The sequence below is a fragment of the Blastococcus sp. SYSU D01042 genome (genome assembly GCF_054050515.1).
On record NZ_JBJGZM010000003.1, the window covers coordinates 166,147 to 277,703 of the forward strand.

Annotated in this window: 117 protein-coding genes (2 of these 117 only partly in view); 83 read left to right on the top strand and 34 right to left on the bottom strand. The window is 75.1% G+C overall.

All coding sequences use genetic code 11. The annotated features are described in order from the left end of the window. Both ACI79H_RS07405 and ACI79H_RS07410 read right to left on the bottom strand, forming a co-directional pair. Window positions 1–650 carry the 5' portion of a response regulator transcription factor gene (locus ACI79H_RS07405; RefSeq protein WP_456553735.1) on the bottom strand. The gene continues 109 nt to the left of window position 1, outside the view, so 650 of the gene's 759 nt are visible here — the first part of the coding sequence; its start codon is at window positions 648–650; its stop codon lies off the left edge, out of view. Between the two features lie 72 nt (window positions 651–722). Continuing rightward, on the bottom strand, window positions 723–1,499 hold the full coding sequence (locus ACI79H_RS07410; RefSeq protein ID WP_456553736.1) for a siderophore-interacting protein: 777 nt from the start codon (window positions 1,497–1,499) through the stop codon (window positions 723–725). A gap of 306 nt (window positions 1,500–1,805) precedes the next feature. Here ACI79H_RS07410 and ACI79H_RS07415 point away from each other — a divergent pair, with 306 nt between their 5' ends. After that, window positions 1,806–2,015, top strand: coding sequence for a DUF2945 domain-containing protein (locus ACI79H_RS07415; RefSeq protein WP_456553737.1), 210 nt, complete (start codon window positions 1,806–1,808; stop codon window positions 2,013–2,015). Between the two features lie 39 nt (window positions 2,016–2,054). Beyond that, window positions 2,055–2,513, top strand: a complete 459-nt coding sequence (locus ACI79H_RS07420; protein WP_456553738.1) for a DUF2795 domain-containing protein — start codon at window positions 2,055–2,057, stop codon at window positions 2,511–2,513. A 19-nt stretch (window positions 2,514–2,532) separates the two neighbouring features. Here ACI79H_RS07420 and ACI79H_RS07425 read toward each other — a convergent pair whose 3' ends face one another. Then, complete coding sequence (locus tag ACI79H_RS07425) at window positions 2,533–4,803, bottom strand: arylsulfatase (RefSeq protein WP_456553739.1); 2,271 nt, start codon at window positions 4,801–4,803, stop codon at window positions 2,533–2,535. Between the two features lie 85 nt (window positions 4,804–4,888). Further along, window positions 4,889–5,770, bottom strand: coding sequence for a hypothetical protein (locus ACI79H_RS07430; RefSeq protein WP_456553740.1), 882 nt, complete (start codon window positions 5,768–5,770; stop codon window positions 4,889–4,891). Between the two features lie 170 nt (window positions 5,771–5,940). On the opposite strand from ACI79H_RS07430, the gene ACI79H_RS07435 reads away from it, so the two are divergent. After that, window positions 5,941–7,848 carry an LCP family protein gene (locus ACI79H_RS07435; protein WP_456553741.1) on the top strand — a complete coding sequence of 636 codons (1,908 nt, stop codon included), beginning with the start codon at window positions 5,941–5,943 and terminating at the stop codon, window positions 7,846–7,848. Window positions 7,849–7,863: 15 nt separating this feature from the next. Here ACI79H_RS07435 and pstB read toward each other — a convergent pair whose 3' ends face one another. From pstB to ACI79H_RS07465, 6 genes are all read right to left on the bottom strand, one after another. Continuing rightward, window positions 7,864–8,643, bottom strand: coding sequence for a phosphate ABC transporter ATP-binding protein PstB (gene pstB / locus ACI79H_RS07440; RefSeq protein WP_456553742.1), 780 nt, complete (start codon window positions 8,641–8,643; stop codon window positions 7,864–7,866). 25 nt (window positions 8,644–8,668) lie between these two features. Then, window positions 8,669–9,745: a phosphate ABC transporter permease PstA gene (pstA, locus tag ACI79H_RS07445; protein WP_456553743.1), complete on the bottom strand. Its 1,077-nt coding sequence runs from the start codon at window positions 9,743–9,745 to the stop codon at window positions 8,669–8,671. After that, complete coding sequence (gene pstC / locus ACI79H_RS07450) at window positions 9,745–10,698, bottom strand: phosphate ABC transporter permease subunit PstC (protein WP_456553744.1); 954 nt, start codon at window positions 10,696–10,698, stop codon at window positions 9,745–9,747. Before pstC ends, pstA begins: the two co-directional genes overlap by 1 nt. A 104-nt stretch (window positions 10,699–10,802) precedes the next feature. Then, window positions 10,803–11,936: a phosphate ABC transporter substrate-binding protein PstS gene (gene pstS, locus ACI79H_RS07455; RefSeq protein ID WP_456553745.1), complete on the bottom strand. Its 1,134-nt coding sequence runs from the start codon at window positions 11,934–11,936 to the stop codon at window positions 10,803–10,805. A gap of 184 nt (window positions 11,937–12,120) precedes the next feature. Beyond that, on the bottom strand, window positions 12,121–13,020 hold the full coding sequence (mshD, locus tag ACI79H_RS07460) for a mycothiol synthase (RefSeq protein WP_456553746.1): 900 nt from the start codon (window positions 13,018–13,020) through the stop codon (window positions 12,121–12,123). 7 nt (window positions 13,021–13,027) lie between these two features. Then, entirely contained in the window at window positions 13,028–13,759 is a 732-nt protein-coding gene (locus ACI79H_RS07465) for a winged helix-turn-helix transcriptional regulator (RefSeq protein WP_456553747.1), read from the bottom strand. A gap of 169 nt (window positions 13,760–13,928) precedes the next feature. On the opposite strand from ACI79H_RS07465, the gene ACI79H_RS07470 reads away from it, so the two are divergent. The 6 genes from ACI79H_RS07470 to ACI79H_RS07495 all read left to right on the top strand — a co-directional run bounded on the left by ACI79H_RS07470 (window position 13,929) and on the right by ACI79H_RS07495 (window position 17,715). After that, entirely contained in the window at window positions 13,929–14,783 is an 855-nt protein-coding gene (locus tag ACI79H_RS07470; protein ID WP_456553748.1) for a hypothetical protein, read from the top strand. 10 nt (window positions 14,784–14,793) lie between these two features. Further along, entirely contained in the window at window positions 14,794–15,486 is a 693-nt protein-coding gene (locus ACI79H_RS07475; protein ID WP_456553749.1) for an LmeA family phospholipid-binding protein, read from the top strand. A gap of 30 nt (window positions 15,487–15,516) precedes the next feature. Further along, window positions 15,517–15,960 (top strand): thioredoxin family protein, encoded by a 444-nt coding sequence (locus ACI79H_RS07480; protein WP_456553750.1) that lies wholly within the window; start codon window positions 15,517–15,519, stop codon window positions 15,958–15,960. A gap of 150 nt (window positions 15,961–16,110) precedes the next feature. Then, window positions 16,111–16,545, top strand: coding sequence for a DUF4395 domain-containing protein (locus ACI79H_RS07485; RefSeq protein ID WP_456553751.1), 435 nt, complete (start codon window positions 16,111–16,113; stop codon window positions 16,543–16,545). Between the two features lie 42 nt (window positions 16,546–16,587). After that, entirely contained in the window at window positions 16,588–17,415 is an 828-nt protein-coding gene (locus ACI79H_RS07490; protein WP_456553752.1) for a sulfurtransferase, read from the top strand. Window positions 17,416–17,421: 6 nt separating this feature from the next. Next, the gene (locus ACI79H_RS07495; protein ID WP_456553753.1) at window positions 17,422–17,715 is read left to right on the top strand and encodes a DUF1416 domain-containing protein; all 294 of its coding nucleotides are present in this window, start codon (window positions 17,422–17,424) and stop codon (window positions 17,713–17,715) included. 68 nt (window positions 17,716–17,783) lie between these two features. On the opposite strand, the gene ACI79H_RS07500 is transcribed toward ACI79H_RS07495, so the two are convergent. Together ACI79H_RS07500 and ACI79H_RS07505 are read right to left on the bottom strand one after the other, a co-directional pair. After that, the gene (locus ACI79H_RS07500) at window positions 17,784–19,025 is read right to left on the bottom strand and encodes a PP2C family protein-serine/threonine phosphatase (protein ID WP_456553754.1); all 1,242 of its coding nucleotides are present in this window, start codon (window positions 19,023–19,025) and stop codon (window positions 17,784–17,786) included. A gap of 107 nt (window positions 19,026–19,132) precedes the next feature. After that, window positions 19,133–19,810 (bottom strand): TetR/AcrR family transcriptional regulator, encoded by a 678-nt coding sequence (locus ACI79H_RS07505; RefSeq protein ID WP_456553755.1) that lies wholly within the window; start codon window positions 19,808–19,810, stop codon window positions 19,133–19,135. 130 nt (window positions 19,811–19,940) lie between these two features. Here ACI79H_RS07505 and ACI79H_RS07510 point away from each other — a divergent pair, with 130 nt between their 5' ends. From ACI79H_RS07510 to ACI79H_RS07520, 3 genes are all read left to right on the top strand, one after another. Further along, window positions 19,941–20,870: an NAD-dependent epimerase/dehydratase family protein gene (locus ACI79H_RS07510; protein WP_456553756.1), complete on the top strand. Its 930-nt coding sequence runs from the start codon at window positions 19,941–19,943 to the stop codon at window positions 20,868–20,870. A 156-nt stretch (window positions 20,871–21,026) separates the two neighbouring features. After that, window positions 21,027–21,563 (top strand): FABP family protein, encoded by a 537-nt coding sequence (locus ACI79H_RS07515; protein WP_456553757.1) that lies wholly within the window; start codon window positions 21,027–21,029, stop codon window positions 21,561–21,563. After that, on the top strand, window positions 21,560–23,257 hold the full coding sequence (locus ACI79H_RS07520; RefSeq protein WP_456553758.1) for a DUF885 domain-containing protein: 1,698 nt from the start codon (window positions 21,560–21,562) through the stop codon (window positions 23,255–23,257). The genes ACI79H_RS07515 and ACI79H_RS07520 overlap by 4 nt, the downstream gene beginning before the upstream one ends. A 9-nt stretch (window positions 23,258–23,266) precedes the next feature. Here ACI79H_RS07520 and ACI79H_RS07525 read toward each other — a convergent pair whose 3' ends face one another. The 3 genes from ACI79H_RS07525 to ACI79H_RS07535 form a co-directional block, all read right to left on the bottom strand. After that, window positions 23,267–24,001: a hypothetical protein gene (locus ACI79H_RS07525; protein WP_456553759.1), complete on the bottom strand. Its 735-nt coding sequence runs from the start codon at window positions 23,999–24,001 to the stop codon at window positions 23,267–23,269. A 316-nt stretch (window positions 24,002–24,317) separates the two neighbouring features. Then, window positions 24,318–25,730, bottom strand: a complete 1,413-nt coding sequence (nhaA, locus tag ACI79H_RS07530) for a Na+/H+ antiporter NhaA (protein WP_456553760.1) — start codon at window positions 25,728–25,730, stop codon at window positions 24,318–24,320. Window positions 25,731–25,802: 72 nt separating this feature from the next. After that, complete coding sequence (locus ACI79H_RS07535; RefSeq protein ID WP_456553761.1) at window positions 25,803–26,651, bottom strand: aminotransferase class IV; 849 nt, start codon at window positions 26,649–26,651, stop codon at window positions 25,803–25,805. 38 nt (window positions 26,652–26,689) lie between these two features. Between ACI79H_RS07535 and ACI79H_RS07540 the strand changes: the two genes are divergently transcribed. From ACI79H_RS07540 to ACI79H_RS07570, 7 genes are all read left to right on the top strand, one after another. Then, window positions 26,690–27,169: a Fur family transcriptional regulator gene (locus ACI79H_RS07540; protein WP_456553762.1), complete on the top strand. Its 480-nt coding sequence runs from the start codon at window positions 26,690–26,692 to the stop codon at window positions 27,167–27,169. Continuing rightward, complete coding sequence (gene ygfZ, locus ACI79H_RS07545) at window positions 27,166–28,287, top strand: CAF17-like 4Fe-4S cluster assembly/insertion protein YgfZ (protein WP_456553763.1); 1,122 nt, start codon at window positions 27,166–27,168, stop codon at window positions 28,285–28,287. The genes ACI79H_RS07540 and ygfZ overlap by 4 nt, the downstream gene beginning before the upstream one ends. A gap of 38 nt (window positions 28,288–28,325) precedes the next feature. After that, entirely contained in the window at window positions 28,326–28,883 is a 558-nt protein-coding gene (locus ACI79H_RS07550; protein ID WP_456553764.1) for an RsiG family protein, read from the top strand. Continuing rightward, on the top strand, window positions 28,883–29,863 hold the full coding sequence (locus ACI79H_RS07555) for an asparaginase (RefSeq protein ID WP_456553765.1): 981 nt from the start codon (window positions 28,883–28,885) through the stop codon (window positions 29,861–29,863). The genes ACI79H_RS07550 and ACI79H_RS07555 overlap by 1 nt, the downstream gene beginning before the upstream one ends. 88 nt (window positions 29,864–29,951) lie before the next feature. Continuing rightward, a complete protein-coding gene (locus tag ACI79H_RS07560; protein WP_456553766.1) occupies window positions 29,952–30,479 on the top strand; it encodes a helix-turn-helix domain-containing protein in 528 nt (175 codons plus the stop codon). Beyond that, on the top strand, window positions 30,476–31,195 hold the full coding sequence (locus tag ACI79H_RS07565; RefSeq protein ID WP_456553767.1) for a hypothetical protein: 720 nt from the start codon (window positions 30,476–30,478) through the stop codon (window positions 31,193–31,195). The genes ACI79H_RS07560 and ACI79H_RS07565 overlap by 4 nt, the downstream gene beginning before the upstream one ends. Window positions 31,196–31,275: 80 nt before the next feature. Continuing rightward, entirely contained in the window at window positions 31,276–31,560 is a 285-nt protein-coding gene (locus tag ACI79H_RS07570; RefSeq protein ID WP_456553768.1) for a DUF2516 family protein, read from the top strand. A 15-nt stretch (window positions 31,561–31,575) separates the two neighbouring features. On the opposite strand, the gene ACI79H_RS07575 is transcribed toward ACI79H_RS07570, so the two are convergent. Beyond that, on the bottom strand, window positions 31,576–32,415 hold the full coding sequence (locus tag ACI79H_RS07575; RefSeq protein ID WP_456553769.1) for a spermidine synthase: 840 nt from the start codon (window positions 32,413–32,415) through the stop codon (window positions 31,576–31,578). Further along, window positions 32,415–33,398: an NAD-dependent epimerase/dehydratase family protein gene (locus tag ACI79H_RS07580; protein WP_456553770.1), complete on the bottom strand. Its 984-nt coding sequence runs from the start codon at window positions 33,396–33,398 to the stop codon at window positions 32,415–32,417. The genes ACI79H_RS07575 and ACI79H_RS07580 overlap by 1 nt, the downstream gene beginning before the upstream one ends. 96 nt (window positions 33,399–33,494) lie before the next feature. Here ACI79H_RS07580 and ACI79H_RS07585 point away from each other — a divergent pair, with 96 nt between their 5' ends. The 9 genes from ACI79H_RS07585 (at window position 33,495) to ACI79H_RS07625 (ending at window position 43,735) form a co-directional block, all read left to right on the top strand. Continuing rightward, window positions 33,495–34,763 (top strand): pyridoxal phosphate-dependent decarboxylase family protein, encoded by a 1,269-nt coding sequence (locus tag ACI79H_RS07585; RefSeq protein WP_456553771.1) that lies wholly within the window; start codon window positions 33,495–33,497, stop codon window positions 34,761–34,763. After that, on the top strand, window positions 34,760–36,151 hold the full coding sequence (locus ACI79H_RS07590; protein ID WP_456553772.1) for an amidase: 1,392 nt from the start codon (window positions 34,760–34,762) through the stop codon (window positions 36,149–36,151). The genes ACI79H_RS07585 and ACI79H_RS07590 overlap by 4 nt, the downstream gene beginning before the upstream one ends. Beyond that, window positions 36,118–37,734 (top strand): gamma-glutamyltransferase family protein, encoded by a 1,617-nt coding sequence (locus ACI79H_RS07595; RefSeq protein ID WP_456553773.1) that lies wholly within the window; start codon window positions 36,118–36,120, stop codon window positions 37,732–37,734. Before ACI79H_RS07590 ends, ACI79H_RS07595 begins: the two co-directional genes overlap by 34 nt. Before the next feature lie 105 nt (window positions 37,735–37,839). Next, on the top strand, window positions 37,840–39,087 hold the full coding sequence (locus tag ACI79H_RS07600; protein WP_456553774.1) for an aminotransferase class III-fold pyridoxal phosphate-dependent enzyme: 1,248 nt from the start codon (window positions 37,840–37,842) through the stop codon (window positions 39,085–39,087). Window position 39,088: 1 nt separating this feature from the next. Beyond that, entirely contained in the window at window positions 39,089–39,757 is a 669-nt protein-coding gene (locus tag ACI79H_RS07605) for a class II aldolase/adducin family protein (RefSeq protein ID WP_456553775.1), read from the top strand. Next, complete coding sequence (locus ACI79H_RS07610) at window positions 39,754–40,707, top strand: cyclase family protein (RefSeq protein ID WP_456553776.1); 954 nt, start codon at window positions 39,754–39,756, stop codon at window positions 40,705–40,707. Before ACI79H_RS07605 ends, ACI79H_RS07610 begins: the two co-directional genes overlap by 4 nt. Beyond that, entirely contained in the window at window positions 40,704–41,657 is a 954-nt protein-coding gene (locus ACI79H_RS07615; RefSeq protein WP_456553777.1) for a carbohydrate kinase family protein, read from the top strand. The genes ACI79H_RS07610 and ACI79H_RS07615 overlap by 4 nt, the downstream gene beginning before the upstream one ends. Before the next feature lie 46 nt (window positions 41,658–41,703). Continuing rightward, the gene (locus tag ACI79H_RS07620) at window positions 41,704–43,122 is read left to right on the top strand and encodes an amidase (protein WP_456553778.1); all 1,419 of its coding nucleotides are present in this window, start codon (window positions 41,704–41,706) and stop codon (window positions 43,120–43,122) included. Window positions 43,123–43,147: 25 nt separating this feature from the next. Beyond that, the gene (locus ACI79H_RS07625; protein WP_456553779.1) at window positions 43,148–43,735 is read left to right on the top strand and encodes a TetR/AcrR family transcriptional regulator; all 588 of its coding nucleotides are present in this window, start codon (window positions 43,148–43,150) and stop codon (window positions 43,733–43,735) included. Here ACI79H_RS07625 and ACI79H_RS07630 read toward each other — a convergent pair. From ACI79H_RS07630 to ACI79H_RS07640, 3 genes are all read right to left on the bottom strand, one after another. Then, complete coding sequence (locus ACI79H_RS07630) at window positions 43,732–43,998, bottom strand: ANTAR domain-containing protein (RefSeq protein ID WP_456553780.1); 267 nt, start codon at window positions 43,996–43,998, stop codon at window positions 43,732–43,734. The genes ACI79H_RS07625 and ACI79H_RS07630 overlap by 4 nt on opposite strands. A gap of 44 nt (window positions 43,999–44,042) precedes the next feature. Further along, the gene (locus ACI79H_RS07635; RefSeq protein ID WP_456553781.1) at window positions 44,043–44,879 is read right to left on the bottom strand and encodes a CPBP family intramembrane glutamic endopeptidase; all 837 of its coding nucleotides are present in this window, start codon (window positions 44,877–44,879) and stop codon (window positions 44,043–44,045) included. Window positions 44,880–44,949: 70 nt separating this feature from the next. Beyond that, window positions 44,950–45,813 carry a class I SAM-dependent methyltransferase gene (locus tag ACI79H_RS07640; protein ID WP_456553782.1) on the bottom strand — a complete coding sequence of 288 codons (864 nt, stop codon included), beginning with the start codon at window positions 45,811–45,813 and terminating at the stop codon, window positions 44,950–44,952. Window positions 45,814–45,847: 34 nt separating this feature from the next. Between ACI79H_RS07640 and ACI79H_RS07645 the strand changes: the two genes are divergently transcribed. Next, window positions 45,848–46,855, top strand: a complete 1,008-nt coding sequence (locus ACI79H_RS07645) for a UDP-N-acetylmuramate dehydrogenase (RefSeq protein ID WP_456553783.1) — start codon at window positions 45,848–45,850, stop codon at window positions 46,853–46,855. A gap of 82 nt (window positions 46,856–46,937) precedes the next feature. Here the strand turns inward: ACI79H_RS07645 and ACI79H_RS07650 are convergent, their stop codons facing one another. After that, entirely contained in the window at window positions 46,938–47,726 is a 789-nt protein-coding gene (locus ACI79H_RS07650; RefSeq protein WP_456553784.1) for an SDR family oxidoreductase, read from the bottom strand. 106 nt (window positions 47,727–47,832) lie between these two features. Here ACI79H_RS07650 and mshA point away from each other — a divergent pair, with 106 nt between their 5' ends. The 4 genes from mshA to ACI79H_RS07670 are packed head-to-tail and all read left to right on the top strand — an operon-like array spanning window position 47,833 to window position 52,049. Then, window positions 47,833–49,170: a D-inositol-3-phosphate glycosyltransferase gene (mshA, locus tag ACI79H_RS07655; RefSeq protein WP_456553785.1), complete on the top strand. Its 1,338-nt coding sequence runs from the start codon at window positions 47,833–47,835 to the stop codon at window positions 49,168–49,170. Continuing rightward, entirely contained in the window at window positions 49,167–49,700 is a 534-nt protein-coding gene (locus tag ACI79H_RS07660; protein ID WP_456553786.1) for a YbjN domain-containing protein, read from the top strand. Before mshA ends, ACI79H_RS07660 begins: the two co-directional genes overlap by 4 nt. Then, complete coding sequence (locus ACI79H_RS07665; protein WP_456553787.1) at window positions 49,697–51,289, top strand: MFS transporter; 1,593 nt, start codon at window positions 49,697–49,699, stop codon at window positions 51,287–51,289. Before ACI79H_RS07660 ends, ACI79H_RS07665 begins: the two co-directional genes overlap by 4 nt. Window positions 51,290–51,293: 4 nt before the next feature. Next, window positions 51,294–52,049, top strand: coding sequence for a phosphoglyceromutase (locus ACI79H_RS07670; RefSeq protein ID WP_456553788.1), 756 nt, complete (start codon window positions 51,294–51,296; stop codon window positions 52,047–52,049). A gap of 1 nt (window position 52,050) precedes the next feature. On the opposite strand, the gene phoU is transcribed toward ACI79H_RS07670, so the two are convergent. Beyond that, the gene (gene phoU, locus ACI79H_RS07675; RefSeq protein WP_456553789.1) at window positions 52,051–52,740 is read right to left on the bottom strand and encodes a phosphate signaling complex protein PhoU; all 690 of its coding nucleotides are present in this window, start codon (window positions 52,738–52,740) and stop codon (window positions 52,051–52,053) included. 159 nt (window positions 52,741–52,899) lie between these two features. Here phoU and ACI79H_RS07680 point away from each other — a divergent pair, with 159 nt between their 5' ends. Next, complete coding sequence (locus ACI79H_RS07680; RefSeq protein ID WP_456553790.1) at window positions 52,900–54,105, top strand: sensor histidine kinase; 1,206 nt, start codon at window positions 52,900–52,902, stop codon at window positions 54,103–54,105. Next, on the top strand, window positions 54,102–54,788 hold the full coding sequence (locus tag ACI79H_RS07685) for a winged helix-turn-helix domain-containing protein (protein WP_456553791.1): 687 nt from the start codon (window positions 54,102–54,104) through the stop codon (window positions 54,786–54,788). The genes ACI79H_RS07680 and ACI79H_RS07685 overlap by 4 nt, the downstream gene beginning before the upstream one ends. Before the next feature lie 16 nt (window positions 54,789–54,804). Here ACI79H_RS07685 and ACI79H_RS07690 read toward each other — a convergent pair whose 3' ends face one another. Both ACI79H_RS07690 and ACI79H_RS07695 read right to left on the bottom strand, forming a co-directional pair. Further along, a complete protein-coding gene (locus tag ACI79H_RS07690) occupies window positions 54,805–54,993 on the bottom strand; it encodes a DUF3072 domain-containing protein (protein WP_456553792.1) in 189 nt (62 codons plus the stop codon). 10 nt (window positions 54,994–55,003) lie between these two features. Beyond that, entirely contained in the window at window positions 55,004–55,225 is a 222-nt protein-coding gene (locus ACI79H_RS07695) for a hypothetical protein (protein WP_456553793.1), read from the bottom strand. Window positions 55,226–55,306: 81 nt separating this feature from the next. On the opposite strand from ACI79H_RS07695, the gene ACI79H_RS07700 reads away from it, so the two are divergent. Then, window positions 55,307–56,374 carry a helix-turn-helix domain-containing protein gene (locus ACI79H_RS07700; protein ID WP_456553794.1) on the top strand — a complete coding sequence of 356 codons (1,068 nt, stop codon included), beginning with the start codon at window positions 55,307–55,309 and terminating at the stop codon, window positions 56,372–56,374. On the opposite strand, the gene ACI79H_RS07705 is transcribed toward ACI79H_RS07700, so the two are convergent. Then, on the bottom strand, window positions 56,276–57,079 hold the full coding sequence (locus ACI79H_RS07705) for a hypothetical protein (RefSeq protein WP_456553795.1): 804 nt from the start codon (window positions 57,077–57,079) through the stop codon (window positions 56,276–56,278). The two genes, ACI79H_RS07700 and ACI79H_RS07705, sit on opposite strands and share 99 nt — an antisense overlap. Window positions 57,080–57,119: 40 nt before the next feature. Between ACI79H_RS07705 and ACI79H_RS07710 the strand changes: the two genes are divergently transcribed. After that, window positions 57,120–58,064, top strand: a complete 945-nt coding sequence (locus tag ACI79H_RS07710) for a Ppx/GppA phosphatase family protein (RefSeq protein ID WP_456553796.1) — start codon at window positions 57,120–57,122, stop codon at window positions 58,062–58,064. After that, complete coding sequence (locus tag ACI79H_RS07715; protein WP_456553797.1) at window positions 58,064–58,930, top strand: hypothetical protein; 867 nt, start codon at window positions 58,064–58,066, stop codon at window positions 58,928–58,930. The genes ACI79H_RS07710 and ACI79H_RS07715 overlap by 1 nt, the downstream gene beginning before the upstream one ends. A gap of 21 nt (window positions 58,931–58,951) precedes the next feature. Here the strand turns inward: ACI79H_RS07715 and ACI79H_RS07720 are convergent, their stop codons facing one another. Next, on the bottom strand, window positions 58,952–59,524 hold the full coding sequence (locus ACI79H_RS07720) for a type 1 glutamine amidotransferase domain-containing protein (protein ID WP_456553798.1): 573 nt from the start codon (window positions 59,522–59,524) through the stop codon (window positions 58,952–58,954). A 57-nt stretch (window positions 59,525–59,581) separates the two neighbouring features. Between ACI79H_RS07720 and ACI79H_RS07725 the strand changes: the two genes are divergently transcribed. From ACI79H_RS07725 to ACI79H_RS07750, 6 genes are all read left to right on the top strand, one after another. Beyond that, on the top strand, window positions 59,582–60,322 hold the full coding sequence (locus tag ACI79H_RS07725; RefSeq protein WP_456553799.1) for a hypothetical protein: 741 nt from the start codon (window positions 59,582–59,584) through the stop codon (window positions 60,320–60,322). Then, window positions 60,319–61,137: a pyrroline-5-carboxylate reductase gene (gene proC, locus ACI79H_RS07730; RefSeq protein ID WP_456553800.1), complete on the top strand. Its 819-nt coding sequence runs from the start codon at window positions 60,319–60,321 to the stop codon at window positions 61,135–61,137. Before ACI79H_RS07725 ends, proC begins: the two co-directional genes overlap by 4 nt. A gap of 369 nt (window positions 61,138–61,506) precedes the next feature. Continuing rightward, the gene (locus tag ACI79H_RS07735) at window positions 61,507–61,842 is read left to right on the top strand and encodes a helix-turn-helix domain-containing protein (protein WP_456553801.1); all 336 of its coding nucleotides are present in this window, start codon (window positions 61,507–61,509) and stop codon (window positions 61,840–61,842) included. A gap of 252 nt (window positions 61,843–62,094) precedes the next feature. After that, window positions 62,095–62,193, top strand: a complete 99-nt coding sequence (locus ACI79H_RS07740; protein WP_012854759.1) for a 30S ribosomal protein bS22 — start codon at window positions 62,095–62,097, stop codon at window positions 62,191–62,193. Between the two features lie 10 nt (window positions 62,194–62,203). Beyond that, window positions 62,204–63,310 carry an NAD-dependent epimerase/dehydratase family protein gene (locus ACI79H_RS07745; protein WP_456553802.1) on the top strand — a complete coding sequence of 369 codons (1,107 nt, stop codon included), beginning with the start codon at window positions 62,204–62,206 and terminating at the stop codon, window positions 63,308–63,310. Further along, a complete protein-coding gene (locus ACI79H_RS07750) occupies window positions 63,303–64,211 on the top strand; it encodes a lysophospholipid acyltransferase family protein (protein ID WP_456553803.1) in 909 nt (302 codons plus the stop codon). Before ACI79H_RS07745 ends, ACI79H_RS07750 begins: the two co-directional genes overlap by 8 nt. On the opposite strand, the gene ACI79H_RS07755 is transcribed toward ACI79H_RS07750, so the two are convergent. The 3 genes from ACI79H_RS07755 to ACI79H_RS07765 all read right to left on the bottom strand — a co-directional run bounded on the left by ACI79H_RS07755 (window position 64,208) and on the right by ACI79H_RS07765 (window position 67,316). Then, window positions 64,208–65,200 (bottom strand): HAD family hydrolase, encoded by a 993-nt coding sequence (locus tag ACI79H_RS07755; protein ID WP_456553804.1) that lies wholly within the window; start codon window positions 65,198–65,200, stop codon window positions 64,208–64,210. The genes ACI79H_RS07750 and ACI79H_RS07755 overlap by 4 nt on opposite strands. 93 nt (window positions 65,201–65,293) lie before the next feature. Next, a complete protein-coding gene (locus tag ACI79H_RS07760; protein WP_456553805.1) occupies window positions 65,294–66,457 on the bottom strand; it encodes a DUF5667 domain-containing protein in 1,164 nt (387 codons plus the stop codon). Between the two features lie 103 nt (window positions 66,458–66,560). After that, the gene (locus tag ACI79H_RS07765) at window positions 66,561–67,316 is read right to left on the bottom strand and encodes a sigma-70 family RNA polymerase sigma factor (protein ID WP_456553806.1); all 756 of its coding nucleotides are present in this window, start codon (window positions 67,314–67,316) and stop codon (window positions 66,561–66,563) included. Between the two features lie 156 nt (window positions 67,317–67,472). Between ACI79H_RS07765 and ACI79H_RS07770 the strand changes: the two genes are divergently transcribed. The 15 genes from ACI79H_RS07770 to ACI79H_RS07840 all read left to right on the top strand — a co-directional run bounded on the left by ACI79H_RS07770 (window position 67,473) and on the right by ACI79H_RS07840 (window position 82,149). Further along, on the top strand, window positions 67,473–69,092 hold the full coding sequence (locus ACI79H_RS07770; protein ID WP_456553807.1) for an AMP-binding protein: 1,620 nt from the start codon (window positions 67,473–67,475) through the stop codon (window positions 69,090–69,092). Next, entirely contained in the window at window positions 69,085–69,342 is a 258-nt protein-coding gene (locus ACI79H_RS07775) for a glutaredoxin family protein (protein ID WP_456553808.1), read from the top strand. The genes ACI79H_RS07770 and ACI79H_RS07775 overlap by 8 nt, the downstream gene beginning before the upstream one ends. 260 nt (window positions 69,343–69,602) lie before the next feature. Beyond that, entirely contained in the window at window positions 69,603–70,265 is a 663-nt protein-coding gene (locus tag ACI79H_RS07780) for a redox-sensing transcriptional repressor Rex (RefSeq protein ID WP_456553809.1), read from the top strand. Then, on the top strand, window positions 70,262–71,626 hold the full coding sequence (locus tag ACI79H_RS07785) for a glutamyl-tRNA reductase (protein WP_456553810.1): 1,365 nt from the start codon (window positions 70,262–70,264) through the stop codon (window positions 71,624–71,626). Before ACI79H_RS07780 ends, ACI79H_RS07785 begins: the two co-directional genes overlap by 4 nt. Next, complete coding sequence (gene hemC, locus ACI79H_RS07790) at window positions 71,623–72,600, top strand: hydroxymethylbilane synthase (RefSeq protein ID WP_456553811.1); 978 nt, start codon at window positions 71,623–71,625, stop codon at window positions 72,598–72,600. The genes ACI79H_RS07785 and hemC overlap by 4 nt, the downstream gene beginning before the upstream one ends. 61 nt (window positions 72,601–72,661) lie before the next feature. After that, entirely contained in the window at window positions 72,662–74,206 is a 1,545-nt protein-coding gene (locus tag ACI79H_RS07795; RefSeq protein WP_456553812.1) for a uroporphyrinogen-III synthase, read from the top strand. After that, window positions 74,203–75,186: a porphobilinogen synthase gene (gene hemB / locus ACI79H_RS07800; protein ID WP_456553813.1), complete on the top strand. Its 984-nt coding sequence runs from the start codon at window positions 74,203–74,205 to the stop codon at window positions 75,184–75,186. The genes ACI79H_RS07795 and hemB overlap by 4 nt, the downstream gene beginning before the upstream one ends. A 1-nt stretch (window position 75,187) precedes the next feature. Continuing rightward, entirely contained in the window at window positions 75,188–75,691 is a 504-nt protein-coding gene (locus ACI79H_RS07805) for a hypothetical protein (RefSeq protein ID WP_456553814.1), read from the top strand. After that, window positions 75,688–77,055, top strand: coding sequence for a glutamate-1-semialdehyde 2,1-aminomutase (gene hemL / locus ACI79H_RS07810; RefSeq protein WP_456553815.1), 1,368 nt, complete (start codon window positions 75,688–75,690; stop codon window positions 77,053–77,055). The genes ACI79H_RS07805 and hemL overlap by 4 nt, the downstream gene beginning before the upstream one ends. Further along, window positions 77,052–77,687 carry a histidine phosphatase family protein gene (locus ACI79H_RS07815; RefSeq protein WP_456553816.1) on the top strand — a complete coding sequence of 212 codons (636 nt, stop codon included), beginning with the start codon at window positions 77,052–77,054 and terminating at the stop codon, window positions 77,685–77,687. Before hemL ends, ACI79H_RS07815 begins: the two co-directional genes overlap by 4 nt. Beyond that, window positions 77,684–78,256 (top strand): TlpA family protein disulfide reductase, encoded by a 573-nt coding sequence (locus ACI79H_RS07820; protein ID WP_456553817.1) that lies wholly within the window; start codon window positions 77,684–77,686, stop codon window positions 78,254–78,256. The genes ACI79H_RS07815 and ACI79H_RS07820 overlap by 4 nt, the downstream gene beginning before the upstream one ends. Window position 78,257: 1 nt before the next feature. Further along, window positions 78,258–79,097, top strand: coding sequence for a cytochrome c biogenesis CcdA family protein (locus tag ACI79H_RS07825; protein ID WP_456553818.1), 840 nt, complete (start codon window positions 78,258–78,260; stop codon window positions 79,095–79,097). Between the two features lie 73 nt (window positions 79,098–79,170). Beyond that, window positions 79,171–80,775 carry a cytochrome c biogenesis protein ResB gene (gene resB, locus ACI79H_RS07830; protein ID WP_456553819.1) on the top strand — a complete coding sequence of 535 codons (1,605 nt, stop codon included), beginning with the start codon at window positions 79,171–79,173 and terminating at the stop codon, window positions 80,773–80,775. After that, a complete protein-coding gene (gene ccsB / locus ACI79H_RS07835; RefSeq protein WP_456553820.1) occupies window positions 80,765–81,733 on the top strand; it encodes a c-type cytochrome biogenesis protein CcsB in 969 nt (322 codons plus the stop codon). Before resB ends, ccsB begins: the two co-directional genes overlap by 11 nt. A 137-nt stretch (window positions 81,734–81,870) precedes the next feature. Then, window positions 81,871–82,149 carry a hypothetical protein gene (locus ACI79H_RS07840; RefSeq protein ID WP_456553821.1) on the top strand — a complete coding sequence of 93 codons (279 nt, stop codon included), beginning with the start codon at window positions 81,871–81,873 and terminating at the stop codon, window positions 82,147–82,149. Window positions 82,150–82,242: 93 nt separating this feature from the next. Here the strand turns inward: ACI79H_RS07840 and ACI79H_RS07845 are convergent, their stop codons facing one another. Further along, window positions 82,243–82,464: a hypothetical protein gene (locus ACI79H_RS07845; RefSeq protein WP_456553822.1), complete on the bottom strand. Its 222-nt coding sequence runs from the start codon at window positions 82,462–82,464 to the stop codon at window positions 82,243–82,245. 119 nt (window positions 82,465–82,583) lie between these two features. Between ACI79H_RS07845 and ACI79H_RS07850 the strand changes: the two genes are divergently transcribed. Then, window positions 82,584–83,012: an Lrp/AsnC family transcriptional regulator gene (locus ACI79H_RS07850; protein ID WP_456553823.1), complete on the top strand. Its 429-nt coding sequence runs from the start codon at window positions 82,584–82,586 to the stop codon at window positions 83,010–83,012. Continuing rightward, window positions 83,005–83,343, top strand: coding sequence for a DUF4229 domain-containing protein (locus tag ACI79H_RS07855; protein WP_456553824.1), 339 nt, complete (start codon window positions 83,005–83,007; stop codon window positions 83,341–83,343). The genes ACI79H_RS07850 and ACI79H_RS07855 overlap by 8 nt, the downstream gene beginning before the upstream one ends. A gap of 18 nt (window positions 83,344–83,361) precedes the next feature. Here ACI79H_RS07855 and ACI79H_RS07860 read toward each other — a convergent pair whose 3' ends face one another. Together ACI79H_RS07860 and menE are read right to left on the bottom strand one after the other, a co-directional pair. Further along, on the bottom strand, window positions 83,362–84,234 hold the full coding sequence (locus ACI79H_RS07860; RefSeq protein ID WP_456553825.1) for a 1,4-dihydroxy-2-naphthoate polyprenyltransferase: 873 nt from the start codon (window positions 84,232–84,234) through the stop codon (window positions 83,362–83,364). Continuing rightward, complete coding sequence (gene menE / locus ACI79H_RS07865) at window positions 84,235–85,362, bottom strand: o-succinylbenzoate--CoA ligase (protein ID WP_456553826.1); 1,128 nt, start codon at window positions 85,360–85,362, stop codon at window positions 84,235–84,237. Window positions 85,363–85,402: 40 nt separating this feature from the next. Here menE and ACI79H_RS07870 point away from each other — a divergent pair, with 40 nt between their 5' ends. Both ACI79H_RS07870 and menD read left to right on the top strand, forming a co-directional pair. Further along, window positions 85,403–86,368, top strand: a complete 966-nt coding sequence (locus ACI79H_RS07870) for an o-succinylbenzoate synthase (protein ID WP_456553827.1) — start codon at window positions 85,403–85,405, stop codon at window positions 86,366–86,368. Further along, window positions 86,365–88,029 carry a 2-succinyl-5-enolpyruvyl-6-hydroxy-3-cyclohexene-1-carboxylic-acid synthase gene (gene menD / locus ACI79H_RS07875; RefSeq protein WP_456553828.1) on the top strand — a complete coding sequence of 555 codons (1,665 nt, stop codon included), beginning with the start codon at window positions 86,365–86,367 and terminating at the stop codon, window positions 88,027–88,029. Before ACI79H_RS07870 ends, menD begins: the two co-directional genes overlap by 4 nt. A gap of 7 nt (window positions 88,030–88,036) precedes the next feature. Here the strand turns inward: menD and ACI79H_RS07880 are convergent, their stop codons facing one another. Beyond that, window positions 88,037–89,284: an isochorismate synthase gene (locus ACI79H_RS07880; protein WP_456553829.1), complete on the bottom strand. Its 1,248-nt coding sequence runs from the start codon at window positions 89,282–89,284 to the stop codon at window positions 88,037–88,039. 35 nt (window positions 89,285–89,319) lie between these two features. On the opposite strand from ACI79H_RS07880, the gene ACI79H_RS07885 reads away from it, so the two are divergent. Beyond that, window positions 89,320–90,042 (top strand): demethylmenaquinone methyltransferase, encoded by a 723-nt coding sequence (locus ACI79H_RS07885; RefSeq protein ID WP_456553830.1) that lies wholly within the window; start codon window positions 89,320–89,322, stop codon window positions 90,040–90,042. A gap of 8 nt (window positions 90,043–90,050) precedes the next feature. Here the strand turns inward: ACI79H_RS07885 and ACI79H_RS07890 are convergent, their stop codons facing one another. Next, window positions 90,051–90,776: a VOC family protein gene (locus ACI79H_RS07890; protein ID WP_456553831.1), complete on the bottom strand. Its 726-nt coding sequence runs from the start codon at window positions 90,774–90,776 to the stop codon at window positions 90,051–90,053. Window positions 90,777–90,920: 144 nt separating this feature from the next. Between ACI79H_RS07890 and ACI79H_RS07895 the strand changes: the two genes are divergently transcribed. The 19 genes from ACI79H_RS07895 to ACI79H_RS07985 form a co-directional block, all read left to right on the top strand. Further along, a complete protein-coding gene (locus ACI79H_RS07895) occupies window positions 90,921–91,058 on the top strand; it encodes a hypothetical protein (protein ID WP_456553832.1) in 138 nt (45 codons plus the stop codon). Between the two features lie 3 nt (window positions 91,059–91,061). Beyond that, window positions 91,062–91,712 (top strand): phosphoribosyltransferase, encoded by a 651-nt coding sequence (locus ACI79H_RS07900; protein WP_456553833.1) that lies wholly within the window; start codon window positions 91,062–91,064, stop codon window positions 91,710–91,712. 187 nt (window positions 91,713–91,899) lie between these two features. Then, entirely contained in the window at window positions 91,900–93,693 is a 1,794-nt protein-coding gene (locus ACI79H_RS07905) for an HNH endonuclease signature motif containing protein (protein WP_456553834.1), read from the top strand. Window positions 93,694–93,861: 168 nt separating this feature from the next. Further along, window positions 93,862–95,133 (top strand): geranylgeranyl reductase family protein, encoded by a 1,272-nt coding sequence (locus ACI79H_RS07910; RefSeq protein ID WP_456553835.1) that lies wholly within the window; start codon window positions 93,862–93,864, stop codon window positions 95,131–95,133. Window positions 95,134–95,214: 81 nt separating this feature from the next. Further along, entirely contained in the window at window positions 95,215–95,577 is a 363-nt protein-coding gene (locus tag ACI79H_RS07915) for an NADH-quinone oxidoreductase subunit A (protein ID WP_456553836.1), read from the top strand. Window positions 95,578–95,590: 13 nt separating this feature from the next. Further along, the gene (locus ACI79H_RS07920) at window positions 95,591–96,283 is read left to right on the top strand and encodes a NuoB/complex I 20 kDa subunit family protein (protein ID WP_456553837.1); all 693 of its coding nucleotides are present in this window, start codon (window positions 95,591–95,593) and stop codon (window positions 96,281–96,283) included. Next, a complete protein-coding gene (locus ACI79H_RS07925) occupies window positions 96,280–97,029 on the top strand; it encodes an NADH-quinone oxidoreductase subunit C (RefSeq protein WP_456553838.1) in 750 nt (249 codons plus the stop codon). The genes ACI79H_RS07920 and ACI79H_RS07925 overlap by 4 nt, the downstream gene beginning before the upstream one ends. Beyond that, complete coding sequence (locus ACI79H_RS07930) at window positions 97,026–98,345, top strand: NADH-quinone oxidoreductase subunit D (RefSeq protein WP_456553839.1); 1,320 nt, start codon at window positions 97,026–97,028, stop codon at window positions 98,343–98,345. Before ACI79H_RS07925 ends, ACI79H_RS07930 begins: the two co-directional genes overlap by 4 nt. Next, a complete protein-coding gene (gene nuoE, locus ACI79H_RS07935; protein WP_456553840.1) occupies window positions 98,346–99,368 on the top strand; it encodes an NADH-quinone oxidoreductase subunit NuoE in 1,023 nt (340 codons plus the stop codon). Window positions 99,369–99,372: 4 nt separating this feature from the next. Further along, on the top strand, window positions 99,373–100,701 hold the full coding sequence (gene nuoF, locus ACI79H_RS07940) for an NADH-quinone oxidoreductase subunit NuoF (protein ID WP_456553841.1): 1,329 nt from the start codon (window positions 99,373–99,375) through the stop codon (window positions 100,699–100,701). Next, window positions 100,698–103,181 carry an NADH-quinone oxidoreductase subunit G gene (locus tag ACI79H_RS07945; protein ID WP_456553842.1) on the top strand — a complete coding sequence of 828 codons (2,484 nt, stop codon included), beginning with the start codon at window positions 100,698–100,700 and terminating at the stop codon, window positions 103,179–103,181. The genes nuoF and ACI79H_RS07945 overlap by 4 nt, the downstream gene beginning before the upstream one ends. Next, window positions 103,181–104,647, top strand: coding sequence for an NADH-quinone oxidoreductase subunit NuoH (gene nuoH / locus ACI79H_RS07950; RefSeq protein WP_456553843.1), 1,467 nt, complete (start codon window positions 103,181–103,183; stop codon window positions 104,645–104,647). The genes ACI79H_RS07945 and nuoH overlap by 1 nt, the downstream gene beginning before the upstream one ends. Then, window positions 104,640–105,272, top strand: coding sequence for an NADH-quinone oxidoreductase subunit NuoI (nuoI, locus tag ACI79H_RS07955; RefSeq protein ID WP_456553844.1), 633 nt, complete (start codon window positions 104,640–104,642; stop codon window positions 105,270–105,272). The genes nuoH and nuoI overlap by 8 nt, the downstream gene beginning before the upstream one ends. After that, window positions 105,269–106,087 carry an NADH-quinone oxidoreductase subunit J gene (locus ACI79H_RS07960; protein ID WP_456553845.1) on the top strand — a complete coding sequence of 273 codons (819 nt, stop codon included), beginning with the start codon at window positions 105,269–105,271 and terminating at the stop codon, window positions 106,085–106,087. The genes nuoI and ACI79H_RS07960 overlap by 4 nt, the downstream gene beginning before the upstream one ends. Further along, a complete protein-coding gene (nuoK, locus tag ACI79H_RS07965; protein WP_456553846.1) occupies window positions 106,084–106,383 on the top strand; it encodes an NADH-quinone oxidoreductase subunit NuoK in 300 nt (99 codons plus the stop codon). The genes ACI79H_RS07960 and nuoK overlap by 4 nt, the downstream gene beginning before the upstream one ends. A 14-nt stretch (window positions 106,384–106,397) precedes the next feature. Next, the gene (gene nuoL, locus ACI79H_RS07970) at window positions 106,398–108,344 is read left to right on the top strand and encodes an NADH-quinone oxidoreductase subunit L (RefSeq protein WP_456553847.1); all 1,947 of its coding nucleotides are present in this window, start codon (window positions 106,398–106,400) and stop codon (window positions 108,342–108,344) included. Between the two features lie 31 nt (window positions 108,345–108,375). Then, entirely contained in the window at window positions 108,376–109,998 is a 1,623-nt protein-coding gene (locus ACI79H_RS07975; RefSeq protein ID WP_456553848.1) for an NADH-quinone oxidoreductase subunit M, read from the top strand. Further along, on the top strand, window positions 109,995–111,554 hold the full coding sequence (gene nuoN, locus ACI79H_RS07980) for an NADH-quinone oxidoreductase subunit NuoN (protein WP_456553849.1): 1,560 nt from the start codon (window positions 109,995–109,997) through the stop codon (window positions 111,552–111,554). The genes ACI79H_RS07975 and nuoN overlap by 4 nt, the downstream gene beginning before the upstream one ends. A 1-nt stretch (window position 111,555) precedes the next feature. Beyond that, window positions 111,556–111,557 carry a 2-nt sliver of a polyprenyl synthetase family protein gene (locus ACI79H_RS07985; RefSeq protein WP_456553850.1) on the top strand. Its footprint extends 1,054 nt past the window's final position, so a 2-nt sliver of its 1,056-nt coding sequence is all that appears in the window; only part of the start codon is in view: it crosses the right edge, with 2 bases visible at window positions 111,556–111,557; its stop codon lies beyond the right edge, outside the window.

The following is a 111,557-nucleotide window of genomic DNA, read 5'->3' on the forward strand; positions in this document are numbered from 1 at the left end:
ACGACGTTGGCCTCGCCGTTGAAGTCGTAGTTCCACACGTGGTCGAGGATCTGCGCCTTGGACAGCACCCGCCCGGCGTTGGCCATGAGGTAGCGGAGCAGCTTGAACTCCGTCGGCGACAGGCTGATCACCGCGCCCGCCTTGATGACCTCGTGGCTCTCCTCGTCGAGCTCGATGTCGGCGAAGGTGAGCCGCGGCGCCTCGGCCGCCTGCTGGGGGCCGGTGGTGCGCCGCAGGACCGCGCGGATGCGGGCGATCACCTCGTCGAGGCTGAAGGGCTTGGTCACGTAGTCGTCGCCGCCGAGCGTCAGGCCCGACACCTTGTCCTCCGCGGCGTCCCGGGCGGTGAGGAACAGCACCGGGGTGCGGCGGCCGGACTCGCGCAGCCGGCGGACCACGCCGAACCCGTCGAGCCCCGGCATCATCACGTCGAGCACGAGCAGGTCGGGGCGGAACGACGTGGCCAGGGCGAGCGCCTGCTGGCCGTCGGCGGCGGTGGCGACCTCGAAGCCCGCGTAGCGCAGGCTGGCGGAGAGGAGCTCGCGGATGTTGGGCTCGTCGTCCACCACGAGCAGCCGCGCCTCGGGCGCGCGGGTCTGCGGGTTGCCGGCCACGGAACCTCCGGTGGAACGAGCGGGTGCCGTCGTCATGTCCTCGAGCCTGCGGTCCACGGCTGCCGCTGCACTGGACGCTACCTGTGAACTCCCTGCACGTGCCCGCCGTCAGCCGGCGGGGGCCATGGCGCGGCCGCGGCGCCAGTAGCCGATCGCGTGGTGCTGCGCCCGGCCCAGCCCCCAGCGGCCGCGCAGGTCGGCCCGGATGGCCCGGACGGCGGCCGACTCCGCACCGACCCAGGCGAAGACATCGTCGCCGGCCGGTCGGTCCAGGGCGGCGACCGCGTCGACCAGCAGCGTGCTCTCGCCCGGCGGGGTGCCGTCGCGGTGCAGCCAGTGCACGGCGATCCCGGGCGGCCCGGCGAGCGGCTGCTCCTCCTCGGGGCCGGCCACCTCCAGGTAGGCGACCCCCGTCGTCCCGGGCGCCGCCGCGGCCAGCAGCCGGCTGATCGCCGGCAGCGCCGTCTCGTCGCCGACCAGCAGCAGCCACGCGGCCGGGCGCTCGGCCAGCGACGCCGCGCCGGCCACGGCGAGCAGCGCACCGGGGCGCGCCGCGGCGGCCCACGCCGCGGCCGGCCCGTCGCCGTGCAGCACGAAGTCGATCTCCAGCTCCCCGACGGCCGGGTCCTGACGGCGGGCGGTGTAGCTGCGCAGCGCGATCCCGTGGCTGCCCTCGGGCCAGACGATGCGGCCGTCGCGCTGGATGCGCGGCCACCGCGGCTCGGCGTCACCCACGCGCGGCACGAGCAGGTTGACCGTCGGACCGGCCGCGGCGACGGCGTCCGGGCTGCCGGTCAGGAGCACCCGGCGGACCGACGGGGTGACGTCGGTGACCGCGGTGACGGTGAGGACGTCGGCTGCGCGGAGTCCGTCGGGGGAGGTCACGACCGGAGGTTAGTGCGCCGCAGCGCGGGGCCGGCCCGGCCGTCCCCGGGGGAATGGGGTCGACCGGGCCGGCGTCGCGGACGGAGCGACCTCACGGACGGTGACGGGACCACGGCCTCGTCCCGCTCGGCGGAGGTGCTGCTCGGCGTCGAGGACCACGCTAGGTCACCGGATGGTCCCTGCCAGCGCCCGCACGGGTGAGACCGGCTCCCGAACGGGTGATCGATGCGGGTGCCCGGTGCGATGTGTGTGCCGGCGCTGCCGGGGGCAGGGGGGACCCACACCGTCCACGAGCGAGGAGCCGGCATGGCCGACGACTTCACGAAAGGTGACCACGTCACCTGGAAGAGCCACGGGGGCACGGCCGAGGGGACCGTGAAACGGAAGATCACCTCCGACACCGAGGCGTCCGGGCGCACCGTGCGCGCCAGCGAGGACGACCCGCAGTACGAGGTGGAGAGCGAGAAGAGCGGCGGCACCGCCGTCCACAAGCCCTCCGCGCTCGACAAGGACTGACCCGACCGGCACCCGCCGGAGCAGCAGACAGGAGACGACGTGACCGAGTCCGGAGACACCTTCGCCGGCGTGAGCGCGCGCAGCACCAAGCACAGCCCTCGGGTCGACGAGGAGCTCGAGCACGAGGTCCAGGGCATGCTCAAGGCGGAGCGGGCCACCCGCTCCGAGGAGTGGCGCGAGGTCGAGCCGGTCGCCGAGGGCGAGCCGGACCTGACCGCGGACCCGACCGGCACGCTGGTCGGCGGGACGCCGGTGGGCATGGACGCCGACGCCGTCGTCGCGCGGGCGGAGCTGGCCCGCTGGCTGGACCGTGCGGACTTCCCGAGCACCGGGCCGGACCTGGTCGAGGCGGCGCTCGACCACCGCGCGCCGGACGCCGTGGTCGCCGAGCTGGAGCGGCTCCCCGACGGCGAGACCTACGAGCGCATCGGCGATGTCGTCCGCGCCCTGGGCTACCCGACCGAGACCGGCCCCGGGCCGGGGGCGACCGAGGGCTGACCCGCGGCAGCGGGCACCGTCACTCCCGCGCGAGACCGGCGGTGCCCGCCCCGTCGTGGTCGACGTCCTGGTCCGTCACGAGGTCCACCGTGACGCGGACGAGGTGCCCGGTATAGGCGTTGGGACCCATGTGCCGGCCGGTTCCGTCGTAGTCGGCCACCGTGGTGCCGCGGTCGAGGCCGATGTCGAGGCCCGACCAGGAGATCGTCAGCCAGAAGATCTGGTCGGTCTCCATCCGGCCTGCGGGTTCCCCGTCGATGAGCAGGGTTCCCGTGCCGTGCGGGAACGGGCCCTCGCCGCGCCGCTCCAAGGCGAAGCCGAGGGTGGTGGCGCCCGGCGGGACGGGCCGGTCGGACGTGACGAGCTGGTGGGTCCCGCCGATGTTGAGGTCGTGCACCAGGTGCCCGTCGCGGACGAACAGCGAGTAGCCCGACGTCGCGTCGCCGTGCGCAATCAGCACGCCGTCGGCCGCGCCGAGCGATCCCGTGGGGTTGACGTGCGCGGTGATGCGGTAGCTCCGGCTGCGCAGGTCCGGCGCGACGTCGCTGGGGACGTGCCCCATGCCCGACCAGAAGGTGAACCGCGTGCGGTCCCCGGCGTGCCGGGCGGCGTTCTCGGCGAACCTCTCGCCGAAGCGGTCGTCCAGCGGCAGCACCTTGTTGGCCGCCGCCTGCTCCCACCAGCAGGCCTGCAGGGCGGCGAGCCGCTCCGGCTGCTCGGCGGCGAGGTCCCGGACCTCGTTCATGTCGGTCGAGAGGTCGTAGAGCTCCCAGCGGTCGCTCTCGAACGCGGTGCCCGGCGCGTGGTACGCGACGGCCTTCCAGCCGTCCTGCCAGATCCCGCGGTGGCCGAACATCTCGAAGTACTGCACGGTCTTGCCGGTGCGGGCGTCCGGGCGGTCGAGGGTGCCGGCGAAGCTGACGCCGGTCATGGCCTCGGGGGACGGGATCCCGAGCAGGTCCAGCACGGTGGGCGCCAGGTCGGAGACGTGGCAGAACTGGTGCCGCAGGGTCCCCGCCTGCGCCGGCGCGACCAGCCGGTCGGGTCCCGAGACGATCAGGCCGTCGCGGACGCCGCCGCCGTGGGTGTTCTGCTTGTAGCGCTTCAGGGGGGTGTTGGCCGCCATCGCCCAGCCGTGCGGGAAGTTCGAGTGGGTGTCCGGTCCGCCGATGTCCTCGAGGCGGGCGAGCTTCTGCTCGAGCGGTTCGGCCACCATGTTGAAAGGGCCCATGGCGTTGACGAACCCCAAGGGCCCGCCTTCCTGGCTGGCACCGTTGTCCGAGGTGATCAGCACGAGCGTGTCCTCCAGCTGGCCGGTCGCCTCCAGCACGTCCACGAGCCGGCCGAGGTGCTGGTCGAAGTGCGCGAGCATGGCCCCGTAGGCCCCCATCAGGCGGGCGAAGAGGCGCTGCTCGTCGGCGCTGTGCTCGGCCCACGCGAGGACGCCGGGGTTCCGATCGGGGAGCACGGTCCCGGGCGGGACGACGCCCAGCCGGATCTGCTCGGCCAGCCGGTCGCTCCGGGTCCGGTCCCAGCCCTTGGCGAACACCGCCGCGTAGTGGTCGATCAGATCCCGGGGCGCCTGGTGCGGGGCGTGGCAGGCGCCGGGTGCGAGCAGCATGTGCCAGGGCGCGTCCGGCGTCGCCGCCTCGTGGCTGGTGACGTAGGTGATGGCGTGGTCGACGAGGTCCTCGGTCAGGTGGTAGCCGGTCTCGTAGGTGCCGGGGGCCGCGACGTGGCTGTTGTCCTGGACCAGCTCGGGTGAGTACTGGTCGGTCTCCGCGTCGAGGAAGCCGTAGAAGCGGTCGAACCCGCGGCCCAGCGGCCAGCCGTCGAACGGCCCGGTCGGGCCGGTCTCGGTCAGCGGCGTGCAGTGCCACTTGCCGACCATGTAGTTGCGGTAGCCGTGCTGGCGGAGGATCTCCGCCAGGGTCGGTGCGTCGGCAGCGATCTTGCCCCGGTAGCCGGGGAAGCCCGAGTCGAAGTTCGCCAGGCAGCCCATCCCGACGTCGTGGTGGTTCCGGCCGGTCAGCAACGCCGAGCGGGTCGTCGAGCACATCGCGGTGGTGTGGAAGCCGGTGTACCGCACGCCGTCCCCGGCGAACCGGTCGATGACCGGGGTGGCGATCTCCGAGCCGTAGCACCCGAAGTCGCCGAAGCCGACGTCGTCGAGCAGCACGACCAGCACGTTCGTCCGCCCGCCGGGCGGGCGCACGGGTTCCGGCCAGTGCGGCTCCGAGTCGGCGATGGTCGCGCCGATCCTCTGCGGAGGCCCCTCGGGTGCCGGCATGGGCGGACGCTACCAGCGATCACGCCCCTGTCCAGGGGCCTCCGCCGCTCGCCGTCCCGTCGGGGAGGCGGTGGAGCGGGAGGGATCAGCCCGGCTCCTCCCGGGCCTGCTCCTCCGCGATCTCCTCCGCTCCGCGGCGGCGGAAGAGCCGGGAGCCCGGGAAGCCCTTCACGACCTGGCGCAGGTCCTGCACCGTGTCGACGAGGGCGTGCACGTCGGTGCCCACGTCCCCGAGGGACTCCAGCACCGGGAGGATGTCCTCGTCGAGGTGCGTGATCAGCTGCGGCAGCCGGTCGACGAGGGTGACCATCGCCTCGACCTCGTGCGGCTCGAGGCTCGCCGCCAGCCGGCGGACCGACGGCGCCAGCGCGGTGAGGGCTGGCACGTACTCGTCGAGCATCGGCTCGACCCGGCCGACCATGCCCTCGGCCCGCTCGACCAGGGCGTCGGCGCGGTCGGAGGTCCGCTCCACACCAGCGATCGCCTCGTCCGCCCTCGAGTTCGTGCGCCCGACCGCCTCGATCGCGGCGTCGGCCTTGTCGTTGGTCTGCCCGACGGCCTCGATGGCGCTGTCGGCCTTGTCGTTGGTCTGCCCCACGGCCTCGATCGCCCGGTCGGCCTTGGTGTTGGTCTGCCCGACGGCCTCGATGGCGGCGTCGGCCTTGTCGTTCGTGCGCCCGACCGCCGCGATGGCGGCGTCTGCCTGGTCATTGGTCCGTCCGACCGCCGCGATGGCGGACGCGGCCTCGGTGTTGGTCTGCTCGACGCCCGCGATGAGGGCGTCCGCGCGGTTCGCGACGCCCTCGACGCGGTCCAGCAGCCCCGACACCCGGCCGAGGAGCTGCTCGACCTGGGCGAGCGCGTCCGCGGCCCGGGGGACGAGGGCGAGCGCCTCGGCCACCCCGTCACGTGCTCCGGTCACCACGGCGACGACGTCGGAGGGACCGGGCAGCGAAGGCAGTCTCACTTCCCGCACGCTACGCACGTGCGGCCCGCCTCACACCCGGTCGCCCACGATCCGGTGTTGCCGGACCAGGGAGCGGGTGTTGCGCGCGTCGGCCGGGCGGGGCGGCCGGCGGCCGTATCGTGGAGGGCTCCCGCCTCCGGGTGCGGGACCAGGAGAACCACGGACAGAGGGTGCCGACACCGGTGGGGGACGAGCCGAGGGCCGACGACGCGCGCAGTCGCGGCGTCCCCGACGGCTCCCGGCGCCGCCGCGACCCCGCCGAGCCGCTGACCGTCGAGCAGCTGCTGTCCCGGTCGGGCAGCACCGCCCGGGGGCGCCGGGCCGCGCGCCGCTCGGGTGAGATCCCCGCCGCGCCGGCCGTCCCACCCCCGGGTGTCCGCGACGGTCTGCCGCCCGTGCCGGGCGGGACGACGACACCGCCGCCCTCGCCGCAGGCCGGTCTGCCGCCCGTCCCCGGCGCCGCTCCGCGACCACCGCGCCCACCGGCTCCCGGGTCGCCGGCCGGGTGGCAGCCCGAGCGGCGGCCGTCACGCCGCAGCGGGCCCATCCCGCCGCTGCCGGGCACGGTGCCCCCGCTCCCCGGCACGAGCGCCGCGGGGAACGGCCGACGGCGACCCCCGCGCGCGCCCTCCCGCCCCTCCACGCCCGGCCGCCGCCGGGCGGTGCGCGCCGCGATCGCGCTGTCCGCCGTGCTCGGCCTGGTGGTGCTCTACCACCTGGGGCTCTACTTCTACGTCGACCAGAAGATCGGCCGCGTCGACGCCCTCGCCACCGACGGACCCGAGATCCTCGCCGCGCAGCTGCAGGAGACGTCGGAGACCTACCTCGTCGTCGGCACCGGCGTCCCCGACCAGGAGGGCCCCTCATCGGTGGCGACGCTGCTGGCCTCGGTCTCCGAGGACGGTGAGCGGGCCGTGCTGGTCGGCTTCCCGCCCACCGCGCTCGTCGACACCCCGGAGTGCCGCACCGCCGACGGTGAGCTGCGGGCCCCGACGACCGAGGCCTTCGCCCGCTCGCTGCTCGACGGCGGGCCGTCCTGCATGGTGCGCGCGGTGCAGCAGCTCTCGGGGGTGCAGGTCGACCACTACCTCGGCGTCGACCTGGCCCGCCTCCCCGGGATGGTCGACGTCCTCGGCGGCGTGCCGATGTGCGTCGTGCCCTCGCGCGCGACGGCCGCGGCGGCGGTGCCCCCGCCGCCCGGCGCCTCGGAGCTCACCGCCGAGACGGCCGCGGGCTACCTGCGCCCCGCCGGGGAGGGCACCGACGTCACCGGCACGGCGGTCGCCGAGCGCGCCCAGCGGCTGCTCACCTCGACCCTGCGCGCGGCGATGGCGCGGGACAACGTCCTCGACCCGGTCACCCTCACCCGGTTCCTCAGCCGGGCCGCCGACGCCCTGACCGTCGACGAGCAGACCACCCTCGGTGACCTGCGGACGCTGGCCACCTCCATCGGCGACGTCTCCGGTGACGCCGTGGCGCGCACCGGCCTCCCGGTCGCCCAGGTCGGGCACGTGCCGGCCGGGAGCGAGGAGTCCTACGTCCTGCTCGACGGCGCGGGGACCCGGTCGCTGTTCGACTCCGTCATCGACGGGAGCCGGCTGCCGGAGGGCTTCCTCGCCGAGGACGAGACGGTCGCGCAGCCGGGGGAGGAGGTCGCCGGCGAGCCGGCACCGATCGCCGATCCGAGCACCGCCCTCCTGGCCCCGGGCGAGGTGTCCCTCGACGTGCTCAACGGCACCGGGACCCAGGGGCTCGCCACGACGGTCCACCGCGAGCTGGGCGGCCTGGGCTTCCTGGTCGGGGAGGTGGGCAACGCGGAGGGCACGGTGAGCCAGTCCGTCGTCCGCCACGGTCCGGGCATGGTCGCCCAGGCCCGGACCGTCGCCGCCGCCGTCCCGGGCTCGGTCCTGCAGGCCAGCGACGCGATCGGCGACACCGTGCAGCTCATCGTCGGTCCCGGCTACACCGGCGTCGTCGCCGTCGCGCCGCCCGCGGCCGCGGCACCCGAGCCGCCGGCGGACGACGCGGCGGCGACGCAGGCAGCGGAGCCGCAGGCCGCGACCGTCAGCTGCGGCTGACCCCGGCTGCCGGGATCAGCCGAAGCGGCCGGAGATGTAGTCCTCGGTGGCCTTCTGGTCCGGGTTGCTGAAGATCTTCTCCGTGGGGTTGAACTCGATGAGCCGGCCCGGCTGTCCCACCCCGTTGAGGTTGAAGAAGCCGGTGGACTCGCTCACGCGGGCCGCCTGCTGCATGTTGTGCGTGACGATCACGATGGTGAACCGCTCCTTCAGCTCGGCCATGAGGTCCTCGATGGCCAGCGTGGAGATCGGGTCCAGCGCCGAGCACGGCTCGTCCATGAGCAGCACGTCGGGCTCCACCGCGATCGCGCGCGCGATGCACAGCCGCTGCTGCTGTCCGCCGGAGAGGCTGGAGCCGGGGCGGTCGAGCCGGTCCTTCACCTCGTTCCAGAGGTTGGCGCCCTTGAGTGACTTCTCGACCAGGTCGTCGCTCTCGGACTTCTTCATCTTGTTGTTGTTCAGCCGGTTGCCGGCGATGACGTTGTCGTAGATGGACATCGTCGGGAACGGGTTGGGCCGCTGGAAGACCATGCCGATCTGCCGGCGCACGTTGACCGGGTCGACGTCGGCGCCGTAGAGGTCCTGGCCGTCCATGACGACCTTGCCCTCGACCCGGGCACCGGGCAGCACCTCGTGCATCCGGTTCAGCGAGCGCAGGAAGGTCGACTTCCCGCAGCCCGAGGGACCGATGAGCGCCGTGATGCTGCGCGGCTCGATGGAGATGTTGACGCCCTCGACGGCCAGGAAGTTGCCGTAGTAGATGTTGAGGTCGGAGACCTCGATGCGCTTGGCCACGTGTTGTCCTCCTGAGCGGGGCCGGTCAGCGACCGGTCTTGGGAGCGAAGAAACGACTGATCAGGCGGGCGACCACGTTGAGCGCCATGACCAGGATGATGAGGACGAGGGCTGCCGTCCAGGCCCGGTCCAGGAAGGCCTGGGTGGCGGTGCCCGGCTGGGTGAGCTGGTAGAAGGCGAAGACCGGCAGGGTCGCCATGCGCCCGTCGAACGGGTTCAGGTTGGTGCCGGTGATGAGGCCGACGGTGATGAGCAGCGGGGCCGTCTCGCCCACGACGCGCGCGATCGCCAGGGTGACGCCGGTGCCCAGCCCGGCGATCGCCGTCGGCAGCACGACCTTGACCACCGTGCGCCACTTCGGGACACCGAGCGCGAAGCTGGCCTCCCGCAGCTCGTTCGGGACGAGCTTGAGCACCTCCTCGCAGGACCGGACGACGACCGGGATCATCAGCACCGACAGGGCCACCGCGCCCATCACGCCGGCGCGGAAGTCGTTGCCGAAGAGCAGCGTGAAGAGAGCGAAGGCGAAGAGACCGGCCACGATCGAGGGGATCCCGGTCATCACGTCGACGAAGAAGGTGATGCCGCGCTTGAGCCGGCCGGTCCCGTACTCCACCAGGTAGATGGCGGTCAGCAGGCCGATCGGCACCGAGATCGCCGTCGCCAGCAGCGTGATGATGACCGTGCCGAGGATGGCGTGGTAGGCACCGCCGCCCTCGCCGACCACCCGGAACATCGACATCGAGAAGAAGTCGCCGTCCAGCCGCGCGAGGCCCCTGCTGAGCACGGTCCAGACCAGCGACACCAGCGGGACCATGGCGATGCCGAAGGCGGTCGTGACCAGGCAGGTCACCAGCCGGTCCGTGCCCTTGCGGCGCCCCTCGACGGCCCGGGAGGCGACGTAGACCGCCAGCGTCCCGAGGATGACGCCGTAGACGACGGTCGAGGTCACGGAGAACCCGGTGAGCGCCGAGAGCCCGGCCCCGAGGGCCATGCCGGCCAGGTAGAGCCCGAGGACGGCCGGCCGCGGCAGCCGCCGCTCGACGCGGACGGGCTCCTGCGGGACAGCGGTCTCGGGCGCGGACTGCGTGGCGGTGCTCATCAGTTGGCTCCGGAGAAGTCGGCGCGCCGGTTCACGATCCACCGGGCGATCATGTTGACGGCGAGGGTGATGACGAACAGCACCAGGCCGCTGGCGATGAGCGTGTTGACCCCGATACCGGTGGCCTCGGGGAACCGCAGCGCGATGTTCGACGCGATCGTCGAGGGGTTGGAGCTGCTGATCAGGTTGACCGTGGCACCTGCGCCGCCGGAGAGGATGATCGCCACCGCCATCGTCTCGCCCAGCGCCCGGCCGAGGCCCAGCATCGCGCCGGCGATGACGCCGGACTTGCCGTAGGGCAGCACCGCCATCCGGATCATCTCCCAGCGGGTGGCCCCCAGGGCGAGCGCGGCCTCCCGGTGCAGCGCCGGCGCCTGGCTGAACACCTCGCGGGCGATGGCGGAGATGATCGGCAGGATCATGACGCCGAGCACCAGGCCGACGGTGAGCATGGTCCGGCCGCTGGCCGATGCCGGACCGGCGAAGAACGGGAGGAAGCCCAGGTTGTCGGCCGCCCACTCGTGGAACGGGACGAGCGCGGGCGCCATGACGGCCAGCCCCCAGAAGCCGTAGACGACGCTGGGGATCGCAGCCAGGAGGTCGATCACGTAGCCCAGCGCGGCGGCGATCCGCCGCGGGGCGTAGTACGTGACGAACAGGGCGATGCCGACGGCGAGCGGTGTGGCGACGACGAGCGCGATCACCGCGCCCAGCAGCGTGCCGAGGATGAGGGGCCCGATGTAGCTGGCCAGTCCCTCACCGCCGGGGATGTCCTCCGCGGGGGCGGTCAGTGCGGGGATGGCTTCACTGATGAGGAAGGCGGCGACCCCCGCCAGGACGACCAGGATGAAGATGCCGGAGCCCTTGGCGCTGCCGGCGAAGATGCGGTCGCCCGGGCGGCGCACTGCGCCCTGCTTCACCGGGCGTTCGGTCGGGGCCTTCGTGGCGGTCACCGCTACTCCGTGGATGTCGTCTGAGTGTGCATGTGCCCGGTTCCGGGCGGTGCGATGGCCCGGGACGCCGTCAGGACGTCCCGGGCCACCGCGGCGCGCCGGTGTCAGCCGGCGGCGGTGATGGCGTCGACCGCGCCCTGCGCCTGCTCGCGCAGCGAGTCGGAGATCTCGGCGTTGCCGGCGTTCTCCGCGGCGGCCGCCTGACCCTCCTCGCTGATCACGTACTCCATGAAGGCCTTGACGTTGTCCGCGGTTTCCTGGTCGTCGTACTCGATGCAGCCGATGTGGTAGCTGACCAGGACGATCGGGTACTCGCCGGAACCCTCGGTCTCGCGGTTCACCTCGATGGCGAAGTCGTACTCGCCGCGACCCTCGACGGCCGGGGAGTTCTCGACGACGGCCGCGGCGGCCTCGGAGCTGGGGGCGACGAAGTCCTCGCCGACCGCCACGTTCACCACGCCGAGGTCGCCGGCGCGGCTGGCGTCGGCGTACGTGACCGCACCGGCGGTTCCGGTCACGACCTCGATGACACCCGAGGTGCCGGTGGCGGCCTCGCCGCCCTCCAGCGGCCAGACGCCGTCGGGCTCGGCGGTCCACACGTCACCGGCCGTCTGGGACAGGTAGTCGGTGAAGTTGTCCGTGGTGCCCGAGTCGTCGGCGCGGTGCACGGGGGTGATCGCCGTGGCCGGCAGGGTGGCGTCCGGGTTGTCGGCGGCGATCGCCGGGTCGTTCCAGGTGGTGATGGCGCCGGTGAAGATGCCGGCGATCGTCTGCGGGGTCAGGTTCAGCTCCTCGACGCCCTCGAGGTTGAACACGACCGCGATCGGCGAGATGTAGTTCGGCAGCTCGAAGATCTCACCCCCCGCGCAGCGCTCCTGCGCGGCGGTCAGCTCCTCCTCGTCCAGCGCTGCGTCCGAGCCGGCGAAGTCGGCGGAGCCGTCGATGAACTGCTCCCGGCCCGCGCCCGAACCAGCCGGGTCGTAGCTGAACTGGACATCGGGGAACTCGCCCTGGAAGCCTGCCTGCCAGGCCTCCATGGCCGACTGCTGGCTGCTCGCGCCCGCGCCGACGAGGTCGCCGCTGAGCTCGGCAGCGTCGCTGCTGCCGTTCCCGCTGTCGCCGGAGTCGGACTCGTTGGACGCGCCGCACGCGGCGAGCGCGAGAGATCCGGAGAGCGCGAGCGCCAGGGCGGTCGCGCGGGGCTTGCTGCTGAGCTTCAACCCAGTGCCTCTCGACATCGGCCCGGACCGTTTCCGGGCAGCGTTGTGTGACCTGCGAGAGGGGACGGTAGGGAGCTGAAGTGGCCGCATCCCGGTACCTCGGTGAACGCCGGGTGAACGCCCGCGGAGGTCTGGGCAATGGTGTGGCAGCCGTCATACGTCCAACGGGTGAACCGGCGCGTGGCAGCCCGCGGAAGTGGTCTCAGGCCCCCTCGCGCCGCCAGGAGACGTCGACGGAGAAGCGGGTGAAACCCCGCCCCTCGTACAGCCGGACGGCGGAGGCGTTGTCCTCCTCGACGTAGAGCAGGACCGAGCCGAGACCCTCACGGCGCAGGTGCGCCAGGCCCAGGTCGGTGAGCGCCCCGCCGAGCCGCAGGCCCTGCGCGTCCGGGTCGACGCCGAGCACGTAGATCTCGCCGACCGGGTCGGGGCCGGCGTCGCCCGCCGGGTGCACCTTCGTCCAGTGCGAGCCGAGCAGGTTGCCGCCGGCGTCCGGGTCGCCGCGCCAGGCCAGCAGGAAGCCTGCGGGGTCGAACCAGGGCTCGGTCTCGCGCAGCTCGAGGTCGGTGCGGCTCATCCGGCCCTGCTCGGGGTGCCAGGCGAAGGCGCGGGCGTTGACCCGCAGCCAGGCGTCCTCGTCCCGGCCGACGCGGAAGGGCAGGACCTGCACGTCGTCGGGGAGCTGCGGCCGCGGGTCGGGGTCGACGCCGGCCAGGTCGCGGCGCATCTGCAGCAGCACGCGGGCCCGGGTGAAGCCGTGCGGCGCCAGGAGCTCCGCCGACCCGGGCAGGTCGCCGTGCGCCCAGACGTCCAGCCGCCGGTCGCCGGCCAGCTCGAGCAGCTGCCCCAGCAGGGCGCGGCCGTGCCCGCGCCGGCGCTGCTCCGGGTGGACCACGAGCTCGGCGACGCCGTCGTCGTACCGGGCGTAGCCGACGACGGTGCCGCCCTCGCGCACCAGGAGGTCGTGCCCGCCCGGGACGGCGTGCTGCAGCCGCAGCTCCGCCTCCTCGGACAGCGGCCGGACGCCGTCGGCGGCGGAGGCGGCGCGCAGCAGCGCGAGGACGGCGTCGACGGGGATGTCCGCGACGGGCTCGGGGCTCACCGGCCCATCAGACCAGCTCGGCGTCGGTCTCCGCCTGGGTGGCCCGCGCCGCGGCGTCGGCGACCTGCTGGTCGAGCTTGTAGCCGACGTTGCGGACGGTGCCGATGAGCGCCTCGTGCTCGGTGCCGAGCTTCGCGCGCAGCCGGCGCACGTGGACGTCGACGGTGCGGGTGCCGCCGAAGTAGTCGTAGCCCCAGATCTCCTGGAGCAGCTGCGCGCGGGAGAAGACCCGGCCCGGGTGCTGGGCCAGGTACTTCAGCAGCTCGAACTCCTTGTAGGTGAGGTCGAGCGGGCGGCCGCGGAGCTTGGCCGAGTAGCTGTGCTCGTCGATGACCAGCTCGCCGGCCTGGGTGACGCCCTTGTCCGCGCCGTCGGCGGGGGTGGCCGCGGCCAGCCGGCGGGCGGTGGCCCACTTGAGCCGGGCGTCGACCTCCGCCGGGCCGGCGGTGTCGAGCAGGACGTCGTCGACGCCCCAGTCGGCCGACAGCGCGACCAGACCGCCCTCGGACAGCACCGCCACCAGGGCCGAGGCCACGCCGGTGGACGAGAGCAGCCCGCACAGCGTGCGGGCGCGGATGAGGTCGTGCCGGGCGTCGACCAGGACGACGTCGCCGGAGTCGCCGTCCAGCAGGCTCGACAGCTCGGGGGCGACCACGCGGACCTCGTGGCCGAGCAGCCCCAGTGCGGGCAGCACCTCGGTCGTCGCCTGGCGCGCCGAGGTCATGAGGACCAGTCGCATGTCGTCTCCTCGCGAGTTCCCGCGACGCGCAGCCGCGGCAGCCGTCGACGGCGCTGTCGAGGTGAGGGGGCAGCGTAACCGACGAGCGCCCGCAGGGGCAGGTGCCGGCGGTGAACCTCCCTCGCGGCGGTGACCGGCCAGGACGCCGGGATCTGCGACCATCGACCGCGTGAGCGCCGCCGCCCCGACCTCCCGCCTGACGGCGCGGGAGCACCACCTGCCCGCGGCGGCGTGCGCGGCGGTCGCCGTCGCCCTGCTGGTCGGGCTGCCCGCGGTGCTCGACCAGACCGGCCGGCTGGCCGCCGTGCTGGTGCTGCAGCTGGGGCTGGTCCTGTGCTGGGTGCTGGTGACCGGCGTGCAGGGGTTCGCCGGCTCGCTGGCGGTGGGCGCCGCCGCGGCGGTGGCCGCCGACCTCGCCCTCGTGCTGCCGTCGGACCCCGAGCTCGGCGAGCTGCTGGCCGTCGTCGGCGTGGGCTTCCTCGCCGTCGTGGTGCAGCAGATGCTGCGCCGGCCGCGGCACGATCTGGTCGCCTCGCTCGCCGGCTCGGTGCTGCTGCTCGTCGCCGTCGCCTCGCTGGCCGCGCTGCTGCTGCTCGGCCGCACCGACACCGGCTCCGAGCGGGCGCTCGTCGCGCTGGTCGCCGTCGGCGCGGCGCTGGTCGCGGGCCACCTCGTCGACGTCGTGCTGCCCCGCCCGCAGCTGGCCGACGGGGTCCCGCGCGGCCTGGTCGGCGTGGTCCTCGCCGTCCTCGCCGCCGCCGGTGCGGCCGTGCTGGCGGCCGGCACGGGGGATGCCCTCGACGCCGAGCGCGCGCTGGTGCACGGGGGCGTCATCGGCGGGGTCGCCGCGCTGACCGGCCTGGTGGCCAGCTACCTCGTGGTCGAGGCCACGCCCGCTGCGGACGACGGCGGGCCCGGCGCCGGCGAGCAGCGGTTCTCCCGCTGGGTGCTCCCGGTGGTCCAGGTGGCGCTGCCGCTCGCGGCCTGCGCGCCGGTCGCCCTCGCGCTGCAGGCGGCGCTGTGAGCGCGCGCCGGTGAGGGCGCTGCTGGTCGTCCTCGTCCTGCTGCTCGGCCTGCTCGTCGTCGGTGACCGGGTGGCCGTCGCGGTCGTGGAGGGTCGGGTGGCCGACGAGCTGGCCGCCCAGGAGGAGGTGACCGGCGAGCCGGAGGTCGACGTCCGCGGGTTCCCCTTCCTGACCCAGGCCGTGGGCGGCCGGTACGACGACATCCGCATCTCGCTGACCGCCACCCAGCCCGGGCAGGCCGACGCCGTCCCGGTGGACGTGGCCCTGCGCGGCGTGCGCCTCGCGCTGTCCGACGCGCTGTCGGGGTCGGTCACCGAGCTGCCGGTGGACCGCATCGACGGCACGGCGACGATCTCCTACGACGTGCTCGCCGCTCAGCTGGGCGGGGACGCGGTGGTCGCGCCCGAGGGCGAGGGGCTGCGGATCACCCGGACCGTCGAGGTGCTGGGCCAGACCTTCCCGGTGTCCGCCGCCGGCACGGTGGTGCTCGAGGGCGACCAGCTGGTCGTCGACGTCGACCGCGCGTCCGGGGCGGGGATCGAGCTGCCCGGCTCCCTCGTCGACCGGGTCAGCGATCTGCTCGACCTGCGCTACACCGTCCCCGAGCTGCCCTTCGGGCTGCAGCTGACCGGCGTCTCACCCGCCGACGATGGCGTCCTGGTGAGGGTCGAGGCGACCGACGCGGTGCTGACGACGGAATAGCCGACCGGATCGATCGGGTTGTGCCGGTCGATGAGCACGACCGGGATCGTCGTCCTCGCCGTGGCGCTCGCCGTCACGGCGATCGCGGCGTGGTGGTCGAGGACGCGCGACGGGGCCGTGCGCCCCGCGCGGGAGGGAGGCGAGGTGCCGGTGGCCTCCGCAGCGTTCCAGCGGCTCGGCGTGCGCCCGGCCGACGCCGACCTCACCGTCGTCCAGTTCTCCACCGCGTTCTGTGGTCCCTGCCGCGCGACCAAGGCCCGGCTGGCGCAGCTGCAGACCACCCGGCCGGGGCTGGCCGTGGTGCAGGTCGACGCCGAGAGCCACCTCGACGAGGTCCGGGAGCTCGACGTCCGCCGCACGCCCACGCTGTTCTACTTGGACCGGTCCGGAGCCCTCGTCGGGCGCAGCAGCGGCGCCCCGCGGCCGGACGAGCTGCTCGCCCTGGTGGACGCCCATGCTGGGGTCTCCCGGTGATCAGCTACCCTCGCGCCGTGGGCATCCTGCTGACCTCGCGCCGCACAGTCGACCTGTGCCGCGTCGGCAGCTGCCTGTGTCCGACCTCCTGAGGTCGGCACCCGACCGACCAGACGCGCCCCGTCCGCCGTCCGAAGGTCCTCTCCCGCAATGACCGCACCCCCCGCGCAGATCGACGTGCGCGCGCCCCGCTTCGCCGCGGCGCTCACCTCCGTCGTCCTCGCCGTCGCGCTGCTCACCGGCAGCGGCTGGCTGGTCGCCGCCCAGGCGCTGGTCTTCGCCGTCGGCGCGGCGGCGGGCCTACGGGTCGCGCCGTACGGCCTGCTCTTCCGCGTGCTCGTCGCGCCGCGGCTGGGGCCGGTCCGCGAGCGCGAACCGGAGGCGCCGCCGCGCTTCGCCCAGCTCGTCGGCCTGCTGTTCACCGTCGCCGGCGCCGCCGGCTACCTGCTCGGCGCCCCCCTGCTCGGCGCCGTCGCCACCGGGCTCGCGCTCGTGGCGGCCCTGCTCAACGCGGCCACCGGCTTCTGCCTGGGCTGCGAGCTGTACCTGATCGCCCGGCGGGCGCTGCCCGCCCGCACCGCCTGACCGCCCACCGACCACCGCACGACCGACCACAGGGAGCTACCCATGAGCCGCAACGACGTGCTCGTCACCGTCGACTGGGTCCAGGAGAACCTGGGCCAGCCCGGCATCGTCCTCGTCGAGGTCGACGAGGACACCAGCGCCTACGACGGCGGCCACATCGAGGGCGCCGTCAAGCTGGACTGGAAGCAGGACCTGCAGGACCCGCTGCGCCGCGACTACCTGGACAAGAGCGCGTTCGAGGCGCTGCTGTCCTCCCGCGGCATCGGCAACGACGACACCGTGGTGCTCTACGGCGGTAACAACAACTGGTTCGCCGCCTACGCGTACTGGTACTTCAAGATCTACGGCCACCGCGACGTCAAGCTGATGGACGGCGGCCGCAAGAAGTGGGAGCTCGACGGGCGCCCGCTGTCCAAGGACGCCGTCGAGCGTCCCGCCACGCAGTACTCGGCGAGCGAGCCGGACCTGTCCATCCGCGCCTTCCGCGACGAGGTCGTGGCCGCGATCGGCAGCAAGAACCTGGTCGACGTGCGCTCCCCCGACGAGTTCTCCGGCAAGATCCTCGCCCCGGCGCACCTCCCGCAGGAGCAGTCGCAGCGGGCCGGCCACGTGCCCACGGCCATCAACATCCCGTGGAGCAAGGCCGCCAACGAGGACGGCACCTTCAAGTCCGACGAGCAGCTGACCGCCCTCTACGGCGAGCAGGGCTTCGACGACAGCAAGGAGACGATCGCCTACTGCCGGATCGGCGAGCGCTCCAGCCACACCTGGTTCGTGCTCAGCGAGCTGCTCGGCAAGAAGAACGTGAAGAACTACGACGGCAGCTGGGTCGAGTACGGCTCGCTCGTCGGCGTCCCGATCGAGAAGTGAGCTGACATGTGCGGAGCCCCGAAGCAGGGCGGTGCCCTCGCCGGCATCGACCTGAGCACCCAGACGGTCATCCAGGGCCAGGTCTGGCACGACGGCGCGCCGGTCGCCGGCGCCTACGTCCGGCTGCTCGACAGCACGGACGAGTTCACCGCCGAGGTGGTCACCAGCCCCGAGGGCGAGTTCCGGTTCTTCGCCGCCCCCGGTACGTGGAAGGTCCGCTCCCTGGCCCCGGTGGGCAAGGGCGAGCGGGTCCTCGACGCCGAGGTCGGCCTGAACGAGACGACCATCGTCATCGACTGACGACCGCCCACGCGGTCCCAGCACGGCAGCGCCCGTCCCGGCTCCGGCCGGGGCGGGCGCTGCGGTGTTCAGTCGATGCCCGGCGGCAGCACGTTGGGGCCGGCCTCGGGCGGCCGGGGGCGGTCCTCCGGGTAGGCGCGCACCGCGACGACGGCGACGTCGTCCTCGCCCGCCCGCGGCACCAGCCGGGTGAGGACCGTGTCCAGGAGCTCCTCGAGCGGGGTGCGGCCGACGTCGCGCAGCGCCTCCTGGAGCCGGGCCATGCCCTCGTCCAGGTCGGATCCGCGCCGCTCGACCAGTCCGTCGGTGACCAGCAGCAGGGTCTGGTCGGAGTCGAGCTCCACGACGTGGTCCTGCCGGGGCGCGGCGGGATCGACGCCGAGCATCAGGTCCGCCCGGGTGCCGAGCACCCGTGAGCTGCCGTCGGGGAGGAGCAGCACCGGGGGCACGTGTCCGGCGTTGCTCCAGCGCACGAGCCGGCGGCCGGTCACGGGCACGTCGGGGTGCCGCTCGATGCGGGCGAGGATCGCGGTGGCGAGGGTGGACACCGCCAGCCCCTGGGCGGTCCGGTCGACGCGCTGCAGCGTCGCCGCCGGTGTCTCGTCGTTGTCGTAGGCCAGTGCCCGCAGCACGCCGCGGAGCTGCCCCATCGCGGCGGCGGCGTCGCTCCCGTGCCCCACGACGTCGCCGATCGCCAGCATCGTCGCGCCGTCGGGCTGGAGGAAGGCGTCGTACCAGTCGCCGCCGACCTGGGCCTGGTGGCCGGCGGGCAGGTACCGGACGGCGACGTGCAGGTGGTCGGGCTCGGGCGGCGGGGTGAGCAGCGCCTGCTGCAGCCGGTCGGAGAGCGTCCGCGAGGCGGCCGCCTCGACGGCCAGCCTGTCCAGCTCGCTCGCCTGCGCCGCGGCCGCCCGCCGCTCGGTGAGGTCGCGGAACGAGACGATGGCGCCGGTCACCGCACCGTCCTCCACGGTGGGGACGGCGACCAGCTCGACGGGCACCGGGCTGCCGTCGCTGCGCCAGAACACCTCGTCGTCGGCGACCACGGTCCGGCCGGTGCGCAGGGCGCGGTGGACCGGGCACTCCTCGCGGGGGTACGGCGAGCCGTCGGCGCGGCGGGCGTGGATGAGCGCGTGCTGGTCCGCGCCCTTCTGCTGGGACGGCGGGTAGCCGGTGATGCGGACGGCGGAGGGGTTCACGAACTCCACCCGGCCCTGGGCGTCGAGGCCGTAGATGCCGTCGGCCACGTTGGCCAGCACCCACTCGTAACGGCCGAGCGCGCGTGCGAGCTCCTCCTCGGGCGTCCGCACGTGCACCTCCGCTCCTCGGGGCGGCCGGCCGACCGGCCTCTCGTCCGTCGATCCTCCCCGCGTCGGCGCCTCCGGAAACGGGTGACCGCGGTCGCTGGAGGAGGCGGTCAGAGCCCGAGGAGCGAGGCCAGCTCGCCGGCGGCGCGGTCGAAGTAGCGGTCGCCGTCCTCCACCGAGCCGACGTAGTGGCCGAACAGCTCGAAGCTGATCGTGCCGAACAGCGAGCTCCAGGCGAGCAGGGCGCGCACCCGCACGGTGTCGTCGATCGCCGGGTGGTCGCCGCCGAGCACGGCCGCCGTCTCCTCGCTGACCAGCGTCGCGTCCCGCTCCCCGGTCGTCGCCGGGAGGGCGCCGGACCGGGCGGCGTCGCCGAGGACCCGGCCCAGCACGACGCCGACCCGCGCCGCGGCCGGCACGGTGTCCGGGGGTGCCGCGTAGCCGGGGACGGGGGAGCCGTAGAGGAGCGCGTACTCGTGCGGGTGGGCCAGCGCCCACGACCGGACGGCGCGGCAGACCGCCAGCCACCGGGTCCTCGGCTCGGCGCCGGGGGTGTCGGCCGCCTCCGCGGCCGCGCCGAGGGCGTCGTATCCGTCGATGATCAGCCGGGTCAGCAGCTCGTCGCGGCTCGGGAAGTACCGGTACACCGCCGAGGAGACCAGGCCCACCTCGCGGGCCACCGCGCGCAGCGACAACCCGGCCGCGCCGACCTCGGCCAGCTGGCGGCGGGCGGCGTCGGTGATCTCCGCGGTGAGCTCGGCGCGGACGCGTTCCCGGGCGGTGGGCACGGGTCGATGATGCACCGGCGAGATCACCGTTCGCAAGAGAGAGCACCGCTCTTGACAGGCCGTCCCTGCCGGTGGAGCATCGCTCGCAGCCGAGAGCGCCGCTCTCGCCAGGGATCCGGGAGCGAGAGTCATGGGACTGCACGTCATCGTCGGCAAGGGGCCGGTCGGCACGACGACCGCCGAGGAACTCGTCGTCCGCGGCCACCGCGTCCGGGTGCTGTCCCGCAGCGGCGGGCGGTCCACGGACACCGTGGAGCACCGGCAGGTGGACGCCGCGGACGCCGAGGCGCTGACCGCGGCCGCGTCGGGGGCCGACGTCCTCTACAACGCGGTGAACCCGGCCTACCACCGGTGGGCGACCGCCTGGCCGCCCGTCGCCGCGGCGCTGCTGACCGCGGCGGAGCGCAGCGGCGCCGTCCTGGTGACGATGGGCAACCTGTACGGCTACGGGCGCCCGACCGGCCCGATGTCGCCGGGCTCCCCGCTCGCGGCCACCGACGTCAAGGGCCGGGTGCGCAACCGGATGTGGGCCGAGGCCCGCGCCGCGCACGCGGCCGGGCGGGTGCGGGTCACCGAGGCGCGCGCCGCGGACTTCGTCGGACCGCAGGTGCCGGCCGCCCAGTCCCACCTGGTGCGCCAGCTGCCGGCCCTGCGCGCCGGACGCCGCGCATGGGTCGTCGGCGATCCGGACGTGCGCCGCAGCTGGGCCTACCTCCCCGACGTCGCCGCGACGCTGGCCACCCTGGGCACCGACGAGCGCGCACTGGGTGCCGCGTGGCACGTGCCGACGACCGCGCCCCGCTCGCAGCGCCAGGCGCTGGCCGACCTGGCCGCCGCAGCCGGGGCCCCGGCGCCGCGGGTCACCAGCATCCCGTGGCCGGTGCTGCGTGCCGCGGGCGTGGCCGTCCCGATGATGCGCGAGGTGGTCGCCGTCCGGCACCAGTTCGACCAGGAGTACGTCTCCGACGCGAGTGCGACGACCGCCGCCTTCGGGCTGACGGCCACGCCGTGGGACGAGGTCGTGCGGGCCACCGCCGCCGCCGTCCCGGTCGCCGCCTGAGCCGCCGCGGCACCGGGCGGGGCCGGTGGCGGCCGGCGTCACTACCGTGAGGCCCATGCTTTCTGCCTGGGTCATGGTCACCCTGGCGGCGCTGGCCGCGCTGTCCTGCGGCTACGGCGCCGTGCGGCTGTCCCGCCGTCCCCCGGCGGGCCGGCGGTGAGCGCGCCGACCGAGCTGCCCGTCCCCGACACCGTCGACGTCCGCAGCGGTCCGGAGGTCTCCGACCAGCTGCTGTCGGTGCTGCCGCTGCTGGGGGAGTGGCACGGCGAAGGCCAGGCTGCGGGGTCGGGCGGCGACCACCGGTTCGGCCAGTGGATCCGCTTCGCCCACGACGGCCGCGGCTTCCTCGCCTACGACTCGCGCACCTGGCGGCTGACCGACGACGGGAAGGTCGTCGGCCCGGACGTCCGCGAGACCGGTTTCTGGCGGCCCCGCGGTGACGGCGACGACGTCGAGCTGCTGGTCGCCGGCGCGGACGGGCTGCTGGAGATCTACGTCGGCGCCGCCCGGACGACGACCAGCTGGGAGCTCGCCACCGACGTCGTGGCCCGCACGCCGGACGCCCCCGAGGTGACCCGCGCGGTGCGGCTCTACGGCATCGTCGAGGGCGCGCTGATGTACGCCGTCGACCGCGCCGTGGGCGACGCCCCGCTGAGGCCCACCATGTCCGCCCGGCTGGAGAGGCTCCGATGACCGCGCCCGCAACGCCCCGCCAGGTCGCCGACGCCTACGTCGCCGCAGCCGCCGAGCTCGACCCGATCCTGGCCACCCAGCTCGGCGTGCGCCCCGGCGACGACCGGTTGCCCGACCTCTCCCCGGAGGGTCTGGAGGCCGAGGTCGCCCTGGTGCGCGGCACGCTCGCCGAGCTCGACCGCGTGCTGGCCGAGGACCCCTCTCTCGACGACGACCCGGTCGAGCGGCGCTGCGCCCGGCTGCTGCGCGAACGGCTCACCGCCGAGCTGGACGCGCACTGGGCGGGGGAGGGCTTCCGGTCGCTGAACATCCTGTTCTCGCCGGTCCACTCGGTCCGCCAGGTCTTCAGCCTCATGCCGACGGCGACCGACGAGGACTGGGGGGTGATCGCCCGCCGCATCGCCCGCGTGCCCGAGGCCTACCGCGGCTACCGCGAGACCCTCGAGGAGGCGGTGCGCCGCGACCTGCTGGTCGCCCCGCGCCAGGTGCGCACCGTCGTCGAGCAGCTCGACGAGTGGATGGCCGGCCCGTACTTCACCTCGTTCGTGGCCTCGGGGCCCGAGGCGCTGCAGCCGGAGCTGCTCGAGGCCGCCGCGGCGGCCGACGCCGCCGTCGCGGAGATCCGCGACCACCTGCGCGACGAGTACGGACCGCGGACCGAGGACGTGCCCGACGCCGTCGGCCGCGAGCGGTACGCCATGGCGGTGCGCCGCTGGACCGGCTCGGACCTCGGCCCCGATCGGGGGCTCGAGGAGGCCTACGCCTGGGGCTGGGGCGAGCACAAGCGGATCCTGTCCGAGCAGCGGATCGAGGCCGACCGCGTCCAGGCCGGCGCGACGCCGATGGAGGCCATGCGGCTGCTGGCGACCAGCGGCCCGGCCGTCGAGGGCGTCGAGGAGATCCGGGTCCGGCTGCAGGCGATGATGGACGAGGCGATCGCCGAGCTGGACGGCACGCACTTCGACCTCGCCGAGCCGCTGCGCCGGGTCGAGGCGATGATCGCCCCGCCCGGCAGCGCCGCGGCGCCGTACTACACCAGGCCCTCGCAGGACTTCTCCCGGCCCGGCCGCACCTGGCTGCCGACGCTGGGCCGCACCCGCTTCCCGCTCTGGGACCTCGTCTCGATCTGGTACCACGAGGGCGTCCCGGGCCACCACCTCCAGCTCGCGCAGTGGGCGCACGTCGCTGGGGAGCTGTCGACCTACCAGACGTCGGTGGGTTCGGTCGGCGCCAACGTCGAGGGCTGGGCGCTCTACGCCGAGCGGTTCATGGACGAGCTCGGTTACTTCGCCGACCCCGGCACCCGGCTGGGCTTCCTCGACGCCCAGCAGCTGCGCTCGGTGCGGGTGGTCATCGACATCGGCATGCACCTGCAGCTGCCGATCCCGGACGACGCCGAGGGTGCGCTGGCCGAGCACCGCGGGCAGCCGTGGACGCCGGACCTCGCGCGGGCCTTCCTGGGCGAGAACTCCGGCGCCGCGATCGCGTTCCTCGACAGCGAGCTGGTCCGCTACCTGGGCATCCCCGGGCAGGCGATCAGCTACAAGCTGGGCGAGCGGGCCTGGCTGGCCGGCCGGGAGAAGGCGCGGCAGGCGCGCGGCGACGCGTTCGACCTCAAGGCGTGGCACATGGCCGCGCTGTCCCAGGGCTCGCTGGGGCTGGACGACCTGGAGGCCGAGCTCGCGCAGCTGTAGGGGCCGTCCTCAGCGGCTGTCGGGCCGGGGGTTGACGGTGTCGGCGGCCAGGGAGACCGGGTCCTCCGGCCGGGCCGGCAGGGCCTCGACGCCCGGGGTGGCCAGCACCTGCTCGATGCACGCCGCGCTGCCGCCCACGTAGGTGCTGGTCAGATCGATGTCGGTGACCACGCACCAGGCCCGGTCGGCCGGCCACCACAGGTTGGCGCTCTGCTCGTGCGGCTCGGGCGCGAGGTTGCGGACGGCGTCGGCGACGGTGCCGCGGACCAGCACGACGTCGTGGTTGCCGCGCAGCAGCAGGCGGGGCGGCGTCGCCGGGTCGGGGAGGTCGTAGCCGAAGCCGTCCCAGCGCCCGAACACGCAGTCCTGCGGAGCGGTGGTGTGCCGGGCGAGGACGCGGGCCAGCCGCTCGGCCACCGCGACGGGGAGGTGGCCCTCGGCGGGGCCGTCGTCCCACAGGTCGGCCTGGTCCTCGGAGGGCTGGGCGTCCCAGCTCCCGGTGATCGTGTGCCACTGCATGAGCCGGTGGACGCGGGTGCCGTTGTGCGCGGCCACCTCGGCCCAGCTGACCTCGACGTCGTCGTCCCCGGCGTAGCGCACGGCGGGGTGGAACACCCGCGCGCAGGCCTCGAAGCCGGAGGGGAGCAGGGCGGCGAGGGTGCCCGGCTCGCCGCGGCGGCGGGCCGTGGAGATCCAGACCCCGCAGGAGACGTCGGTCTCGACCGGCAGGTCGCCCAGCTGCATGAAGGGGAAAGTACCCGGAGAACGGACAACCCCCGGGCTGCTCCGCTGCGCTTCCTCAGGAGGAGCTGCACGCGGGCCGACTGGACAACGGTCGGCGGCCCGGGGGTCGGGTGACTGTCCGGTTCTCGCTCGCCGCCGTACGACGGACGGGCGATCTGCCGTCGTTCAGACTGTCGTCTGAACGGGCGGCCCATCTGGACGGCGGCTAGCGGACAGCCACCTCACGAGTCCTGTAGCTCTGCAAAGTTACGGACCACCTCCTCTCTCGTGTACGACGACGGTACGTCCGCCGCGAGAGCCTCGGCAACCAGAAAAGTCAGCTGTCGGCGAACGGCGTCGCCGGCCGGCCGGGAGGGGGCGTCCCCCGCCAGTCCGGCTCGTGCTCGGCGTCGTCGTCGACCGTCGGCCAGGGGGCGGGGCCGATGTCCTCGGGGGCTTCGTAGACGTCGGGGATGCCGTCGGCGTCGACGTCCACCCGCTCCTGCGCGGCGATCTCCCGGTAGCGGCGGTTGCGCAGCCGCAGGATGACCGCGGCCAACGCCGCCGCGATCACCGTCCCGGCCAGGATGCCGACCTTCGCGTGGTCGTAGCTCTCGCTCTCGGCGCCGTAGGCGAGCTCGGTGATCAGCAGCGAGACGGTGAAACCCATGCCGCCGAGCAGGGCGAGACCGATGACGTCCGGCCAGCCCAGGTTCTCGTCGAGCTGCGCGCGCGTGAAGCGGGAGACCAGCCACGTGGCGCCGGTGATGCCGATCGCCTTGCCGGCGACCAGGCCCACCATGATGCCGATCGCGATGCTGTCGCCCAGGGACTCGCCGAGACCGGACAGGCCGCCGATCGCGACCCCCGCGGAGAAGAAGGCGAAGATGGGGACCGCGACGCCCGCCGAGATCGGCCGGATCCGGTGCTCGAAGTGCTCGGCGAGGCCCGGGCCGGCGTCCGGTCCGCCGGCCGCCTGGCTGCGGACCACCGGCACCGTGAAGGCCAGGAGCACGCCGGCGACCGTGGCGTGCACCCCGGACTCGTGCATGAGCACCCAGGTGAGCGCCGCGAGCGGCAGCAGCAGCCACCAGGAGCGGATCCGCTTCTGCACCAGGAAGCCGAAGAGCGCCAGCGGCAGCAGTGACAGCAGCAGGGCGGGGACGTCCAGCGCGGCGGTGTAGAAGATCGCGATGATCGTGATGGCCAGCAGGTCGTCGACGACGGCCAGGGTCAGCAGGAACGTGCGGAGCGCTGTCGGCAGGTGGGTGCTGATCACCGCCAGCACGGCCAGGGCGAAGGCGATGTCCGTGGCGGACGGGATGGCCCAGCCCTGCAGCGCGCCCTCGCGGCCGCCGAGGTTGAACAGCACGAAGAACAGGGCGGGCACCGCCATCCCGCCGACGGCGGCGGCGATCGGCAGCGCCGCGCGCCGCGGTTCGCGGAGGTCCCCGGCGACGAACTCGCGCTTGAGCTCGAGCCCGGCCACGAAGAAGAAGATGGCCAGCAGGCCGTCGGCGGCCCAGGTGCCCAGCGTCAGGTCCAGGTGCAGGGATGCCGGTCCGACGCGGGTGTCCCGCAGCGACTCGTAGGTCCCGGCCCACGGCGAGTTCGCCCACACCAGCGCGATCAGCGCGGCGACCAGCAGCAGCGCGCCGCCGACGGTCTCGCGGCGCAGGACGCGGGTGATGCGCTGCGCCTCGGGCCACGAGCCGCGGCCGAAGAGCTTGGCGGGGGCGGTGCTGGACACGGGGGCGGCTCCAGGAGAAGGGGTCGATGGAAGACGTTGCCGACCAGACTTCCCGGCGCACCGGGGCCCAGGCTACCGGGCGAGCAGCTCCCGCACGCGGGTCGTCAGACCCGCGTCGCCGCGGCGGACGCCGTCGAGGGTGTGCACCGGCGCCGCGCCGCGCACGCCCGAGAGCAGCCAGACGGCGTCGGCGGCGTGCAGGTCCGCGACGGTCCCGCGGGTCCGCGCCGTCGGCCGGCCCTCGGCACCGGCGCGCTCGAACAGCCGGGCCACGGTCGTCCCGGGGAGGATCCCGGTCTCCGTCGGTGGGGTGTGCAGGACGCCGCCGGCCGCCCAGACGACGGTGGAGGTCGGCCCCTCCAGCAGCTGGCCCTCCAGCGACGTCAGGACGACGTCGTCGGCCCCGAGCCGGTGCGCGTGCCGGTAGGCGGCCATGTTGACCGCGTAGGAGAGCGTCTTCGCCCCGCCCAGCAGCCACGGCGCCTGCGCGCGGAAGTCGGCCGGCACGCCGAGGGAGAGGGTGACCACCGAGATGCCGGTGTCGCGCTGGCGGACCGTCTCGGCGGGGACCGGCGCCAGCAGGGCCAGGGCGGTCGGCGGCGCGCCCTCGCCCTGCCCGCGGGTGAGGAGCAGCCGGATCACGCCCTCCGTGCCGGCCGGCCACCCGTCGAGGACCGCGCCGACCAGCGCACGCCACACGTCGTCCCCGGGGTGCGGGATCTCCAGGAGCTCCGCCGAGCGCACCAGCCGCGCCAGGTGCGCGGGCAGGTGCGGCGTCCTCCCGTCGACCACCGCCACCGACTCGAAGGCGCCGTCCCCCCGCACCAGGCCCTGGTCGAACGCGGTCACGACGGGCTCGTCCGCGGGGACGGCGACGGCCGCGCCGTCCCGCCAGACCGCGACGCTGCGCTGATCGATCACAGGCCCAGCCTGCCCGACGGCGGGCATAGGGTCGCGCCATGGGGCACGAGGCGCACGGGACCGGTGGCGGCGCCGGGGCGGCCGCTCCGCTGGCCGAGCGGCTGCGGGCCCGCGGCCTGCGGCTGACCCCGCAGCGCCGCCGGGTGCTGGCGGCCGTGGAGACCCTCGAGCACGCGACGCCGGAGGCGATCGGGGCGCGGCTGCGCGAGGAGGCCGGGCCCGGCGGCTCGGCGCCCGACGCCTCCACGGTCTACCGGAACCTGGAGCTGCTCGAGCGGCTCGGCCTGGTCTGGCACACCCACCTGGGCAAGGGCGCGCCGGTCTACCACGCCTCCGAGCACCCGCACCTGCACGTCGTGTGCGCCAGCTGCGGCGAGATCTCCTCGGTCGCCCCCGACCTGCTGGACAGCGCGGCGGAACGTCTGGCCGCCGATCTGGGTTTCACGGTCGACGTGGGGCACGTCGCCTTGTCGGGGACCTGCCGCGCGTGCCGCGAACGAGCATCGGAGATCCCATGAGTTCCACACTGCTGTCCCGCCCGGGCGCCGTCGCCGTCGAGGAGCCGGCGGACGCCGCCTTCGCGGTGGCCGCCCACTACGGCGACCCGCTGCGCGAGCAGCGCCTCCTCGCCGAGGGCGCGGGGCTGGTGGACCGCAGCGACCGGGACGTGCTCGCCGTCCCCGGCGCCGACCGGCTCTCCTGGCTGCACAGCCTGACCAGCCAGCACCTCGACCGGCTGGCCGACGCCACCGGCAGCGAGGCGCTGGTGCTCTCGCCGCAGGGCCACGTCGAGCACCACCTCGTCATCGCCGAGACCGGCGGCACGACGTGGGCCGACGTCGAGCCGGGCACCGGCGCGGCGCTGCACGCCTTCCTCGAGAAGATGCGCTTCATGCTGCGGGTCGAGCCGCAGCTGCTCACCGAGCAGTGGGCGGTGCTCTCGGTGGTCGGGCCCCGGGCGCTCGACGTGCTCGCCGCGGCGGGGTTCTCCGCCCCGGCCGCCGAGCACGCCGTCGAGCCGCTGCCCGACGGCGGCTTCGCCCACCGGATGCGCCCGATCGGCGACGGCGGGGCGCTCGTGGTGGACCTCGTCGTCCCGCGCCCGGCGGTCGACGGCGTCGCCGACCGGCTGCTCGCCGCCGGTGCGCGGCTGGCCGGCGTGCAGGCCTACGAGGCGCTGCGGGTGGAGGCCCGCCGCCCGCGGCTGGGGGTGGACAGCGACCACCGCACGATCCCCAACGAGCTCGAGTGGCTGACCAGCGCCGTCCACCTGGACAAGGGCTGCTACCGCGGGCAGGAGACCGTCGCGCGGGTGCACAACCTGGGCCGGCCGCCGCGCCGGCTGGTGCTGCTGCACCTCGACGGCATCAGCGAGGACCTGCCCGCGCCCGGGGCGCCGGTGCTGGCCGGCGCACGCGAGGTGGGCCGGGTCGGCACCGTCGTCCGGCACCACGAGCTGGGGGTCATCGCCCTGGCGCTGGTGAAGCAGTCGGTGGCCCAGGACGCGGCGCTGACCGTGGGCGGCTCGTCGGCCGCCATCGACCCCGACGACGCCGTCCAGGACATCGACGACACCCGGGCGGCGGCGCGCGACCGGATCCGCGCCGTCCGGTCTGCGACGATGCCGAGGGCGTGACGGACGACGTCCGCCGATCCGCGCCGCGAGGAGAACCCGTGACCACGAAGACCAGTCCCGCCGGGGGCCCCGCCGTCGACGCGCTGCTGGACCCCGCGTTCCTCGAGGACGCGACCCGGCGGTCGATGTCGGAGGTGCGCGCCCTGCGCCGCCAGGCCGAGCAGGAGGAGGTCAACCTCTCCTACACGCGGCGGCTGCTGCAGGGCCGGCTGGACATCGTGCGCCGCGAGCTGCAGCGCCGGGCCGAGCACGACGGCCGGTCGCTGGTCGAGCTGCTCCCGGAGATCCTCGCGGAGAAGGGCCGCGGCCCCGCGCACGGGCTGGGCCGCCACCAGACCGTGCAGCCGGCCAACCCGGACGCCTACGAGTCATGGGTCAACGCGCTGACCCCGGGCGTGGACCTCTCCGCCATCACCGAGCTCGGCGACGCCGAGCTGGAGAAGGGTGCGCGCGCCCTCGCCGAGGCCGAGGTGGGCCTCTCGGAGCGGCGGCGCGGCGTCCAGCAGGTCATGGACGCCCTCGCCGGCGAGCTCGGCCGCCGCTACCGCGACGGCGAGGCCGACGTGGCCGCCCTGCTGGCCGACGAAGGACGCTGATGGGCGACGCGGCGTCGCCCTGGCCCGACAACCCGGTCCTGGTCGAGGTCGAGCGGTCGGGCTTCCTGGAGTCGGTGCACCGCGGCTCGCTGGTCGTGCTGGACGCCGACGGCGGGGTGCTGCTCGCGGCCGGCGCCGTCGACCGGCCGACGCTGCCGCGGTCGTCGAACAAGCCCGTGCAGGCCACGGCGCTGCTGGCTGCCGGGTGGACGCCGCGGAGCGCGGCCGAGCTGGCCATCGCCGGTGGCTCGCACAACGGGGAGGACGGCCACCGGGCGCTGGCCGCGTCCGTGCTGGAGTCCGCCGGGCTCGACCCCGAGCACCTCGGCTGCCCGCCGGCGCTGCCGCTGCACGAGGCCACCCGGGCGGCCTGGGTGGCCGAGGGCCGCGCGCCGGAGCGGCTCGCGATGAACTGCTCGGGCAAGCACGCGGCGATGCTCGCCGCCTGCGTCGCGGCGGGCTGGCCGGTCGAGGGCTACCTGGACCGCGACCACCCGCTGCAGCAGGCCATCGAGGCGCGGCTGGGCGAGGCGGCCGGCGAGCCGGTGGCCGCCGTCGTCGTCGACGGGTGCGGCGCCCCGCAGCACGCGCTCTCGCCGGCCGGCCTGGCCCGCGGCGTCCTGTCGCTCGTGCAGGCCGCGCCCGGCTCGCCGGAGCGGTCGGTCGCCGACGCCATGCGGGCCGAGCCGTGGTTCGTGGCCGGGACCGGCCGCGAGGACACCGACCTGATGCGCGCGGTCCCGGACCTGCTGGTGAAGGGCGGTGCCGACGGCGTGCACGTGGCCGCCCTGCCGGGCGCCGGCGCCGTGGCCCTCAAGCTCGACGACGGTGGCGACCGCGGGCGGATGCCGGCGCTGGCGGCGGGGCTGCGCCGGCTGGGCGTGCCCGCCGAGGTGCTCGCACCGTGGTCGCAGCCACCCGTCTCCGGGGGCACCGGCACCGTGGGCAGCGTGCGCGCGGCGCCGTCGATCGCCCCCTGACCGGCGCGGACGAGGTGTGACGAGACCCACGGCCGGGTGCTAGCAGCTCTGCTTGCAGGAGCTAGCAGGCCGACCTAGGCTCAGACACGTGCAGACACCGGGAGAGTTCGTCCGCGAGCAGGTGAGCACGGTCCGCTCGACGGTGGACCGGGTCGCCGGCAGCGTGGCGGAGTCGGTCGCGGAGGCCAGGAGCACGTCGGCGAGCAACGTCACCGCCGTCGGCTCGCAGGTCGGGGACTTCATCCGCGAGCAGCGCAGCGCCGCCCAGGTGTCCCTGCGTGAGCTGGCGCGCACCGCCGGCGTCAGCAACCCCTACCTGTCCCAGGTGGAGCGAGGCCTCCGCAAGCCGTCTGCGGAGATCCTCGCGTCGATCGCCCGGGGCCTGAAGATCTCCGCCGAGACGCTCTACGAGCAGGCGGGGATCCTCGACCGGCGGTCCGGGAACCCGGACACCGTGGCGGCGATCCGCTCGGACGAGGCGCTGTCCGAACGGCACAAGGCCGTGCTGCTGGAGCTCTACGAGACCTACGTCCGCGAGCACCGCGCCGCAGGCGCCGACCCGGCGCACCCGGCCGCACCCCCGAACCCCACCACCCCCGCGAAGGAGTCGGCATGACCCCCACCCAGACCGTGAAGCAGTACGGCGAGCTCGCCGCGGCCCAGGGCCGGACCCTGGCCGAGCAGGCCCGCACCCCGATCCTCGCCGTCGTCGGCGCCGGTGACCTGGCCGTCGAGCGGGTCAAGGTCGTGCTCGACCAGGTCCGCACCCGCGCCGAGGCGCTGCCCGGCGAGGCCCAGGTCCAGGCCGACCTCGCCGTCAAGGAGGCCCGCACCCGCGCCACCGAGGCCGCCGGGACCGCGCGCACCACGGCGCAGCAGCTGGCCGGCGTCGTCCGCCCCGAGGTGCTGCGCAGCACCGTCGCCGACCTGGTCGAGACCGCCCGCACCCAGGCCACCGCCACCGTCGGCAGCCTGGCCGAGCGCGGTGCCGAGGTCGTCGAGGACCTGCGCCGCCAGCCCGGCTTCCGCCGGGTCGTCCGCCGCGCGGAGAGCGCCGTGGACGCCGTCGAGGACGCTCTCGAGGACGTCCTCGAGGACGCCGCCGAGGCCGTCACCGAGGCCTCGAACGAGGTGACCTCGGTCGCGCAGAAGACCGCCGCCAAGGCCGAGAAGATCGCCGCGAAGGCGGAGGCCTCGGTCGAGGAGGCCGCGGACGCCGCCAAGGACGGGCTCGAGGACGCCGTCGAGGCCCCGAAGCCGGCCGCCAAGAAGCCGGCCGCCAAGAAGAGCGGCGCCGCCGGCACGACCAGCCGGGCCAAGCGCAACGGCTGACGCACCACCCCACGGACCAGGGCCCCGGAGCTGCGCGAGCGCTCCGGGGCCCTGTCGCGTCCGCGGGTACGCTCGCGGCCATGGCGGAGTTCGACGGACTGCTGTTCGGCACCCTCTACTGGGTCGCCCAGGGGCTGACCCTGTGGGCGTTCGTCGACGCGCTCGTCCGCCCGGCGCCGCACTTCGTCGCCATGGGCAAGCTGACCAAGCCGGCCTGGGCGGCGATCACCGGCATCTCGGCCGCCGTCGTCTTCCTGTTCGGGGCGATGAGCTTCCTGGGGTTGCCGGCGCTCATCGCCGCCATCGTCTACCTGGTCGACGTCCGGCCGGCCGTGCGCGGCCTGCGCCGCGGCAACGGCTGGTAGCCACCGACCGGTCGCTCAGCGACCGAAGACACCCGCGGGCGGTTCGGGGGAGGGCTGCGCCCCGTCGTCGGTGACCGGTGCCGTCCGGCCGGCGAAGCGCTCGAGGTCCGCTCCGTCGACCACCCGTGCGGGCATGGGGTCGCGGGCGCACGCCCGGCTGAGGTCGGCCAGCGGCAGCTCGCCGGCGGTGGCGACGGCGACCAGGTTGCCGAACCGCCGGCCGCGCATCGTGCCGGGCTCGGCGAGCAGGCACACGGAGCCGAAGACCGCGCGCAGCGTCGCCACCTGGCCGCGCGCGAACCGCAGCGGTGGCCCGTCGGCGACGTTCGCCACGTAGGTACCGCCGGGGCGCAGCACGCGGGCGACCTCGCGGGCGAACTCGACGGTGGTGAGGTGGGCCGGCGTCCGCGCGCCGGCGAAGACGTCGGTGACGACGACGTCGGCGCTGCGCGGGTGCAGCGTGGTCAGCGCGGCGCGGGCGTCGTCGGCCCGCACCCGGACGCGGGCGTTCCTCGGCAGGGGGAGGAACTCCCGCACCAGATCGGTGAGCGGCTGGTCGATCTCCACGACGCGCTGCCGCGAGCCCGGTCGGGTGGTGGCCACGTACCGCGGCAGCGTCAGCGCGCCGCCGCCGAGGTGGACGACGTCCAGCGGCGCCCCGGGCGGGGCGGCGAGGTCGAGCACGTGCCCCATCCGGCGGACGTACTCGAACTCCAGGTGGGCGGGGTCCTCGAGGTCGACGTGCGACTGGGGGGTGCCGTCCACCATGAGCACCCAGGAGCCGTCGCGGTCGGCGTCGGCCAGCAGCTCGGCGGTGCCGCCGGCCACCTCGACCGGGCCGGGCGGTGTGCGCATCAGCCCCGCGACGCCGTGGCCGCCGCCAGCAGCGCGTCCTCGCGCTCGGCGGGCAGGTCGACGGCCAGCGGCGGCTCGCCCCGCCCGCGGTCCCAGGCGACGACGTCGGCGGCGGTCTGCTCGAGCGGCGTGGCGGTCAGCCCGACGGCGCGGGCCAGGGCGGCGCTGCGCCGCATGCCGACGTCGGAGCGGGGCTTCGGCAGGACCAGCGGCGGGACCGTGCCGGCCAGGGCGGGGTCGACGGGCACCACCCGGACCGTCGCGCCGGTGCCCCGGGCGCACGCCTCCACCAGCCCCGCCATCGTGACCGGCTCCGCCGGGCCCACGGCGTTGTAGGTGCCGGGCCGGTCGTCGTGCAGCAGGGTCACCACCAGGCGCGCGAGGTCCCGGCTGTCGACCACCTGGACCGGCTGGTCCGGCCGGGCGGGCAGCGGGACCGTGCCACCGCGGGCCGCCCGCCGGGCCCACCAGGTGAACCGGTCCGTCGGGTCGTGCGGGCCGGCCACGATGCCCGGCCGGACGATGGTCGCCCGGTCGCCGTAGCGCGCCGCCGCCTCGTCCTCGCAGGCCACCTTGAGCGGCCCGTACGTGCGCGCGGTGACCTCCTCGGTGCCGGTCTCGGCCGGCAACCGGGGCGCGGTCTCGTCCACGAGGCCCTCGACGCCCTCCGAACCGGAGAAGTCGTAGACCGAGCCGGTGGAGATGAACAGGTACCGGCCGGTCGACCCGGCCAGCGCGTCGGCCGCCTGGGCCACGTGCCGCGGGACGTAGCCGCTCACGTCGAGCACGGCGTCCCAGTCGCCGCCCTGCAGGGCCGCGTAGTCCCCGCTCTCGCGGTCGCCCACGAGCCGGGCGACGTCCGGGAACAGGTCGGTGCCGGTGCGGCCGCGGCTGAACAGCGTCAGCTCGTCCCCGCGGGCGAGCGCCTCCTCGACCAGCGCGCGACCGACGAACGACGTGCCGCCCAGCACCAGGATCCTCACCGGCCGGAGCCTAACCGCGGCCGGTGCGGGCGGCCGGGGGCAGATAGGGTCCGCCCGGACGGCGGAGGGTGACCGCCGGCACACCTGGGAGGCACCGTGTCCGCCGAACCGCCCGCACTGCCCGCCGCCGGCCTGGACGCCGCCGACGTCCTCGCCGAGCTGCGGGCCAACCGGCACGACGACGCCGACTGGCGCAACGGCCGCATCTTCGGACTGATCTTCCACCCGGACGACGACGAGCTCGAGGAGCTGCTCGCCGAGGTCAGCCGCGAGTACCTGGCGGAGAACGCGCTCAACCCGGTGCGGTTCCCGAGCCTGGCCCGGCTCGAGCGCGAGTCCGCGGACATGGTGGCCGCCCTGCTGCACGGCACCCCCGGCGCGGGCGGGCTGACCAGCGGCGGCACCGAGTCGATCTTCATGTCGGTGCTGGTCGCGCGGGAGACGGCCCGCACGAAGGGCATCGCCGACCCGGTGCTGGTCACCGCGATCACCGCGCACCCGGCGTTCGCGAAGGCCTGCCACCTGCTCGGCATGCGCCAGGTGCGCGTGCCGGTCGACGCGGGCTACCGGCTCGACGTCGCGGCGATGCGGGAGGCCGTGGGCCCGGAGACCGCGATGGTCGTGGCCAGCGCCCCCTGCTACCCGTACGGCGTCATCGACCCGGTGGCCGACGTCGCGGCGATCGCCCGGGAGGCGGGCGTGCTCTGCCACGTGGACGCCTGCCTGGGCGGGATGGTGCTGCCGTTCTGGGAGCGGCTGGGCGAACCGGTGCCGCCGTGGGACTTCCGGGTCGAGGGCGTCACGAGCATCAGCGCCGACCTGCACAAGTACGGCTACGCGTTCAAGGGCGCCAGCGTCCTGCTGCACCGCGACGTCGCGCAGTACCGGACGCAGTGGTGGTTCGACGACGGCGCCTGGGGTGGGGGGCTGTACGGCTCGCCCACCGCCGCCGGCACCCGGCCCGCGCCGCCGATCGCCGGGGCGTGGGCGGCGATGCGCCACCTCGGCGAGGACGGCTACCTCCGGCAGGCGACCAAGGTGCGCGACGCCACCCGACGGCTCCAGGAGGGCATCGCGGCCATCGACGGCCTGGCGATCACCTCGACGCCGGATCTGTGCGTGTTCCAGTTCGGCAGCGACGTCGTGGACATGGGGGCGGTGGCCGACGCGTTGGCCGAGCGGGGCTGGTACCCCAACCGGCAGCCCGGGGGGCTGCACCTCATGGTGTCGCCGTACCACGTGCGCGTGGCCGACGAGTTCCTCGCCGCGCTCGCCGAGGCGGTCGAGGTGGCGCGCGGCCGGACCTCCGACGCGGGGCCGGCCGTCTACGGCGCCGCCCGCCCCGCCGCGGGGGCCGACGCATGAGCGAGCCCTGGCTGCAGGACGCCTGCGCGCTGGTCGACGCGTTCCGCGCGCGGGAGATCAGCCCGGTCGAGGCGGTGCAGGCGGTGCTCGACGCCGTCGACACCAGCGACCTCAACGCCGTCTGCCACGTCGACGCCGAGAACGCGCTGGCGGCGGCGCGCACGGCCGACGTCTCGCTGCCCTTCGGCGGGGTGCCGTTCGCGGTCAAGGAGCTCGAGCCGGTCGAGGGCTGGCCCTTCGCCCGCGGCAGCAAGCTGCTCGAGGGCACCACCGGGCCGTTCACGACGGTGCACGTGGAGCGCATCCGCGACCGCGGCGGTGCCATCCCCGTCGTCCAGACCACCAGCAGCGAGTTCGGCCTGGTCGGCTACACCGCGACCAAGCTGCGCGGCGCCACCCGCAACCCGTGGGACCCCGAGCGCACCCCGGGCGGGTCCAGCGGCGGGACGGCGGCCGCGGTGGCCGGGGGAGTCGTGCCGATCGGCACCGGCACCGACGGCGGCGGCTCGATCCGGATCCCCGCCGGGTACACCGGGCTGGTCGGCATCAAGACGAGCTTCCGGACCATCCCGTTCGCGCCCATGGCGCAGATCGAGCCGCTGCACTCCACGGTCGGCTGCCTGTCCCGCTCGGTGCGCGACACCGCCCGGTGGCTGGACGTCGCCAACGGTGCGCACCCGCGGGACCCGTTCAGCCTGCCGCGGGTGGAGGGCTTCGAGGCGGGGCTGGGCAGCCACGACCTGGCCGGCCTGCGCGTCGCGGTGCTGCCGGACTTCGGCGGCGCGGTGGTGCACCCCGACGTCGTCGCCGGCATCGAGGAGGCGGCGGCCGCGCTGATCACCGCGGCGGGCATGCGCCGGGTCGACGTCGAGTTCGTCGTCCCCGACATGGCCGCGGTGTGGTCGGGGGCGTCGCTGCCGACCATGTGGCACGGCATGCACGCCTACTGGCCGCAGATCCGCGAGCTGCTGACCGACGAGGTGGCGGCGCTCATGGAGCGCTCGGAGAGCTTCGACATCGCCGCCGCGGCGGCGGTCGACCCGCTGCGCAAGCAGCTCAACGAGTCCTTCGCCGACCTGTTCGAGTCCGTCGACCTGGTGCTGGCCGCGACCAACCCCGACGACGCGTACGCCGCCGAGGGGCCCTCGCCGGTCCGGGTGGGCGACGTCGACGTCGAGGGCGCGGGCAACACCGGCCGGCTGACCATGGGCATGAACATCACCGGCGTGCCGGCGGTGAGCGTGCCGGCCGGGCTCTCGCCGCGCGGGCTGCCGATCGGGATGCAGATCGTCGGGCCGCGGCACAGCGATCCGCTGCTGCTGTCGGTCGCGGCGCAGTGGGAGCGGGAGCGGCCGTGGCCGCTGGTGGCGCCGCCGAGGGCGCGGTGAGGTGGGCGACGGAGACCGTCCCCGGACCTGACGGGCTCGTCTGCAGCGTCGACCGGCTGGCGTCGGAGGCCGGCACCGCCGTGCTGCGCGCCGGCGGGAACGCCGTGGACGCGGCGGTCGCCACCAGCGCCGCCCTGACGGTGACGACCCCCCACATGTGCGGGATGGGCGGCGACCTGATGGCGCTGGTCGCCGGGCCGGGCACCGGGGCGGCCGAGCCGCTGGTCCTGAACGCGTCGGGCCGCGCCGGGAGCGGTGCCGACCCGGACCGGCTGCGGGCCGAGGGGCACCGCGCGATGCCGCCGCTGGGCGACGTCCGCAGCGCGCCGGTGCCCGGGTGCGTGGACGGCTGGCTGGAGCTCCACGGCCGGCTGGGCCGGCTGCCGATCGCCGACGTGCTGGCACCGGCGATCGAGCTGGCCGACGGTGGGTTCCCGACCTCGCCGATGCTCGCCTTCATGCTGCCGAAGCTGGCCGGCGTGACCGGCTGCGACGAGCTGGTGGCGTCCGGCGTCGGGACGGGTGACCACCTCCGGCGGCCCGGGCCCGCGCGCATGCTGCGGGCCATCGTCGCGGAGGGCCGCGACGGCTTCTACGGCGGGGAGTTCGGCGAGCGCCTGCTGGAGGTCGGGGCCGGGGAGTACGCCCCCGAGGACCTGGCCCGGTCGTCGGCGGACTGGGTGACGGCGCTCGGGTTGGACGTCTGGGGTCACCGGGTGTGGACCGTGCCGCCGAACTCGGCCGGCGTGCTCGCGCTGGCCGGTGCCGGGATCGCCGAGCGGGCCGGCCTCGGGGCCGATCCGGACGACGCGGCCTGGGTGCACCTCACGGTGGAGGCGGCGCGCCTGGCCGGGCTCGACCGGACCCGGGGGCTCTTCGACGGTGCCGACGGGACGGAGCTGCTCGACCTCGACCGGCTGGCCGCGCGGGCCGCGAGGGTCGATCCCCGCCGGACGGTGCTGCGGGAGGACCGCTACGCGGGCGGCGGGACCATCTACCTCTGCGCCTCGGACCGCGACGGCATGGGCGTGAGCCTCATCCAGTCCAACGCCAAGGAGTTCGGCTGCCACGTGGCGGTGCCGGGGACCGGGGTGCTCCTGCATAACCGCGGCATCGGGTTCAGCCTGGAGCCCGGGCACCCGGCCGAGTACCGGCCGGGCCGGCGGCCGCCGCACACGCTGGCGCCCACCCTGGTCACCCGGCCCGACGGGTCCCTGCGCGCGCTGCTCGGGACGATGGGCGGGGACTCGCAGACGCAGCTGGTGCTGCAGCTGCTGGCCCGCCTGCTCGTCGCGGGCGAGGACCCGGGAGCGGTGATCGGCGCGCCGCGCTGGGTCCTGGGGAACGAGGACGGCACGGGCTTCAACCTGTGGGAGCGCCCCGCCGGGCACCGCGTCCGGATCGAGGCCGACGCCCCGGCGTCCTGGCGCCCGGGCCTGGAGGAGCGCGGCCACCGGGTCGAGACGGTGCGCCCCGACCCGGCCGCCTTCGGGCACGCGCACCTGATCGACTTCCCGGTCGACGGCCCGCCCCGCGGCGCCGCGGACGCCCGGTCCCTGATCGGCGCGGCCCTCGCCGCCTGACGGCGGGCTCAGTGGCGGTGCGCTGGTGCGGGAGGTTCCCGCGGGATCGCGGCGGACAGGGCGCGGGGCCTGGTGCGGTTATCGGACGACTGATAGAAAAACGCGATGACCCAGGTCCTCGCCCCGCGGACGGTCGACGCGGCGCTGCGCGCGCGTGCCGGCGCGGTGATCCCCGGCGGCATGTACGGCCACATGAACGCGGCCGCGCTGCCCGACGCCTACCCGCAGTTCATGACCCGCGGCGAGGGCAGCCGCGTCTGGGACGCCGACGGCAACGAGTACGTGGACTTCATGTGCGGCTGGGGTCCGATCGTCCTGGGCCGCAAGGACCCGGTCGTCGAGGCGGCGGTCCGCGCCCAGCTGGAGATCGGGGACCTCCTGGACGGGCCCTCGCCGGTGATGGTCGACCTCTCGGAGCTGCTGGTCGAGCTGGTGCCGCACGCCGACTGGGCGATGCTGGCCAAGAACGGCACCGACGCCACGACCGCGTGCGTGACCATCGCGCGGGCCTCGACTGGTCGGCGGAAGGTCCTGGTCGCCACCGGGGCGTACCACGGGGCGATCCCGTGGTGCACGCCCCGGCCGGGCGGCGTGCTCGCCGAGGACCGGGCGCACCTGGGCTACTTCGACTACAACGACGTCGCCTCGCTGGAGGCCGCGGTCGCCGAGGCCGGCGACGACCTGGCCGGGATCATCGTCTCCCCGGTGCGGCAGGAGCTGGCCCGCGACCAGGAGATGGGCAGCGTCGAGTTCGCCCGCGCGATCCGGGCGATCTGCGACCGCACGGGTGCGGTCATGATCCTCGACGACGTGCGCTGCGGGTTCCGCCTCGACCTCGCCGGCAGCTGGGCGCCGCTGGGGGTCCAGCCCGACCTGGCCGCCTGGTCCAAGGCGATCGCCAACGGGTACTCCCTCGCCGCGATCACCGGTCGGGACGACCTCCGCGCAGCCGCCTCGAGCATCTACGTGACCGGCTCCTTCTGGTACTCCGCGGTGTCCATGGCCGCCTCGCTCGCCACGCTCACCCAGCTCCGGGACACCGACGCGCTGGCCCGGATGGCCGAGTCCGGTCAGCGTCTCCGTGACGGGCTGGCCGCCCAGTCGGCGGCCCACGGCTTCGACACGCGGCAGACCGGTCCGGTGCAGATGCCGCTGCTGCGCTTCGCGGACGACGACGCCGCGTCGACGCTGGCGCGGACGTGGACCAACGAGGCCGTCAAGCGCGGGGTGTACCTGCACCCGGTGCACAACTGGTTCCTCAGCGCGGCCCACACCGCCGACGACATCGACCAGGCGCTGGAGCGCACCGACGACGCGTTCGCCGAGCTCGCCCGGCTCGTGCGCCAGGGCTGACGTGACCACCGACCCCCGACGTCGCGCCGCCGCCGAGGACCTCGTCGCGTACGGGCGGCGGATGAACCCCGACGGGCTCGCGGTCGGGCCGGCGGGGAACCTCAGCGTGCGCCTGGACGACGTCGTCGCCATCACGCCGTCGCAGGTGCGCTACGACGAGGTCACCCCCGAGCAGATCTGCTTCGTGACGACCGACGGCGAGCACGTCGGGGGTGAGGGCCGGCTCTCCTCGGAGACCCCCATGCACCTGGCGGTCTACCGGACCACGCGGGCGGCGGCGGTCGTGCACACCCACTCGCCCCGCGCGGTCGCGGCCTCGATCGTGCTCGACGAGCTGCCGGCGGTGCACTACTCGATCCTGCGGGCCGGCGGCGGCCCGACCATCCGGGTGGCGCCCTACGAGCGGTTCGGCTCCGACGAGCTGGCCCGGGTGGCGGTCGAGGCCCTCACCGGGCGCACCGCGGTCCTCCTCCAGAACCACGGGGCGATCACCTACGGCGCCGACCTGGCCGAGGCCTACGAGCGCGCCCAGCTGGTCGAGTGGCTGGCCGAGGTCCACCTGGCCGCCAGCGGGTTCGGCAGCCCGCGCATCCTGACCGACGAGGAGCTCGGCCGGGTCGCCTCGGAGTCCGCCCGCCGGTACGGCGCGGCGCCGGAGGTGGCCCGGTGAGCGCCGGAGCGTTCCCGCCGTACGACGAGCTGCCCCGGGACGACGCGGGCGCGCCGGTCGGGTGGGACGTCGGGGGCGCCGTCGGCCGGATGGGCCTGCAGTCGGAGGCCGCGGTCGCGGCGGCCGCGCGCTCCGTCGTCCGCGGTGCGGTCTTCCCGCTGAACGCACCCCACGACCTGTTCGACCCGCCGCTGTACGGCCGCGGCGCGATCCGCCACACCCGGCTGCCGAGCTCCGGGGGCACCGGCTTCGACGACGTCTACGACAACTACTACCCGCAGGCCGCCAGCCAGTGGGACGCGCTCTCGCACGTCGCCTACCGGCCCGGCGTCTTCTACGGGGGCGTCTCGGCCGAGGAGATCGCCCGCGACGGCCGCAACGGCATCGACCTCTGGGCGCAGCGCGGGATCGCCGGCAGGGGCGTGCTCCTCGACGTCGCCCGCGCGCTGGCCGCGGACGGCCGCCCGCTCGACCCCGGCACCAGCACGGCCCTGACCGTCGAGGACCTGGAGCTGGCCCGCCGGCAGGCGGGGGTGGAGTTCCGCCCCGGTGACGTCGTGCTGGTCCGCACCGGCTTCGTGGGTTGGTACCGGGGCCAGGACGAGCGGGCGCGGCAGGCGATGGCCCGTGGCCGGCTGGCGGCGGCCGGCATCGAGCACACCGAGGCGATGGCCCGCTACGTGTGGGACAGCGGCGCCGCCGCCGTCGTGAGCGATGCGCCGGCGCTCGAGGTGTGGCCGCCGGACCCGCGGCCCGAGGCGGCGCCCTTCGGCTTCCTGCACAACGTCCTGATCGGGCAGTTCGGGCTGGCGATCGGCGAGCTGTGGGAGCTCGACGCCCTCGCCGAGGACTGCGCCACCGACGGGCGGTACGAGTTCCTGCTGTGCAGCGCGCCGCTCAACGTGCCCGGCGGGATCGGTTCCCCGGCCAACGCGCTGGCGATCAAGTGAGCGGGCCGCGGATCGCCTGCGTGGGCGTCCACATCCTCGACGTCCTGGGCCGGGCGATCGACGTGCTGCCCACCACCCAGTCGGCGGTGGTCATCGACGAGATCCGCATGACGGTGGCCGGCACGGCCGGGGGGACGGCGGTCGACCTCGCCCGGCTGGGTGCCGACGTGCTGGCCGTGGGCGCCGTCGGGGCGGACAACGTCGGCGCCTTCGTGCGCACCCTGCTCGAGCAGGAGGGGGTCGACGCGAGCGGACTCGTCGTGAAGCCGGAGCACCCGACCTCGGCCACCATGCTCCCGATCAGCAGCGCGGGCGTCCGCCCGGCGTGGCACGTGCGGGGGGCGAACGCCGCGCTGGGCCGGGACGACCTGCCCTGGGACGCCCTCACCGGCCTCGACGCCCTGCACTACGGCGGGGTCTCCGCGCTTCCGGGCCTGGACGGGGACCCGTCGCAGGAGTTGCTGGCCCACGCACGGGCGCACGGCGCGATCACGACCGCCGACTGCCTCGGCGTCAAGCGCTCCGACGCGCTCGCCGCCTTCGCCCCGTCCCTGCCGCACGTCGACGTCTTCATGCCCAACCGGGACGAGGTCGCGAAGCTGACCGGCCTGTCCTCGCCCCAGGAGGGCGCGCGGGCGCTGCGGGACCTCGGCGCGCGGGCGGTCGTCGTGAAGATGGACGCCGACGGGTGCTTCGGCGTGGGGGAGGACGGCGAGTTCTCGCTCCCGGCCATCCCCGGCGACGTCGTCGACTCCACCGGCTGCGGCGACGCCTTCTGCGCCGGGGTGATCCGCGGGCTGACGCTGGGCTGGCCGCTGGAGGAGGCGGCCTGGCTGGGCATCGCCTCCGGCACGCTCACCGCCGGGGGCCTGGGCTCCGACGCCGGCCTGCGGGACCTGGACTCCACGCTCGCCTTCCTCGCCGACCGCCGCCGGAGCCTGCCGCGGTGACGAGCACCCCTCCCCGCCGCCGAGCGGCACGACGACAGGAGCGCACGTGAGCGACCAGCTGTGGGCGACGCCAGCTACCGACCTGGCCCGGATGATCGAGGCCGGGGAGGTCTCGCCGACGGAGATCCTGGACTCGGTGCTCGACCGGATGGATGCCGTCGAGCCGCAGGTGCACGCGTTCATCACGGTCACCGACGACCTCGCGCGCGCCGAGGCGGCGGCCGCGACGGAGCGGGCGCACCGCGGCGAGCGGATCAGCGACATGGACGGGATCCCGTACTCGATCAAGGACCTCGAGAACACCGCCGGCATCCGCACCACGCAGGGGACCCGGTTCTTCGTCGACCACGTGCCCGACACCGACAGCGTCGTCGCGGGGCGGCTGCGCGCCAGCGGCGGCGTCCTGCTGGGCAAGACCAACACCCCGGCCTTCGGCTGGAAGGACATGGCCGACAACCTGGTCGCGGAGCCGACCGTCAACCCGTGGGACACCACGCGGACCACCGGCGCCTCCTCCGGCGGCGCCGCGGCGGCGGTGGCCGCCGGGATGGGCCCGCTGGCGCAGGGGTCGGACGGCGCGGGGTCCATCCGCATCCCGGCCGCGCTGTGCGGGGTCGTGGGCTTCAAGCCCTCCTTCGGCCGCATCCCCGTGCACCCGGTCCGCGAGTACTGGACGCACCGCACCCACCAGGGCCCGCTCACCCGGACCGTCGCCGACGCCGCCCTCATGACGTCGGTCATGGCCGGCAGCGACGACCGCGACCCGCTCTCGCTGACCACCGACCTGGAGCCGTTCGTGCCGCTGCCGGGGTCCGACCGGCCGCTCGCCGGGCGGAAGGTCCGCTGGAGCCCGGACCTCGGGTACGGGGCGGTCAGCGCGGAGGTGGTGCAGATCGTCGGCGCGGCGGTCGGCGTGCTGGCCGAGCTCGGCTGCGCGGTGGAGGAGGGCGCCCCCGGGTGGGAAGACCCGAGCCGCTTCCACCGGGTCATCTACAGCAGCGGCCTGGCCGTGGGCGTCGGGCCGTTCGCCGACCAGGAGCCCGACTGGCTGGAGGAGGACCTGAAGCGGCTCATCGAGTACGGCCGGTCGCACTCGGCGGTCGACCTGCGGGCCGCCGAGGTCCAGCGGGGCCGCCTGTACGACGCCGCCCGGACCCTCTTCGAGGAGATCGACCTCCTGGTCACACCCGCGATGCCGCTCGAGGCGTGGTCCGCGGAGCCCGGCCCGGGACCGCAGGAGATCGAGGGCGTGCGGCTGGGTGCCCGGGGGCGCTCCTACCTGCTCAACCCCTTCAACCTCACCGGGCAGCCGGCGATCTCCATCCCGTGCGGCTGGACCGCGGCGGGTCTCCCGGTGGGTGTGCAGATCGTCGGCCGGCGGAACCAGGACATCGACGTCCTCCGGGTCGCTCACGTGCTCGAGCAGCGGCTCGGGCTCGTGGACCGGTGGCCGGCGCTGTCCTGACCGCCGTCGTCCACCGGGAGTCCGGGTGCCGAAGATCGTCGACCACGACGAGCGTCGCCGGTCGATCATCGAGGCGACCTGGCGGGTGATCGCGCGGGAGGGCATCGCCAGCGCCACGACCCGCGGCATCGCCCGCGAGGCCGGCTGCTCCAGCGGCGTCCTGGCGCACTACTTCGCCGACAAGGCCGAGCTCATGGCCTCGGCCATGCTCGCCGCGCACGCCGAGGTGCACGCGCGGCTGGACCGCGGGCTGACCGGTCTGGCCTCGGTGCGCCAGTACGTGCTCGAGTGCCTGCCCCTGGACGAGCGGCGCCGCTTCCTGGCCGTCGTGGAGGTGAGCTTCTGGGGGCAGGCGGTCGGCAACCCCCGGCTGGTGGACCTGTACGGCGCCGAGGTGGAGGGTTTCCGCGGCACGCTGCGCGTCCGGCTCGAGCAGGCGCGCGACCGGGGGGAGCTGCGGCCGGGGGTGGACGTCGAGGCCGTCGTCCACGAGCTGCACGTGCTGAACGACGGGCTGAGCACCCAGGCCGCGCTGCACCCGCGCAGCGCGACGGCGGAGCAGCAGACCGCCCTGGTGGACGCGCTGCTGGACCGGATCCGCCGGCAGCGCTAGGCGCCGGGCAGCTCGCCGGTGTCGACGATGCGCTCGGCGATCGCCCGGAGCTTCTCGTTCCGCTCCTGCGAGAGGCGCTGCAGCACACCGAACGCCTCGTCGGCGGAGAGCTTGTACCGCTCCATGACGACGCCGATGGCGATCCCGATGCGCCGGTTGCTGAGCAGGCCCGTCTCGAGCTGGGCGACCTGCTGGTGCGCCATCCCGAGCTCGTCGTGCAGGTGCTGGAGCTCGTCACCGAGGATCCCGAGCGGGTCAGTCACGCGCAGCAGGATACGACGTAAACCGGCCGCGGTCGCCGACCCGTCTAGCCGGGTGGCTGCTGCGCCGACCGGCGGGCGTTCCCCCGGACGAGGAACACCGCGACGAACGCGAACGCCATGAAGGCGAAGGTGCTGACGCCGGCCAGGGCGGACCACCCGCCGGTGTCCTGGGCGCCGACCGCCTCGTCGACGCCGCCGGTCGACAGGATCGTCGTCGGGTCGGTGAGCCCGTGCAGGACGATGGCGGCCCAGATCGTGCCGGTCACGCGCATGGCGAGGTACATGCAGACGCCGAAGCAGAAGGTGTAGACCAGCGTCGCCGCGACCGTCCGCAGCTCCATGCCGGCGAGCAGGTTGACCGTGTGCATCGCCGCGAACAGCACCGAGGACACGACGACGACGAACCGCTCGGAGTGCCCGGCGTCGCGCAGCATCGTGACGGCGAGGCCCCGCGTGGCCAGCTCCTCGGCGACGCCGACGCAGAGACCCAGCAGGGCCAGCGAGGCGACCTCGGCGCCGCTCCAGCGGTCCCAGTCGGTCGCGCCGAGGTGCCCGGCAACCGCGCCGGCGACGAGGACGGGCCCGATCCACATCCAGCCGCGCCCCCGGACCGGCTGCGGGCCGAACACCCGGCGCAGCAGGCCGACCCGCCAGGTGAAGAGCAGCAGCGCGACCGCGCCGATCCCGATGGGCAGCGTGAGCCCGAAGAACGTGCTGACCGGGTCGGCCACGACGTCGTCGTCGATCCGGTCGCCGAACAGCAGCCCGATCAACGCGATGACCGCCAGGTAGAACACCAGGTAGCCGGCGAGCAGCAGGACGGGCTTCCACGTGGCGGGCCGCTGCCAGAAGGAGGTCCGGTCGGCCGCGGTGCCGGTCACCGCCGCAGCATGGCACCGCCGGGTCGCGCTCCGGTAGACCGCGCACGACCGGATGGCGTCCTCCGGGGTGTCAGACGGGCGCGACCGCCGACCACCGCACGGTGACCTCGCCGTGCCGCCACCGCCGCGACGAGCCGACCAGCGGCCAGCCCTGCTCGGCGAGCGCCTCGACCGCGCCGGCCCAGCGCTGCCGGGGCCCGAAGGTCGACAGTCCGGCCGCGGTGGCCCAGGCGGCGTCGAACGCGCGGAGGAACTCGTGCACCGGGCGGCCCGGCACGTTGTGGTGGATGAGCGCCTTGGGCAACCGCTCGGCCAGGTCCGAGGGCCGGTCGATGTCGGACACCCGTGCGGCCAGCGTCAGGGTGAGCGGCCCCTCGGCGTCCAGCGCCACCCACGCCGAGCGGCGTCCCCACTCGTCGCACGTGCCCTCGACGACCAGCCCGCCCGGCGCCAGCCCGGCCCGCATCGTGTCCCAGGCCCGGGCGGCGGACTCCTCGTCGTACTGGCGCAGCACGTTGAACGCCCGCACGAGCACCGGCTGCAGCCCGGCGAGCTCGAAGCCGCCGACGCGGAAGTCCACCCGCGGCGGGTCCCGGTCGTCGGCGACCGCGGCGACGCGGGCCGGGTCGATCTCCAGACCCACGACCTCCAGTCCCTGCACCTCGGGGCCGAGCCGTTCCACCAGCTCCAGGGTGGTGACGGCGGAGGCGCCGTAGCCGAGGTCGACCACCAGCGGGCGGGCGGAGTCGCGCAGCCGCGGCACCTGGGTGGCCAGCAGCCAGCGGTCGACGCGGCGCAGCCGGTTGGCGTTGGTGGTGCCCCGCGTGGGCAGCCCGAGCGCGCGCGCCCGGCCGGCGGCCAGCCGGGGTGCCTTGCGCTGGTGCTGGGCGGGCAGCGAGGCGCGCTGCTTGTGCCCGCTCTCCGCTCCGCTCACCGTGCCGCAGCGTAGTCCGGGCTAGCGTGGTGCCGTGCAGGTTCGACGCGACGTCCGGCTGGCGGACCTCACCACCCTCGCCGTCGGCGGCCCGATCGAGCGGCTGCTGGAGGTCTCGACCGCCGACGAGCTGGTCGGGGCCGTGCGCGACGCCGACGAGGCCGGCCGCCCGCTGCTGCTGCTCGGCGGCGGCTCCAACGTCGTCGCGCCGGACGAGGGCTGGCCCGGCGACGTCGTCGCCGTCCGCACCCGCGGGATCCGGCGGGACGGCGACCGGCTCACCGTGCAGGCCGGTGAGGACTGGGACGGTTTGGTCGCGCGCACCGTGGCCGAGCAGCTGGCCGGCATGGAGGCGCTGTCGGGCATCCCGGGCTCGACCGGGGCGACGCCGGTGCAGAACGTCGGCGCCTACGGCCAGGAGGTCGCCCAGACGATCACCGCCGTCCGCGCCTACGACCGCGCCGAGAAGACCGAGCGGGTGCTGACCCCGGGCGAGTGCGGCTTCGCCTACCGGGACAGCCGGCTCAAGCGCGAGCCCGGCCGGTTCGTCGTCCTGGACGTGGAGTTCGCCCTGGAGGCCGGACCGCTGTCCCGCCCGGTCGGGTACGCCGAGCTGGCCCGGACGCTCGGCGTGGACATCGGGGAGCGGGCACCGCTGGCCGACGTCCGCGCGGCGGTGCTCGGGCTCCGGCGCAGCAAGGGGATGGTGTGGGACCCGGCCGACCCCGACTCCCGCAGCGCCGGCTCGTTCTTCACCAACCCGGTCGTGCCGGCCGAGCAGGCCGTCGAGGGCTGCCCGAGCTGGCCCGCAGGGGACGACCGGGTCAAGCTCAGCGCGGCCTGGCTGGTGCAGCACGCCGGCTTCGGCCGCGGAACCCGCGACGGCCGGGTCGGGACGTCGTCGCGGCACAGCCTGGCGCTCACCACCGAGGACGGCGCCACCGCCGCCGAGCTGCTCGGCTTCGCCGACCGCATCATCGCGACGGTGCAGGAGCGCTTCGGTGTGACGCTCGACCGCGAACCCACCGCTGTCCGCCCCTAGGACCCGGCGAGATCGGCGATCTCGCACGGTTTCGAGGCCCTCAGCGTGCGAGATCGGCGATCTCGCCGGGGAGGGGGTCGGGTCAGCTGTGCTCGCGGTGGACCTTGTGCTGGGCGGCCTGGGCGCGCGGGCGGACCACCATCAGATCCACGTTCACGTGGTGCGGGCGGGTGAGCGCCCAGGCGATGCAGTCGGCGACGTCGTCGGCCACCAGCGGCTCGCGCACCCCGCGGTAGACCGCGTCGGCCTCGTCCGCCGAGCCGAGCCGGTTGAGCGAGAACTCCTCGGTGCGCACCATCCCGGGTGCGATCTCGATGACCCGCACCGGTTCGGCCACCAGCTCCAGCCGCAGCGCCCCGACCATGGCGTGCAGCCCGTGCTTGGCCGCGGTGTACGAGCTGCCGCCCTCGTAGGTGGTCAGCCCGGCCGTCGAGCCCACGAACAGCACGTCACCCGCGCCCGAGGCGATCAGGGCGGGCAGCAGCGCCTGGGTCAGCCGCACCGTCCCGAGCACGTTGACCTCGTAGGTGCGGGCCCACGAGTCGAGGTCGGCGTCGGCCACGGCGTTCGCGTCGAAGGCCCCGCCCGCGTTGTTGACCAGCACGTCCACCCGGTCCAGCGCACCGGCGAAGGCCTCGACCGACGCCGCGTCGGTGATGTCCAGCGGCAGCGCCCGGGCGCCGATCGAGTCGGCGAGCGCGGTCAGCCGGTCCACCCGCCGCGCGCCGAGGACGACGTCGAACCCGTCGGCCGCCAGCCGCGCCGCGGTGGCCGCGCCGATGCCGCTCGACGCCCCCGTGACGACGGCGGTGCGGCCGGCCCCGGGCCGCTCGGGAGCACCGGTCCGGGTGAGAGGTGGGACACCTGACATGTGCACATCCTGACGCTGTTGCAGGATGGAAGGCCGACAGGGGTTGCCGACGTTGCTGCGAGCGACGGTCCGGCCCACGGGAACCGCAGAGCGGGAGGGGAAGCACGTGCCCGCTCACCGCCGCACCCGCTCCGGCGCGCCCCGGCGCGTGGCCACGCTCTCGGTGCACACGAGCCCGCTCGACCAGCCCGGTGCCGGCGACGCCGGCGGCATGAACGTCTACATCGTCGAGGCCTCCCGGCGGCTGGCCGCCCGCGGCATCGCGGTGGACATCTTCACCCGCGCCACCTCCAGCGACCTCCCGCCCGTGGTCGAGATGACCCCCGGCGTCACGGTCCGGCACGTGCACGCCGGCCCGTTCGAGGGCCTGGGCAAGGAGGAGCTGCCCGCCCAGCTGTGCGCCTTCACCGCCGCGGTGCTGCGCGAGGAGGCCCAGCACGAGCCGGGCTACTACGACGTCGTCCACTCGCACTACTGGTTGTCGGGCCAGGTCGGCTGGCTGGCGCGGGACCGCTGGAGCGTGCCGCTGATCCACACCGCGCACACGCTGGCGAAGGTCAAGAACGAGGCGCTCGCCGCCGGCGACCGGCCCGAACCCCGCTCGCGGGTCATCGGCGAGCAGCAGGTGGTCGCCGAGGCCGACCGGCTGATCGCCAACACCGACGAGGAGGCCCGGCAGCTGGTCCGCCTCTACGGCGCCGACCCCGCGCGCACCCTCGTCGTGCCGCCCGGCGTCGACCTGGACCGCTTCTCGCCCCGGGACCGGGCGGCCGCCCGCCGCGCGGTCGGCATGCCGCAGGACGCCGTCGTGCTGCTCTTCGTCGGCCGCATCCAGCCGCTCAAGGCACCCGACGTGCTGCTGCACACCGCCGCCCGCCTGCTCGCCGACGACCCCGGGCTGCGCAGCCGGCTGCGCGTGCACGTCGTCGGCGCCCCCAGCGGCTCGGGCCTGGACGCCCCGGAGCAGCTGCTGGAGCTGGCCGGCTCCCTCGGCATCGCCGACGTCGTCACGTTCTTCCCGCCGCAGCCGCCCGAGCGGCTCGCCGAGCACTACCGGGCCGCGGACGTCACCGTCGTCCCCAGCCACAACGAGTCCTTCGGCCTGGTCGCGCTGGAGTCGCAGGCCTGCGGCACGCCCGTCGTCGCCGCGGCCGTCGGCGGCCTGCCGACGGCGGTGCGCGACGGCGTCTCCGGCGTGCTGGTCGCCGGCCACGACCCGGCCGACTACGCCGCCGCGGTGCGGGCCGTCCTCGCGCGGCGCGAGCTGCTGGCCGCCGGCGCCCGCCGGCACGCCGGGCAGTTCTCCTGGGACCGCACGGCCGACGCGCTCGTCGAGGCCTACGCCTCGGCGGCCCGCGACATGGCCGCCGCACCCTTCTCGCCGGCGCGCGAGCGGCTGCTGGCCCCGCTGCGGGTGCTCCCCGGTGTGCAGGTGGCGCGATGAGGACCGTCGCGGAGCTCGACGCGGTCATCGACCAGGTGCTGCGCGACGGGGAGCTGGTGCACGAGCACCCCTCGCCCGGCGTCTGGCTGGTCGATCTGCCGGGCACCAAGAAGCTCAAGACGGTGTGCGGGCTGAGCGTGGGCGAGCACGCCCTGCGGGTCGAGGCCTTCGTCTGCCGCCAGCCCGACGAGAACCGCGAGCAGCTGTGGACCTTCCTGCTGCAGCACAACGCCCGGATGTACGGCGTCTCCTACTCGATCGACAACGTCGGTGACGTCTACCTGACCGGCCGGCTGCCGCACGCCGCGGTGACCCCCGAGGAGCTCGACCGGATCCTCGGCTCGGTGCTCAGCTACGCCGACGACCACTTCAACACGATGCTGGAGATCGGCTTCGGGACGTCGATCCGCCGCGAGTGGGACTGGCGGGTGAAGCGCGGCGAGTCGCTGCGCAACCTGGAGGCCTTCGCGGCCTTCGCCGACCCGAGCCGTCGCCCGGACGCCGACGGCCGCGCCGCCGGCGGGGAGTGACGACGGACCGCACCGCGGCCGAGGAGGCTCCTCCCGGCTACGCCCGCCGCTGGTGGGTGCTCGCCACCATGACGGTGTGCCTGCTCGTGGTGATCATGGGCAACACCATCCTCAACGTCGCCCTGCCCACGCTGCAGCGCGACCTCGGTGCCACCCAGGCCGAGCTCCAGTGGGCCGTCGACGCCTACATCCTCGTGTTCGCCGGGCTGCTGTTCAGCTGGGGCGTCATCGGCGACCGCATCGGCCGGCGCCGCGTGCTGGTCATCGGGCTGTCGATCTTCGCGATCGGCTCGGTGCTCGCCGCCATGAGCGACAGCCCGGGGGAGCTGATCGCGTGGCGGGCGGTCATGGGCATCGGCGGCGCGGCCGTGCAGCCGACCACCCTCGCCGTCATCACCAACGTCTTCCCCGGCCCCGAGCGCGGCCGGGCCATCGGTGTCTGGGCCGGGACCGCCGGCATCGCCGTGGCCGGTGGCCCGCTGGCCGGCGGCGCGGTCCTCGAGCACTTCTGGTGGGGTGCGGTCTTCCTCGTCGGCGTGCCGGTGGCGGTGCTCGGCATCATCGGTGTGGTCGCCGTCGTCCCGGAGTCGAAGGACCCCTCGCCGGGCCGCCTGGACATCCCGGGGGTGCTGCTCTCGATCGTGGCGCTGGCCGGGCTGGTCTACGGGATCATCCGCGGCGGCGAGGGCGCCGGCTGGACGACGCCCGGCGTCCTCGTGCCGCTGATCGGCGGGCTGCTGCTGCTCGCCCTGTTCGTGCAGCTGCAGCGGCGGTCGGCCCACCCGGCGCTGGACGTCTCGCTGTTCCGCAACCCGGCCTTCTCCGCCGCCGCGGGCGCCCTCGGGCTGAACTTCTTCGCTCTCCTGGGTGCGACCTTCTACGTCGTCTTCTACCTGCAGGGCGTGCTCGGGTTCAGCCCGCTGCAGGCCGGCGCGACCCTCATCCCGGTGGCGCTGGGCATGGCGGTCACGGCGCCCCGCACCTCGGGCCTCGCGGAGCGGTTCGGCGCCAAGGCGGTGTGCGCGACCGGCTTCACGATGATCACCCTGTCGTTCCTGGGCTTCCAGCTGCTGGGTGTGGACTCGCCGGTCTGGCTGCTGCTGGTGATCCTGTCGGTGCAGGGCGTCGGCATGGGTGCGGTCATGGCGCCGGCGACCGAGTCGATCATGTCCGTCGTCCCGCGCGAGAAGGCCGGCGCGGGCGCGGCGGTGAACAACTCGGTGCGCCAGGTCGGGGGCGCGCTGGGCGTGGCCATCCTCGGATCGGTCCTCGCCGGCGCCTACACGGCCGAACTGGGGGACGCCACGGACGCGCTGCCCGCCGAGGTGCGCGAGCAGGCCGGGGAGTCGATCGTCGGCACGCTGGCGGTGGTCGAGCAGGTGCGGGCGGGCGACGACCCGGAGGCGGCGCAGGCGGCGGGGGAGCTGGTGGAGCCGGCCCGCGAGGCCTTCGTCGACGCCATGCACGTCACCGCCGTCGGGACGGCGGCTGCCGGTGCGATCGCCGTCGTCGTGGTGCTGGTGTGGCTGCCCGGTCGGCGGACCGCGCCAGGGTCCCCGTCGCCCGCGCCCGGCGTTCGGGCAGGATGAGCCGGTGACTTCTACGGGAACCCTCGTGCTGCTCCGCCACGGCGAGAGCGAGTGGAACAAGGCCAACCTGTTCACCGGCTGGGTCGACGTCCCGCTCACCGACAAGGGCCGCGCCGAGGCGGCCCGCGGGGGTCAGCTGCTCGTGGAGCACGACCTGCTGCCCGACGTCTCGCACACCTCGCTGCTGCGGCGGGCGATCATGACCGCCGAGCTGGCGCTGCACCAGGCCGACCGGCAGTGGATCCCGGTGAAGCGCTCGTGGCGGCTGAACGAGCGGCACTACGGCGCGCTGCAGGGCAAGGACAAGGCGCAGACCCTCGCGGAGTTCGGCGAGGAGCAGTTCATGACCTGGCGCCGCTCGTACGACACCCCGCCGCCGCCCATCGAGCCCGGCAGCGAGTTCGCCCAGGACGGCGACGCCCGCTACTCCTTCCTCCCGCCGGAGGCCCGGCCGGCGACCGAGTGCCTCGCCGACGTCGTCGTCCGGATGCTGCCGTACTGGTACGACGCGATCGTGCCGGACCTGCGGCAGGGGAAGACCGTGCTGGTCGCCGCGCACGGCAACAGCCTGCGCGCGCTGGTGAAGCACCTCGACGGCCTCGGAGACGACGAGGTCGTCGGCCTCAACATCCCCACCGGCGTCCCGCTGCGCTACGACCTCGACGAGGACCTGCGCCCGGTGACCCCCGGCGGCCAGTACCTCGACCCCGACGCCGCGGCCGCGGCCATCGAGGCCGTCAAGAACCAGGGCAAGAAGTAGCTCAGATCGGGGTGCTGGCCTCGGGGACGTGGCGCTCGCCGGTGACCAGGTAGACCACCCGGCGGGCGACGCTGACCGCGTGGTCGGCGAAGCGCTCGTAGTACCGGCCGAGCAGCGTCACGTCGATCGCCGTCTCGACGCCGTAGGGCCAGCTGTCGGCGAGCAGCTCGCGGAACAGGCCGCGGTGGATGCGGTCCATCGCGTCGTCGTCGGTCTCGAGCTCGCGGGCCTTGGCGACGTTCTGGGTGGCGACGACGGTGCCGGCCTTGGCCACCAGCATCTCCGCCACGTGTCCGGCCTCGAGGAACGCCGGGCGCACCTCCTGCGGCACCGCGTGGTCGGGGAAGCGCATCCGGGCCACCTTGGCGATGTGCTCGGCGAGGTCGCCCATCCGCTCGAGGTCGCTGGCGATGCGGGTGGCGACGACGATCGTGCGCAGGTCGGTCGCGACCGGCTGCTGGCGCGCCAGCAGGGTGAAGCAGCGCTGGTCGATGCTCTCCCTCGTGGCGTCGATCTGCTCGTCACCGGCGATGACCAGGTCGGCGAGGGCGACGTCGGCGTCCAGCAGCGCGGTGGTGGCCGTGCTCATCTGGGAGCCCACGGTGTTGGCCATCTCCACCAGGCAGCCGCGGATGTCGTCGAGTTCCTCGTGGTAGCTGTCCCGCACGTCGTCCTCCTCGCGGCGCGGCACCTCACCGCGCGGTCCTGCCCGACCCTAGGCCGGTCCCCGGGGCACCCGGCCGCGGCGAGGTGAACGGCCACCCACGCCCACGTGAACACTCCCTCGTCAGGGGCGCCCGATCAGGTGTTCGGTCTGGAGGGTGCTTCCCCCGGACCTAGCATCGGAACCGTGAGTCCGCTGGTGGCCCTCGTGGTGGGCCTCGCCCTGGGTGCGACCGTGGCCGTCACGATCGTGCTCGGGTCCCGGCGCACCTTCGACGGGCCAGCCCCCGACGTGCCCGCCGTGCCGCTGCCCGAGGCGGCCATGGCCCGCCGGCTGCTCGACCTCATGGACCCGGCGGTGCTCGTCGTCGACGCCGACGACGCCGTCGCGCTGGCCAACCCCGCCGCCCGCGCGCTGGGCATCGTGCGCGGCACCCGCCTGCTCGTGCCCGAGCTGCTGGAGCTGGCCCAGGCCGTCCGCACCGGTGGGGGCCGGCGCACCGACGTCCGGCTGCCGGGCAGCCTCGTCGGCGCAGGGCCCCGGATGATGGGCGTCCACGGCGTGCGGCTGGAGAGCGGCGCCGCGCCGCCGCCGGGGCCGGTGGCCCTGGTGCTCGAGGACGTCACCGAGGCCCGCCGCACCGAGGCCGTGCGGCGCGACTTCGTCGCCAACGTCGGCCACGAGCTGAAGACGCCGGTGGGTGCGCTGGCCCTGCTCGCCGAGGCGATCGAGGGCGCGGCCGACGACCCCGAGGCGGTGCAGCGCTTCGCCGCGCGGATCGCCCACGAGGCCGACCGGCTCGGCCGGCTCGTGCGCGAGCTCATCGACCTCTCCCGGCTGCAGGGCGGCGACCCGCTGCCCGAGCTCGTCCCGGTGCCGGTCGACGGCGTGCTGGCCGAGGCCGTCGACCGCACCCGCACCGCGGCCCGCGCGAAGAAGCTCGACATCGCCGTCGGCGGCCAGCAGGGCCTGGTCGTGCGCGGGGTGGAGAGCCAGCTGGCGACCGCCGTCACCAACCTGCTGGCCAACGCGGTGGCCTACAGCACCGGGGAGTCGCGGATCGCCGTCGCCGCCCGCGCCCGGTCGGGGTTCGCCGAGATCGCGGTCACCGACAGCGGCATCGGCATCCCGCGCCAGGACCGCCACCGGGTGTTCGAGCGCTTCTACCGGGTGGACCAGTCCCGGGCCAGCAGCACCGGCGGCACCGGGCTCGGCCTGGCCATCGTCAAGCACGTCGCCAGCAACCACGGCGGATCGGTGACCGTCTGGAGCGAGGAGGGGCTGGGCTCGACGTTCACCCTGCGCATCCCGCTCGCCGCCGCACCGCCCGAGACCCCCGCACCACCTGCAGGCGACGCCGTCGCCGCCGACCCCGGGAAGGGGACCCCATGACCCGCGTGCTGGTCGTCGAGGACGAGGAGTCCTTCTCCGACGCGCTCTCCTACATGCTGCGCCGCGAGGGCTTCGACGCCGTCGTCGCCTCGACCGGCCCGGAGGCACTGGCCGAGTTCGACCGCGGCGGCGCCGACATCGTGCTGCTCGACCTCATGCTGCCCGGGCTGCCCGGCACCGAGGTCTGCCGCCAGCTGCGCTCGCGCAGCGGCGTGCCGATCATCATGCTGACCGCCAAGGACGGCGAGATCGACAAGGTCGTCGGCCTCGAGCTGGGCGCCGACGACTACGTCACCAAGCCCTACTCGGCCCGCGAGCTGGTCGCGCGCATCCGCGCGGTGCTCCGCCGTCGGGGCGAGTCGGTCGAGCAGGCGTCGTCGGACGCAGTGCTGGAGGCCGGGCCGGTCCGGATGGACGTCGAGCGGCACGTCGTCGCGCTCGACGGGGAGCCGGTCGCCCTCCCGCTCAAGGAGTTCGACCTGCTCGAGTTCCTGCTGCGCAACGCCGGCCGGGTGCTCACCCGCGCGCAGCTCATCGACCGGGTGTGGGGGTCGGACTACGTGGGTGACACCAAGACCCTCGACGTCCACGTCAAGCGGCTGCGGGCCAAGCTCGAGCCCGACCCCGCGAACCCGAAGTACCTGCTCACAGTGCGGGGTCTGGGCTACAAGCTGGAGGCCTGACGAAGGACCGCCGGGCTCAGTGCTTGAGCTCGTCGATCTTCTGCGAGGCCTCCGCCTTCGTGAGGTCCTCGGGGACCTCCTCGTCGGTGGTCCGGGTCAGCGTCTCGAGATAGCTCTTCTGCGCGCCGGTGGCCGGCTCGTCGCCGGTCACCCAGGTGGACGGGTCCTTCTCGGCGGTCGGGTCGTTCTGCGTCGATTCGCTCATGTGTTCGATGCTAGGCCGGGATGCCCGCCGCCGCTCGTCGGACGGCGACCTCGACGGTGCGCGCCCGGCGGGCCTCCTCGACGTGGCGGCCGGTGCGGTGCACGTGCTCCTGGCCGCAGGCCGGGCAGGTGACCGTGACGGCGATGGCGTCGGGCAGGTTGGCGATCGAGCGGATCGCGTCCAGCGAGGCGAGCTCGCGGCTCCCGGTGACCGTGCAGGTGATCATCAACATGCGGTCAGCCTGCTCAGCGGGCCCGTTCCGCACGAGTGGCAGGACTGGCCGCGGACGCAGGTTTTCTGCCATGATGCCGGCATGACGCTCCTCGACCGCCCGGACCGGCCGCTCGTGGTCAGCGCCGTCGTCGCCGACGGCCTGATCGGCAGCTTCGGCCTCGGCGTCTGCCTCGAGGTGTTCGGCTACGACCGCCGGCACCTGGGCCTGCCGCTGTTCGACTTCGGGCTGGTCGCCGAGGAGCCGGGCGTGCTGCGCACCGACACGGGCCTGGGCGTCGTGGTCGAGTCCGATCTGGACCGGCTGGACCGGTCGGACATCGTCCTGGTCACCGCGTGGGAGCTGTTCGACCACGTCCCCTCCGACGCCCTGCTCGACAAGCTGCGCGCCGCGCACGCCCGCGGCGCGACGCTGATCAGCTCCTGCACCGGCGTCTTCGTGCTCGCCGCCGCCGGTCTGCTGGAGGGCCTGCGGGTCACCACGCACTGGCGGTGGGCCGGCGAGCTCGCCGCGCGCTTCCCGGACCTGGAGGTCGACGCGGGCGTCCTCTACGTCGACAACGGCGCGATCCTCACCGGCGCGGGGACGGCGGCCGGCGTGGACACCCTCCTGCACCTGGTGCGCCGCGAGTGGGGCGCGGCCGCCTCCAACGCGCTGGCCCGCGAGATGGTCGTGCCCCCGCACCGCGACGGCGGGCAGGCGCAGTTCATCGACGCCCCGGTCGCCCGCTGCGAGGACGACCTGCTCGGTGTGGTCCTGGAGTGGGCCTCGGCCCACCTGGCCGAGGACCTGAGCGTGGAGGTGCTGGCGCGCCGCGCGCTGATGAGCCCGCGCACCTTCGCCCGCCGGTTCAAGGCGACGACGGGGACGACGCCGCACGCCTGGCTGCTCGGGCAGCGGCTGTCGGCGGCCGAGACGCTGCTGGAGGAGACCGACGCCCCGGTCGAGGAGATCGCCCGGCTGGTCGGCTTCGGTACCGCGGCCGGGCTGCGCGAGCAGTTCGCGCGCCGGCGCGGCGTCTCGCCGCGCGCCTACCGGCAGACCTTCCGCTCAGGTGGGGCGGCGGCGGTGCAGCTGCACGGGTACGGGCGAGGCGGGGTGCGGGGCGACCAGGCCCTGGTCGAGGCGGAGCTCGGCCAGCCGGCGTAACTCGGCGTAGGCGCTCGGGCCGACCAGGGCGGTCAGCTCGGCGGCGTAGGTGTCCACCAGCGGCTCGGGGGAGACGTGCGCGGCCGGCGCGCCGGTGCACCACCAGTGCAGGTCGTGCCCGCCCGGCCCCCAGCCGCGCCGGTCGAACTCGCCGATCGTGTCCACCAGCACGCGCGTCCCGTCGGGCCGGTCCACGTGCTCCTGCTCTCGCCGCACCGGCAGCTGCCAGCAGACGTCGGGCTTGGTCGTCAGCGGGTGCAGGTCGTGCCGCAGCGCCATCCGGTGCAGCGCGCAGCCACCGCCGCCCGGGAACCCCGGCCGGTTGAGGAACACGCAGGCGCCGTCGACGACGCGGGTGCGCAGCGAGCGGGCGCCCTCCTCGGCGTCGTCCGAGCTGTCCTCCTCGGTCCACGCGCCGCGGCCGACCGGCGCGAGCTGCCAGTCCTCGTCCTCGAGGTCGGCGACGGCGGCGGTGACCCGCGCCAGGTCGTCCTCGTCGGTGAAGAAGGCGCCGTGGCTGCAGCAGCCGTCGTCCGGGCGGCCCTCGACGACGCCGGCGCAGCCGCGGCCGAAGACGCAGGTCCACGCGGAGGTGAGCCAGGTCAGGTCGGCGCGGACGACGTGCCCGGGATCGGCGGGGTCGGCGAACTCCACCCACTCCCGGGCGAAGTCGAGGTCCACCTCGGGAGGCGGGTCGTCGGGCACCCGCCCAGCCTAGGGCGGCGGTGAACGGCAGACTGGGCGCATGCGGCTGGGTGTCCTCGACGTCGGTTCCAACACGGTCCACCTGCTCGTCGTCGACGCCCACCGCGGCGCGCACCCGACGCCGATGCACGACGACCGCTGGGCGGTCCGCCTGGCCGAGCACGTCGGGTCCGACGAGCTGCTGTCACCGCTGGGCGAGAAGCTGCTGCTCCAGGCGGTGCAGGAGGCCTGCGACCAGGCCGAGAAGCAGCGGTGCGACGAGTTCATGGCGCTGGCCACGTCGGCGATCCGCGAGGCGCGCAACGGCGAGGAGGTGCTGGAGCGGATCCGGCGCTCGACCGGTGTGGAGCTGCAGGTGCTCACCGGTGAGGACGAGGCCCGGCTCACCTTCCTCGCCGTCCGCCGGTGGTTCGGCTGGAGCGCGGGCCGGCTGCTGGTGCTCGACATCGGCGGCGGGTCGCTGGAGCTGGCCGTCGGCATCGACGAGCTGCCCGACGTGGCCGTCTCCGTCCCGCTGGGCGCGGGCCGCATGACCCGGCGCTTCCTGCCCGACGCCCTCGACGGGGGCCGCCCGGACCTGGCGGCCCTCGCGGCGCTCGACGAGCACGCCACCGCCCTGCTCGAGCCGGTGGTCGGGCGGCTGCAGGCGGCGGGCCCGCCCGACCTCGTGGCCGCCACGAGCAAGACCTTCCGCACGCTGGCGCGGCTGAGCGGAGCGGCGCCGTCGTCGGCCGGCATCCGCGTCCCGCGCCAGCTCACCGCGACCGGTCTGGACCAGGTGGTGCGCTTCGTGTCCCGGATCGAGTCCGGTGCCCTCGCCGAGCTGCCGGGCGTCTCGGCGACCCGCGCGCACCAGGTTCCTGCGGGAGCGGCTGTCGCTGCCGCCTCCATGCGCCTTCTGGACGTACCGTTCGTCCGTATCTGCCCGTGGGCGCTCCGTGAGGGAGTGATCCTGCGCAGGTTGGACTCGTTGACAGGAGCGTGATGGCCGAACCGGACTGGAATCCGGACACCGGGGGGCGTCCGCTCGCGGAGATCCTGCGCGAGGCGGGCATCGACACGTCCAAGGCGGCGCGGCGTCGCCGCTGGGACGAGCCCGACGAGGAACCCGTCCGCCAGCGCCGGGCCGATGCCGAGCCCGCTGCCGGCCGGCCGGCGTTCGGCCGGCGCCGCAGCGACGTGGAGGGCGCGGTCCCGGCCGCCTCCCCCCGTGCCGCACGCGCGGACAGCTCCCGCGCCGCCTCCGCCGGCTCGTCGCGCTCCGGGGCCGGCTTCCCGCCCGTGCGGCCGACCCAGGACCGGCGCGCGGGCGGCGGACCCACGACCGCCGCGATCCAGGGGCTGCGCGCGGACCGCGCCCCCGCGGTGCCCCATCCCTCCGCGCCGCTGCCCGACATCGCGCCGGGCGCCCTGCGCGACCGGCGCGCCGGCCTCCGCGAGGACCGGGACACCGGCCGCACCGGCGTGCGGGCCGCCCGCCCGGCGCAGCGTGCGGTCGCCGCCCGGCAGGAGCTCTCCTCGACCGGCCCGATCCCGGTGGTCCGCCCCGACGTCGACGACCTCGACGGCGACGCCAGCCCGCTCGCGTGGCTGCGCTTCCTGGGCGAGCTGGTCATCGCCCTGGCCGCCGGCGTCGGCGTGTTCTTCGCCGCCACGCTGCTGTGGGAGATGGCCCCCTACCTGGCACTGCTCCTGGTGCCGATCGCGGTGACCGGCCTGGTCGCCGCCGTGGGGGCGTGGCGCGCCCGGCAGGGAGCAGGACCGGTCGGTCCGAGGCTGCTCGCCGGGCTGGTGCTGGCCGGCACGCTGCTCACCATCGTGCCGGCCGCCCAGCTGCTCGCCGCGAGCTGACGCCCGGGGCGAGCAGGCGGTTCAGACCGTGGCGTCGGCCGCGGACTCGTCCCGCGCGGCGGCGAACTCCTCCACGATGGCCGCCCCGAACGCGTCGAGGTCGTCGGGGTTGCGGCTGGTGATCAGGGTGCCGTCGACGACGACCTCCTCGTCCACCCAGGTGGCCCCGGCGTTGCGCAGGTCGGTCTGCAGCGACGGCCAGGACGTCATCCGGCGCCCGCGCACGACGTCGGCCTCGGCCAGCACCCAGGGTGCGTGGCAGATCGCCGCCACCGGCTTGCCGGCGTCGAAGAACGCCTTGACGAAGGCCACCGCGTCGGCGTCGGCGCGGACGAAGTCGCCGTTGATCACCCCGCCCGGCAGCACCAGCGCCGCGTAGTCGTCGGGGTCCGCGTCGGCGACCGTGGTGTCGACCTTCCTCGTGCCGCCCTTGTCGATGTGCTCGTAGGCGGTGATCGTGCCCGCCTCCAGCGACACCAGCTCCGGCTCGGCGCCGGCCTCCTCCAGCGCCTGCCACGGCCGGTCGAGCTCGACCTGCTCGACGCCGTCGGTCGCCAGGACCGCCACCCTCATCCCGTCCAGTTCTCCTGCCATGGGGCCGCGCTACCCGGGGCCCCGGCGGCCGACACCCCGGCGCACTACGGTTCGACCGTGTCCGTGCTCGCCCGCCCCGAGGTGCAGCGGCTGGTCGGGACCCCGCTCGTCGGCGGCCTGCTGACCGGCCGGCTGGTCGCCGGGCCGCGCGCCGAGGACGCGCTGCGGATCGCCGCCGGGCTGGCCGAGGAGGGGTGTGCCGCCGCGTTCGAGCACCGGCCGGCCCCGGGTGCGGACGCGGCCGCGGAGCTGACCGCCCTCGTGGACCGCGTGGCGGCCGCGGGACCGCCGGGGGACTGGGAGCTCACGCTCCCGGTGCAGCGGCTCGCCGACGCCCGCGGGCCGGCGGCCGACGCGGCCGCGGCCGGGCTGGGCGTCGCGCTCGCGGGTCCGGCCGGCTGGGTGGACGCGCTGCTGGCCGGGCTGCCGGGCGCCCGGGCCGTCGTAGAGGCGGGGGAGCCGGACGCCGAGGCGCGGTGCCGCGTCCTCGCCGGGGAGCGGGTGCGGCTGCGGCCGGGCCGCGGAGCCGCCGCCCGGCTCGCGTTCGTGCGCTGCGTCGACGTCCTGCTCGCCGGGTCCGGGAGCCCTGCCGTCGCCACCGGCGACCCGCGCCTGATCGCCATCACCGGAGAACGGGCGGCCTGGCACGGCCGCGCGTCCGACAGCTGGGAGCTCGTCATGCCCTGGGGAATCCGAACCTCCGACCGCCGGCGGCTGGTCGCCGCGGGCAACGCGGTGCGGGTCGCCGTCCCGTCCGGGCCGGGCGCGCTCGCCGTGGTCGCCGGCGGTCTCCGGTGAGCGCCTCCGGGCGGCGGGGCCTGGCGGTCATCGGTGGCGGCCGGATCGGCGAGGCGTTGCTGGCCGGCATGGTGCGGCGCAGCGGCCCCGACGACGTCCTCGTCTGCGAACGCAGCAACGAGCGGGGCGCGGAGCTGGTCGACCGGTACGGGGTCGAGCTGGCCGACCTCACGGACGCCGCCGCGCGGGCCCGCGTCCTGCTCCTGGCGGTGAAGCCGCAGGACATCGACGTGCTGCTGGGGCTGCTCGCCGACCACGTCGACGCGGAGCACGTGGTCGTCTCCGTGGCCGCGGGCGTGACGACGGCGCGCATCGAGGCGGCGCTGGCGCCCGGGGTGCCGGTCGTGCGGGTCATGCCCAACACCCCGGCGCTGGTCGAGGAGGGGATGAGCGTGCTCTCCCCGGGCGCGCACGCGACCGGGGCGCACCTGGACGAGGCCGAGGAGCTGCTGGCCGCCGTCGGGCAGGTGCGGCGGGTGCCCGAGGAGCAGCAGGACGCCGTGACCGCGCTGTCCGGCAGCGGCCCGGCGTACTTCTTCTACCTGGTCGAGGCGATGGTCGACGCCGGCGTGGCGCTGGGCCTGTCCCGCGAGCTCTCGGCCGACCTGGTCGTGCAGACCGCGCTGGGTGCGTCCGTGATGATGCGCGACTCCGGACAGGACCCGGTCGCGCTGCGGGCGGCGGTGAGCAGCCCCGGCGGGACGACGGTCGCGGCCATCGGGGAGCTGGACCGGCACGCGGTGCGGGCGGCGATGGCCGCCGCGGTGCAGGCCGCGCACGCCCGCTCGCTGGAGCTCGGCGCCGCGAGCAGCTGACCGGAGCGGGACGGCCTGGGGCGGGCGGGTCCGGTGGCCCGTGCCGGGTCGCGGGTGACCGCTGTTCCGGCTGTGCGCTCGTCGTGCTCACCCGCTGCGAGCGGGCGAACACAGTAGCGCCACGAGGTCGACAAATCGAGCACGCTGCGTCGTGTCGTCGTCACCCGGTCGGGTGACGCGCCGATCCACTTGTCGATCGGTCGACATAGGTGCACATCTGCCCAGGACGGATCGGTCCGTCTGTTCGATTCATCCATCGCTCCTGTCACGCCAGTCCCCTTACGCTCAGTGCCAGCTCGTGCGTGTTCAGTTGCCGGTGGGGAAGCCGGCGCCACGACACGGGCTAGGTCCGGAGACGAAGAAATGACCATGCCCCAGCGCCACGCCGCCACCGTCGTCCGCCCGGCAGTCCCCGGGCAGCGCCCGATGGGTCGCCCGATGCAGGCCTCCGCCGTCGCCCGTCCCGTGCCCGCCGCCCACCCGGCCGCCATGCCGATCGGCCGCCCCGCCGTCCCCGCGCCCCGCGCCGCCGTCACCTTCCTGACCGTCGCCGAGGTCGCCGCGATGATGCGCGTCTCCAAGATGACCGTGTACCGCCTCGTCCACGCCGGCGACCTGTCGGCCGTCCGCGTCGGCCGCTCGTTCCGCGTCCCGGAGCGCGCCGTGCAGGACTACCTGCGCGACGCCTACACCGACATCGCCTGAGCTACGAGATCGTCGTCCTCCGGACGACACCGCGGCCAGGAGCCGTCCCCCGGACAGCTGAGCCGCACCGTCGCGTCTGCACGGACCCCTCCGGGGCCCACTCGGCACGACACCTCCGTCTTCGAGTTCCCAGCCGCCCGCGGCAACGTCGCCGCGGGGCGGCTCGGGTACGCTCGGTCGCCGGGCGACACCGGAGCAAGGCCCCGCTGTCGCGTACGAGCTGATCATCTGCGACGAAGTCGGGAGCACCACGTGGGTTCTGTCATCAAGAAGCGGCGCAAGCGGATGGCGAAGAAGAAGCACCGCAAGCTGCTGAAGAAGACGCGCGTCCAGCGACGCAACAAGAAGTGAGCTGACGCTCGTGCCGCCCGCGGTCGTCCTGGTCACCGGTGTGAGCCGGTGGCTGGGTGGAGCGCTGGCGGCCGAGCTCGCGGCCGACCCCTCCATCGAGCGGGTCATCGGGGTGGACACCGTGCCCCCGTCGCCGGCCATGCTGCGCCGGCTGGGCCGCACCGAGTTCGTGCGGGCCGACATCCGCAACCCGCTGATCGGGAAGGTCATCGCGGCGGCGTCGGTGGACACCGTCGTGCACATGAACATCAGCTCGACCCCGGCCGGGTCGGGCGGGCGCACGCCGATGAAGGAGCTCAACGTCATCGGCACGATGCAGCTGCTCGCCGCCTGCCAGGCCGCGCCGTCGGTCCGGCGGTTCGTGCTCAAGTCGACGACCGCCGTCTACGGCGCCTCCTCGCGCGACCCCGCCGTCTTCACCGAGAAGATGCAGGCGCGGCAGGTCCCCTCCGGCGGCTTCGCCAAGGACAGCGTCGACATCGAGGGCTACGTGCGCTCCTTCGGGCGCCGGCGGCCCGACGTCGACATCGCCGTGCTGCGGTTCACCAACTTCATCGGCCCGCGGATCGACTCGCTGCTCACCGGGTTCCTGCGGATGCCCGTCGTCCCGACGGCGCTCGGGTACGACGCGCGCGTCCAGCTGCTGCACGAGGACGACGCCCTGGCGGTCCTCGTGCGCGCCACGACCGGCAACTTCGTGGGGACGGTCAACGTGGGCGGCGAGGGCACGCTGCTGCTCTCCCAGGCGATCCGCCGGCTGGGCCGGATCGAGGTCCCGCTGCCGACGCCGGCGCTGGGCTCGGTCGGCCGCGTCTCGCGCCGGTTCGGCTTCGTCGACTACTCACCGGAGCAGATGCGCTTCCTCAACTTCGGGCGGGTCGTGGACACCACCGTGCTGCGCACCGAGTTCGGCACGGTCCCGCGGTACACCACCGCCGAGGCGCTGGCCGACTACGCGACGACGGTGCCGCCGGTCGTCCCGCCGCAGCTGGTCGAGTCGACGTCCGCCCGCCTGCGCGCGGTGCTCACCGGTGTGGGCGACGCCGCGGCGAAGGTCGGCGAGCGGCTCCACCCGGCACCGCCGTCCCCGGGTCTGCGGGCGGTGCGCGATGCCTGAGGCGCGGGTGATCCCGCTGCGGCCGGACGACGACGAGCCGTTCGTCCCGCCGTCGCCCCCGGCCGGGTGGGAGGAGCAGCTCGCCGGCGGGCTGGAGTTCCTCCGCCGCCGGGTGACCGGCGACTACGCGACCGACGAGTTCGGCTTCGACCCCGACCTCACCGACCACGTGCTGCTGCCGATCCTGCGGCCGTTCTTCGAGAAGTGGTTCCGGGTCGAGACCCAGGGACTGGAGAACGTGCCCGCCGACAGCGGCGCGCTGCTGGTGGCCAACCACTCGGGCACCCTGCCGGTCGACGCGCTCATGACGACGGTGGCGCTGCACGACGAGCACCCGGCGCAGCGGCGGCTGCGGCTGCTCGGCGCCGACCTGGTCTTCGAGCTGCCCTTCTTCGGTTCCCTGTCGCGCAAGCTCGGGACCACGCTGGCCTGCAACGAGGACGCCGAGAGGCTGCTCACCGAGGGCGAGATCGTCGGCGTCTTCCCCGAGGGCTTCAAGGGCATCGGCAAGCCGTTCCACGAGCGCTACACGCTGCAGCGGTTCGGCCGCGGGGGTTTCGTCAGTGCTGCTCTGCGGACCGGGGCGCCGATCATCCCGTGCGCCATCGTGGGCGCCGAGGAGATCTACCCGATGCTCGGCAACGCCAAGGCGGCCGCGCGGCTGCTGGGCCTGCCCTACTTCCCGATCACCCCGACGTTCCCGCTGCTCGGCCCGCTGGGGCTGGTGCCGCTGCCGTCGAAGTGGCTGATCGCCTTCGGTGAGCCCATCGAGACGGCGTCCTACGGCCCAGCCGCCGCCGAGGACCCGATGCTCGTGTTCAACCTGACCGACCAGGTCCGCGAGACGATCCAGCAGTCGCTCTACCGCCTGCTCATGCAGCGCAAGGGCGTCTTCGGCTAGCGGAAGAGGCTGGAACGGCCGCCCTTCAGGGAGCCCGCGGCGAGCTTGCGAGTCGTGGGGAGAAGGGCGGTCCTTTCATTGCTGCGGCGACGCAGGGCGAGCGCGCCGCCGACCAGGCCACCGGACAGCGCGGCGGCGGCGACCGTCGGGACGCCGATCTTGGCGGCCTTGCGCCCGGTGCGGAAGTCGCGCACCGTCCAGCCCCGCGCCTTGGCGACGGCGCGCAGCTCGGTGTCGGGGTTGACCGCGACGGCCGTGCCCACCAGCGAGAGCATCGGCAGGTCGTTGGCCGAGTCGCTGTAGGCGGTGCAGCGGGACAGGTCCAGGCCCTCGCGCTCGGCCAGGGCGAGCACCGCCTCCGCCTTCGCCGGCCCGTGCATGAGCTCGCCGACCAGCCGGCCGGTGTACTGGCCGTCGACCACCTCGGCGACCGTGCCGAGCGCGCCGGTGAGGCCGAGCCGGTGGGCGATGATCGAGGCGAGCTCGACCGGGGTCGCGGTGACCAGCCAGACGCGCTGGCCGTTGTCCAGGTGCTGCTGGGCGAGCGCCCGCGTGCCGGCCCAGATCCGGTCGGCCATCAGCTCGTCGTAGATCTCCTCGCTGGCCTGCACGATCTCCGACACCGGCCGCCCGGCCACGAACGCCAGGGCGTTCTCCCGGATGGTCAGCATGTCGTCGGGGTTGCCCTCGTTGCCGCCGATCCGGAACTTGGCCTGCTGCCAGACGAAGCCGAGCATGTCGCGGGTCGAGAAGTACTTGCGGGCGGCCAGGCCGCGGGCGAACCAGAAGAGCGAGGCGCCCATCATCATCGTGTTGTCGACGTCGAAGAACGCGGCCGCGGTGCGGTCCGGCTCGACGGCCGGCGGCGGCTCGACGTCGGCCGCGGCGGCCGACGCGGCGCCGGCCACGTGCGCCCGGGTCTCCTCCGGGCCCGCGTCGGCGGGCAGGACGAGGAGGTCCTTGCGGCTGCGGAAGGGCAGTCGCGGCACGGGTGTCCTCCCTGCGATCCGGTCGGCCCGAGAGGGCGCGACGCCGACGGGGACGACCCTAGCCGTCCCGGGCCGGGCCGCCGAGACCGATGCTCAGCACCGCCCGACCTGCAGCAGCGACGGCACGTCCAGGCAGGGCAGGGGCAGCGGCACGGCGACCACCGGAGGCGGGGTGGCGCTCGTCGGGGCGGGGGTCGCCGGCGGCGGCACCACGGGGGTCAGCAGCGGCGGCAGCAGCCCGCCGCCCGGCGTCGACGGGCGCGGCGCCGGGGCGGTCGGCGGCGCCGTGAGGACGGGCGGCGCCTGCGGGGCCGGGGCGATGGTGGGCGCGGGAGCGGCGGTCGTGGCCGGGGGCACCGCCGGTCCGCCGGGGTCCGGCGCGGGGGCCGGCGCCGGGCGGGTCCCGGGCGCCGGGACCGCGGCTCCGCCGGTGCCGGGGGACTCCACGGGCGAGGCGGGCGCGGGCAGGCACCCGGCGGGCACGGGACCGAGCCGGTCGGTGCCCGTCGGGGCGGCGCCGGCCGGGCAGGCGAGCACCGCGCGCAGGCCGTCGGCCCGCGCGGTGATCTCCCGGAGCAGGCCCAGCGAGCGGTCGACGTCGTCCGCGGCGGGGGCCGGCAGCACGCCGCGGGCGGCGTCGAGCTGCGCGGACTGCTCGGCGGCCCAGCCCGAGAGCCGGTCCAGGGGTGCGGGGTCGGCGACGTCGAGGGCCCGCGCGGCGAACCACGAGGCACCGTCGGTGGTCTGCCGGTCCATCGTGCCGAGCGTCGCCTCCGCCAACGAGGCGTCGCCGTCGAGGTCGGCCAGCTCGTCCAGCCGGGTGCGCGCCAGGTCGAGCAGCACCTGGCCGCGCGAGTCGCCGGCCAGCGCCAGCTGCGTCTGCTCGGTGCCCCGCTTGAGGCCGTAGAGGACGTCGCCGGGGCCGGCCCCGGTGGACAGCGCCACCAGCGTGGCGAACGAGGTCACGGTCAGTGCCGCCCCCGCCAGACCGGCGGTCAACCGGGTGCGCCAGCGGCCGGTGGGGGCGTCGGGTGCGCGGGCGGCCAGCAGCCGGCGCACCGGCGAGGGCCGGACCGGCTCCGGCGTGCGGACGGCGGCCATCGCGACCAGCCGCTGCCGCGTCGCCTGGCGGAACGCCGGGTCGGGCTCGGCGTCCAGGTGCGGTGCGAGCCCCTGCAGCAGGGCGACGACGCGGGTCTCGTCGGCTTCCCGGCCAGCACGACGGGACGGCGCCGCGTCGCTCGCGTGCGTGGTCACGGGGTCCCTCCTGTCGTGGTTCGGGCGGGGCGCACCTGCCCTCGCGCACCGGACAACGAGACGGGACGACGGGAGGTTACGGGGCGATACCTGATAATCGGGGTCACCGCAACTCGTCCGGCAGGAGACCGGCCAGGCGGCGCACGGCGCGGTGCTGCAGCGCCTTGATCGCGCCGTCCTTCTTGCCCATGACCTGCGCGGTCTCGGCGACCGACAGGCCGTGGATGAAGCGCAGGACGATGCACTCCTGCTGCTCGCTGCCCAGCTGCTGGACGCAGGCCAGCAGCTCGCGGTTGGTCAGGTGCGCCACGACGGCGTCCTCGGGCCCGTCGGTGGCGCGGTCGGCGTCGCGCATGTCCGCGGTCGCGACCTCGAGGCGGTAGCGGCTGCTCTTCACGTGGTCGAGGACGATGTTGCGGGCGATGGTGACCAGCCAGGCGCCGACGTCGCGCCCCTGGAAGCTCAGCGAGTCGATCCGGCGCAGCGCCCGCACGAACGTCTCGCTGGTGACGTCCTCGGCGGTGGCCCGGTCGCCGACGCGGTTGTGCACGTACCGGTACACCAGTGGGACGTAGTGGTCGTAGAGCAGGCCGAACGCCTCGGCGTCGCCGGCCTGGGTGCGCCGCACCCACTCCCAGACGTCGGGGCCGTCGTCCGGCGGCTGCGGTGCGACGTCCGCCGCGGCGGCCGCCACCGCCGGGACGTCGGTGGCGGTGGTGGTCGGCTCGGCGAAGGCCTCGCTGCTCGCCCGCGGGAAGGGGGTCGGCCGCGGGCGCGGCGAGGGCCGCGGACGGGGGGAGGGCGACGGCCGCCGGGCAGCGGGGGAGGCCGGCTGCTCGGCGTCCAGGGGTTGCGGCATGCGGGCGGAGACCTCCTCGTCGGCCCGCGGACCTGGACCGTTCCCTCCCCGTCGTGCACGCGCGCACCGGCGCGTGAGCTGCGGGGTTCGTCCCATGGTGACAACATCGCCCCTGCCCGTCCACGCCAGCCGCCGGACGCACCGCCGGGGAACCCGGTGCAGCGCGAGGCCCGCTCCACCGGAGGAGATGTGCAGGACCTCGAGGCAGGGACGTCGCTGGCCGCGCTCGTGCGGTCCGCGGCCCGGTCGCGCCCGGACGCGCCGGCCGTGGTCACCCGGGACGAGCGGCTCACCTGGGCCGAGCTCGACGCCGCCGTCGACCGGGCCGCCGCCGGGTACGCCGCGCGCGACCTGCGGGCCGGGGACCGCGTGGCCGTCCAGCTGCCCAACGGCCTGCCGTGGCTGCGCGCGGTGCTGGGCGCGCTGCGGGCGGGGCTGGTGGTCGTGCCGGTCAACACCGCCTACACCGAGCCCGAGCTCGAGTACGTGCTCACCGACTCGGGGGCCGCGCTGCTGGTGGGCCCCGCGGAGCGCGACGACGTCGCCGGCGTGCCGGTGTGCCCCGGGGCGCCGGAGGCCGACGCCGCGCCGCCCGCCATCGCCGACGACCCCGCCGCGCTGGCCTTCCTCTGCTACACGAGCGGCACGACCGGACGCCCGCGCGGCGCGATGCTGACCTCCGGCGCGCTGCGGGCCAACCAGGAGCAGTGCCTGGCCATGGACCCGCCGCCGGTGCGCCCCGACGACCGGGTGCTGCTCGTGCTCCCGCTGTTCCACGTCTACGGCCTCAACGCCGGCTTCGGCATGGTCGCCGCCGCCGGGGCCTGCGCCGTGCTGGAGGAGGGCTTCGACCCGCGCGCCACCCTCCAGGTCATGGCCGACGAGCGGATCAGCGCCGTGCCGGGGGCGCCGCCGATGTACCAGGCCTGGCTGGCGGTGGCCGACGCCGCCGGCAACGACGCCGAGCTGCGCCGCGCCTTCGCCTCCGTGCGGCTCGCCTCGTCCGGTGCGGCACCGCTGCCCGAGGAGGTGTGGACGGCGATGCGCGAGCGGGCCGCGGTCACCGTCTGGGAGGGCTACGGGCTCACCGAGGCCGCGCCCGTCGTGGCCAGCACCCTCGCCACCGGTCGCGCCAAGCCCGACTGCATCGGCGGCCCGCTGCCCGGCATCGAGGTGGTCCTGCGCGACACCGCCGACACCGCCGACCCGAGCGACATCGACGACGCCGTACCGGCCGACGGCGAGTCGCGGGCCGGCGCGGAGGAGGAGGGCCCCGACGACGGCCCGGGGGAGGGCCCCGGCGAGCTGTGGATCCGCGGGCCGAACCTCTTCTCCGGCTACTGGCCCGACGGCGCCGACGGCCCCGACGCCGACGGCTGGCTGGGCACCGGCGACCTCGCCTACCGCGACGCCGAGGGCGACCTGCACCTGGTCGACCGGCGCAGCGACCTGATCCTCGTCAGCGGCTTCAACGTCTACCCCGCCGAGGTGGAGCGGGTGCTCGACGCGCACCCGGCGGTCGCCGAGAGCGCGGTCATCGGCGTGCCCGACCCCCGCACGGGGGCCGCGGTGCGCGCGGTGGTGGCCCTGGAGCCCGGCCAGCGGATCACCATCGAGGAGCTGCGCGAGCACGCCGCGGGCTCGCTGGCCCGGTACAAGGTGCCGACCTCGGTGCACTTCCTGCCGAGCCTCCCGCACTCCCTGACCGGGAAGGTCAGCCGCGCCCGGCTCCGCGAGCTCGGCCTGACCGACGCGGAGGACGCGGCCGGTGGCTGACCCGGGGAACCGGCTGCAGCTGCTGACCCGCGCCGGCTGCCACCTGTGCGAGGTGGCCGGCGAGACGCTGGACCGGATCGCGGCCGACGCCGGGCTCGTGGTCCAGCGGGTCGACGTGGACGCCGACCCCGAGCTGCAGGCGGAGTTCGGAGACCGGGTGCCGGTGGTGCTCCTGGACGGCCGCGAGCACTCCTACTTCACCGTCGACGTGCCCCGGCTGCGCCGCGACCTCGGTCAGGGAGTCGGCTGAACCACCGGTGAACGGGCGGTGCACGGCCCCCGGCGGGGTGGTGTCCGCCACAGCGCCACCCGAACGGGCCGGTCAGCGCGCCGACGTGGCGTCGGCGACTTTGTTCCAGCGTTCACAAGCGGCTACCGTGGCCAGCGCGGGCAGAACAGTGCCCGCGCACGAGGAACCTGAACCTTGTCGCCGTCGTCGTCATTGTGCGTGCCTCGCCCGCCCCGGTCGTCACCGGGCCCCCGGGCGCGGCCGCTGTGGAGAGCCCGTTGATGCAGCCGCGGCCCCGGACCATCCCGGAGGCCACCGTCGCCCGCCTGGCCGTGTACCTCCGGGTGCTCAGCACGCTGGCCGACGGCGGCCGGAGCACCGTCTCCTCCAACGAGCTCGCATCCGCCGCCGGCGTCAACCCGGCCGGCCTGCGCAAGGACCTCTCGCACCTCGGCCCGTGCGGCGTCCGCGGGGTCGGCTACGACGTCGGCGCGCTGCGCGACCGGCTCACCCGGGTGCTCGGCGTCGAGCGGTCGCTGGCCTGCGTGCTGGTCGGCATCGGAAACCTCGGCTCGGCCCTGGCCGACTACGCCGGCTTCGGCACCCGCGGGTTCGAGTTCGTCGGGCTCTTCGACGCCTTGCCCGCGCGCATCGGCCAGCGGATCGGCGAGCTGGAGATCCGCGGCCTCGACGAGCTCGACGACGTGGTCACCGCGACCGGCGCCTCCATCGGGGTCATCACGACACCGGCCGACGTGGCCCAGCCGGTCTGCGACCGGCTGGCGGCGGCCGGGGTGAGGAGCATCTTGAACTTCGCACCGGTGACGCTCGCCGCCCCCGACGGCGTCGACGTCCGCAAGGTCGACCTCTCCGTCGAGCTGCAGGTGCTGGCGTTCCTCGGCCAGCAGCGGCTCGTCCCGTCCGGCGTGGGGGAGTCGGCATGAGCCTCCTGGCGGTGGGCATCAGCCACCGGACCGCTCCCGTCGCGCTGCTCGAGCAGTTCGCGATGACCGACGACGACCGGGTCAAGGCGCTGCACGAGCTGGTCGACGGCGACCACGTCGCCGAGGCCCTGGTGCTGGCCACCTGCAACCGGATCGAGGTCTTCGCCGAGGTCGAGCGCTTCCACGGCGGCGTCACCGACGTCAGCCGGGTGCTCGCCCGGCAGGCCGGCGCCTCGGTCGAGGAGCTGTCCCCGTACGTCACCGTCCACTACGAGGACCAGGCCGTCGCGCACCTGTTCACCGTCGCCGCCGGGCTGGACTCGATGGTCGTCGGCGAGACGCAGGTCCTCGGCCAGCTGCGCGCGGCCTACGCGCTCGCCCGCGAGGAGGGCACCGTCGGGCGCGCCCTGCACCCGATCGCCCAGCGGGCGCTGCGCGTCGGGAAGCGGGTCCACTCCGAGACCGGCATCGACCGCGCCGGGGCCTCGCTGGTGTCGGTCGCGCTGGACCGTGCCGAGGCCCGCATCGGCGACCTCGCCGGCCGCCGCGCGCTCGTCGTCGGTGCCGGCTCGATGGGCGCCCTGGCGGCGACCACGCTGGCCCGCCGCGGCGCCGACGTCGTCATCGGCAGCCGCACGCACACCTCCGCGCAGCGGCTGGCCACGACGCTGGGCGGCCGCGCGATCGAGCTGGCCGACGCGGCCGAGGAGCTGGTCGAGGCCGACGTGCTCGTCTCCTGCACCGGGGCGTCCGGCATCGTCGTGAGCACCGACGCCGTCGCCACCGCCATGGCGCGGCGCGACGGCCGGCCGATCGCCGTGGTCGACCTCGCGCTGCCCCGGGACGTCGACCCCGGCGTCGCCGCCCTGCCCGGCGTGCACGTCGTCGACCTCGCCCTGCTGCAGGGGGAGCGGGTGGCCGCCCGCGAGTCCGGCCTGCCCTCGGCCGGGCCGGTCGCGGCCGACGACATCGCCGCCGCGCACGCGATGATCGAGGCCGAGGCCGCGCTGCTGCGCGCCGAGCAGCAGGCCGCCGCCGTGGCCCCCACCGTGTCGGCGCTGCGCAGCCAGGCCGCCGAGGTGGTCGACGCCGAGCTGCTGCGGCTCTCCGCCCGGCTGCCCGACCTCGACCCCCGCTCCCGGCAGGAGATCGCCCGCACCGTCCGCCGGGTGGTCGACAAGCTGCTGCACGAGCCCACCGTGCGGGTGAAGGAGCTCGCCGCCGCTCCCGGCGGCACCGACTACGCCGGCGCCCTGCGGGCGCTGTTCGGCCTGGGCATCGACGCCGAGGTCGCGGCCGACACCGCCAGCCTGGCCGACGCCGTCACCGTCGACCCCGAGCGCGCCGGGGGTGCCGCGTGACCACGACGACCACCCCGACCGAGGCGGACCCGGGCACCGCCGTGCTCCGCCTGGGCACCCGCGCCAGCGCCCTGGCCCGCACCCAGTCGCAGGGCGTGGCCGACGCCATCACCGCCGCCACCGGCACCCCGGTGGAGCTGGTGCACATCACCACCGAGGGCGACCGCTCGCAGGCCGCGATCGCGCAGCTCGGCGGTACGGGCGTCTTCGTCACGGCGCTGCGCGACGCGCTGCTCGCCGGCGAGATCGACCTCGCCGTGCACAGCTACAAGGACCTCCCGACCGCACCCGAGCCCGGGCTGATCCTCGCCGCCGTCCCGCCCCGCGAGGACCCGCGCGACGCGCTCGTCGCCCGCGACGGGCTCACCCTCGGCGAGCTGCCGGCCGGGTCCACCGTGGGCACCGGCGCGCCCCGCCGCGTCGCCCAGCTGCGCGCGCTCGGCCTGGGCCTGGAGGTCGTGCCGATCCGCGGCAACGTCGACACCCGCCTGGGCCGGGTCGCGGGCTCCGCCACCGGTCCCGGCGACCTGGACGCCGTCGTCCTGGCGCGGGCCGGGCTGTCCCGGCTGGGCCGCCTCGACGTCATCACCGAGACCCTCGACCCGCTGCAGGTGCTCCCCGCCCCCGCGCAGGGCGCTCTCGCCGTCGAGTGCCGGACCAGCGACGCCCGCACCCGCGAGCTGCTCGGCCGGCTCGAGGACTCCCGGACCCGCGCCTGCGCCCTCGCCGAGCGGAGCACGCTGGCCACCCTCGAGGCCGGCTGCAGCGCGCCGGTCGCCGCCTACGCCGAGGTGGCCGAGGGCGAGGACGGCCCCGAGCTCTTCCTGCGCGCCTCGGTGACCGCCCTCGACGGCAGCGACGGCGTCCGCGGCTCCCTCACCGGGCCGCTGGCCGACGCCGCGGCGCTGGGCCGCGCGCTGGCCGCAGACCTGCTCGACCGCGGCGCGGCCGAGCTCATGGCGGCGAGCCGGTAGTGCCCGCCACCCCTTCGACCCCCGCAACAAAGGCCCTCCGGGCCAGGATCAGGAGCACGCGATGACGCGCTTCCGCAAGACCGTCGGCAGCACCGGCCGGGTCGTCTTCGTCGGCGCCGGACCGGGCGACCCCGGCATGCTGACCGCCCGCGCCACCGCGGCGCTGACCGAGGCCGCCCAGGTCCTCGTCGGCGTCGACGTACCGGCCGCCCTCCAGGAGGCCGTCCAGGCGCTCAACCCCGCCGCCGAGCTCGTCCCGGTGAGCGGCGAGCCGGCCGAGATCGCCAAGACCGCGGTCGCCGCGGCCAAGAGCGGCGCCGTCGTCGTCCGGCTGGTCGCCGGCGACCCGTACACCGACGACGAGGCGATCAAGGAGGTGCAGGCCGTCGGCCGCACCTCGATCGGCTTCGACGTCGTCCCCGGCGTCGCGCCGGCGACCGCGGTCCCCGCCTTCGCCGGCGTCGCCGCGGGCAGCACCGCGCTGACCGCCGACCTGGCCAGCGGCGTGGACCTCGGCGCGCTGGCCGCGGCCGCCTCGTCCACCGGCGGCACCCTGGTGCTCCGCGCCGCCGTCGAGGAGCTCCCCGACGCCGCCGGCCGGCTGGTCGAGGGCGGCCTGTCCGGGAACACGCCGGTCGTCGTCACCACCGCCGGCTCGCAGACGTCGCAGAAGAGCGTCGTCGCCAAGCTGACCGCCGTCGCCGAGAAGGCGGCCGGGCTGGACTCCTTCTCCGGCACCGTGGTGGTCACCGTGGGCGCGGCCGTCGACAAGCGCGCCCGCATGTCGTGGTGGGAGAGCCGCCCGCTGTTCGGCTGGCGGGTGCTGGTGCCCCGCACCAAGGACCAGGCCGGCGAGATGAGCGACCGGCTGCGCGCCTACGGCGCCGTGCCGGTCGAGGTGCCCACCATCGCCGTGGAGCCCCCGCGCAGCCCGGCGCAGATGGACCGCGCCGTCAAGGGCCTGGTGACCGGCCGCTACGGCTGGATCGTGTTCACCTCGTTCAACGCGGTGAAGGCCGTCCGCGAGAAGTTCGCCGAGCTGGGCCTGGACGCCCGTGCCTTCGCCGGCGTCAAGGTCGCCTGCGTCGGCGAGCAGACCGCCGAGGCCGTGCGCGCGTTCGGCATCGTGCCCGAGCTGGTGCCGGCGGGCGAGCAGTCCAGCCAGGGCCTGCTGGCCGAGTTCCCCGAGTACGACGACGTCCTCGACCCGATCGACCGCGTGCTCCTGCCGCACGCCGACATCGCCACCGAGGTGCTCGCCGCCGGGCTGGTCGAGCGCGGCTGGGAGGTCGACGACGTCACCGCGTACCGCACCGTCCGCGCCGCCCCGCCGGCCGCGTCGGTCCGCGAGGCGATCAAGGGCGGCGGCTTCGACGCCGTCTGCTTCACCTCGTCGAGCACGGTGCGCAACCTCGTCGGCATCGCCGGCAAGCCGCACGCGAAGACCGTGGTCGCCGTGATCGGGCCGCAGACCGCGGCCAGCGCGCAGGAGTTCGGCCTGCGCGTCGACGTGCAGCCCGAGACGGCCGCCGTCGCGCCGCTGGTGGACGCCCTGGCCGAGTACGCCCTGTCGCTGCGCGAGTCGGAGGACGGCGAGGGCAAGTGAGCGCCGGCTTCGCGCGCGGGCGCCGGCTCCGGTCGACGCCCGCGCTGCGGCGGCTCACCGCGCAGACCCGGGTGGCCCCGGCCGACCTGGTGCTGCCGGTCTTCGTCAAGCAGGACCTCGCCGAGCCGGTGCCGATCGGCTCCATGCCCGGCGTCGTCCAGCACTCCCTGGACTCGCTGCGCAAGGCCGCGCACGAGGCGGCCGAGGCCGGCATCGGCGGGCTGATGCTCTTCGGCATCCCGGCCGAGAAGGACCCGGTCGGGTCGCAGGCCGACGCCGCGGACGGCATCGTCAACGTGGCGCTGCAGCAGCTGCGCTCCGACCTCGGCGACGAACTGGTGCTCATGGCCGACCTCTGCCTGTGCGAGTACACCGACCACGGGCACTGCGGCGTCGTGACGCCGGCCGGTGTCGTCGACAACGACCCGACGCTGGACCGCTACGCAGCGGTGGCCATCGCCCAGGCGCAGGCCGGCGCCCACCTCGTCGCCCCCAGCGGGATGATGGACGGCCAGGTCGCGGCCATCCGGGCCGGGCTGGACAGCGCCGCGTTCACCGAGGTGCCCATCCTGGCCTACGCCGCCAAGTACGCCTCGGGGTTCTACGGGCCCTTTCGCGAGGCGGCCGAGGGTGCGCCGCAGTTCGGCGACCGCTCGACCTACCAGATGGACCCGCCCAACGCCGCCGAGGCGCTGCGCGAGGTGGCGCAGGACCTCGCCGAGGGCGCGGACGCCGTCATGGTGAAGCCCGCGCTGCCCTACCTGGACATCGTCCGGCAGGTCGCCGACGCGGTGCAGGTGCCGGTGTCGGCGTACCAGGTCAGCGGCGAGTACGCGATGCTCGAGGCGGCCGCGGCCAACGGCTGGGTGGACCGCGAGCGGGCGATCCTCGAGACGCTGGTCGCCATCCGCCGGGCGGGTGCCGGGCAGGTGCTCACCTACTGGGCGGTCGAGGCCGCGCGCTGGCTGGCCCGCGGCTGACATGAGCCGCTACGTCGAGCCCGGGGGCTCCTGGCGACCGTTCTGGATCGTCGCCGGGGCACTCGGGCTCTTCGTCGTCCTGGACCTGGTGCTGCCGGGCCCGGACGTCCCGCCGCTGCTCTGGCTGCTGGCCGCCGTCGGCGTGCTCGGCGCGGTGGGGATCGGCTGCCTGTCGGCCCGCCGGGTCTGGACCGTCCGCGTCGACGACGCCGTCCTGGCCGTGGGGCCGGACGAGGTCCGCCTCCGCGACGTCGATGCCGGGCACCTGGCCGCCGTCGAGGGCGGGGTGGACGCCGGCGCGCCGGTGCTGGGCGGGGGCTGGTCGCTGCCCCCGGGCCGCTCGGGCCTGCCGCTGCGGCTGACCGGGGGGCGCACCGTGCTGGTGCCCACGCGCGACCCCGCGGCGCTGCGCTCGGTGCTGCTGGCCGCTGTCCCGGACGCCTCCGGCGCTGTGTCGGACACCTCGGACCGGCGCACAGGAGGAGAAGGGACACTGGGGTCGTGACCTCGCCGGACAGCTCGCCGTTCCCCTACGAGGCCCCGGTCTCCGCCGACCTCTTCGCCCGCGGTCGCGCCGTCACCCCGGGCGGGGTGAACAGCCCGGTGCGCGCGTTCCAGGCCGTCGGGGGCACCCCCCGGTTCATGGTCGAGGGCTCGGGCCCGTGGCTCACCGACGCCGACGGGCGCCGCTACGTCGACCTGGTCAGCTCGTGGGGGCCGCTGCTGCTCGGGCACGCGCACCCCGCCGTCGTCGAGGCCGTCACCGCCGCCGCGCGCCGCGGGCTCACCTTCGGCGCGCCCACCGAGGGCGAGCTGGACCTGGCCGAGGAGATCCGCGACCGGATGGCGCCGGTCGAGCGGGTCCGGCTGGTCAACTCCGGCACCGAGGCGGTGCTGTCGGCGGTCCGGCTGGCCCGCGGCGTCACCGGGCGCCCGCTGGTCGTGAAGTTCGCCGGCAACTACCACGGCCACGTCGACGCCCTGCTGGCCTCGGCCGGCTCCGGGGTGGCCACCCTCGGCCTGCCCGACACCCCCGGCGTCACCACCGGGGCGGCCGCGGACACCGTGGTGCTGCCCTACAACGACGTCGCCGCCGTCGAGGCCGTCTTCGCCGAGCGCGGGCCGCAGATCGCCTGCGTCATCAGCGAGGCGGCCGCCGGGAACATGGGCGTCGTCCCGCCGGAGCCCGGCTTCAACGCCGCGCTGCGGCGGATCACCGCCGCGCACGGCGCCCTGCTGGTCCTCGACGAGGTCATGACCGGCTTCCGGGTGTCCCGCTCGGGCTGGTACGGCCTGGACCCGGTCGACGCCGACCTGTTCACCTTCGGCAAGGTCATGGGCGGCGGGCTGCCGGCCGCGGCGTTCGGCGGCCGCGCCGACCTGATGGAGCACCTGGCCCCGGCCGGGCCGGTCTACCAGGCGGGCACGCTGTCGGGGAACCCCGTCGCCGTCGCCGCCGGGCTGACCACGCTGCGGCACTGCACCGACGAGGTCTACGCGCACTGCGACGAGGTCGCCGCCGTGCTCCGCGGCGCCGCCAGCGCCGCGCTGTTCGCCGCCGGCGTGCCGCACCGGGTGCAGCAGGCCGGCAGCATGTTCTCGGTCTTCTTCGTCCCCGACGAGCGCCAGGTGCGCAACTACGACGACGCCCGCACCCAGGACGTCGGCCGCTACACCGCCTTCTTCCACGCGATGCTCGCCCGCGGCGTCTACCTCCCGCCGTCGGCCTTCGAGTCGTGGTTCGTGAACGCGGCGCTCTCCGGCGAGGCGCTGGACCGCGTCCTCGAGGCGCTGCCCGCCGCGGCCCGCGCCGCCGCGGAGGCCGGCACCGCCGCCACCGGCCCGGTGCAGAGCGAGCGGTCCTCGTGAGCGGGACGACGACGGTGCACCTGCTGCGGCACGGCGAGGTGCACAACCCGGGCAAGGTCCTCTACGGGCGGCTCCCGGGGTTCCGGCTCTCGACGACCGGCGAGGCGATGGCGGTCGCGGCCGCCGAGTGGTTCGCCGGGCACGACGTCACCCACCTGGTCTCCAGCCCGCTGGAGCGCGCGCAGCAGACCGCCGGGCCGCTGGCCGAGGCGACCGGGCTGCCCATCGGCACCGACGACCGGCTGATCGAGGCGGGCAACGCGTTCGAGGGCATGGTCGTCGGCGGGGCCGGCGGCGTCTTCCGGGCGCCACGCAACTGGTGGAAGCTGCGCAACCCGTTCCAGCCGTCGTGGGGCGAGCCCTACGTGGAGATCGCCGCCCGCATGCTCGGGGCGGTCGAGGCCGCCCGCGACGCCGCCCGCGGGCACGAGGCGGTGCTGGTCAGCCACCAGCTGCCCATCTGGACGGTGCGCCTGCACCTCGAGGGCCGCAGCTACCTGCACGACCCCCGCCGCCGCGAGTGCGCCCTGGCCAGCGTCACGTCGGTGACCTACGACGGCGACCGCTTCGCCGGGCTCACCTACGCGGAGCCCGCCGGCGCCACCGACCCGGACGCGGTGCCCGGCGCATGAGGAGGCTGCTGCTCGTGCTGGCCGCCGGAGCGCTCGCGCTCACCGGCTGCACCACCGGCGACGGCGCCGTCGACGTCAACAACGGCGGCGAGTTCCGGTTCGTCGAGGGCACCCCGCGCGGCGAGGTCATCCCCGAGGACGAGCGGGCCGGCGCGCCGGAGTTCAGCGGCACGCTGCTGGACGGCGGGGACTTCTCCTCCACCGAGCTGACCGGGGACGTCGCCGTCGTCAACTTCTGGGGGTCCTGGTGCGGGCCCTGCCGGGTCGAGTCGCCGGAGTTCCAGGAGGTCTACGCCGACGTGCGCGACCAGGGCGTGCAGTTCCTCGGGGTCAACGTGAAGGACACCGAGCAGCTCGCCCGCGCCTTCGAGCGCAACTTCGGCATCGAGTTCCCCTCGCTGTCCGACCCGCGGGGCGAGGTGGCGCTGGCCTTCCGGGACTACCCGGCCAGCGCCATCCCGTCCACCATCGTGCTGGACCCGGAGGGCCGGGTCGCCGCGGTGTACACCGGCGAGCTGCGGCAGGACGACCTGCGCGCGGTGATCGACCGGTTGCTGGGGGAGGGCTGAGGTGGGGGAGACCTTCGCCGACCTGGTGACCGACGGCCCGCTGCTCGTCGCGGCCGCGGTCGCCGCCCTGGTCGGGCTGATCAGCTTCGCCTCGCCGTGCGTGCTCCCGCTGGTGCCGGGCTACCTCTCCTACGTCACCGGCCTGGTCGGCTCCGGCGCCCAGGCCGCGACGGCTCGGACGACGGCGGCTCCGGCGGGGACGACGGCGGCCGGCGGCGCGACCGCCACCGCGGTGCGCACCGACGAGCGCGCCCCCCGCGGCCGCATGGTGCTGGGCGCGGTCCTGTTCGTCTCCGGCTTCACCGCCGTCTTCGTGGCCATCACCACCGCGTTCGGCGGGCTGGGCCGGCTGCTGCTGGTCCACAACGAGGTCATCACCCAGGTCATGGGCGGGGTCACCGTCCTGGTCGGCCTGGGCTTCCTCGGCTGGCTGCCGCTGCTGCAGCGCACCAAGCGGCTGACCGTGCGGCCCACGGTGGGACTGGCGGGCGCCCCGCTGCTCGGCGTCGTCTTCGGGCTGGGCTGGACCCCGTGCCTCGGGCCGACCCTGGCCGCCGTGCAGAACCTCGCCTTCGCCGAGGCCACCGCCGGCCGCGGCGCGCTGCTCGGCCTGGCCTACTGCCTGGGCCTGGGCGTGCCGTTCGTGCTCGTCGCGCTCGGCGCCCGCTGGGCCGTGGGGGCCACGACCTTCCTGCGGGTGCACGCGCGCACGGTCACCCGCGTCGGCGGCGCGGTGCTGGTGCTGGTCGGGCTGCTGCTGCTCACCGGCGCGTGGACCGAGATGATGCAGTGGCTGCGCTCGTGGCTGGCCACCAGCGGCTTCGCGGAGACCTCCCTGTGAGCGGACAGCGGCGGGAGCATCGCAGCGAGGAACGAGCGAGGAGCGGATCGGCGCGCGGGAGCGAACGGAGAGCATGGTGACGACCACCGCCCCCGCGCCGCCCGCGGCACCCGTCCCCCCGGCGCGCCCGTCCGCGGGCCGCCGCGTCGCCGCCCGGCTGCTCGGCTGGTGGCGCCGGCTCACCGCGATGCGCACGGCGATCGTGCTGCTCTTCCTGCTCGCGCTGGCCGCGGTCCCCGGGTCGCTGCTGCCCCAGCGCTCGCTGTCGCAGACCAACGTCCGCCGGTACTTCGCCGACCACCCGGACCTCGCGCCGGTGCTCGACCGGCTGTACCTGTTCGACGTCTTCAGCTCGCCGTGGTTCGCCGCGGTCTACCTGCTGCTGTTCGTCTCGCTCATCGGCTGCGTGCTGCCGCGCGCCGTCGAGCACGCCCGCGCGCTGCGCTCCGCCCCGCCGCCGGCGCCGCGCAACCTGCTGCGGCTGCCCGACTCGGGGACGGTGGCCACCACGCTGCCGCCCACCGAGGCGCTCGACGTCGTCGAGGAGGAGCTGCGGGTCCGCCGCTACCGCGTCGTCCGCCGCGGGGACGACGTCTCCGCGGAGAAGGGCTACCTCAAGGAGACCGGCAACCTGCTGTTCCACCTGTCGCTGGTGGCGCTGCTGCTCGGCCTGGCCGGCGGCAAGCTCTGGGGCTACGAGGGCAGCATCCTGGTCACCGAGGGCGACGGGTTCTGCAACTCGTTCCAGCAGTACGACACCTACTCGTCGGGCCCGCTCGTCGACACCGGCGACCTCTCGCCGACCTGCGTGGACCTGGAGCGGTTCGAGGCCGAGTACGAGCCGGACCTGACCGCGTCGTCGTTCACCGCGGACATCCGCTACGGCGCCCCCGGCGAGGAGGGGACGGCGACGACGATCGGCGTCAACGACCCGCTGCGGTTCGACGGCGACCGCCTCTACCTGACCGGGCACGGCTTCAGCCCGACGTTCAGCGTCACGCTGCCGGACGGGGAGTCCTACTCGGACCTCTCGGTGCCGTTCCTGCCGTCGGACCCCTCGACCATGGCCAGCGAGGGCGCGCTCAAGCTGCCCGACGTCGGGGCGGGCGGCGGGGCCGAGCAGCTGGCCCTCGAGGGGTTCTTCGCCCCGACCGGTCTGGTGCAGGGCGGCGTCCTCACCTCGATCGACCCGCGCCCGCTGGACCCGAAGGTCGCCGTCGTCGCCTACCAGGGCTACCTCGGCCTGGACTCCGGGCTGCCGCAGTCGGTCTACTCGCTGGACGCCGGGCAGATCGAGCGCGGGCGGCTGACCGAGGCGGGCGCGGCCAACCTGTCGCTGGGTGACTCGATGACCCTCGAGGACGGCACGGTCATCACCTTCAGCGGCTTCAAGGAGTTCGCCGCGCTCCAGTACTCGCACGACCCGGGGCAGGTCTGGGTGCTGGTGGCGGCCATCTCGCTGCTCACCGGCCTGCTCGGTCTGCTGCTGCTGCGGCGGGAGCGGGTCTTCGCCCGGGTCGCCCCCTCCCCGGACGGCGGCGGTACCGTGCTGACGCTGGCCTCGCTGACGCGGGGCAGCGGCGAGAGCGCTCCCCGCTTCGCCGCCCTCACCGACGACGTGGGGGCCGCGTTCGCCGCCCGCACCGCAACGCACCCGGAGGCCCCGCGTGACGCCTGACCAGTCGCTCCTCGACCTGTCGGACACCTTCTTCTCGATCGCCGTGGCGCTGTACTCCGTCGCGCTGGTCGCCTTCTGCGCGGAGCTCGCCTTCGGGCGGTCACGGGCGCAGACCCGCGAGCTGGTCGCCGCCGGCGGTGGGCCGGTCCCGGACGACGCGGACGCCGCCGGGGACGCCGGTGCCGGGGAGCGCCGCCGGGCCCAGCGCCTCAGTGCGATCGGCATCGGACTGACCGTCCTCGGGGCGCTGGCGCACGCCGCCGTCCTGGCCTGCCGCGGGTTCGCGCTCGACCGGCTGCCCTGGGGCAACATGTACGAGTTCGCGACCGCGGTCGTGCTCGTGGCGGTCGTCGCCTACGTCGTGCTGGCGCTGCGCTCGCCGGCCCTGCGGCACATCGGCGTCTTCGTCCTGGCCCCGGTGGTGCTGGGCATGGTCGCCATCGGGCTGTTCCTCTACGTCGAGGGCGGCCCGCTGATCGCCGCCCTGCGGTCGAGCTGGCTGGCCATCCACGTCAGCGCGGCCATCATCGGTTTCGGCATCTTCATGGTCAGCGGCATCGCCAGCGTGCTCTACCTGGTGCGCAGCAAGGACGAGCAGAAGCCGGCCGGCGAGCGCGGCACCGGCTTCGTCTCGCGGCTGCCGGCCTCGTCGGTGCTCGACCGGCTGGCCCACCGCACCGCCGTCTTCGGCTTCCCGATCTGGACGTTCGCTGTCATCGCGGGGGCCATCTGGGCGGAGAGCGCCTGGGGCCGGTTCTGGGGCTGGGACCCGAAGGAGACCTGGTCGTTCATCGCCTGGGTCGTCTACGCGGGCTACCTGCACGCGCGGACGACGGCCGGCTGGCGGGGGCGCCCCGCGGCCTGGGTCAACGTCGTCGGCCTGGTGATCATGGTCTTCAACCTGACCTTCGTGAACCTGGTGTCCAGCGGGCTGCACAGCTACGCCGGCGTCGAGTAGCCGCAGCCCCTTCCGGCCCGCCCGCGGTCACGGTGGGTGATACCGCGGCGCGGCGGACCGCGTGTCGCCGGTCGATGCCGGACCCGCGTGCTCCAATGCAGCCATGACGGCTGGTCCGAGGTCCGGTGGAGGTCACCGTGGGTAAGCACACGGCGGCGGAGGACGCGACGGTGCACCCGCTCGTGGCCGACGCGCTCGCCCGCCGCACCGGGGCACCGGCCGCGGCGCACGCGGAGGACGCCACACCCCGCAGCGGGAGCACCGGCTGGCCCGAGCCCCCGCCGAGCGGAGGCGGCGCGGTGGGCTGGCCGGGCGAGCTGGACGAGGTCAGGCCGTCCGACGGCGCCGCCGAGCGGGCGGTGCCGGAGCCGCGCCGGGGCTGGCGGCGGCTGTTCGGGGCGAGCCCGGCCGCCTAGTGGAAGGACCCCGTCCCCCTCACCGCTCGCACGCTCGCGGCGAGCCTCCGGACGGGGCCGACCGCCAGGCGACCTCCGGGCTGCTCGGTGCGGCTACGCGGGGGAGCCGTCGTCCCGGCGGGTGCGGCGCTCCAGCTCGCGCAGGAACTCGGGGTCGTCGTCGGGGGCGAGCGGCCGGGTGGGCCGCTGCGGCCGGGGACGGCGGGGCGGCCGCGGGGCGCGCAGACCACCTCCGGGCCCGCCCGGGCTGGCCGCCGCACGCATGACCAGCGCGATCACCACGATCGCCGCCACGAGCACCACCAGGAAGATCACGGTCCCACCCCCTCGTCCACGACCAGCGTACGTCCGCGGCGATACTCGGGGGTGACCCACGAACGGGCGGCCGGCACGGACGCCGTCGCCACCAGGACGGAGACAACGCCATCGACGCCGTGGACCGGCACCTGATCGAGCTGCTGCGGGCCAACGGCCGGGCCAGCTACGCCGAGCTCGCCCGGCAGGTGGGGCTCTCCTCGCCCGCGGTGCACGAGCGGGTGGGCAAGCTCGAGGCGGCCGGCGTGATCTCCGGCTACCGCGCGGTCATCGAGCCCGCGGCGGTCGGCCTGGACGTCACCGCGCTGATCGGCGTGATCGAGAGCGACTCGGTCGACGACACCGGCCTCGAGGCCGCCATGCGCGAGGTGCCCGGCATCGAGGACTGCTGGCGGGTCGCCGGCAGCGAGGGCTACGTGCTCAAGGTCCGTGTGGCGGACATCCCGGCACTCGAGGCCACCGTCAACGCGTTGAACCGGATCAGGGGCGTGGCACGCACCCGCACCACCGTGGTGCTCTCGACCAAGTGGGAGGGCCGGCATGGCTGAGACCGACGACGTGAGGGGGGCATCCCCGGTGACCCCGGCCGGCCCGGCCGGCGGCCCGGCGACCCCGCCGAAGGTGCTGCCCTGGCTGCTGATGCACACCGTGGGCCGCCTCGGCATCTTCGCCGTGGCGTCGCTCTTCCTCCTGTGGGTGGGCCTGGACCCCTTCTCCAGCATGCTCTTCGGCCTGCTGCTGTCGATGCCGATCGCCTACTTCCTGCTGCGCCCCTCCCGGGAGCGGCTGAGCGAGGCGCTCGTCGCGCGCAGCGCCGCCCGGCGGGCCGAGAAGGAGCAGCTGCGCAGCCGGCTCAGCGGCGAGCAGCCGCCCGCCTAGCGCTCAGCCGCCCGTCCCTCAGCCGCTCAGCGCGAGGCCGGCACCGAGCAGAACGCCGGTCACCAGCGTGAGCCGGCCGGTGCCGGCCAGGGCGGCGATGAGCGCCGGGCCTCGGCCGCCGGAGAGCACGGTGCGGACCGGCGGGACGGCCGGCGGCACCGCGAGCAGGGTGATCAGCACCCAGGGGCGGACGACGCCCACGGCCACCACCACGAGCAGCGCGACGGCCAGCAGCGCGGTGTAGGCGTACCGGGTGGCCCGCTCGCCGAGCAGCACCGCGAGGGTGCGCTTGCCCGCGACCTCGTCACCCGCGATGTCGCGCAGGTTGTTGACGACCAGGATCGCCACGATCAGCAGCCCGATGGGCACCGACACGGCGACGGCCAGCCCCGGCAGCGTGCCGGTCTGCACGTAGGTCGTGCCGACGACGGCGACCAGGCCGAAGAAGACGAAGACGAAGACCTCGCCGAGCGCCCGGTAGCCGTACGGGATCGGCCCGCCGGTGTAGGTCCAGGCGGCGAGGATGCACACCGCGCCGACGGCGACCAGCCACCAGCTGGACAGCGCCGCGAGGACCAGCCCGGCGACGGCCGCGGCGGCGAAGGAGAGCAGCGCGGCGACCAGCACCGCCCGCGGGGACGCGGCGCCGGAGCCGACCAGCCGCATGGGTCCCACCCGGTCGGCGTCGGTGCCGCGGGTGCCGTCGGAGTAGTCGTTGGCGTAGTTGACCGCGACCTGCAGGGCGAGCGCGACCACCAGCGCGAGCAGCGCCTCCGGGAGGCGGAAGCCGTCGAGCGCGGCGGCGGCGCCGGTGCCCACGAGCACCGGCGCGAGCGCGGCGGGGAGGGTGCGGGGCCGGGCGCCGGCGATCCACTGGGCGGGGGTGGCCACTCAGACCTCCGGGATCAGGGCGGCGACCGCGCGGCGGTCGGGCTTGCCGGTGTGCAGGGTCGGGACGGCGTCGAGGACGTGCAGCTGCCGTGGTGCCGCGGGGGGACCCAGCCGGTCGGCCACCCAGCGGCGCAGCTCGGCCAGCTCGGGAGCGGGAGCGGGTCCCCCCGAGGGGACGACGGCGGCGACGACCCGCTGACCCCACTCCGGGTCCGGCCGGCCGAGGACGACGGCGTCGGCCACGCCGGGGTGCTCGCGCAGCGCCGCCTCGACCGCGGCGGGCGCCACGTTCACGCCGCCGCTGATGACGACGTCGTCCAGCCGGCCGTGCACCGTGAGCCGGCCGTCGTCGTCGAGCGTGCCGGCGTCGCGGGTGCGGAACCAGCCGCCGGCGAAGGCGGCGGCTGTGCCCTCGGGGTCGAGCCGGTAGCCCGACGCCAGCACGGGGCCCGCCAGCTCGACGCCCTCAGCGGCGGAGCGGACGGTCACGCCCTCGAGCGGGACGCCGTCGTACACGCAGCCACCGGCGGTCTCGGTCATCCCGTAGGTCGTGACCACGCGGACGCCGGCCGCACGGGCGCGGGCCAGCAGCGCGGGGTCGGTCGCGGCGCCCCCGACGAGCACGGCGTCGAAGCTGCGCAGCGCGTCGGGCTCGGTGTCCAGGTAGCGGACGAGCTGGGTGGGCACCAGCGAGGTGTACCGGCGGTCACCGGCCGGCATGCGCGCGACAGCGGCCGCGAGCGCCTCCCCGCGGTGCAGCGTGACCGCCGGGCGGCCGGCGAGCTCGCTGCGGCAGAGGATCTGCAGCCCGGCGATGGCCGAGACGGGCAGCGCGAGCAGCCAGCTGCCCGGCCCGCCCAGCCGGTCGAGGGTGGCGGCGGCCGATGCCCGCACGGCGCCCGCGGGCAGCAGCACGCCGCGGCCCGCTCCGGTGGAGCCGGAGGTGATCACGACGAGATCGGCCCGGGGCTCGAGCGGTTCGTCGGCGCGCAGCACCGCCCGGGCGGCCTCGACCGCCGCCGGCGGGCCCGCGGGGAGCACGGCCAGCGGCTGCTCGCCGGCCAGCGCCGCGCGCACGTGGTCCTGCGTCAGCTCGGCCGCGGGGACGAGGGAGAGGTGCCGGGCCACGAGGGACGAGCGTACGGCCGGGCCCCATACAGTGACCGGCGTGATCCCGAAGCCCGTGGTCGGCGGTGCACCGGCGCTGGACGCGCGGGTCTGGTCGTTCCCCATGCGCACCCGCTTCCGCGGCATCGACGTCCGCGACGGCGTCCTCCTGCGCGGCCCGGCCGGCTGGGGCGAGTTCTCCCCGTTCTGGGACTACGACGTCGACGAGAGCCGGCGCTGGTGGGCCGCCGCCGTGGAGGCCGCCACCGAGGGGTGGCCGGCACCGGTGCGCTCCTCGGTGCCGGTGAACGTCACCGTGCCCGCCGTGGACGCCGAGCGGGCGCACGCGATCGTGTCCGCGTCGGGCTGCCGCACCGCCAAGGTGAAGATCGCCGAGCCGGGGCAGGCCGAGGCCGACGACCTGGCCCGCGTGGAGGCCGTCCGCGATGCGCTCGGCCCCTCCGGTGCGGTCCGGGTGGACGCCAACGCCGCCTGGGACGTGGACACCGCCGTCACCCGCATCCGGGCGCTCGACGCCGCCGTCGGCCTGGAGTACGTCGAGCAGCCGTGCGCGACGCTGCCCGAGCTGGCCGCGCTGCGCCGGCGGATCGACGTCCGCGTCGCCGTCGACGAGGGGGTGCGGCGCTCGGCCGACCCGCTGCAGGTGGACCTGCGCGAGGCCGGCGACGTCGTCGTCCTCAAGGTGCAGCCGCTGGGTGGCGTGCGGGCCGCGCTGCGCGTGGCGGAGGCGCACGGGCTGCCCTGCGTCGTCTCCTCGGCGCTGGAGAGCTCGGTCGGCATCGCGGCCGGGGTGGCGCTGGCCGCCGCGCTGCCGGAGCTGCCCTTCGCCTGCGGGCTGGCCACGGTCGCGCTGTTCACCGACGACGTGTCGAGCAGCCCGTTGCTGCCCGTGGACGGCGCGCTGCCGGTGGTGCGGCCCGAGCCCGACCGCCTCGACGCGGTGGCCGCCGACGCCGCGACCGCGCAGCGGTGGGCCGACCGGGTCGCCGCGGTGAGCGCCGCGTGAACCCCTCGACCGCCTTCGCCCGCGTGCTGGTCGACGAGCTGCTGCGCGGCGGGGTGACCGACGCCGTCCTGGCCCCCGGCTCGCGCTCGGCGCCCGTCGCCCTGACCCTCGCGGCAGCCGAGCGCGCGGGGCGGCTGCGGCTGCACGTGCGCATCGACGAGCGGACGGCGGCCTTCCTCGCGCTGGGGCTGGCCAAGGCGTCCGGCCGGCCGGTGCCGGTCCTCACCACCTCCGGGACGGCGGCGGCGCACCTGCACGCCGCCGTGCTGGAGGCCGACGCCGCGGGTGTCCCGCTGCTGGCGCTCACCGCGGACCGGCCGCCGGAGCTGCGGTCGACCGGCGCGAACCAGACCATCGAGCAGGCCGGGCTGTACGGCGGGGCGGTGCGGTGGGCGGTCGACGTCGGCGTCCCGGAGGCCGGCCGCGAGGCGGCGCAGAACCGGTACTGGCGCTCGCTGGTGGCCAAGGCGCTGGTCACCGCGGCCGGGACGTTGTCCGGCGACCCGGGGCCGGTGCACCTCAACCTGGCGCTGCGCGACCCGCTGATGCCCGAGGACGCCGACGGCGGCCTCGACGGCCCGTGGGCCGGCCGCCCCGACGGCGCCCCGTGGACGGCCGTCACCCGGCCGGCGGCCCCCGCGATGGAGGCCGGCGGGCTGCCGGCGCGGACGCTCGTCATCGGCGGCGACGGAGCGGTGCCGGCCGGGGAGCTCGGCCGGCCGGTGCTCGCCGAGCCCAGCAGCCCCGCGTGGGGGGCGAGCCTGCGGGGCGGGGTCCTGCTCCTCGGCGCCCGGGACTGGCTGCCCGCGCACCGGCCCGAGCACGTCGTGGTGCTGGGCCGGCCGACGCTGTCCCGGCCGGTCAACGCGCTGCTGGCGGACCCGGAGGTGACGGTCGAGACGGTGAGCGCGGCGCCGCGGTGGGCCGACGCGGTGCGCAGCAGCACGCGGGTCGGACGGGACCTCGCCGCGGCCGGGACGGGGGCCGTCGACGAGGCCTGGGCGGACGCCTGGCGCTCGGCCGCCGACCGGGTGGGCGCCGCCGTCGACGCGCTGCTCGACGCCGCTCCGGAGCTGACCGCCGCCCGCGTCGCCCGCGACGTCGTCGCCGCGCTGCCGTCCGCTGCGCTGCTGGTGCTCGGGTCCTCGACCCCGGTGCGCGACGTGGACCGGCTCGCGGTGCCGCGGGCGGACCTGGCCGTGCTGGCCAACCGGGGCGTCGCCGGCATCGACGGGACCATGTCCACCGCGATCGGTGCGGCGCTCGTGCACGGCGGCCCGGCGTTCGCGCTGATGGGCGACCTGACGTTCCTGCACGACCTCACCGGCCTGCTGACCGGTGAGGGGGAGCAGGTCCCGGACCTGACCGTGGTCGTGCCGGACAACGACGGCGGCGGCATCTTCGCCCAGCTCGAGCCGGGCGAGGAGCGCTACGCCGAGGGCTACCGCCGGGTGTTCGGGACGCCGCACGGCCGCGACCTGGTGGCGGTGGCCACGGCGCTGGGCTGGGCTGCGTCCAGGGTGGCGACGGCGGACGAGCTGACGGCGGCGCTGTCCCTCGGCGGTCCCCGGGTCGTCGTCGTCCGCACCGACCAGCGGACGGAGGCCGCCCTGGCGGCCGAGCTCCGCGCGGCCGCCGCGGAGGCGCTCGCGTCGGGGTAGCGGTCGGTCAGCCCTCGAGCGCGTCCTGGAACGCGGCGAACTTCGCCTGCGTCTCGGCCAGCTCGGCGGCCGGCTCGGAGCCGGCCACGATGCCGCAGCCGGCGAACAGGCGCGCGCCGCCGTCGGGGGTCAGTTCGGCGCAGCGCAGCGCCAGCCCGAACTCGCCGTCGCCGCGGGCGTCCATCCAGCCGACCGGGCCGGCGTAGCGGCCGCGGTCCATGCCCTCGAGCTCGCGGATGAGCGCGGCGGCGTCGGCGGTCGGGGTGCCGCAGACGGCGGCGGTGGGGTGCACCGCGCCGACCAGCTCCAGCAGGCCCGCCGTGCCGCGCTGGGTGCCGACCACGTCGGTCGCCAGGTGCCGCACGTTCGCGAGGGTCAGCAGCGCGGGCTCGTCCGGGGCGGTCAGCCGGCTGCAGTAGGGGTCGAGCGCGCGGACGAGGGACTCGACGGCCCAGGCGTGCTCCGCGCGGTCCTTCGCCGAGGCCAACAGCGCCGCGGCGAGGCGGTCGTCCTCGGCGCCGGCGCCGCGGGCCGCCGTCCCGGCGAGCACGCGCGAGGACAGCTCCCGGCCGGTGCGGCGCAGCAGCAGCTCCGGGGTGGCGCCGAGCAGGCCGTCGACGGCGAAGGTCCAGCAGTCGGGGAAGCGCGCGGCCAGCCGGCGCAGCAGCCGCCGGGGGTCCAGCGCGGGCTCGGCGGTGACCAGCAGGTCGCGCGCGAGCACCACCTTGTCCAGGTCGCCGGCGACGATCCGGTCCACGGCGGTGGCGACGGCGGCGCACCAGCTGGCGGGGTCGAGGGCGCCGTCGGCGTAGCGCAGCCGCGGTGCCGGTCCGTCGACCGGCCCGGCGGCGGGCAGCTGCGCGGGCGCGTCGGTGCCGACGGTGGTGAGCCAGCTGACGCCGTCGCGGCGGCCGACGACGACCTCCGGGACGACGAAGACCGACGTCCCGGCCGCCGGGTCGAAGGCGATGCTGCCGAACAGCACCGGCCCGGATCCCGGGACGTCGAGGTCGTCGGCGACGTCGAGCCCGGCGGTGTACTCGTCCCACCAGGCGGCGGCGTCGGCCAGCGCGGTCGGGCCGGAGACCTCCAGGCGGGCCGCCTCGCCCCAGCCGACGAGGCCCTCGCCGCGGCGCACCCAGGACAGCCCGGCGTGCGCGGGGACCAGGGCGGGGAGTGCGGCGGCCGCCTCGGTCCGGACGGTCGTGACGGTGCGCGCGGCCGCGGGGCGGGCGGTGAGAGCGGGCGCGGGCACGAGTCCAGCGTAGAAGGCCTTGTAGCGTCGACGCCGTGGCAGACCGGCGAGACACCCCGCACACCGCCGGACGCCGGGCCGACCTCGACAAGCGCCCGGCCGACGTCGCCGCCATGTTCGACGGCGTCGCGAAGCGCTACGACGTCACCAACACCGTGCTCTCCGGCGGTCTGGACGCCTCCTGGCGCCGCGCCACCCGGCAGGCGCTCGCTGCCCGGCCGGGGGAGACGGTGCTCGACGTCGCTGCCGGGACGGCGGTGTCCACCGTGGAGCTCGCCACCGGCGGGGTGCGGGCCATCGCGTGCGACTTCTCGCAGGGGATGCTGCGGGCCGGTGCCGCGCGGCCGGTGCCCAAGGTGGCCGGTGACGCGATGGCGCTGCCGCTGGCCGACCAGAGCGTCGACGGCGTGGTCATCTCCTTCGGCCTGCGCAACGTGGCCGACCCCGACGCCGCCCTGCGCGAGTTCCTCCGGGTGACCCGGCCCGGCGGCACGCTGGTGGTCTGCGAGTTCTCCCGGCCCACCTGGACGCCGTTCCGCACCGTCTACCTCGAGTACCTGATGCGGGCGCTGCCGCGGATCGCCCGCGCGGTGAGCAGCAACCCCGAGGCCTACGTCTACCTGGCCGAGTCCATCCGGGCCTGGCCCGGCCAGCCCGAGCTCGCCGGCCGCCTCCAGCAGGCCGGCTGGGCCGACGTGGCCTGGCAGAACCTCACCGGTGGCGCCGTCGCCCTGCACCGGGGACGCCGTCCGGCCTGAGCACGGGCTCAACCGCGGTCGAGCACGCAGAACTCGTTGCCGTCGGGGTCGGCCAGCACGACCCAGCGCGCGTCGGCGCCCTGGCCGATGTCCAGCCGGCTCGCTCCGAGCGCGAGGAGCCGCTCGACCTCGCCCTCCTGGTCGCTCCCGGCGTCGGGGGCCAGGTCGAGGTGCAGCCGGTTCTTGCCCTCCTTGGCCCGCACCGGGGGTCCGCCCCAGGTGATCTTCGACCCGCCGCGCGGTGACTGCACGGCTGTCTCCTGGTCCTGGTCCCAGACGAGTGGCCAGCCCAGCGCGCGGCTCCAGAAGTACCCGACCGCCTGGGAGCCGTCGGAGGAGACCGCGCCCAGGACGCCGCAGCCGGCGAGGAAGCGGTTGCCGGGCTCGATGACGCAGAACTCGTTCCCCTCCGGGTCGGCGAGCACCACGTGTCCTTCGTCGGGGCGCTGGCCGATGTCGATGTGCCTCCCGCCCAGTTCGACCGCCCGGTCCACGGTGGCCTGCTGGTCGCCGGCGGAGGTGCTCGTCAGGTCGAAGTGCATCTGGTTCGGCACGGACTTGGGCGCCTCGGTCGGCGTGAAGCGGATGGCGAAGCCGGCGTCGTCCGGCGGGAGGAGCGCGATGCCGCCGCGGGGGTCCGCCGCCGCCGGCCGGCCGAGCACCCCGGACCAGAAGGCCGCGAGGCCGGGCGGGTCGAGGGCGTCGATGGTCAGCGCGACCAGGTGGCACGTCATGCGGGCTCCGCTCCACTGCCGGGGAGCGCGACGCTAGGCCGTGCGCGGAGCCCGGTGCAACGCCGATTCCCGGCCCCCGCCCGGGCCCGGACGGCCGCAGGCGAGGGGGTGGGAAGACGGTGCCGCCGGGTCTAGCGTCGTCCCATGACGAGCCCGCCGTCACCGCAGCCGCCGTCGCCGTCGCCGACCGACCCCATCCCGCCACCCGAGCCGGCTCCCTACCCGGTGCCCGACCCGGGTGACCCGATCGCGCCCCCGCCGTCGGGACCGCAGCCGGTCTGACCCGTGCGCCGGGCACCGTTCGCCGACCGCCGCGCGGCGGGCCGGCTGCTCGGGGAGCGGCTGGCCGGTGCGGAGCCCGGCGACGTGCTCGTGCTCGGCCTCCCCCGCGGGGGAGCGGTGGTCGCCGCCGAGGTGGCCGCCGCGCTCGGGGCGCCGCTGGACGTCCTGCTGGTCCGCAAGCTCGGGCTGCCCGTGCAGCCCGAGCTCGCGATGGGGGCCGTCGCGGCGCTGGGGGACGCCGTCGAGACCGTCCGCACCGAGCGGGTGCTGGCGGCCGCCGGGGTGGACGACGCGACCTTCGCGCGGGTGCGCGACCGCGAGCTCGCCGAGCTGCGCCGTCGCGCGGCCGCCTACCGCGGTCACCGCCCGGCTCCTGCCGTCCAGGGCCGGACCGTCGTCCTGGTGGACGACGGGCTCGCCACCGGGTCGACGGTGCGGGCCGCCCTGCAGGCCCTCGCGGCGCAGCGGCCCGGACGCACCGTGGTCGCCGTCCCGGTGGCCGCGCCGAGCGCGCTGGATGCGGTCGCCCCGCTCTGCGACGACGTCGTCTGCCTGCTGGCGCCGCCGGCGTTCCGCGCCGTCGGCGGGGCGTACCGGAGCTTCGCCCAGACCACCGACGACGAGGTCCGCGAGGTGCTGCGGAGTCACACGTAGGGCCCGCTTCCACCCTGTCGATGCCGACCGGCAGCGGCGGCGGGCGTGACCCTGGGCGGCCCACCCAGGGACGCCGGCGCTCCCACTTGAGGAGGAACCCTGAGTGATCGTGGCGGTGGAGCGACCTAGCGCTGCAGAGAAGACGACCTGGTGCCGCGCGCACGCACCTCGATTCGTCCACGAGTACGTGCCCACCGGCGCTGAACCCGACGGCAGTGACCTCGCCGCGCAGGCGGACCACTGGGTGCGGGTCGACAGCGGCCGGTGGGCCGAGGCGCTGGAGCTGGAGCGCAGCAACGGGGTCGCCGTCTGCGACAGCGACCCGCTGAAGCTGCACTACAGCTGGTGCCTGGCCGCGATCGGCGCCGCGCCCTGGGAGAGGTTCGGGCTCGGGGGTGTAAGAATTGTCGTACCTCGAACGTATGTTCGATGCATGATGGTGACCGAGGAGCGGCCTCGCGAGGGCGGGCTGGTCGAGTGGTGGCTGGCGCAGCCCCCATCGGCGCCGGGGTTGCCGCTGGAGCTGCTGTCCACGGCGGAGATGGTCGCCGAGCTGCAGCGGGTGCAGGCCCGGAAGGCGATGGACGCCGCCTACGAGGCGGAGCTGCTGATGGGGCTGGCCGCCGACCGCCCCGACGCCGACGACCCGCCGCCCGGGCACCCGGGTGCGCGCCGTCGGGGTGCGGGCTCGCCGGTGCCGGGCACCTCGGAGTTCCTGCCGGACGAGCTGGCGATGGTGCTGAACTGCTCGCGGTCCTTCGCTGCCGACGTGCTGCTCGATGCGTTCCAGCTGGTGGAGCGGATGCCGGCGGTGCATGCCGAGTGCGCCGCGGGCCGGTTGGACTGGTTCCGGGCGCGGGTGTTCGCCGACGTGCTGGCCACCGCCTCCGACGAGGTGGTCGCGGTGGTCGTGCCGGCGGTGCTGCCGCTGGCCGCGGAGCTGTCGTCGGGGCGGCTGCGCAAGCGGCTGATCGCCGCCGCCGAGGCGGCGGACGAGGAGTTCGCCGAACGGCGCCGCCTGGAGGCCGAGCGGCGCGCCGCGGTGCGCCTCCACCCGACCGGCGACGGCATGTCGAACCTGTCCACGGAGCTGCCCGCACCGGTGGCGGCGGCGATGTGGTCGGTCATCGACCGGGCGGCGCAGCTCGCGAGGACTGCCGGCGATGACCGGCCGATCGAGTTGCTGCGCGCCGAGGCGCACGCCGCCCGCGTGCTGAACCCCGGCGGCGGCGACGCACCGGACGTGACCGCCCACCTGACGCTGCACGCACCCGTGTCCGCACTCCACCGGCCGGGGCGCCCCTACCCCGAGCGCACCTCTGCCCCGGCCGGCACCGCGGAGAAGGTGGCGCGGGCGGCCTCCGGTGACACCGGCCCCACCGTGAACGGCACCCCGATCACCGCCGCCCACCTCCGCGAGCTGCTCGCCCAGCTCGGTGCCCTGGGCGTGCAGGCACCTGCTGGCGGCGGCCTCTCCCTCGCACTCTCCGACGACGCCGGCGTCCTGCTGGCCACCGTCACCGCCGCGGAGCTCACCCGGCTGGCCGCCCGCGGTTGCCCCGACCACGGCCGGACCGCCGACTGCGGGTGCCCCGTCCTCGGCCCACCGGCCGAGGTGCCCGGCTACGCGCACACCGCGGCCCAGGAACGCTTCCTCCGGCTCCGCGACCGCACCTGCCGCCACCCCGGCTGCGCCCAGCCCGCCGGACGCACCGACCTCGACCACGTCGTCCCCTACGACTGCGGCGGACGCACCGGTTGCTCCAACCTCTGCTGCCTGTGCCGCACCCACCACCGGCTCAAGACCTTCGCCCGCGGCTGGCGGTTCGAGATGCAACCCGACGGAATCCTCACCGTGACCACCCCGACCGGCATCACCCGCACCACCCGACCACCCGGCCTGCGCGACCCCCGCGAGCAGGCAGCCCTCCCCGCTCCCGCGCCGGCTTCGTCAGGCCCGGAGGACGAGCCACCGTTCTGACTGCCCGCGCCGTTCCTGCCGGTCAGGACCTGGCCGAAGCCTGCCTCGCGACAGGTGTGACGCATCCCTCCCCGGGGGGCGGCTGTCGTATTGGTCACACCCCGGCCTACAGTGGGGATCGGGTTCGCTTGTGAAGCATTTCACAAAGTCGGCGAGGGAGTGGGAAGCGTGCCAGGGACGAGCGACCGCACCGCCGACGTCATCGTCGTCGGTGCCGGTCCGGCCGGATCGGCGGCTGCATGGCAGCTGCGGCAGTCCGGTCGTGACGTCGTCGTCCTGGAGAAGGCCGCCTTCCCGCGCGAAAAGGTCTGCGGCGACGGCCTCACGCCACGGGGGGTCAAGGCGCTGCAGGACCTCGGGCTCGACACCTCCCCGGCCGCCGGGTGGGTCCGGCACAAGGGCCTGCGGGTGCACGGCGGCGGTGTCGTCACGGAGGTGGACTGGCCGCGCCTGCAGTCCTGGCCCGACTACTCGCTGGTCCTGCGCCGGAGCGAGCTCGACGCCCGGCTGGCCGCGCACGCCGAGGCCGCGGGCGCCCGCCTGCACACCGGCATCACGGTCACCGAGCCGCTCCTCGACGACGCCGGCCGGGTGGCGGGCGTGCACGCCGAGGCCGGCCCCGACCGCGAGCCGCAGCAGTGGCGGGCGCCGCTCGTCGTCTCCGCGGAGGGGCTCTCCGGCCGGCTGGCCAAGTCGCTGGGCCTGGTGCGGCGCGAGGACCGGCCGCTGGGCGTCGCCGTCCGCCGCTACGTGCGCAGCCGCCGGGCGGCCGACGACTACCTCGACATCTCCTTCGACCTGACCGCGGACGGGCCGTCCCGCGACTCGATGCCCGGCTACGGCTGGATCTTCGGCATGGGCGACGGCACCGCCAACGTCGGCTTCGGCCTGCTCGACACCCGCCGGGGCACCGGCGCCGACCACCGCCAGGTGCTGCGCACCTGGCTGGACACCTTCCCCGCCGAGGACGGGCTGGGCGAGGACGACGCCGTCACGCCGCTGCGCGGGGCGGGCCTGCCGATGGCGCTCAACCGCGGACCGGCCTACACCCGGGGCCTGCTGCTGGCCGGCGACGCCGCCGGCACGGTCAACCCCTTCAACGGCGAGGGCATCAGCTACGCGCTGGAGACCGGGCGCATGGCGGGCGAGGCCGCGGCCGAGGCGCTCGACCGGCCCGGCGGCCCGGCCCGCGAGCAGGTGCTCCGCCGCTACCCCGATCGGCTGCGCGCCGCCTACGGCCGGCACCACCGGCTGGGCATGGGCTTCCTCGCGCTGCTCGCCCGCCCGGACGTCGTCCGCTTCACCACCGCCCACGGGCTCAAGCGGCCGGCGCTGGTCGCGGCGGCGCTGCGGCTCATGGGCAACCTCACCGACGGCCGGGACGGCGACGCGGTCGACCGCGCCGTCACCGCCCTCACGCGCCTGGCCCCGGCGGTCTGAGATGACTTGCCGCGTCGACACGACGACAACCCGTTCCGCCGCTGCGCGGAACGTGATCGTCCTCACTCTAGGGTGGCGCTGATGCTGTCGACCTACGTCCCGATCCTGGGGCTCTTCGCGCTGGCCGCGGCGTTCGCGCTGTTCTCGGTCACCGCCGCGCCCTACGTCGGCCCCCGCCGCTTCAACCGGGCAAAGCTCGACGCCTACGAGTGCGGGATCGAGCCGGTCGACCAGCCGCTCACCGGCGGCCGCTTCCCGGTGAAGTACTACCTGACCGCGATGCTCTTCATCGTCTTCGACATCGAGATCGTCTTCCTCTACCCGTGGGCCGTGCACAACGAGGCGCTCGGCGTCTCCGGCCTGGTTGCGATGGTCGTCTTCATCGCCACCGTCTTCATCGCGTTCGCCTACGAGTGGCGGCGCGGCGGGCTCGAGTGGGACTGAGGGGAGTCTGACCATGGGTCTCGAGGAGAAACTGCCCAGCGGCGTGCTGCTGACCAGCGTGGAGAAGCTGGTCAACTGGACGCGCAAGTCCTCGCTGTGGCCGGCCACCTTCGGCCTGGCCTGCTGCGCGATCGAGATGATGGCGACCGGCGCCGGCCGCTACGACCTCGCCCGCTTCGGCATGGAGGTCTTCCGGGCCTCGCCCCGCCAGGCGGACCTGATGATCGTCGCCGGCCGGGTGAGCCAGAAGATGGCGCCGGTCCTGCGGCAGATCTACGACCAGATGCCCGAGCCCCGCTGGGTGCTCGCCATGGGCGTCTGCGCCAGCTCCGGCGGCATGTTCAACAACTACGCCGTCGTGCAGGGCGTCGACCACGTCGTCCCGGTGGACATGTACCTGCCCGGCTGCCCGCCGCGGCCGGAGATGCTCACCGACGCGATCCTCAAGCTGCACCACAAGATCATGAACGAGCCGCTGGGCGAGAAGCGCGCCCGCGAGCTCGCCCGCGCCCGGGCCGAGGGGACGGCGAAGGAGCTGCACGTCGAGATGCCCTCGACGGTGCGCGTGGACAAGGCCGCCCGCCGCGCCTACGAGGAGGCCGCCGCCGCGGGGCGCACCGGCCAGTTCGCCATCGACCAGCGCGGGGGCAACGCCGTCCTGCTGCCGGAGGAGCGGCCGAGCGGCATGGGGAAGGCCTGGCGATGAGCAACGACGGCGGCGAGGTCGTACCCGGCCGCGAGGAGGCCGGGTACGAGGACGCGACCGCACCCTCGGGTGGCTTCCGCAAGGGCGCCTTCGGGGTCAGCGGCAGCGGCGACACCTCGGGCTTCGGCGGCCTGGTGCGGGTCGAGCCCGGCGGCGCGGTGGCGCTGCACTCGACCGAGCGCCCGTACGGCGGCTGGTTCGACGAGGTCACCGACGCGCTCGTCGACGCCGTCGGCGAGGCGACCTACGCCGCCGCCGTGCAGCGGGTGCTGGTCGACCGGGGCGAGATCACCTATTTCGTCGCCCGGGAGCACCTGCTCACGCTGGCACAGGCGCTGCGGGACGACGAGGCGCTGCGGTTCGAGCTGTGCAGCAGCGTCTCCGGCGTCGACTACCTCGACAGCGGCGGCCCCGCGGTCGCCCCGCACCGGCCCCGGCTGCACGTCGTGGTGCACCTGACGTCGATGACCTACCGCCGGCGGATCCGGCTCGAGGTCGCCGTCACCGCGGAGGACCCGCACGTCCCCTCCCTCACCGGCGTCTACCCGACGGCGGACTGGCACGAGCGGGAGACGTTCGACATGTTCGGGATCGTCTTCGACGGACACCCCGCGCTCACCCGGATCCTCATGCCCGACGACTGGGACGGGCACCCGCAGCGCAAGGACTACCCGCTGGGCGGCGTCCCGGTCGAGTACCACGACGCGACGATCCCGCCCCCGGACACGCGGAGGGCGTACCGATGAGCACCACCTACGACCCCTACGCCGGCTCCCGGGAGACCACCGAGGGCCGCGTCTACACCGTCACCGGTGGCGACTGGGACCTCGCCTTCGCCGACGCGCAGGGCGAGGAACGGCTCGTGGTCAACATGGGCCCGCAGCACCCCTCGACCCACGGCGTCCTCCGGCTCGTGCTCGACCTCGAGGGCGAGACGGTCACCAAGGCCCGCGTGGTCATCGGCTACCTGCACACCGGTATCGAGAAGAACACCGAGTACCGCAACTGGGTGCAGGGCACGACCTTCGTGACGCGGATGGACTACCTGTCCCCGCTGTTCAACGAGGCCGGCTACTGCCTCGCGGTCGAGAAGCTGCTCGGCATCGAGGCGCCGCAGCGCGCCCAGACGATCCGCGTGCTCGTCATGGAGCTCAACCGGATCGCCTCGCACCTGGTCGCGCTGGCCACCTTCGGCATGGAGATGGGTGCCCTCACGGGCATGACCAACGGCTTCCGCGAGCGGGAGATGGTCCTCGACCTGCTCGAGGAGATCACCGGCCTGCGGATGAACCACGCCTACATCCGGCCCGGCGGCCTGGCTCAGGACCTGCCCGAGGGGGCCACCGACAGCATCCGCGAGTTCCTGCGGATCTTCCCGAAGCGGGTGGCCGACTTCCACCGACTGCTGACCGGTCAGCCGATCTGGCAGAACCGGCTCAAGGACGCCGGCTACCTCGACGTCACCGGCTGCGTGGCGCTCGGCGTCACCGGGCCGGTGCTGCGCGCGGCGGGCCTGCCCTGGGACCTGCGCAAGGTGGAGCCCTACCTCGGCTACGAGACCTACGACTTCGAGGTGCCGACCGCCGACACCAGCGACGCCTGGGGCCGGTACCTGGTGCGCATGGCCGAGGTCAACGAGTCGCTGAAGATCGTCGCGCAGGCGCTGGACCGGCTCGAGCCGGGCCCCGTCATGGTCGACGACAAGAAGATCGCCTGGCCCGCGCAGCTGTCCCTGGGCGCCGACGGCATGGGCAACTCGCTGGACCACGTCCGGCACATCATGGGTCAGTCGATGGAGGCCCTGATCCACCACTTCAAGCTGGTCACCGAGGGCTTCCGGGTGCCGGCCGGGCAGGTCTACCTGCCGGTCGAGTCCCCGCGCGGCGAGCTGGGCTTCCACGTCGTCAGCGACGGCAGCACCCGCCCGTGGCGCGTCCACGTGCGCGACCCCAGCTTCGTCAACCTGCAGGCCACGGCGGCGATGAGCGAGGGCGGCATGATCGCCGACGTCATCGCGGCCATCGCATCGATCGACCCGGTCATGGGTGGAGTGGATCGCTAGATGAGTGCACTTCCTGGTTCCGCCGAGGGGACGGCGGTGACGGGGCTCGACTCGAGCCCGGTCCAGCCCGCGCCGGCGGACCTCCCGCCGCTGACCGAGCAGACCCGGCTCGAGGCGCGGGAGATCATCGCCCGCTACCCGAAGGCGCGGTCGGCCCTGCTGCCGATGCTGCACCTGGTGCAGAGCTACCAGGGCTACGTCTCGCCCGAGGGTGTCGCGCTGTGCGCGGAGGAGCTGCACCTGACCAAGGCCGAGGTGGGCGCGGTCGCGACGTTCTACACGATGTACAAGCGCCGCCCGACCGGCCGGCACCTGGTCAGCGTCTGCACCAACACGCTGTGCAGCGTGCTCGGCGGGCAGCGGATCATGGACGCGCTCTCCGCCGACCTGGGCGTGCACCACGACGAGACCGCCGCCGACGGCTCGATCACCCTCGAGCACGCCGAGTGCCTGGCCGCCTGCGACTACGCCCCGGTGGTCACGGTCGACTACGAGTTCTACGACCAGCAGGACGTCGACAGCGCGCGGGAGCTGGTCGCGGCGCTGCGCCGCGGCGAGAAGCCGGCGCCCACGCGCGGTGCCCCGCTCACCGACTTCCGCGGCATCTCCCGCCAGCTGGCCGGCTTCTCGCAGCACGCGGACGCCGCCGCCGCGAGCGCGGCCGTCGACGCGCCCGGCGCGCTCGGCCCGACGCTGGCCGGGCTGCGGCTGGCCGAGGAGCGCGGCGAGTCCGCACCCGCCATGCCGGCCCGGGCCGGCGCTCCCGCGCCCGACACCGCGGAGCCGGCCGCGACGGTCGCCCCCTCCGGGCGCACCGGGGAGACCCCGGCCGAGGAGGCCGCCGACGCGCGCGTCGCCGCCGCCGACAACCCCGCCGAGCGGGCCGGCGCCGCGCAGGCCCACCCGGACAAGGGCGCCGAGTACGGCCGCGGCCGGCCCCCCGGCGGGCTGGACGAGCAAGGCACCGACACACCCGCAGGGACCGAGCCGGGCACGTCCGGCCAGGGTCCCGGGAAGGCCTGAGGCGATGCCCCTCACCCCCGTCCTCACCACCCGCTGGGGCGCCGAGAAGTCCTGGCGGCTGTCGACCTACGAGGCCAGCGAGGGCTATGCCGCCCTGCGCACCGCGCTGTCGATGACCCCCGACGAGCTGGTCACGATGGTCAAGGACTCCGGGCTGCGCGGCCGCGGCGGCGCCGGCTTCCCGACCGGCATGAAGTGGAGCTTCATCCCGCAGCCCAAGCCGGGGGAGACGCCGACCGGCCCGGCCGCGATGCCCAAGTACCTCGTGGTCAACGCCGACGAGGGCGAGCCGGGCACCTGCAAGGACCTGCCGCTGATGATGGCCGATCCGCACTCGCTGGTCGAAGGCGTGATCATCTCCGCCTACGCCATCCGCTCGCACTTCGCCGTCATCTACGTCCGCGGCGAGGCCGTGCACGCCCACCGCCGACTGGTCGCCGCCGTCGAGGAGGCCTACGCGGCCGGCTACCTCGGCACCGACATCCTCGGCTCGGGCTACGACCTCGAGCTGGTGGTGCACGCCGGCGCCGGTGCCTACATCTGCGGCGAGGAGACCGCGCTGCTGGACTCGCTCGAGGGCTACCGCGGCCAGCCGCGGCTCAAGCCCCCGTTCCCGGCGGTCGCCGGCCTCTACGGCGCCCCGACGGTCATCAACAACGTCGAGACGCTGGCCAGCGTGCCGTTCGTCGTCCGCGGCGGGGCGGAGTGGTTCAAGGCCTTCGGCCCCGAGAAGTCGCCCGGCCCCAAGATCTACTCGCTGTCGGGCCGCGTCGTCCGCCCCGGCCAGTACGAGGCCCCCATGGGGACGACGATGCGCGAACTGCTGGCCATGGCCGGCGGCGTCCGCCCGGGGCACGAGCTGAAGTTCTGGACGCCGGGTGGCTCGTCGACGCCGTACTTCACCGCCGAGCACCTCGACGTCCCGCTGGACTTCGACTCGGTGGCCGCGGCCGGCTCCATGCTCGGCACGACCGCGCTCATGGTGTTCGACGAGACCGACTCGATCGTCGAGGCCACCCTGCGCTTCACCGAGTTCTACGCCCACGAGAGCTGCGGCAAGTGCACGCCCTGCCGTGAGGGCACCTACTGGCTGGTGCAGATCCTCGAGCGGATCGCGCACGGCCGCGGCACCGCGCAGGACCTCGACCTGCTGGTCGACACCTGCGACAACATCCTCGGCCGCTCCTTCTGCGCGCTCGGCGACGGCGCGACGAGCTGCATCTCCAGCTCGCTGAAGTACTTCAAGGACGACTACGTCGCCCTGCTGCCCCCGGAGGAGCAGGCCCGGCTGGGCCGCAGCCTCCGCCTCGAGCCGGTCGGAGCAACGGCATGACCCTGACGAACCCGACGCCGGCGCCGGCGGTCCCGCCCGGTGCCCCCGGCCCGCACACCCCGCCGGATGCCGTCCACTGCACCATCGACGGCTTCGACGTGGCGGTGCCCAAGGGCACGCTGATCATCCGCGCCGCCGAGCAGGTCGGCGTCTTCATCCCGCGGTTCTGCGACCACCCGCTGCTGGAGCCGGTCGGCGCCTGCCGGCAGTGCCTGGTGGAGGTCGAGGGGCAGCGCAAGCCGGTGGCCTCGTGCACGATGCCGGTGACCGAGGGCATGGCGGTGCGCACCCAGCTCTCCAGCCCGGTGGCCGACAAGGCGCAGCAGGGCACGATGGAGCTGCTGCTGGTCAACCACCCGCTGGACTGCCCGACCTGCGACAAGGGCGGCGAGTGCCCGCTGCAGAACCAGGCGATGGGCCACGGCCGCACCGAGAGCCGCTTCGTCGACGAGAAGCGGACCTACCCGAAGCCGCTGGCGATCAGCACCGAGATCCTGCTCGACCGCGAGCGGTGCGTGCTGTGCGCCCGCTGCACCCGGTTCTCCCAGCAGGTCGCCGGTGACCCGTTCATCGAGCTGTTCGAGCGCGGCGCGCTGGAGCAGGTGGCGATCTACGAGGACGAGCCGTTCGAGTCCTACTTCTCCGGCAACACCACGCAGATCTGCCCGGTCGGCGCGCTCACGAGCACGCAGTACCGGTTCCGCGCCCGCCCGTTCGACCTGCGCAGCGAGGACAGCGTCTGCGAGCACTGCGCCTCGGGCTGCGCGATGCGCACCGACTTCCGGCGCGGCAAGGTCACCCGCCGCCAGGCCGGCGAGGACCCGGCGGTCAACGAGGAGTGGACCTGCGACAAGGGTCGCTACGCGTTCCGCTACGCCACCTCCAACGAGCGGCTGACGACGCCGCTGGTCCGCGACGCCGACGGCCGGCTCCAGCCCGCCTCCTGGCCCGAGGCCTTCGCGGCCGCGGCGGCGGGGCTCGCCGCCGCGCGCGAGGCCGGCGGCGTCGGGGTGCTGCCCGGCGGCCGGCTGACCGTCGAGGACGCCTACGCCTACGCCAAGTTCGCCCGGGTGGCGCTCGGCACCGACGACGTCGACGCGCGCGCCCGCGCGCACTCCGCGGAGGAGCTGGCCTTCCTCACCACGACGGTGGCCGGCACCGGCCCGGGCCGCGGCGGGGTGACCTACGCCGAGCTGGGCTCGGCGCCGGTCGTCCTGCTCGCCGGCTTCGAGCCGGAGGAGGAGTCGCCGATCGTCTTCCTGCGGCTCCGGCGCGCGGTGCGCACCGCGGGAGCGCAGGTCTTCGACCTGGCGCCCTTCCCGACCCGCGCCGCGCAGAAGCTGCAGGCCACGGTCCTGACCACGCTGCCCGGCGCGGAGGCGCGGTCGCTGCAGGCGCTGGCCGCCGGCACCTGGGGCGGCCCGGCCGTCGAGGCGCTGCGGGTCCCCGGTGCCGTCGTCCTCGCCGGCGAGCGGCTCGCCGAGGTCCCCGGTGCCTTCACCGCGCTGCTGGAGCTGGCGCGGGCCACCGGCGCGCGGATCGCCTGGGTCCCCCGCCGCGCCGGCGAGCGCGGTGCCGTGGAGGCCGGCGCGCTGCCCGGCCTGCTCCCCGGTGGGCGCACCCTCGCCGACCCGCTCGCCCGCGCGGACGTCGCGGCCCGCTGGGGCATCGCACCGGAGGCGCTGCCGGCGTCGGCCGGCCGCGACACCACCGGCATTCTCGCCGCGGTCCGCGACCGCCGGCTGGCCGGGCTGGTGGTCGGCGGCGTCGACCCCGCCGACCTGCCCGACCCGCTGCTGGCGGAGAACGCGCTGGCCGAGGCCCGGTTCGTGGTCAGCCTGGAGATGTTCCCGACGGCCGTCACCGAGTGGGCCGACGTCGTCCTGCCCGTGGCCGCGGCGTCGGAGAAGGCCGGCAGCTACCTCGACTGGGAGGGCCGGGTGCGGTCCTTCGACGCCACGCTGCACGACACCGGCCGGCTGGGCGACGGGCGCGTGCTGCACGGCCTGGCCGACGCGATGGACGTCGACCTCCGACTGCCCACCCCGGAGGCGGCGCGCGCCGAGCTCGCGGCGCTGGGCTCGACCGGACCCGCCACCGGCGTCCCCGGCCCGGACGAGGCCCCCGTCGCCGCGCCCTCGCTGCGAGCCGACGAGGCGCTGCTCGCCTCGTGGCGGCAGCTGCTGGACGCCGGGACCCTGACCCGCGAGGAGCCGGAGCTCAACGGCACCGCCCGGCGCCCGGTCGTCCGGCTCGGGGCCGAGGCCGCGGCCCGGCTGGGCGTCGTCGACGGCGCGCTGGTCACCGTGGCCGGGCCCGCCGGCGCGGTCACCCTGCCGCTGGTCGTGACCCCCATGCCCGACCACGTGGTCTGGCTGCCGATGCGCTCCCCGGGCAGCGAGGTGCGCACCCAGCTGGGCGCCGGCCCGGGTGCGGTCGTCCGCCTCGCCGCCGCTACCCCGGTGGGAGGTGCCGCGTGATGCCGCTGGCCAGCCCCGAGCAGCCGACGCTCGAGGACTTCGGCAACGACGTCTGGTGGATCGTCCTCATCAAGGTGCTCGGCGTCTTCGTCGTGCTGGTCGTGATGACGCTGTTCGCGATCGTGTTCGAGCGCAAGGTCGTCGCGCGCATGCAGCAGCGCATCGGGCCCAACCGGACCGGACCGCGCGGCTACCTGCAGAGCCTCGCCGACGGGCTCAAGCTCGCGTTCAAGGAAGACATCATGCCGGCGCTGGCGGACAAGCCGGTCTACTTCCTGGCGCCGGTCATCGCCACCGTCCCGGCCTTCGTGGCGTTCTCGGTCATCCCGCTGGGGCCGACGGTCAGCATCTTCGGCGAGCGGACGCCGCTGCAGCTCACCGACGCCCCCATCGGCGTGCTCGTCGTCCTCGCCTGCTCGGCGATGGGCATCTACGGCATCGTGCTCGGCGGCTGGGCGTCCGGCTCCACCTACCCGCTCCTGGGCAGCATGCGCAGCGCAGCCCAGATGATCAGCTACGAGATCGCGATGGGGCTGTCCATCGTCGCGGTCTTCCTCTACGCCGGGTCGATGTCGACCTCGGAGATCGTCGCCGCGCAGGCCGACGGCAACCAGGTGGAGTTCTTCGGCTGGGAGTTCACCGGCCCCAGCTGGTACGCCGTCCTGCTCCCGGTCTCCTTCGTCATCTACGCCATCGCCGTCGTGGGCGAGACCAACCGCGCGCCCTTCGACCTCCCCGAGGCCGAGAGCGAGCTGGTGGGCGGCTTCCACACCGAGTACTCGTCGCTGAAGTTCGCACTGTTCTTCCTGGCCGAGTACATCAACATGGTCACCGTCTCCGCGCTCGCCGCGACCCTCTTCCTGGGCGGCTGGCGGGCACCCTGGCCGCTGTCGATCTGGGACGGCGCCAACTCCGGCTGGTGGCCGCTGCTGTGGTTCTTCCTCAAGGTCGTCGCCGCGCTGTTCGTCTTCATCTGGCTGCGCGGCACGCTGCCCCGGCTGCGCTACGACCAGTTCATGCGCTTCGGCTGGAAGGTCCTGGTCCCGGTCGCCCTGGTCTGGATCCTCGTCGTCGCCACGATGCGGACCGTCTCCCGGGAGACCGACCTGTCCACCGGCGCGGTCGCGCTCTACATCGGGCTGCCGGTCGCCCTGCTGGTGCTCGTCGGCCTGGCGCTGGCCGGCCGGTCGGCGAACCGGGACACCCGGGCGGCCGCGGAGCACGCCGCCGCCGGCGGGGTGCACACCGTGTCCGACGAGCCCGAGGTGCTGCCGCCGGCCGGTGCGCAGCGCCGCCCCACCGGAGCGCCGAGCCGCTCCGAGGGCGGCTTCCCGGTGCCGCCCATGGACCTCAAGGTGCCGCCGTCGCCCCGGCTGCGGCGCCAGCCCGCCGCCGGCGACGAGACCGCGGTCGTCAGCACCGGCCGGCGCGGCACCACCACCGTCGAGGAGGACCGCGATGCCTGACCGCACCCCGGCGAGCCGTCGCGGCGGTGAGGTGGCACGGCCCTCGACCGACCACCTCGCCGAGCCCGCGGTCCGCGACAGCCTGATCCCGGCGCCCGTGCAGGGCTTCGGCGTCACCTTCGCGCAGATCTTCCGCAAGGTGACGACCGAGCAGTACCCGTACGAGCCCAAGGTGACCAAGCCGCGCTACCACGGGCGGCACGTTCTCAACCGGCACCCCGACGGCCTGGAGAAGTGCGTCGGCTGCGAGCTGTGCGCGTGGGCCTGCCCGGCCGACGCGATCTACGTCGAGGGCGGGGACAACACCGAGGAGGCGCGCTACTCCCCGGGCGAGCGGTACGGCGCGGTCTACCAGATCAACTACCTGCGCTGCATCTTCTGCGGGTTGTGCATCGAGGCCTGCCCGACCCGCTCGCTGACCATGAGCAACGACTTCGAGCTCGCCGACGACAACCGCCAGGACCTGATCTACACCAAGGAGCAGCTCATGGCGCCGCTGCTGCCCGGCATGGAGCAGCCGCCGCACCCCATGCGGCTCGGCGACGACGAGAAGGACTACTACCTGCGGGCCCCTGGCACGCCGGTGCCCTCCACCGGGTCGACGGCCGCCGGGGCCTCCGCGTGAACGAGGTCGTCATCGGCACGGGGGAGACCGTCGCCTTCTGGATCCTCGGGCCGCTCGCGCTCGCCGGTGCCCTGGGCATGGTCTTCAGCCGCAACGCCGTCCACTCGGCGCTCTGGCTGGTCACCACGATGCTGTCGCTCGGCGTCTTCTACGTGATCCAGTCCGCACCGTTCCTGGGCGCGGCCCAGATCATCGTCTACACCGGCGCGATCATGATCCTGTTCCTCTTCGTGCTCATGCTGGTCGGCCGCGACTCCTCGGACTCGGTGGTCGAGACGTTGCGCGGCCAGCGGATCGCCGCCGCCGTCCTCGGCGTCGGCTTCGCGGCGCTGGTCGGGGCGGGCATCGCCCGGGCGACCGAGGACCTGGTGGTCACCGGGCTCGGCGACACCGGGGGCGACGACAACATCACCTCGATCGCCGAGCTGCTCTACACCCGCTACCTGCTGGCCTTCGAGATCACCGGCGGCCTGCTCATCGTCGCCGCGGTCGGCGCGCTGGTGTACACGCACGCCGAGCGCGAGCCGGGCAGCCGGCGGACGCAGAAGGAGCTCTCCCGCGCCCGGTTCCTCACCGACCGGCCGCAGACGCTGCCCGGCCCCGGCGTCTACGCCCGGGCCAACTCCGTGGCGGCGCCCGCGCTGCTCCCGGACGGGGGCACCACGCCCGACAGCTACGCCACCGGCATCGAGCCCCAGGAGATCGACGAGATGCCCCGTCCCACGGGCCGCGCGCAGCTGGGGTCCCCGGACGCGGCGCTCGGCACCCTCGACCCCGCCCCGCTCGACGGACCGGACGGGAGCCCGCGGCCATGACGCTCACGCACTACCTCGTGCTCGCGGCGATCCTGTTCACCATCGGCGCCGTCGGCGTGCTGGTCCGCCGCAACGCCATCGTCGTGTTCATGTGCGTCGAGCTGATGCTCAACGCGGTGAACCTGACGCTGATCACCTTCGCCCGCTCCACCGGGACCGTCGACGGCCAGATCATCGCGCTGTTCGTGATGGTCGTCGCCGCCGCCGAGGTGGTCATCGGCCTGGCCATCATCATGTCGATCTACCGGACCCGCCGGTCCGCCTCGGTCGACGACGCCAACCTGCTGAAGTACTGACGGGGATCGGGGACATGGACACCATCTCCGCTGAGGTGCTGCCCGGCGAGGCGCTCGCGGCCGAGGGCCTGCTCGGCTGGTCGTGGCTGCTCATCGCGCTGCCGCTGGCGGGCGCCGCGGTGCTGCTCCTGGGCGGCCGGCGCACCGACCGCTGGGGCCACCTGCTCGGGACGGCGACGGTGGTCGCCTCCTTCCTGCTGGCCGTGCTCTGCACCTTCCGGCTGGCCGACGTCGAGGGCCGGGCGGTCGACGTCGACCTGTTCACCTTCATCTCCACCGGTGAGCTCGACGTGCGGGCGGGCCTGCTCTACGACCCGCTGTCGGCGGTGTTCGTGCTGCTGATCACCGGCGTCGGCTCGCTGATCCACGTCTACTCGATCGGCTACATGGCGCACGACCCCGCGCGCCGCCGGTTCTTCGCCTACCTCAACCTCTTCGTCGCGGCGATGCTGCTGCTGGTCCTGGGCAACAGCTTCGTGGCGCTGTACGTGGGCTGGGAGGGCGTGGGCCTGGCGTCCTACCTGCTCATCGCCTTCTGGTACACCCGGCCCGCGGCGGCCACCGCGGCCAAGAAGGCGTTCATCATGAACCGGGTCGGCGACGTCGGCCTGGCCCTGGCGATCTTCATCATGTTCGCCCAGCTGGGGACGACGTCCTACGCGGGCGTGCTCGGCTCGGCCGGCACCCTGGCGGGCGGGACGCTCACCGCGATCGGGCTCCTGCTGCTGCTCGGCGCGTGCGGCAAGTCCGGCCAGTTCCCGCTGCAGGCCTGGCTGCCCGACGCCATGGAGGGCCCGACCCCGGTCTCGGCCCTCATCCACGCCGCGACGATGGTCACCGCCGGGGTCTACCTGATCGCGCGCTCGGCGCCGATCTACGACCAGACCCCGACCGCACGCACCGTGGTGCTCGCCGTGGGCGCGATCACGCTGCTCATCGGCGCCATCGCCGGCTGCGCCTTCGACGACATCAAGAAGGTGCTGGCCTACTCGACGGTCAGCCAGATCGGCTACATGTTCCTGGCCGTGGGCCTGGGCCCGGCCGGCTACGTCGCGGGCCTGGCGCACCTGCTCACCCACGGCTTCTTCAAGGCGGGGCTGTTCCTCGGCGCCGGCTCGGTCATGCACGCGATGGACGACGGCGTGGACATGCGCCGCTTCGGCGGGCTGTGGAACAAGCTGCCGATCACCTTCGCCACCTTCGGGCTGGGCTACCTGGCGCTGATCGGCTTCCCGTTCCTCTCCGGCTTCTACACCAAGGACGCGATCATCGAAGCCGCGCTGGACCGGGACGACGTCTGGGGCTGGGTCCTCGGCGGCGTCGCCGTCCTCGGTGCCGGGCTGACCGCCTTCTACATGACCCGGCTGATGCTGATGACGTTCTTCGGCCGGGCGCGCTGGGGCGGTGCTGATGATCCCCACCCACCCCACCCGCACGAGTCGCCCACGGTCATGACCGTGCCGATGATCGTGCTCTCGCTCGGCTCCATCGGTGCCGGCTTCCTGCTGGTGGAGGCCTTCCCGCTCTCGGACTGGCTCGAGCCGGTGTTCGGCGAGCACGAGGCCGAGCACGTCGTCGAGCCGCTCGTCGTCGGCGTCGTGGTCACCGGGGTGATGCTGCTCGGCGTGCTGGCCGCCTGGCTGTTCGTCGGCCGCCGCGAGGTGCCGGTCGAGGCGCCGGTGCGCGTCTCGCCGGTCACGCGGGCGGCGCGCAACGCGCTCTACGCCGACACGGTCAACGAGTCGCTGGTCATGCGGCCCGGGCAGTGGCTCACCCGCGCGCTGGTGTGGGTGGACAACCGCGGGGTGGACGGCGCGGTCAACGGCCTGGCCGCCGGGCTGGGCGGGTCGTCGTCCCGGCTCGGCCGCACCCAGACCGGCTTCGTCCGCAGCTACGCGCTCAGCATGCTCGGCGGCGCGGTCCTGGTGGCCGGGGCGCTGCTGGCGGTGACGTCGGGATGACCGGCTCCCACGCTTCCCGAGAGGACGACCTGTGACCGACTTCCCCTGGCTCGTCGCGATGATCGCCGTGCCGGCGGTCGGGGCGGCGGTGGTGGCCGCCCTGCCCAGGGGCCGCGAGCTGCTGGCCAAGCAGCTCGCGCTGGGCGTGAGCCTGGTCGTCCTGGTGCTCGCCGTGCTGGCCGCCGTCGCCTTCGACACCGGCGGTGAGCGATTCCAGCTGACGACGTCGGTGGCGTGGATCCCCGACTTCGGCGTCGACTTCGCCCTCGGCGTCGACGGCATCGCGATCGTGATGCTGCTGCTCATCGGCCTGCTGGTCCCGCTGGTCGTCGGCGCCTCCTGGGACGACCGCGCCCCCGGCACCGACACCGTGCCGGCCGAGGGGGAGCAGCCGCGCTCGATGCGCTTCTTCTTCGCCTGGCTGCTGCTGCTCGAGGCGATGATGGTCGGCGTCTTCGCCGCGACCGACGTCTTCCTGTTCTACGTCTTCTTCGAGGCGATGCTCGTCCCGATGTACTTCCTGATCGGCAGCTTCGGCGGGCCGCGCCGGCAGTACGCCGCGGTGAAGTTCTTCCTGTACAGCCTGGTCGGCGGGCTGGTCATGCTGGCCGCCGTCATCGGGCTGTACGTGGTGAGCAGCAGCGAGCTCGGCGAGGGCACCTTCGCCTTCGACGCGCTCCGCCAGATCGAGATCGACCCCGGCGTGCAGAAGCTGCTCTTCCTCGGCTTCTTCGTCGCCTTCGCGATCAAGGCGCCGCTGGTCCCGCTGCACACCTGGCTGCCCGACTCCGCCGCGGAGGCGCCGATCGGCGGGGCGGTGCTCCTGGTCGGCGTCCTGGACAAGGTGGGCACCTTCGGCTTCCTGCGCTACTGCCTGCCGCTGTTCCCCGACGCCTCGCGCTACTTCGCGCCGCTGGTCCTGGTGCTGGCCGTGGTCGGCGTCCTCTACGCCGCGCTGCTGGCCATGGGGCAGAGCGACATGAAGCGGCTGGTGGCCTACACCTCGATCTCGCACTTCGGCTTCATCGCGCTGGGCATCTTCGCCTTCACCACCGAGGCGGCCACCGGAGCGGTGCTGTACATGGTCAACCACGGCATCGCGACCGGCCTGCTGTTCCTCGTCGTCGGCATGCTCATCGCCCGTGGCGGGTCCCGGCACATCGGCGACTACGGCGGGGTGGCCGCCCAGGCGCCCAAGCTGGCCGCGGTGTTCCTGGTCGCCGGCCTCGCCTCCCTGGCGCTGCCGGGCACCAACAGCTTCGTCAGCGAGTTCCTGGTGCTGATCGGCTCGTTCCCCGAGCGGCCGGTGCACACCATCGTGGCCACGGTCGGCATCATCCTGGCCGCGCTGTACATCCTCCTGATGTACCAGCGCACGATGCACGGCCCGGCGCGCGGCGTGGTCGCGCCGCCGGCCGACGCCGCCGCGCACGGACCGGGGGCGGACGAGCCCGCCGCGCCGGGCGCCACCGCCGTCCTCACCGCACCGGCACCGGCGGCCGTGCGCTTCCGCGACCTCGGCGTCCGGGAGATCGCGGTGGCCGCCCCGCTGGTCGTGCTGATCATCGTCCTCGGCGTGCAACCGCAGCTGCTGCTGGACTTCATCGAGCCGGCGGTCACCGCCACCCTGGACGACCTCGGAGGCACCCGATGATCGAGGCCCCGGACCTCTCCTGGGCGGCCCTGGCGCCCCTGCTGCTCGTCTTCGGGGCGGCCTGCGCCGGCGTCCTGGTCGAGGCCTTCGTGCCCCGCGACGTCCGGCACCGCGTCCAGGTCGGCGTCGCGCTGGCCGGCACCCTCGGCGGGCTCGCGGCCACGATCTGGCTCGCCGCCGCCCGCGACGTCACCGGCGAGGACGCGGAGGTCACCGCGGACGGCGCGCTCGCCGTCGACGGCGCCGGGTTGTTCCTGCAGGCCACCATCGCCGGGCTCGCCGTCCTCGCGGTGCTGCTGTTCGCCGAGCGCTCGCTGGACCCCGCGCGGTCGTCCTTCGTCGCCTCGGCCGCCGTCCCGGCCGGCACCCCGCGGGACCGCGAGCTGGCCACGGCCCAGCGCGTGCAGACCGAGGTCTACCCGCTGGCCCTGTTCGCCGTCGGCGGCATGATGGTCTTCGTCACCGCCAACGACCTGCTGATCATGTTCGTGGCGCTCGAGGTGCTCAGCCTGCCGCTCTACCTGATCAGCGGCCTGGCCCGGCGCCGCCGGCTGCTGTCGCAGGAGGCGGCGGTCAAGTACTTCCTGCTGGGGGCGTTCGCCTCGGCGTTCTTCCTGTACGGGCTCGCGCTGGTCTACGGCGCCACCGGCACGATCCGGCTGGGCGAGATCCGCGAGGCCGCAGCCGAGGGCGGCAGCGACCTGCTGCTCGTGCTCGGCCTGGCGCTGCTGGTCGTGGGGCTGCTGTTCAAGGCCAGCGTCGCCCCGTTCCACAGCTGGACGCCGGACGTCTACCAGGGCGCCCCGACGCCGGTCACCGCCTTCATGGCCGCCTGCACCAAGGTCGCCGCGTTCGGCGCGATCCTGCGGCTGCTCTACGTCGCCTTCGGCAACGAGGAGTGGACCTGGCGGCCGCTGGTCTACGGGGTGGCCATCGTGTCGATGGTCGTCGGCGCGGTCCTGGGTCTCACCCAGACCGACCTCAAGCGGATGCTCGCCTACTCCTCGATCGCGCACGCCGGGTTCCTCCTCACCGGCGTGCTCGGCCTGGGCGCGGACGGCAGCGGCTCGGGCCTCGAGGCCACGATGTTCTACCTGCTCACCTACGGGCTGACCACGCTCGGCGCCTTCGCCGTCCTCACCCTGGTGCGCGACGGCGACGGCGAGGCCGGGCACCTGTCGCAGTGGGCGGGGCTGGCCGGCCGCTCCCCGCTCACCGCGGCGGTGATGGCGCTGTTCCTGCTGGCCCTGGCCGGCATCCCGCTCACCGCGGGCTTCACGGGCAAGTTCGCGGTGTTCCGCGCCGCCGTCGAGCAGGGCGCCTGGCCGCTCGTGCTGGTGGCGGTGCTGGCCAGCGCCGTGGCCGCGTTCTTCTACCTGCGGGTCATCGTGCTCATGTACTTCTCGCCGCCGGCGGTGGACGGCCCGACGGTGGGCGTCCCCGGCGTGCCGACGACCATCGTGCTGGCCGTGACGGCCACCGCCACGCTCGCGCTGGGCATCGTGCCCGGGGCGGTGCTCGACCTGGCCGGGGAGGCGGCTAGATTCGTCGGTTGATAT

Bases quoted from the DNA above. Each gene is read 5' to 3' on its own strand.
- ACI79H_RS07415 (WP_456553737.1), top strand. From the start codon at position 1,806: ATGGCCGACGACTTCACGAAAGGTGACCACGTCACCTGGAAGAGCCAC.
- ACI79H_RS07930 (WP_456553839.1), top strand. From the start codon at position 97,026: ATGAGCACCACCTACGACCCCTACGCCGGCTCCCGGGAGACCACCGAG.
- ACI79H_RS07735 (WP_456553801.1), top strand. From the start codon at position 61,507: ATGCCCCAGCGCCACGCCGCCACCGTCGTCCGCCCGGCAGTCCCCGGG.
- ygfZ (WP_456553763.1), top strand. From the start codon at position 27,166: ATGAGTTCCACACTGCTGTCCCGCCCGGGCGCCGTCGCCGTCGAGGAG.
- ACI79H_RS07715 (WP_456553797.1), top strand. From the start codon at position 58,064: ATGGCCGAACCGGACTGGAATCCGGACACCGGGGGGCGTCCGCTCGCG.
- ACI79H_RS07575 (WP_456553769.1), bottom strand. From the start codon at position 32,415: ATGCGCACACCGCCCGGCCCGGTCGAGGTGGCCGGCGGCACCGCCGAG.
- ACI79H_RS07695 (WP_456553793.1), bottom strand. From the start codon at position 55,225: ATGTTGATGATCACCTGCACGGTCACCGGGAGCCGCGAGCTCGCCTCG.
- ACI79H_RS07520 (WP_456553758.1), top strand. From the start codon at position 21,560: ATGACCGCGCCCGCAACGCCCCGCCAGGTCGCCGACGCCTACGTCGCC.
- nuoL (WP_456553847.1), top strand. From the start codon at position 106,398: ATGGACACCATCTCCGCTGAGGTGCTGCCCGGCGAGGCGCTCGCGGCC.
- nuoI (WP_456553844.1), top strand. From the start codon at position 104,640: ATGCCTGACCGCACCCCGGCGAGCCGTCGCGGCGGTGAGGTGGCACGG.
- pstS (WP_456553745.1), bottom strand. From the start codon at position 11,936: ATGTCGAGAGGCACTGGGTTGAAGCTCAGCAGCAAGCCCCGCGCGACC.
- ACI79H_RS07710 (WP_456553796.1), top strand. From the start codon at position 57,120: ATGCGGCTGGGTGTCCTCGACGTCGGTTCCAACACGGTCCACCTGCTC.
- ACI79H_RS07895 (WP_456553832.1), top strand. From the start codon at position 90,921: ATGACGAGCCCGCCGTCACCGCAGCCGCCGTCGCCGTCGCCGACCGAC.
- ACI79H_RS07465 (WP_456553747.1), bottom strand. From the start codon at position 13,759: ATGCGACTGGTCCTCATGACCTCGGCGCGCCAGGCGACGACCGAGGTG.
- ACI79H_RS07750 (WP_456553803.1), top strand. From the start codon at position 63,303: ATGCCTGAGGCGCGGGTGATCCCGCTGCGGCCGGACGACGACGAGCCG.
- ACI79H_RS07925 (WP_456553838.1), top strand. From the start codon at position 96,280: ATGAGCAACGACGGCGGCGAGGTCGTACCCGGCCGCGAGGAGGCCGGG.
- ACI79H_RS07785 (WP_456553810.1), top strand. From the start codon at position 70,262: ATGAGCCTCCTGGCGGTGGGCATCAGCCACCGGACCGCTCCCGTCGCG.
- ACI79H_RS07565 (WP_456553767.1), top strand. From the start codon at position 30,476: ATGACCCCCACCCAGACCGTGAAGCAGTACGGCGAGCTCGCCGCGGCC.
- ACI79H_RS07855 (WP_456553824.1), top strand. From the start codon at position 83,005: ATGGCTGAGACCGACGACGTGAGGGGGGCATCCCCGGTGACCCCGGCC.
- ACI79H_RS07920 (WP_456553837.1), top strand. From the start codon at position 95,591: ATGGGTCTCGAGGAGAAACTGCCCAGCGGCGTGCTGCTGACCAGCGTG.
- ACI79H_RS07795 (WP_456553812.1), top strand. From the start codon at position 72,662: ATGACGCGCTTCCGCAAGACCGTCGGCAGCACCGGCCGGGTCGTCTTC.
- ACI79H_RS07945 (WP_456553842.1), top strand. From the start codon at position 100,698: ATGACCCTGACGAACCCGACGCCGGCGCCGGCGGTCCCGCCCGGTGCC.
- ACI79H_RS07690 (WP_456553792.1), bottom strand. From the start codon at position 54,993: ATGAGCGAATCGACGCAGAACGACCCGACCGCCGAGAAGGACCCGTCC.
- ACI79H_RS07780 (WP_456553809.1), top strand. From the start codon at position 69,603: ATGCAGCCGCGGCCCCGGACCATCCCGGAGGCCACCGTCGCCCGCCTG.
- ACI79H_RS07890 (WP_456553831.1), bottom strand. From the start codon at position 90,776: ATGACGTGCCACCTGGTCGCGCTGACCATCGACGCCCTCGACCCGCCC.
- ACI79H_RS07820 (WP_456553817.1), top strand. From the start codon at position 77,684: ATGAGGAGGCTGCTGCTCGTGCTGGCCGCCGGAGCGCTCGCGCTCACC.
- ACI79H_RS07765 (WP_456553806.1), bottom strand. From the start codon at position 67,316: ATGCCGCAACCCCTGGACGCCGAGCAGCCGGCCTCCCCCGCTGCCCGG.
- nuoF (WP_456553841.1), top strand. From the start codon at position 99,373: ATGCCCCTCACCCCCGTCCTCACCACCCGCTGGGGCGCCGAGAAGTCC.
- ACI79H_RS07540 (WP_456553762.1), top strand. From the start codon at position 26,690: ATGGGGCACGAGGCGCACGGGACCGGTGGCGGCGCCGGGGCGGCCGCT.
- ACI79H_RS07510 (WP_456553756.1), top strand. From the start codon at position 19,941: ATGGGACTGCACGTCATCGTCGGCAAGGGGCCGGTCGGCACGACGACC.
- ACI79H_RS07650 (WP_456553784.1), bottom strand. From the start codon at position 47,726: ATGTCAGGTGTCCCACCTCTCACCCGGACCGGTGCTCCCGAGCGGCCC.
- ACI79H_RS07700 (WP_456553794.1), top strand. From the start codon at position 55,307: ATGACGCTCCTCGACCGCCCGGACCGGCCGCTCGTGGTCAGCGCCGTC.
- ACI79H_RS07720 (WP_456553798.1), bottom strand. From the start codon at position 59,524: ATGGCAGGAGAACTGGACGGGATGAGGGTGGCGGTCCTGGCGACCGAC.
- nuoH (WP_456553843.1), top strand. From the start codon at position 103,181: ATGCCGCTGGCCAGCCCCGAGCAGCCGACGCTCGAGGACTTCGGCAAC.
- ACI79H_RS07525 (WP_456553759.1), bottom strand. From the start codon at position 24,001: ATGCAGCTGGGCGACCTGCCGGTCGAGACCGACGTCTCCTGCGGGGTC.
- nuoK (WP_456553846.1), top strand. From the start codon at position 106,084: ATGACGCTCACGCACTACCTCGTGCTCGCGGCGATCCTGTTCACCATC.
- ACI79H_RS07660 (WP_456553786.1), top strand. From the start codon at position 49,167: ATGAGGACCGTCGCGGAGCTCGACGCGGTCATCGACCAGGTGCTGCGC.
- ACI79H_RS07555 (WP_456553765.1), top strand. From the start codon at position 28,883: ATGGGCGACGCGGCGTCGCCCTGGCCCGACAACCCGGTCCTGGTCGAG.
- ACI79H_RS07480 (WP_456553750.1), top strand. From the start codon at position 15,517: ATGAGCACGACCGGGATCGTCGTCCTCGCCGTGGCGCTCGCCGTCACG.
- nuoN (WP_456553849.1), top strand. From the start codon at position 109,995: ATGATCGAGGCCCCGGACCTCTCCTGGGCGGCCCTGGCGCCCCTGCTG.
- ACI79H_RS07485 (WP_456553751.1), top strand. From the start codon at position 16,111: ATGACCGCACCCCCCGCGCAGATCGACGTGCGCGCGCCCCGCTTCGCC.
- ACI79H_RS07685 (WP_456553791.1), top strand. From the start codon at position 54,102: ATGACCCGCGTGCTGGTCGTCGAGGACGAGGAGTCCTTCTCCGACGCG.
- ACI79H_RS07425 (WP_456553739.1), bottom strand. From the start codon at position 4,803: ATGCCGGCACCCGAGGGGCCTCCGCAGAGGATCGGCGCGACCATCGCC.
- ACI79H_RS07495 (WP_456553753.1), top strand. From the start codon at position 17,422: ATGTGCGGAGCCCCGAAGCAGGGCGGTGCCCTCGCCGGCATCGACCTG.
- ACI79H_RS07490 (WP_456553752.1), top strand. From the start codon at position 16,588: ATGAGCCGCAACGACGTGCTCGTCACCGTCGACTGGGTCCAGGAGAAC.
- ACI79H_RS07600 (WP_456553774.1), top strand. From the start codon at position 37,840: ATGACCCAGGTCCTCGCCCCGCGGACGGTCGACGCGGCGCTGCGCGCG.
- ACI79H_RS07590 (WP_456553772.1), top strand. From the start codon at position 34,760: ATGAGCGAGCCCTGGCTGCAGGACGCCTGCGCGCTGGTCGACGCGTTC.
- ACI79H_RS07570 (WP_456553768.1), top strand. From the start codon at position 31,276: ATGGCGGAGTTCGACGGACTGCTGTTCGGCACCCTCTACTGGGTCGCC.
- ACI79H_RS07805 (WP_456553814.1), top strand. From the start codon at position 75,188: ATGAGCCGCTACGTCGAGCCCGGGGGCTCCTGGCGACCGTTCTGGATC.
- nuoE (WP_456553840.1), top strand. From the start codon at position 98,346: ATGAGTGCACTTCCTGGTTCCGCCGAGGGGACGGCGGTGACGGGGCTC.
- pstA (WP_456553743.1), bottom strand. From the start codon at position 9,745: ATGAGCACCGCCACGCAGTCCGCGCCCGAGACCGCTGTCCCGCAGGAG.
- ACI79H_RS07915 (WP_456553836.1), top strand. From the start codon at position 95,215: ATGCTGTCGACCTACGTCCCGATCCTGGGGCTCTTCGCGCTGGCCGCG.
- resB (WP_456553819.1), top strand. From the start codon at position 79,171: ATGGTGACGACCACCGCCCCCGCGCCGCCCGCGGCACCCGTCCCCCCG.